The sequence below is a fragment of the Microbacterium sp. ET2 genome (assembly GCF_030347395.1).
GTDB classification, from domain to species: Bacteria; Actinomycetota; Actinomycetes; order Actinomycetales; family Microbacteriaceae; genus Microbacterium; species Microbacterium albipurpureum.
Map to the genome: position 1 here is coordinate 1,757,469 of NZ_CP128170.1, position 112,819 is coordinate 1,870,287.

108 protein-coding genes and 3 pseudogenes (1 of these 111 running past the window's edge) are annotated in these 112,819 nt (G+C 69.0%); 51 read left to right on the forward strand and 60 right to left on the reverse strand.

The genetic code is table 11. The annotated features are described in order from the left end of the window. Positions 1-36 precede the first annotated feature (36 nt). The 4 genes from QSU92_RS08440 to QSU92_RS08455 all read right to left on the reverse strand — a co-directional run bounded on the left by QSU92_RS08440 (position 37) and on the right by QSU92_RS08455 (position 4,895). Entirely contained in the window at positions 37-1,536 is a 1,500-nt protein-coding gene (locus QSU92_RS08440; protein ID WP_289265731.1) for a GH1 family beta-glucosidase, read from the reverse strand. A gap of 1 nt (position 1,537) precedes the next feature. Continuing rightward, the gene (locus QSU92_RS08445; protein ID WP_289265732.1) at positions 1,538-2,467 is read right to left on the reverse strand and encodes a carbohydrate ABC transporter permease; all 930 of its coding nucleotides are present in this window, start codon (positions 2,465-2,467) and stop codon (positions 1,538-1,540) included. Next, complete coding sequence (locus QSU92_RS08450; protein WP_422880427.1) at positions 2,464-3,525, reverse strand: carbohydrate ABC transporter permease; 1,062 nt, start codon at positions 3,523-3,525, stop codon at positions 2,464-2,466. The genes QSU92_RS08445 and QSU92_RS08450 overlap by 4 nt, the downstream gene beginning before the upstream one ends. Before the next feature lie 74 nt (positions 3,526-3,599). Further along, a complete protein-coding gene (locus QSU92_RS08455) occupies positions 3,600-4,895 on the reverse strand; it encodes an ABC transporter substrate-binding protein (protein ID WP_289265859.1) in 1,296 nt (431 codons plus the stop codon). Positions 4,896-5,110: 215 nt separating this feature from the next. Here QSU92_RS08455 and purS point away from each other — a divergent pair. Together purS and purQ are read left to right on the forward strand one after the other, a co-directional pair. Further along, positions 5,111-5,360, forward strand: a pseudogene (purS, locus tag QSU92_RS08460) (phosphoribosylformylglycinamidine synthase subunit PurS). Beyond that, the gene (gene purQ, locus QSU92_RS08465) at positions 5,357-6,061 is read left to right on the forward strand and encodes a phosphoribosylformylglycinamidine synthase subunit PurQ (RefSeq protein WP_289265733.1); all 705 of its coding nucleotides are present in this window, start codon (positions 5,357-5,359) and stop codon (positions 6,059-6,061) included. The pseudogene purS and the gene purQ overlap by 4 nt, the downstream one beginning before the upstream one ends. 145 nt (positions 6,062-6,206) lie before the next feature. Here purQ and QSU92_RS08470 read toward each other — a convergent pair whose 3' ends face one another. Further along, on the reverse strand, positions 6,207-6,638 hold the full coding sequence (locus QSU92_RS08470; RefSeq protein ID WP_289265734.1) for a DUF1761 domain-containing protein: 432 nt from the start codon (positions 6,636-6,638) through the stop codon (positions 6,207-6,209). Between the two features lie 70 nt (positions 6,639-6,708). On the opposite strand from QSU92_RS08470, the gene QSU92_RS08475 reads away from it, so the two are divergent. After that, complete coding sequence (locus QSU92_RS08475; RefSeq protein WP_289265735.1) at positions 6,709-7,632, forward strand: 2-hydroxyacid dehydrogenase; 924 nt, start codon at positions 6,709-6,711, stop codon at positions 7,630-7,632. Between the two features lie 13 nt (positions 7,633-7,645). On the opposite strand, the gene xdhC is transcribed toward QSU92_RS08475, so the two are convergent. The 3 genes from xdhC to QSU92_RS08490 are packed head-to-tail and all read right to left on the reverse strand — an operon-like array spanning position 7,646 to position 12,332. After that, entirely contained in the window at positions 7,646-8,479 is an 834-nt protein-coding gene (gene xdhC / locus QSU92_RS08480; RefSeq protein WP_289265736.1) for a xanthine dehydrogenase accessory protein XdhC, read from the reverse strand. A 14-nt stretch (positions 8,480-8,493) separates the two neighbouring features. Then, a complete protein-coding gene (gene xdhB / locus QSU92_RS08485) occupies positions 8,494-10,842 on the reverse strand; it encodes a xanthine dehydrogenase molybdopterin binding subunit (RefSeq protein ID WP_289265737.1) in 2,349 nt (782 codons plus the stop codon). Beyond that, a complete protein-coding gene (locus QSU92_RS08490) occupies positions 10,839-12,332 on the reverse strand; it encodes a xanthine dehydrogenase small subunit (protein WP_422880436.1) in 1,494 nt (497 codons plus the stop codon). The genes xdhB and QSU92_RS08490 overlap by 4 nt, the downstream gene beginning before the upstream one ends. 213 nt (positions 12,333-12,545) lie before the next feature. Between QSU92_RS08490 and QSU92_RS08495 the strand changes: the two genes are divergently transcribed. The 4 genes from QSU92_RS08495 to QSU92_RS08510 are packed head-to-tail and all read left to right on the forward strand — an operon-like array spanning position 12,546 to position 16,149. Further along, entirely contained in the window at positions 12,546-13,667 is a 1,122-nt protein-coding gene (locus tag QSU92_RS08495) for an ABC transporter substrate-binding protein (RefSeq protein WP_289265738.1), read from the forward strand. A gap of 18 nt (positions 13,668-13,685) precedes the next feature. Then, positions 13,686-14,543: an ABC transporter ATP-binding protein gene (locus QSU92_RS08500; protein WP_289265739.1), complete on the forward strand. Its 858-nt coding sequence runs from the start codon at positions 13,686-13,688 to the stop codon at positions 14,541-14,543. Next, positions 14,543-15,352 (forward strand): ABC transporter permease, encoded by an 810-nt coding sequence (locus tag QSU92_RS08505; RefSeq protein ID WP_289265740.1) that lies wholly within the window; start codon positions 14,543-14,545, stop codon positions 15,350-15,352. The genes QSU92_RS08500 and QSU92_RS08505 overlap by 1 nt, the downstream gene beginning before the upstream one ends. Next, on the forward strand, positions 15,349-16,149 hold the full coding sequence (locus tag QSU92_RS08510; protein WP_141935976.1) for an ABC transporter permease: 801 nt from the start codon (positions 15,349-15,351) through the stop codon (positions 16,147-16,149). The genes QSU92_RS08505 and QSU92_RS08510 overlap by 4 nt, the downstream gene beginning before the upstream one ends. Before the next feature lie 138 nt (positions 16,150-16,287). On the opposite strand, the gene QSU92_RS08515 is transcribed toward QSU92_RS08510, so the two are convergent. Continuing rightward, positions 16,288-18,072 carry a hypothetical protein gene (locus QSU92_RS08515; protein ID WP_289265741.1) on the reverse strand — a complete coding sequence of 595 codons (1,785 nt, stop codon included), beginning with the start codon at positions 18,070-18,072 and terminating at the stop codon, positions 16,288-16,290. Further along, complete coding sequence (locus QSU92_RS08520) at positions 18,069-20,831, reverse strand: hypothetical protein (RefSeq protein ID WP_289265742.1); 2,763 nt, start codon at positions 20,829-20,831, stop codon at positions 18,069-18,071. The genes QSU92_RS08515 and QSU92_RS08520 overlap by 4 nt, the downstream gene beginning before the upstream one ends. A 203-nt stretch (positions 20,832-21,034) precedes the next feature. Between QSU92_RS08520 and QSU92_RS08525 the strand changes: the two genes are divergently transcribed. Together QSU92_RS08525 and QSU92_RS08530 are read left to right on the forward strand one after the other, a co-directional pair. After that, on the forward strand, positions 21,035-21,295 hold the full coding sequence (locus QSU92_RS08525) for an SDR family NAD(P)-dependent oxidoreductase (protein WP_289265743.1): 261 nt from the start codon (positions 21,035-21,037) through the stop codon (positions 21,293-21,295). Positions 21,296-21,324: 29 nt separating this feature from the next. Continuing rightward, on the forward strand, positions 21,325-21,798 hold the full coding sequence (locus QSU92_RS08530) for an SDR family oxidoreductase (protein WP_289265744.1): 474 nt from the start codon (positions 21,325-21,327) through the stop codon (positions 21,796-21,798). On the opposite strand, the gene QSU92_RS08535 is transcribed toward QSU92_RS08530, so the two are convergent. Beyond that, entirely contained in the window at positions 21,782-22,414 is a 633-nt protein-coding gene (locus QSU92_RS08535; RefSeq protein ID WP_289265745.1) for a TetR/AcrR family transcriptional regulator, read from the reverse strand. The two genes, QSU92_RS08530 and QSU92_RS08535, sit on opposite strands and share 17 nt — an antisense overlap. A 17-nt stretch (positions 22,415-22,431) precedes the next feature. Between QSU92_RS08535 and QSU92_RS08540 the strand changes: the two genes are divergently transcribed. After that, entirely contained in the window at positions 22,432-23,619 is a 1,188-nt protein-coding gene (locus QSU92_RS08540) for an MFS transporter (RefSeq protein WP_289265746.1), read from the forward strand. A 51-nt stretch (positions 23,620-23,670) separates the two neighbouring features. On the opposite strand, the gene QSU92_RS08545 is transcribed toward QSU92_RS08540, so the two are convergent. Then, complete coding sequence (locus QSU92_RS08545; RefSeq protein WP_289265747.1) at positions 23,671-23,943, reverse strand: DUF1905 domain-containing protein; 273 nt, start codon at positions 23,941-23,943, stop codon at positions 23,671-23,673. A gap of 57 nt (positions 23,944-24,000) precedes the next feature. Then, positions 24,001-24,624, reverse strand: a complete 624-nt coding sequence (locus tag QSU92_RS08550; protein WP_289265748.1) for a hypothetical protein — start codon at positions 24,622-24,624, stop codon at positions 24,001-24,003. 121 nt (positions 24,625-24,745) lie between these two features. Between QSU92_RS08550 and QSU92_RS08555 the strand changes: the two genes are divergently transcribed. The 5 genes from QSU92_RS08555 to QSU92_RS08575 all read left to right on the forward strand — a co-directional run bounded on the left by QSU92_RS08555 (position 24,746) and on the right by QSU92_RS08575 (position 28,370). Then, positions 24,746-25,051 (forward strand): DUF4235 domain-containing protein, encoded by a 306-nt coding sequence (locus QSU92_RS08555; protein ID WP_289265749.1) that lies wholly within the window; start codon positions 24,746-24,748, stop codon positions 25,049-25,051. Then, on the forward strand, positions 25,051-25,728 hold the full coding sequence (locus QSU92_RS08560) for an RBBP9/YdeN family alpha/beta hydrolase (RefSeq protein WP_289265751.1): 678 nt from the start codon (positions 25,051-25,053) through the stop codon (positions 25,726-25,728). The genes QSU92_RS08555 and QSU92_RS08560 overlap by 1 nt, the downstream gene beginning before the upstream one ends. A gap of 141 nt (positions 25,729-25,869) precedes the next feature. Continuing rightward, positions 25,870-26,649 carry an alpha/beta fold hydrolase gene (locus QSU92_RS08565; protein ID WP_289265752.1) on the forward strand — a complete coding sequence of 260 codons (780 nt, stop codon included), beginning with the start codon at positions 25,870-25,872 and terminating at the stop codon, positions 26,647-26,649. Positions 26,650-26,799: 150 nt separating this feature from the next. Continuing rightward, entirely contained in the window at positions 26,800-27,207 is a 408-nt protein-coding gene (locus tag QSU92_RS08570; protein ID WP_289265753.1) for a YciI family protein, read from the forward strand. Further along, on the forward strand, positions 27,204-28,370 hold the full coding sequence (locus QSU92_RS08575) for an RNA polymerase sigma factor (protein WP_289265754.1): 1,167 nt from the start codon (positions 27,204-27,206) through the stop codon (positions 28,368-28,370). Before QSU92_RS08570 ends, QSU92_RS08575 begins: the two co-directional genes overlap by 4 nt. A 47-nt stretch (positions 28,371-28,417) precedes the next feature. Here QSU92_RS08575 and QSU92_RS08580 read toward each other — a convergent pair whose 3' ends face one another. Then, entirely contained in the window at positions 28,418-29,866 is a 1,449-nt protein-coding gene (locus tag QSU92_RS08580) for a glycosyltransferase family 39 protein (protein WP_289265755.1), read from the reverse strand. A gap of 121 nt (positions 29,867-29,987) precedes the next feature. Between QSU92_RS08580 and QSU92_RS08585 the strand changes: the two genes are divergently transcribed. Then, positions 29,988-30,638, forward strand: coding sequence for a VOC family protein (locus QSU92_RS08585; RefSeq protein WP_289265756.1), 651 nt, complete (start codon positions 29,988-29,990; stop codon positions 30,636-30,638). A 111-nt stretch (positions 30,639-30,749) separates the two neighbouring features. Further along, entirely contained in the window at positions 30,750-31,196 is a 447-nt protein-coding gene (locus QSU92_RS08590) for an MmcQ/YjbR family DNA-binding protein (protein ID WP_289265757.1), read from the forward strand. A gap of 78 nt (positions 31,197-31,274) precedes the next feature. Here the strand turns inward: QSU92_RS08590 and QSU92_RS08595 are convergent, their stop codons facing one another. The 5 genes from QSU92_RS08595 to QSU92_RS08615 all read right to left on the reverse strand — a co-directional run bounded on the left by QSU92_RS08595 (position 31,275) and on the right by QSU92_RS08615 (position 34,153). After that, positions 31,275-31,739: an SRPBCC domain-containing protein gene (locus tag QSU92_RS08595; protein WP_289265758.1), complete on the reverse strand. Its 465-nt coding sequence runs from the start codon at positions 31,737-31,739 to the stop codon at positions 31,275-31,277. After that, positions 31,736-32,383 carry a dihydrofolate reductase family protein gene (locus tag QSU92_RS08600; RefSeq protein ID WP_289265759.1) on the reverse strand — a complete coding sequence of 216 codons (648 nt, stop codon included), beginning with the start codon at positions 32,381-32,383 and terminating at the stop codon, positions 31,736-31,738. Before QSU92_RS08600 ends, QSU92_RS08595 begins: the two co-directional genes overlap by 4 nt. A gap of 1 nt (position 32,384) precedes the next feature. Beyond that, a complete protein-coding gene (locus tag QSU92_RS08605; RefSeq protein ID WP_289265760.1) occupies positions 32,385-32,723 on the reverse strand; it encodes an ArsR/SmtB family transcription factor in 339 nt (112 codons plus the stop codon). Positions 32,724-32,862: 139 nt separating this feature from the next. Then, on the reverse strand, positions 32,863-33,510 hold the full coding sequence (locus tag QSU92_RS08610) for a class I SAM-dependent DNA methyltransferase (protein WP_289265761.1): 648 nt from the start codon (positions 33,508-33,510) through the stop codon (positions 32,863-32,865). Between the two features lie 55 nt (positions 33,511-33,565). Further along, positions 33,566-34,153, reverse strand: a complete 588-nt coding sequence (locus QSU92_RS08615) for a 1-acyl-sn-glycerol-3-phosphate acyltransferase (RefSeq protein ID WP_289265762.1) — start codon at positions 34,151-34,153, stop codon at positions 33,566-33,568. 64 nt (positions 34,154-34,217) lie between these two features. Here QSU92_RS08615 and QSU92_RS08620 point away from each other — a divergent pair, with 64 nt between their 5' ends. From QSU92_RS08620 to QSU92_RS08630, 3 genes are all read left to right on the forward strand, one after another. Then, positions 34,218-34,424 carry a hypothetical protein gene (locus tag QSU92_RS08620; protein ID WP_289265763.1) on the forward strand — a complete coding sequence of 69 codons (207 nt, stop codon included), beginning with the start codon at positions 34,218-34,220 and terminating at the stop codon, positions 34,422-34,424. A 440-nt stretch (positions 34,425-34,864) separates the two neighbouring features. Continuing rightward, the gene (locus QSU92_RS08625) at positions 34,865-35,908 is read left to right on the forward strand and encodes a Gfo/Idh/MocA family protein (protein WP_289265764.1); all 1,044 of its coding nucleotides are present in this window, start codon (positions 34,865-34,867) and stop codon (positions 35,906-35,908) included. Positions 35,909-35,934: 26 nt separating this feature from the next. Continuing rightward, positions 35,935-36,678 carry a ThuA domain-containing protein gene (locus QSU92_RS08630; protein ID WP_289265765.1) on the forward strand — a complete coding sequence of 248 codons (744 nt, stop codon included), beginning with the start codon at positions 35,935-35,937 and terminating at the stop codon, positions 36,676-36,678. A 416-nt stretch (positions 36,679-37,094) separates the two neighbouring features. Here QSU92_RS08630 and QSU92_RS08635 read toward each other — a convergent pair whose 3' ends face one another. The 3 genes from QSU92_RS08635 to QSU92_RS08645 form a co-directional block, all read right to left on the reverse strand. Continuing rightward, positions 37,095-37,538: an ApeA N-terminal domain 1-containing protein gene (locus tag QSU92_RS08635; protein ID WP_289265766.1), complete on the reverse strand. Its 444-nt coding sequence runs from the start codon at positions 37,536-37,538 to the stop codon at positions 37,095-37,097. A gap of 188 nt (positions 37,539-37,726) precedes the next feature. Then, positions 37,727-38,437 carry a hypothetical protein gene (locus QSU92_RS08640; RefSeq protein WP_289265767.1) on the reverse strand — a complete coding sequence of 237 codons (711 nt, stop codon included), beginning with the start codon at positions 38,435-38,437 and terminating at the stop codon, positions 37,727-37,729. Between the two features lie 287 nt (positions 38,438-38,724). Further along, on the reverse strand, positions 38,725-39,210 hold the full coding sequence (locus QSU92_RS08645) for a hypothetical protein (RefSeq protein WP_289265768.1): 486 nt from the start codon (positions 39,208-39,210) through the stop codon (positions 38,725-38,727). A 609-nt stretch (positions 39,211-39,819) separates the two neighbouring features. On the opposite strand from QSU92_RS08645, the gene QSU92_RS08650 reads away from it, so the two are divergent. The 4 genes from QSU92_RS08650 (at position 39,820) to QSU92_RS08665 (ending at position 44,153) form a co-directional block, all read left to right on the forward strand. After that, entirely contained in the window at positions 39,820-41,469 is a 1,650-nt protein-coding gene (locus tag QSU92_RS08650; protein ID WP_289265769.1) for a hypothetical protein, read from the forward strand. A gap of 297 nt (positions 41,470-41,766) precedes the next feature. Then, positions 41,767-42,450 carry a hypothetical protein gene (locus tag QSU92_RS08655; RefSeq protein WP_289265770.1) on the forward strand — a complete coding sequence of 228 codons (684 nt, stop codon included), beginning with the start codon at positions 41,767-41,769 and terminating at the stop codon, positions 42,448-42,450. Then, a complete protein-coding gene (locus QSU92_RS08660; protein WP_289265771.1) occupies positions 42,447-42,818 on the forward strand; it encodes a FlgT C-terminal domain-containing protein in 372 nt (123 codons plus the stop codon). Before QSU92_RS08655 ends, QSU92_RS08660 begins: the two co-directional genes overlap by 4 nt. Positions 42,819-43,169: 351 nt before the next feature. After that, the gene (locus QSU92_RS08665; RefSeq protein WP_289265772.1) at positions 43,170-44,153 is read left to right on the forward strand and encodes a helix-turn-helix domain-containing protein; all 984 of its coding nucleotides are present in this window, start codon (positions 43,170-43,172) and stop codon (positions 44,151-44,153) included. Positions 44,154-44,268: 115 nt separating this feature from the next. On the opposite strand, the gene QSU92_RS08670 is transcribed toward QSU92_RS08665, so the two are convergent. The 11 genes from QSU92_RS08670 to QSU92_RS08720 form a co-directional block, all read right to left on the reverse strand. Continuing rightward, complete coding sequence (locus QSU92_RS08670) at positions 44,269-45,234, reverse strand: alpha/beta hydrolase (RefSeq protein WP_289265773.1); 966 nt, start codon at positions 45,232-45,234, stop codon at positions 44,269-44,271. A 133-nt stretch (positions 45,235-45,367) separates the two neighbouring features. Beyond that, positions 45,368-45,964 carry a class I SAM-dependent methyltransferase gene (locus tag QSU92_RS08675; RefSeq protein ID WP_289261019.1) on the reverse strand — a complete coding sequence of 199 codons (597 nt, stop codon included), beginning with the start codon at positions 45,962-45,964 and terminating at the stop codon, positions 45,368-45,370. Positions 45,965-46,079: 115 nt separating this feature from the next. Further along, positions 46,080-46,604 carry a carboxymuconolactone decarboxylase family protein gene (locus tag QSU92_RS08680; protein ID WP_289261020.1) on the reverse strand — a complete coding sequence of 175 codons (525 nt, stop codon included), beginning with the start codon at positions 46,602-46,604 and terminating at the stop codon, positions 46,080-46,082. 43 nt (positions 46,605-46,647) lie between these two features. Continuing rightward, positions 46,648-46,980 carry a hypothetical protein gene (locus QSU92_RS08685; protein WP_289261021.1) on the reverse strand — a complete coding sequence of 111 codons (333 nt, stop codon included), beginning with the start codon at positions 46,978-46,980 and terminating at the stop codon, positions 46,648-46,650. Positions 46,981-47,164: 184 nt separating this feature from the next. Beyond that, the gene (locus QSU92_RS08690) at positions 47,165-48,427 is read right to left on the reverse strand and encodes an allantoate amidohydrolase (RefSeq protein WP_289261022.1); all 1,263 of its coding nucleotides are present in this window, start codon (positions 48,425-48,427) and stop codon (positions 47,165-47,167) included. Continuing rightward, positions 48,409-49,662 carry a pyridoxal-phosphate-dependent aminotransferase family protein gene (locus QSU92_RS08695; protein ID WP_289261023.1) on the reverse strand — a complete coding sequence of 418 codons (1,254 nt, stop codon included), beginning with the start codon at positions 49,660-49,662 and terminating at the stop codon, positions 48,409-48,411. Before QSU92_RS08695 ends, QSU92_RS08690 begins: the two co-directional genes overlap by 19 nt. A 40-nt stretch (positions 49,663-49,702) precedes the next feature. Beyond that, positions 49,703-51,295 carry an AtzH-like domain-containing protein gene (locus QSU92_RS08700; RefSeq protein ID WP_289261024.1) on the reverse strand — a complete coding sequence of 531 codons (1,593 nt, stop codon included), beginning with the start codon at positions 51,293-51,295 and terminating at the stop codon, positions 49,703-49,705. Beyond that, positions 51,288-52,421: an acetamidase/formamidase family protein gene (locus QSU92_RS08705; protein ID WP_289265861.1), complete on the reverse strand. Its 1,134-nt coding sequence runs from the start codon at positions 52,419-52,421 to the stop codon at positions 51,288-51,290. Before QSU92_RS08705 ends, QSU92_RS08700 begins: the two co-directional genes overlap by 8 nt. Before the next feature lie 14 nt (positions 52,422-52,435). Continuing rightward, entirely contained in the window at positions 52,436-53,821 is a 1,386-nt protein-coding gene (allB, locus tag QSU92_RS08710; protein ID WP_289261025.1) for an allantoinase AllB, read from the reverse strand. Then, the gene (locus QSU92_RS08715) at positions 53,821-55,338 is read right to left on the reverse strand and encodes an NCS1 family nucleobase:cation symporter-1 (RefSeq protein ID WP_289261026.1); all 1,518 of its coding nucleotides are present in this window, start codon (positions 55,336-55,338) and stop codon (positions 53,821-53,823) included. The genes allB and QSU92_RS08715 overlap by 1 nt, the downstream gene beginning before the upstream one ends. Positions 55,339-55,475: 137 nt before the next feature. Continuing rightward, positions 55,476-56,111 (reverse strand): helix-turn-helix domain-containing protein, encoded by a 636-nt coding sequence (locus QSU92_RS08720; RefSeq protein ID WP_289261027.1) that lies wholly within the window; start codon positions 56,109-56,111, stop codon positions 55,476-55,478. Positions 56,112-56,240: 129 nt separating this feature from the next. On the opposite strand from QSU92_RS08720, the gene uraD reads away from it, so the two are divergent. The 3 genes from uraD to hpxO are packed head-to-tail and all read left to right on the forward strand — an operon-like array spanning position 56,241 to position 58,293. Continuing rightward, positions 56,241-56,756: a 2-oxo-4-hydroxy-4-carboxy-5-ureidoimidazoline decarboxylase gene (gene uraD / locus QSU92_RS08725; protein WP_289261028.1), complete on the forward strand. Its 516-nt coding sequence runs from the start codon at positions 56,241-56,243 to the stop codon at positions 56,754-56,756. A 4-nt stretch (positions 56,757-56,760) separates the two neighbouring features. Next, positions 56,761-57,096, forward strand: a complete 336-nt coding sequence (gene uraH, locus QSU92_RS08730; RefSeq protein WP_289261029.1) for a hydroxyisourate hydrolase — start codon at positions 56,761-56,763, stop codon at positions 57,094-57,096. Between the two features lie 3 nt (positions 57,097-57,099). Then, on the forward strand, positions 57,100-58,293 hold the full coding sequence (gene hpxO / locus QSU92_RS08735) for an FAD-dependent urate hydroxylase HpxO (protein WP_289261030.1): 1,194 nt from the start codon (positions 57,100-57,102) through the stop codon (positions 58,291-58,293). A 27-nt stretch (positions 58,294-58,320) separates the two neighbouring features. Here the strand turns inward: hpxO and QSU92_RS08740 are convergent, their stop codons facing one another. The 4 genes from QSU92_RS08740 to QSU92_RS08755 form a co-directional block, all read right to left on the reverse strand. Next, positions 58,321-58,539 carry an SCO4848 family membrane protein gene (locus QSU92_RS08740; protein ID WP_289261031.1) on the reverse strand — a complete coding sequence of 73 codons (219 nt, stop codon included), beginning with the start codon at positions 58,537-58,539 and terminating at the stop codon, positions 58,321-58,323. Positions 58,540-58,724: 185 nt separating this feature from the next. After that, the gene (locus tag QSU92_RS08745) at positions 58,725-59,933 is read right to left on the reverse strand and encodes an RNA polymerase sigma factor (protein WP_289261032.1); all 1,209 of its coding nucleotides are present in this window, start codon (positions 59,931-59,933) and stop codon (positions 58,725-58,727) included. Beyond that, the gene (locus QSU92_RS08750) at positions 59,930-61,318 is read right to left on the reverse strand and encodes a MerR family transcriptional regulator (RefSeq protein WP_289261033.1); all 1,389 of its coding nucleotides are present in this window, start codon (positions 61,316-61,318) and stop codon (positions 59,930-59,932) included. The genes QSU92_RS08745 and QSU92_RS08750 overlap by 4 nt, the downstream gene beginning before the upstream one ends. A gap of 176 nt (positions 61,319-61,494) precedes the next feature. Then, positions 61,495-62,028, reverse strand: a complete 534-nt coding sequence (locus QSU92_RS08755) for an adenine phosphoribosyltransferase (protein WP_289261034.1) — start codon at positions 62,026-62,028, stop codon at positions 61,495-61,497. A gap of 66 nt (positions 62,029-62,094) precedes the next feature. On the opposite strand from QSU92_RS08755, the gene QSU92_RS08760 reads away from it, so the two are divergent. From QSU92_RS08760 to QSU92_RS08770, 3 genes are read left to right on the forward strand one after another with little or no spacing between them, the layout of a single operon-like run. Continuing rightward, entirely contained in the window at positions 62,095-63,777 is a 1,683-nt protein-coding gene (locus tag QSU92_RS08760; protein ID WP_289261035.1) for a glycoside hydrolase family 13 protein, read from the forward strand. Positions 63,778-63,814: 37 nt separating this feature from the next. After that, positions 63,815-64,831 (forward strand): LacI family DNA-binding transcriptional regulator, encoded by a 1,017-nt coding sequence (locus tag QSU92_RS08765; protein WP_289261036.1) that lies wholly within the window; start codon positions 63,815-63,817, stop codon positions 64,829-64,831. 57 nt (positions 64,832-64,888) lie between these two features. Then, positions 64,889-66,133, forward strand: coding sequence for an amidohydrolase (locus tag QSU92_RS08770; RefSeq protein WP_289261037.1), 1,245 nt, complete (start codon positions 64,889-64,891; stop codon positions 66,131-66,133). Here the strand turns inward: QSU92_RS08770 and QSU92_RS08775 are convergent. The 3 genes from QSU92_RS08775 to QSU92_RS08785 form a co-directional block, all read right to left on the reverse strand. Continuing rightward, positions 66,099-67,160: a VanZ family protein gene (locus QSU92_RS08775; RefSeq protein ID WP_289261038.1), complete on the reverse strand. Its 1,062-nt coding sequence runs from the start codon at positions 67,158-67,160 to the stop codon at positions 66,099-66,101. The genes QSU92_RS08770 and QSU92_RS08775 overlap by 35 nt on opposite strands. Before the next feature lie 81 nt (positions 67,161-67,241). Beyond that, positions 67,242-68,054 carry an MBL fold metallo-hydrolase gene (locus QSU92_RS08780; protein ID WP_289261039.1) on the reverse strand — a complete coding sequence of 271 codons (813 nt, stop codon included), beginning with the start codon at positions 68,052-68,054 and terminating at the stop codon, positions 67,242-67,244. Further along, positions 68,051-69,427, reverse strand: a complete 1,377-nt coding sequence (locus QSU92_RS08785) for an FAD-binding oxidoreductase (RefSeq protein WP_289261040.1) — start codon at positions 69,425-69,427, stop codon at positions 68,051-68,053. The genes QSU92_RS08780 and QSU92_RS08785 overlap by 4 nt, the downstream gene beginning before the upstream one ends. Before the next feature lie 53 nt (positions 69,428-69,480). On the opposite strand from QSU92_RS08785, the gene QSU92_RS08790 reads away from it, so the two are divergent. From QSU92_RS08790 to QSU92_RS08840, 11 genes and pseudogenes are all read left to right on the forward strand, one after another. Continuing rightward, complete coding sequence (locus tag QSU92_RS08790; protein WP_289261041.1) at positions 69,481-72,204, forward strand: helix-turn-helix transcriptional regulator; 2,724 nt, start codon at positions 69,481-69,483, stop codon at positions 72,202-72,204. A 102-nt stretch (positions 72,205-72,306) separates the two neighbouring features. Beyond that, entirely contained in the window at positions 72,307-73,635 is a 1,329-nt protein-coding gene (locus QSU92_RS08795; protein ID WP_289261042.1) for an amidohydrolase family protein, read from the forward strand. Next, positions 73,632-75,458, forward strand: coding sequence for a thiamine pyrophosphate-binding protein (locus QSU92_RS08800; protein ID WP_289261043.1), 1,827 nt, complete (start codon positions 73,632-73,634; stop codon positions 75,456-75,458). The genes QSU92_RS08795 and QSU92_RS08800 overlap by 4 nt, the downstream gene beginning before the upstream one ends. 5 nt (positions 75,459-75,463) lie before the next feature. Continuing rightward, positions 75,464-77,401 (forward strand): APC family permease, encoded by a 1,938-nt coding sequence (locus QSU92_RS08805; protein WP_289261044.1) that lies wholly within the window; start codon positions 75,464-75,466, stop codon positions 77,399-77,401. Between the two features lie 253 nt (positions 77,402-77,654). After that, on the forward strand, positions 77,655-77,744 hold the full coding sequence (locus QSU92_RS08810) for a potassium-transporting ATPase subunit F (protein ID WP_289261045.1): 90 nt from the start codon (positions 77,655-77,657) through the stop codon (positions 77,742-77,744). Next, positions 77,744-79,426: a potassium-transporting ATPase subunit KdpA gene (kdpA, locus tag QSU92_RS08815; protein ID WP_289261046.1), complete on the forward strand. Its 1,683-nt coding sequence runs from the start codon at positions 77,744-77,746 to the stop codon at positions 79,424-79,426. The genes QSU92_RS08810 and kdpA overlap by 1 nt, the downstream gene beginning before the upstream one ends. A 2-nt stretch (positions 79,427-79,428) precedes the next feature. After that, complete coding sequence (gene kdpB / locus QSU92_RS08820) at positions 79,429-81,588, forward strand: potassium-transporting ATPase subunit KdpB (RefSeq protein ID WP_289261047.1); 2,160 nt, start codon at positions 79,429-79,431, stop codon at positions 81,586-81,588. Between the two features lie 37 nt (positions 81,589-81,625). Further along, on the forward strand, positions 81,626-82,240 hold the full coding sequence (gene kdpC, locus QSU92_RS08825; RefSeq protein WP_289261048.1) for a K(+)-transporting ATPase subunit C: 615 nt from the start codon (positions 81,626-81,628) through the stop codon (positions 82,238-82,240). A gap of 73 nt (positions 82,241-82,313) precedes the next feature. Beyond that, positions 82,314-84,861 (forward strand): annotated as a pseudogene (locus QSU92_RS08830) (DUF4118 domain-containing protein). Then, positions 84,858-85,538 (forward strand): response regulator, encoded by a 681-nt coding sequence (locus QSU92_RS08835; RefSeq protein ID WP_289261049.1) that lies wholly within the window; start codon positions 84,858-84,860, stop codon positions 85,536-85,538. Before QSU92_RS08830 ends, QSU92_RS08835 begins: the two are co-directional and overlap by 4 nt. 52 nt (positions 85,539-85,590) lie before the next feature. Next, the gene (locus QSU92_RS08840) at positions 85,591-86,436 is read left to right on the forward strand and encodes a formate/nitrite transporter family protein (RefSeq protein WP_289261050.1); all 846 of its coding nucleotides are present in this window, start codon (positions 85,591-85,593) and stop codon (positions 86,434-86,436) included. A 105-nt stretch (positions 86,437-86,541) separates the two neighbouring features. On the opposite strand, the gene QSU92_RS08845 is transcribed toward QSU92_RS08840, so the two are convergent. After that, the gene (locus QSU92_RS08845) at positions 86,542-87,942 is read right to left on the reverse strand and encodes an FAD-binding oxidoreductase (RefSeq protein ID WP_289261051.1); all 1,401 of its coding nucleotides are present in this window, start codon (positions 87,940-87,942) and stop codon (positions 86,542-86,544) included. A 169-nt stretch (positions 87,943-88,111) separates the two neighbouring features. Here QSU92_RS08845 and QSU92_RS08850 point away from each other — a divergent pair, with 169 nt between their 5' ends. Continuing rightward, positions 88,112-89,245 carry a helix-turn-helix transcriptional regulator gene (locus tag QSU92_RS08850; RefSeq protein ID WP_289261052.1) on the forward strand — a complete coding sequence of 378 codons (1,134 nt, stop codon included), beginning with the start codon at positions 88,112-88,114 and terminating at the stop codon, positions 89,243-89,245. A gap of 26 nt (positions 89,246-89,271) precedes the next feature. On the opposite strand, the gene QSU92_RS08855 is transcribed toward QSU92_RS08850, so the two are convergent. The 8 genes from QSU92_RS08855 to QSU92_RS08885 form a co-directional block, all read right to left on the reverse strand. Beyond that, on the reverse strand, positions 89,272-90,168 hold the full coding sequence (locus QSU92_RS08855; protein WP_289261053.1) for a TerC family protein: 897 nt from the start codon (positions 90,166-90,168) through the stop codon (positions 89,272-89,274). Positions 90,169-90,239: 71 nt separating this feature from the next. Further along, positions 90,240-91,220 carry an SRPBCC family protein gene (locus QSU92_RS08860; RefSeq protein ID WP_289261054.1) on the reverse strand — a complete coding sequence of 327 codons (981 nt, stop codon included), beginning with the start codon at positions 91,218-91,220 and terminating at the stop codon, positions 90,240-90,242. Position 91,221: 1 nt separating this feature from the next. Continuing rightward, positions 91,222-91,596: an ArsR/SmtB family transcription factor gene (locus QSU92_RS08865; RefSeq protein ID WP_289261055.1), complete on the reverse strand. Its 375-nt coding sequence runs from the start codon at positions 91,594-91,596 to the stop codon at positions 91,222-91,224. Positions 91,597-91,777: 181 nt separating this feature from the next. Further along, positions 91,778-92,347, reverse strand: coding sequence for a YcaO-like family protein (locus tag QSU92_RS17580; protein ID WP_422880437.1), 570 nt, complete (start codon positions 92,345-92,347; stop codon positions 91,778-91,780). Next, the gene (locus tag QSU92_RS08870) at positions 92,236-93,525 is read right to left on the reverse strand and encodes a YcaO-like family protein (protein WP_289261056.1); all 1,290 of its coding nucleotides are present in this window, start codon (positions 93,523-93,525) and stop codon (positions 92,236-92,238) included. The genes QSU92_RS17580 and QSU92_RS08870 overlap by 112 nt, the downstream gene beginning before the upstream one ends. Beyond that, positions 93,522-95,726, reverse strand: coding sequence for a YcaO-like family protein (locus QSU92_RS08875; protein WP_289261057.1), 2,205 nt, complete (start codon positions 95,724-95,726; stop codon positions 93,522-93,524). Before QSU92_RS08875 ends, QSU92_RS08870 begins: the two co-directional genes overlap by 4 nt. A gap of 187 nt (positions 95,727-95,913) precedes the next feature. After that, positions 95,914-97,689, reverse strand: coding sequence for an ABC transporter ATP-binding protein (locus QSU92_RS08880; RefSeq protein ID WP_289261058.1), 1,776 nt, complete (start codon positions 97,687-97,689; stop codon positions 95,914-95,916). After that, complete coding sequence (locus QSU92_RS08885; RefSeq protein ID WP_289261059.1) at positions 97,686-99,338, reverse strand: ABC transporter ATP-binding protein/permease; 1,653 nt, start codon at positions 99,336-99,338, stop codon at positions 97,686-97,688. The genes QSU92_RS08880 and QSU92_RS08885 overlap by 4 nt, the downstream gene beginning before the upstream one ends. Positions 99,339-99,415: 77 nt before the next feature. On the opposite strand from QSU92_RS08885, the gene QSU92_RS08890 reads away from it, so the two are divergent. Genes QSU92_RS08890 through QSU92_RS08900 form a run of 3 tightly spaced genes read left to right on the forward strand, consistent with a single transcriptional unit; the run spans position 99,416 to position 102,377 of the window. After that, positions 99,416-100,552, forward strand: a complete 1,137-nt coding sequence (locus tag QSU92_RS08890) for a FecCD family ABC transporter permease (protein ID WP_289261060.1) — start codon at positions 99,416-99,418, stop codon at positions 100,550-100,552. A 56-nt stretch (positions 100,553-100,608) separates the two neighbouring features. After that, a complete protein-coding gene (locus tag QSU92_RS08895; protein WP_289261061.1) occupies positions 100,609-101,601 on the forward strand; it encodes an ABC transporter substrate-binding protein in 993 nt (330 codons plus the stop codon). After that, positions 101,598-102,377, forward strand: a complete 780-nt coding sequence (locus QSU92_RS08900; RefSeq protein ID WP_289261062.1) for an ABC transporter ATP-binding protein — start codon at positions 101,598-101,600, stop codon at positions 102,375-102,377. The genes QSU92_RS08895 and QSU92_RS08900 overlap by 4 nt, the downstream gene beginning before the upstream one ends. 89 nt (positions 102,378-102,466) lie before the next feature. Here QSU92_RS08900 and QSU92_RS08905 read toward each other — a convergent pair whose 3' ends face one another. After that, a complete protein-coding gene (locus QSU92_RS08905) occupies positions 102,467-102,763 on the reverse strand; it encodes a hypothetical protein (RefSeq protein WP_289261063.1) in 297 nt (98 codons plus the stop codon). Continuing rightward, positions 102,750-103,073, reverse strand: a complete 324-nt coding sequence (locus QSU92_RS08910; protein ID WP_289261064.1) for an ArsR/SmtB family transcription factor — start codon at positions 103,071-103,073, stop codon at positions 102,750-102,752. Before QSU92_RS08910 ends, QSU92_RS08905 begins: the two co-directional genes overlap by 14 nt. A 116-nt stretch (positions 103,074-103,189) precedes the next feature. Here QSU92_RS08910 and QSU92_RS08915 point away from each other — a divergent pair, with 116 nt between their 5' ends. The 3 genes and pseudogenes from QSU92_RS08915 to QSU92_RS08925 form a co-directional block, all read left to right on the forward strand. After that, positions 103,190-103,555, forward strand: coding sequence for an ArsR/SmtB family transcription factor (locus QSU92_RS08915; RefSeq protein ID WP_289261065.1), 366 nt, complete (start codon positions 103,190-103,192; stop codon positions 103,553-103,555). Next, positions 103,552-104,649, forward strand: coding sequence for a cation diffusion facilitator family transporter (locus QSU92_RS08920; RefSeq protein ID WP_289261066.1), 1,098 nt, complete (start codon positions 103,552-103,554; stop codon positions 104,647-104,649). The genes QSU92_RS08915 and QSU92_RS08920 overlap by 4 nt, the downstream gene beginning before the upstream one ends. Positions 104,650-104,661: 12 nt before the next feature. After that, positions 104,662-104,930: pseudogene (locus tag QSU92_RS08925) on the forward strand (hypothetical protein); the annotation flags it as partial. On the opposite strand, the gene QSU92_RS08930 reads toward QSU92_RS08925, so the two are convergent. Further along, positions 104,828-105,418: an SRPBCC domain-containing protein gene (locus QSU92_RS08930; protein WP_333783416.1), complete on the reverse strand. Its 591-nt coding sequence runs from the start codon at positions 105,416-105,418 to the stop codon at positions 104,828-104,830. The pseudogene QSU92_RS08925 and the gene QSU92_RS08930 sit on opposite strands and share 103 nt — an antisense overlap. Here QSU92_RS08930 and QSU92_RS08935 point away from each other — a divergent pair. Then, the gene (locus QSU92_RS08935) at positions 105,417-106,139 is read left to right on the forward strand and encodes an alpha/beta fold hydrolase (protein ID WP_289261067.1); all 723 of its coding nucleotides are present in this window, start codon (positions 105,417-105,419) and stop codon (positions 106,137-106,139) included. The genes QSU92_RS08930 and QSU92_RS08935 overlap by 2 nt on opposite strands. A 111-nt stretch (positions 106,140-106,250) precedes the next feature. On the opposite strand, the gene QSU92_RS08940 is transcribed toward QSU92_RS08935, so the two are convergent. The 7 genes from QSU92_RS08940 to QSU92_RS08970 form a co-directional block, all read right to left on the reverse strand. Then, positions 106,251-106,709, reverse strand: coding sequence for a hypothetical protein (locus QSU92_RS08940; RefSeq protein WP_289261068.1), 459 nt, complete (start codon positions 106,707-106,709; stop codon positions 106,251-106,253). Further along, positions 106,615-106,962 carry a hypothetical protein gene (locus tag QSU92_RS08945; protein WP_289261069.1) on the reverse strand — a complete coding sequence of 116 codons (348 nt, stop codon included), beginning with the start codon at positions 106,960-106,962 and terminating at the stop codon, positions 106,615-106,617. The genes QSU92_RS08940 and QSU92_RS08945 overlap by 95 nt, the downstream gene beginning before the upstream one ends. 56 nt (positions 106,963-107,018) lie before the next feature. Continuing rightward, positions 107,019-108,299, reverse strand: a complete 1,281-nt coding sequence (locus tag QSU92_RS08950) for a sensor histidine kinase (RefSeq protein WP_289261070.1) — start codon at positions 108,297-108,299, stop codon at positions 107,019-107,021. A 16-nt stretch (positions 108,300-108,315) separates the two neighbouring features. Then, positions 108,316-108,993, reverse strand: coding sequence for a response regulator transcription factor (locus QSU92_RS08955; RefSeq protein WP_289261071.1), 678 nt, complete (start codon positions 108,991-108,993; stop codon positions 108,316-108,318). Between the two features lie 76 nt (positions 108,994-109,069). Then, positions 109,070-109,981 carry a DUF808 domain-containing protein gene (locus tag QSU92_RS08960; protein WP_289261072.1) on the reverse strand — a complete coding sequence of 304 codons (912 nt, stop codon included), beginning with the start codon at positions 109,979-109,981 and terminating at the stop codon, positions 109,070-109,072. 99 nt (positions 109,982-110,080) lie between these two features. Further along, on the reverse strand, positions 110,081-110,680 hold the full coding sequence (locus tag QSU92_RS08965) for a TetR/AcrR family transcriptional regulator (protein ID WP_289261073.1): 600 nt from the start codon (positions 110,678-110,680) through the stop codon (positions 110,081-110,083). A 122-nt stretch (positions 110,681-110,802) separates the two neighbouring features. Next, the gene (locus QSU92_RS08970; RefSeq protein ID WP_289261074.1) at positions 110,803-111,393 is read right to left on the reverse strand and encodes a small multidrug efflux protein; all 591 of its coding nucleotides are present in this window, start codon (positions 111,391-111,393) and stop codon (positions 110,803-110,805) included. A gap of 197 nt (positions 111,394-111,590) precedes the next feature. On the opposite strand from QSU92_RS08970, the gene QSU92_RS08975 reads away from it, so the two are divergent. Further along, entirely contained in the window at positions 111,591-112,205 is a 615-nt protein-coding gene (locus QSU92_RS08975) for an Atu4866 domain-containing protein (protein ID WP_289261075.1), read from the forward strand. Here the strand turns inward: QSU92_RS08975 and QSU92_RS08980 are convergent. Further along, positions 112,178-112,558, reverse strand: a complete 381-nt coding sequence (locus QSU92_RS08980) for a VOC family protein (protein ID WP_289261076.1) — start codon at positions 112,556-112,558, stop codon at positions 112,178-112,180. The genes QSU92_RS08975 and QSU92_RS08980 overlap by 28 nt on opposite strands. A 101-nt stretch (positions 112,559-112,659) precedes the next feature. On the opposite strand from QSU92_RS08980, the gene purL reads away from it, so the two are divergent. Further along, positions 112,660-112,819, forward strand: partial view of a phosphoribosylformylglycinamidine synthase subunit PurL gene (gene purL, locus QSU92_RS08985; RefSeq protein WP_289261077.1) — the start only. It continues 2,171 nt past the right edge of the window; the window shows 160 of its 2,331 coding nt (coding positions 1-160); the start codon lies at positions 112,660-112,662; the stop codon falls past the right edge of the window.

Sequence of the window (112,819 nt, forward strand, 5' to 3'; positions counted from 1 at the left end):
CTCCTTGCCCGCGGGGCACCCGCCTCGCGATCGACGCTACGACAGGGCCTCGGGGTGGACGTCGTCGAGCTCTCGTGCTGCGATGATACGGCGGTACTCGCGACCGGAGTCCTTCACCGTGCGCACCTGGGTGTCGTAGTCGACCCGGACGATGCCGAAGCGCTTCTCGTATCCCCACGCCCACTCGTAGTTGTCCAGCAGCGACCAGTAGAAGTAGCCGCGCACATCGACGCCTGATTCGGCGGCGTCCAGCACTGCACCGAGGTGCGACCGGAGGAACGCCGTCCGCTCCGCATCGGCGACCCGCGTTACGCCGCCGTCGACGATCACGTCATCGTCGTAGGCCGCGCCGTTCTCGGTGACGTAGAGCGCGACGCCCGCCGGTTCGGCGTACTCGTCCCACGTGCGCCGGAGCAGACGCGTCAGCCCCTCGGGCTGCACCTCCCAGTTCATCGCGGTGCGGGCGAGCCCCCGGTCGTGCCAGAAGATGCCGTCCGATGCCGGGAACGGCGACGCGGTCACGCGGTCGGTCGGAGCGTCGCCGCGCGGCGGTGCGACCACCGGCGGCGTCGCGCCCACGAGCTCACCGTGGTAGTAGTTCACGCCGAGGGTGTCGAACGGCGTGCTGATCGCGGCGAGGTCGCCCGGCTGCACGGCCTCGGTGAAGACGGCGACGGCCGCGGCATCCTTCTTCTCGAAATCCGAGAGGATGTCGGCCGGATACGCACCGCGGAAGAGGGGGTCGAGGAACCAGCGGTTGAACTGCCCGTCGATGCGACGTGCCGCGTCGACGTCGGCCGGATCGGTCGGATCAGCGGGATCGGCGACGGTGAGGTTCAGCGTGATGCCGAGCGTCAGGGACGCGTCGCGGGCACGGAGCTCGCGGACGGTCTGACCGTGGCCGAGGAGCAGGTGGTGGGAGGCGAGCATGCCCTCGGTCATGCTGAAACGCCCGGGAGCGTGGATCCCCGCGGTGTAGCTGAGGAACGACGCGCACCACGGCTCGTTGAGCGTGGTCCAGACGTTCACCCGGTCGCCGAGGGCGTCGTGCATGTCGAGCGCGTACTCGGTGAAGAGGTCGGCGGTGTCGCGGTTCGCCCAGCCACCCCGTTCCTGGAGCGCCTGCGGGAGGTCCCAGTGGTAGAGCGTCAGCCAGGGGAGGATGCCGGCGTCGAGCAGCTCGTCGACGAGCCGACGGTAGAAGTCGACCCCGGCGGGGTTGAGGGCGCCGCCGTCCGGTCGCACCCGCGACCATGAGGTCGAGAAGCGGTAGGTCTGGAGTCCCATCTCCTTCATCAGCGCCACGTCGTCGCGATAGAGGTGATAGTGGTCGCACGCCACGTCGCCGTTGTCACCGTTGATGACCGCCCCCGGCACGCGGCTGAACGCATCCCAGATGGAGTCGCGTCGTCCGTCGTCGTGCGCGGCGCCCTCGATCTGGTAGGCGGCGGTTGCGGCGCCGAAGAGGAAGCCGGGCGGGAAGGCGCGGACGCCCGTGACGTCGAGGCGGGGGTCCTCGGTGAGGTCGATGGTCATATCAGCCTTTCACTGCTCCGGCCATGATGCCGCTGATGAGCTGCTTGCCCGCGACGATGAACAGGATAAGCAACGGGATCGTCGCCATCACCGCGCCGGCGAGGACGATGGAGTAGTCGATGTAGTACCCCGACTGCAGCTGGCTGAGCGCCGTCTGCAGCGTGGGGTTCGACGGGCTCAGCACGATCAGCGGCCAGAGGTAATCCGTCCATGCCGTCATGAACGTGAAGAGCCCGAGGATCGCCATCGCCGGTCGCGCGGCGGGAACACCGACGGTGAGGAAGGTGCGGAACTGGCCCGCGCCGTCGACGCGGGCCGCCTCGATGAGCTCGTCGGGGATGACGTCGACGAGGTACTGGCGCATGAAGAAGACCCCGAACGCCGTGACGAGGGTGGGCACGATCACCGCGCCGATGGTGCCGGTCCAGCCGAGCTCGCGCATCACCATGAAGAGGGGAATGATGCCGAGCTGAGTGGGAATCGCCATGGTGGCGATGACGAAGAGCATGAGCCCGTTGCGCCCGCGGAACTTCAGCTTGGCGAAGGCGTAGCCGGCGATCGTGGAGAACGTCACGACCGAGATCGTGATGATGCCCGAGATGACGATCGAGTTGCCGAGCGCCAGCCAGAACGGGATGGCATCGAGCACGCGGACGGCGTTGGCCAGGAAGTTTCCGCCGGGGATCAGCGGAAACGTCTCGCCACGGGTGGCGTTCGTGCCGCTGGCGACGACGAACGACCACCAGAGGGGATAGACGCTGCCGATGATGAACGCGGCGAGCAGGCCGTAGGTGAGGAATCCCGGGCGACTGCCGATTCCGGCGTTGCCGGTCTCACGGCCGCGTCGGCGCTTGCCGGGACGCTCGGCGGGGTCGTTGTCGAGGGTCTCGACCTGCACCGCGGGAAGGGGCTCGGGGATGCTGATGCTCATTCGACGCCTCCGTGGGCTCGGGCCTGGCGCTGCGCGATGCGGCGGGCTTTGCGGTCGGATCGGGAGTCGGATGTCGCGATGCGCCGGGCGATCGCGAAATTCAGGACGCCGAACAGCACGATCAGGAGGAACAGCAGCCACGCGACGGCGGAGGCCTCCCCGAGGTTCGTGCGGAAGAACGCCAGCTCCCAGAGGAACAGGACGGTGGTCTGGAACTGCCTGTCGCTGCCGCCGATGCCGCCGGCGGTGGAGACGTCGAACAGGCGTGGTTCGGCGAAGATCTGCAGACCGCCGATGGTGGCGGTGATGATGACGAAGATCAGCGTCGGACGGATCGTGGGAATGGTGATCGAGAAGAAGCGGCGGACCGGCCCGGCACCGTCGATGGCGGCGGATTCGTACAGGTCGCGCGGCACCGCCTGCATGGCGGCGAGGAGGATGAGGGCGTTGTAGCCCGTCCAGCGGAAGTTCACCATGATCGCGATGGCGAGATGGCTGAGGAAGCGATCGCGCTTCCACTCCTGATCGGCGATGCCGAACAGGTTCAAGAGGTTGTTCGCGAGGCCGTCGGCGTCGCTGAAGATGCTGGAGAAGATCAGCGCGACGGCGACCGGGGTCACCACGAAGGGGAGCAGCACGCTCATGCGCCAGAACGTCGGCGCACGCAGGCCCCGGTCGAGAAGGTACGCGACGATCAGCGCGATGGTCAGCTGCGGGATGGCGGAGAGCAGGAAGATGCTCAGGGTGTTGAAGATCGAGTTCCAGAACATCCGGTCGTTCAGGATCTCGACGAAGTTGCCGAGCCCCACGAAGTCGCCCTGACCCTGGAGCAGATCCCAGTCGTAGAGCGAGACGTTGAAGGTGTAGATGAGGGGGAACAGGCCCACCACGCCGAAGAGGAGGAAGAACGGCGCGATGTAGAGGTAGGGGGAGGCCTTCTGGTCGGCCTTGGACAGACGCTGCCGGAAGGGAGAACGGATGCGCCGTGGCATCCGGTTCGGCTCGTCGTGTCCGGCACCGGCGGATGCCGATGTGGAGGACGGCAGTGTCGCGGTCATGGGGTTCCTCTCGCGGCGAGATGGTTCGGGGCCCCGGGCTGTGCGCCCGGAGGCCCCGTGTCATGCGGTCGAGATCAATCGACCAGTTCGTTCAGCAGGCCGAGAGCCTGGTCCCAGGCACCCTGCGTGTCGGTGTCACCCTGGTCGAGCGCGGTCAGCGCCGGCCCGAAGACGTTCTCCTGGATGACCGAGTCGTCCGGACCCTTGAACTGAGCGACGACGCCCTGCGCGCGCTCGGCGAGGATCGATCCGACCGGCGCGTCGTTGAAGAACGCGTTCGGGGTGGCCTCGGCGGCCAGGGCCTCCTGCGCCTCGACGGTCGAGGGGAAGGTGCCCGCAGCCTCGAACTGCTTGATCTGCTGCTCGGGCTGCGTCAGCCAGTCAGCCAGCGCCGCGGCCTCTTCAGGGTGCTGCGACGTGGTCGGGACGGTGAGGAAGGCGCCGCCCCAGTTGGCCGAGCCGCCGGGGAAGACATCGGCGAAGTCCCATCCGGTCGCCGCGTCGCCGCCGCCGGCTTCGACCTGACCCTGCACGACGCCGAGCATCCAGCCCGGGCAGACGAAGGTCGCGAAGGTGCCGTCGACGAACGAGGTGCCGCCGTTCCAGTCCCACGCGCTCTGCGCGGCCGACAGGCCGTCTTCGGTCGCCGCGCCGAGCAGCTGGAAGCGCTCCTCCAGCTCGGTGTTGCCCTCGACGTTCAGCTCTCCGTCGGAGGTGTAGTACCCCTCGGGAAGCTGGTTGACCATGGCGTTCCAGACGAAGCCGGAGTGGTCGTACCAAGCCTTCCCGGTCGCCTCGTTGTACCGGCGGCCGACGTCGAAATAGGTCTCCCAGTCACCCTCGAGAAGGGCCGCGACCTCTTCGCGATCGGTGGGCAGGCCCGCCGCCTCGAACGCGGGGGCGTTGTAGCAGATGCCCTGCGGGCCGATGTCGGTGCCGTAGCCGATGACGCGACCCTCCGCGTCGGTGGCCTGGTCGTACTTCCACTCGACCCAGTCACCCTGGCGGTCTTCGATGCCGTGGTCGCGCAGGTCGACGAACTGGTCGGAGACGCCCATCACCTGGCCGAGCCACCCCTCCTCGACGGCGACGATGTCGGACAGGCCCGAGCCGGCCGCGATCTTGGTGAACGCATCGGTGCGCGCGTTTCCACCGGTGTCGATGTTGGTCGCGTCGATGGTGATGCCGGGGTTGACCTCTTCGTACTCGGCGTAGAGGTCGTCGTAGCCGAACGTGCCGAAGGTGGTGATGGTGAGGGTGATGTCCTCACCGGACTCGCCGCCCGCGGCGTCGCCGCCGGAGGAGCTGCAGCCCGCGAGGACGAGGGCGGTGGATGATGCGATCGCAGCCGCGACGGCCGCTTTGCGCATGGTGGATGACGTCACGATCACTCCTTTGTGGATGGAAGAGCACGGTGCTGTGTCGGTGACACGGTGCGGGATTGACGTTTCCGTGGAACCGCTCCCACGGATTGCGGACGACGCTATGGGATCGCTCTCATAAATGTCAAGGGAGCGCTCCCAAGAAATCGGATAACGATCAGGTCACGACGATGAGGCGGGAGGTCGGGCCGTAAGATGTCGGTGTGCCCACCATCGTCGTCGACGTCATGCCCAAGGCCGAGCCTGCTCGACCCGCAGGGGAAGGCGGTCGCCGGAGCCCTCACCCGGCTCGGCGTCGACCGCTTCTCGGGTGTTCGCATCGGCAAGCGTTTCGAGTTGACCGTCGACGGGGAGGTCGATGACGAGACTCTCGCCGCGGCCCGCCGCATCGCCGCCGAGGTGCTCTCCAACGACGTGATCGAGGACGTCGTCGGCGTGGAGGTCGTGGAGTGACCGCCCGTATCGGCGTCATCACCTTCCCCGGGAGTCTCGACGACGCCGACGCCCGCCGCGCCGTGCGTCTCGCGGGCGGTGAGCCGGTCGCCCTCTGGCACGGCTCGCACGACCTCGACGGTGTGGACGCCCTCATCCTCCCGGGTGGTTTCAGCTACGGCGACTACCTGCGCGCCGGGGCGATCGCCGCGCTCGCGCCCATCATGTCGGAGGTCACCGACGCCGCCCGGGGCGGGATGCCCGTGCTCGGCATCTGCAACGGCTTCCAGATGCTCGTCGAGGCGCACCTCCTGCCGGGCGGCCTGATCCGCAACGCCCATCAGCAGTTCATCCGCCGCGATCAGCGTCTGCGCGTCGAGAACACGTCGACGGCGTGGACGTCCGACTTCACCGACGGCGAAGAGATCATCATCCCGCTGAAGAACGCCGACGGCGGCTACATCGCCGACGCCGACACCCTCGCGCGCATCGAGGGCGAGGGCCTCGTCGCCTTCCGCTACCTGGGCGTGAACCCCAACGGGTCGCTCAACGACATCGCGGGTCTGCGCAACGAGCGCGGCAACGTCGTCGGACTCATGCCGCACCCCGAGCACGCCGTCGAAGAGGGCTTCGGCCCCGACACCCGCCTCGCGATGCGCTCCGGCGTCGACGGCCGCCGGTTCTTCACCTCGGCGGTCGCCTCGCTCGTCGCCGCGGCCTGAGCGCGGCGACGCGGGTCACCCTTCGGGCGCACACCGGAGGCGATCCGCACGCCGGAGGACGCCGCACGCGCCCGCGACCTCTGGCCGGTCGACCACCTCCCGTGTGCGGAGCGGGCGCGAGTCTGCGGTGACGCGGCGACGCGGGTCAGACGGTGCCGACCGGGGGCCAGATCCCGATGATCAGCGCCATCACCACGAAGGTGGCGAGCTCGTGGCCGATCGTCAGAACGGTCAACGACGACGGCCGGCCCTCGAAGGCGTCGTGCGTGATGACGCGGGCGGCGGTGAACCCCGCCCACAGGATGATCGCGGTGCCGAGCGCGGCGAGGAGGTACCCGCCGCCGTAGAAATGCCAGGCGATCGCGGTCGCCCCGGCGAGGACCCACGCGCTGATGAAGCTCACGAGCACCGTCACCAGGATCGGGATGACGGCGGTGGCGCCGGGCCGGTTCATGTCGACGTTCGCCAGCCGCGCCCACCTCGTGCCGAAGACCTTCGGCGCGTAGAACACCGACCCGACGATGAGCGTCGAGGCTGTGGCGATCAGGACCGCCCAGTAGTTGATTTCGGGAACCATGGATCCACCGGCACACTCGGCCGCCTCCTCTGCCAGACGTTACTCCCGCGTGGGCGGTAGCGTGGGAGTGGTGAGTGCGAATCTCGTCGTGTCCGTTCCGACCGCCCAGCTCGCCGACGACATCCAGCCGGCGCCCGACGGCGTGGAGGTGATCGTCTGGGCGATGGATGCTCCGCCGCCTCGTCCCCGGATCGACATCGTCGTGCTGCCCTACATGTCGCTGACCGATGCGGTGCCGCTCCTCGACCAGGTCGAGACCCAGCTGGTGCAGAGCCAGTCGATCGGGTATGACGGCATCGAAGACATTCTCCCGCCGACATACACCTTCGCCAACGCCTCCAGCGTGCACGAGACCTCGACCGCGGAGCTCGCGGTGACCCTCGCGCTGGCCGCGCAGCGGCATGTGCCGGCGTTCGTCCGCGCCCAGTCCGAGGGCCGGTGGGTCCCGGAAGTCGCGGCGAGTCTCGCCGACCGCCGGGTGCTGCTCCTCGGCTACGGGGGCATCGGAAAGGCGATCGAGGCTCGGCTCGCGGGCTTCGAGGTCGAGCTCGTCCGGGTCGCGTCACGGCACCGTGAAGAAGACGGCGTCACGATTCACGGTGTCGACGAACTGCCCGAGCTGCTGCCGCATGCCGACATCGTGATGGCTTCGCTGCCGGGCGGCGATGCGACGCGCCACCTCATCGACGACGGCTTCCTCCGCGCCCTTCCCGACGGCGCCCTGGTCGTCAATGTCGGCCGCGGACCCCTCATCGACACCGAGGCGCTCGTCGATCACGCCGGTCGCGGCCGCATCCGCGCGGCGCTCGACGTCACCGATCCCGAGCCGCTGCCCACGGGTCATCCGCTCTGGTCGACCGACGGCGTCCTCATCGTTCCGCACGTCGGCGGCGCGTCGAGCGCGATGCGCCCCCGCATCGCCCGACTCGTCCGCCGGCAGATCGAGCGGATGTCTCGGGGCGAAGCCCCGCTGAACGTCGTGCTCGGCGGCTGACGCCGCCCATCCCTCACGCGCGCGGCGCGCGCGCCGCCTCCTCGATCAGCTGCAGCAGCCGCGCCGCGACGCTCACCGCGATGACGGCCGGCGCCTTGCCCGACACCTCGGGCACGCCGATGGGCGTGGTCACACGCCCGAGGGCGTCGTCGGTGTGCCCCAGCTCGCCGAGCTTCGCGCGGAACCGCGCCCACTTCGAGCGGGACCCGATGAGGCCGATCGACGAGAGGTCGCTGCGGCGGAGCGCCTGGTCGGTGAGGGCCAGATCCTCGACATGGTCGTGCGTCATGACGAGTACGTGCGCTCCGGCGGGAAGGTCGGCGATCGCCGCCTCGGGCACCGGGGCGTGACGCACATGCACCGTCGCCACGGCGTCGGCGAACAGCCCCCTGTGCCGGGGCACCCCGATCCGCTCCTCGGCGACCATGTCGGCGCGCCCGTCGATGAGCCACAGCTCCATCTCGTGTCGCGCGAGCACGCGGGCCAGCTCGAGCCCGACGTGTCCGACGCCGAAGATCGCCACGGTCGGCACCACGCGCACCGGTTCGAGCAGCATCGTCACCTCTCCCCCGCAGCACTGCACGCCGTACTCCGACGCCGCCTTGTCACTGAGGGTCAGGGTGAGCAGCCGCGGCTCGTTCTCACCCGTGTCGATCATCTCGCGGGCCGTGCCGATCGCGGTCTCCTCGAGGTTGCCGCCGCCAACCGTGCCGAAGAGCCGATCCGGCGAGACCACGAGCTTCGCCCCGCCGTTGCGCGGCGCGTGGCCGCGCACCGCGGCAAGCGTGACGAGCACCGCAGGCAGGCGGGCATCCCGCAGCCGGCGAAGCTCGTCGACCCAGTCCATCGGCGTGCCCTCGCTCAGCGCGCGGCGGAAACCGCGTCGCGGGCCGCGCGTGCAGCCTCGATCGCCCAGAAGACCGCCTCGGGGGTGGCGGGCGAGGCGAGCTCGACGCTCCGCCCCGGCTCACCGAACGCCGCGACCGCCTCCCGCAGCGCCTCGCGCACGGCGAACGCGAGCATGAGCGGCGGCTCCCCCACGGCCTTCGAGCCGTACACCGCGCCGTCCTCCCGCGCGTCGGCGAAGAGATGCACGCGGAACTCCTCGGGCATCTCCGAGAGGCTCGGCAACTTGTAAGTGCTCGCCGACGTCGTCAGCAGCCGCCCGCGGCCGGGGCCGTCGGAGGTGTCCCACCGCAGATCCTCGAGGGTCAGCCATCCGGCCCCCTGCACGAACCCGCCCTCGACCTGACCCCGGTCGATCTGGGGCGAGAGCGAGTCGCCGACGTCGTGGACGATGTCGACGCGTCGCAGCCGGTACGCGCCGGTGTACCCGTCGACCTCGACCTCGGCCGCCGCGGCACCGTAGGCGAAGTACTTGAAGGGCGAGCCGACCATGCGCTCCTGGTCCCACGACAGACCCTCGGTGCGGTAGTACCCGGCCGCGAACAGCGGCACCCGCGAGAAGTAAGCGGCCACGGCGACCTCGGCGAACGACACCGAACGCTCCAGGTGCCCGGCGGTGACCTGGCCGCCGGTGAAGACGAGGTCATCCGGATCGGTGCCCAGGAGACCGGCGGCGACCGCCGCCATCCGCTCTCTGATCTGCTCGCACGCGTTCTTCACCGCCGCGCCGTTGAGATCGGCGCCCGACGAGGCCGCCGTTGCCGAGGTGTTCGGCACCTTGTCGGTGCGGGTCGGTGCGAGCCGCACCTGGCTGAGCGGAACCCCCAGCGCAGTCGCGGCGACCTGCAGCATCTTGGTGTGCAGGCCCTGCCCCATCTCCGTGCCGCCGTGGTTGATGAGCACCGAGCCGTCTTTGTAGACGTGCACGAGGGCGCCGGCCTGGTTGTAGGCGGTGAAGTTGAACGAGATGCCGAACTTCACCGGGGTCATCGCGATCGCGCGCTTGACGTCGTCGTGCTCGGCGTTGAACGCCGCGATCGCCGCACGCCGATCATCGACCTGCGCCTCGGTGTGCAGCGTCCGCCAGATGGCGGGCATCCGTTCGGCGTCCTTGACCACCTGCCCATAGGGCGTGTCCTGACCGGGGGCGTAGAAGTTGCGGCGACGAAGCTCCGCTGGATCGAGACCGAGCGCGGGGGCCGTGCGGCCCAGGATGTCCTCGATGAGGAACACGCCCTGCGGGCCACCGAATCCGCGGAACGCGGTCTGCGACGTCTTGTGGGTCTGGGCGACGCGGCCGACGACGTGGACGTGCGGAATCCAGTAGGCGTTATCGACGTGGCAGAGCGCACGGCTCATCACCGGCTCCGAGAGGTCGAGCGCCCACCCGCCATCGGAGGTGAGCGTCGCCTCGAGCGCCTGCAGCAGGCCGTCGTCGTCGAATCCGGCCCGCCACGAGATGTGGAACGGATGCCGCTTGCCGGTCATCGTCAGATCCTGCGTGCGGTTCAGGCGCAGCCGCACCGGGCGGCGCGTCAGGCTCGCCCCGAGCGCGGCGATGGCGGCAAGCCCGTGCGGCTGCATCTCCTTGCCGCCGAACGCGCCGCCCATGCGCAGCGACTGAACGGTGACCTGGTGCGACGACAGGCCGAGCACGTGCGCGATGATCTCCTGCGTCTCGCTCGGATGCTGGGTCGACGACTCGACGAAGATCTGCCCCTCCGAGTCGATGCGCGCGAGCGCGGCATGGGTCTCGAGGTAGAAGTGCTCCTGGCCGGAGAAGGCGGTGACACCCTCGAACACGTGGGGGGCATCGGCGAGCGCCGCGGCGGCGTCGCCGCGGGCGAGGGTGCGCTCAGCGCCCTGGAACGAGTGCGCCGCGATGGCCTCCTCGAGGGTGACGATGCTCGGCAGGGGCTCGTAGGTCACTGCGACGGCGGCGGCGCCGAGCCGCGCCGCCTCGGGCGTCTCGCCGAGCACCCACGCCAGGGCGTGCCCGTGGTACATCGCCTCGGTGGGGAAGAGCGGCTCGTCGTGCTTGACCCCGGCGTCGTTGACGCCCGGGACGTCTTCGGCGGTGAGCACCCGGATGACGCCGGGCACGCCGTATGCGGGGAGGACGTCGAGGGTCACGCGCGCGTGCGTGTGGGTGGACTGCACCGGCCAGGCGGTGAGCACCCCCATCGTCTCCACGGCCAGGTCGTCGGTGTACATCGCGCGGCCGGTGACGTGGAGAGCCGCGCTCTCGTGCGCGACGGAGCGGCCGACGACGGGGTCGGCGGGGCGGCGGGCGAGGTCGGTCATCGAGCCCCCTCCCGCGCCTCGGGATTCGGATGCCGCGCGAAGATCCGCCGCAGCGCGTTCCCGAGCATCGCGGCGCGGTAGGCCGCGCTCGCGCGGTGGTCCGACATCGGCGTGCCCTCCGCGCCGAGCACCGGGGCGACCTCGCGGACAGTGGCGAGGGACCAGTCGCGGCCGATGAGCGCCTGCTCGGTGGCGCGGGCACGGACCGGGGTGGCGGCGACGCCGCCGAGTCCGATCCGCGCGTCGGCGACCACGCCGTCCTGCAGGTCGAGCACGAAGGCGACGGCGACGCTGGAGATGTCGTCGAAACGGCGCTTGGCGATCTTGTGGAACGCGGTGAGCTCGCCGTGCGGGGCGGGGAAGCGGAGGGCGCGGATGATCTCGTCCTTGCGCCGCATGGTCTGGCGGTAGCCGGTGAAGTATTCCTCGAGCGGTACATTCCGCTCGCCGGCGCTCGAGACGAGGGCGACGCGCGCTCCGAGGGCGAGGAGCGCCGGCAGTGAATCGCCGATCGGCGATCCGGTCCCGAGGTTGCCGCCGAGGGTCGCCCGGTTGCGGATGAGCGGTGAGGCGAACTGCGGCAGCAGCTCGGCGAGCAGTGGCACGCGATCCCCGAGCCCCGCGGCGATCTCGGTGAGAGTGAGGCCCGCGCCGAGCTCGACCTCATCGTCGGTGATGCGGAGCGTGCGCAGCTCGGGCAGCCGGTCGATGGCGACGACGAGCGGGTCGCGCAGTCCGCGAAGGTTGACCTCGACCCCCCAGTCGGTTCCGCCGGCGACCAGGCGCGCGTCGGGCTCGTTCTCGAGGAGGGTGAGCGCGCCGTCGAGCGTGGCCGGGCGGACGAACCGGGCGCCGTCGACGGTGACGTCGGTCGGGACGGGCTCAGGGGCCGGATGCCGCAGTCGCGCCGCCAGCGGATCGTCGCCCTCCGGCATCCCGAGCTGGTATGCCGCATCGCGAATAGGCCGGTATCCGGTGCAGCGGCAGAGGTTACCGCTCAGTGCGTGGAGGTCGAACCCGTTCGCCCCGAGGTGGGTGTGGGGCTCGCCGGGGAGCGGCTCGCCCTCGGGCCCGGGCGCACGATCGCGTCGGTAGTACTCCCCCGCCATGCTGCACACGAAGCCGGGCGTGCAGTAGCCGCACTGCGACCCGCCGCCGACGGCCATCGCCTCCTGCACCGGGTGCAGCGCCTCGGGCGCACCGAGGCCCTCGGCGGTCACGATCTCCTGGCCGCGGAGCGCCTGGGCGGGCACGAGGCACGAGTTCACTGCGGTCCACGCCGCGCCCGCGGCATCCGCTGTCGGCGTCGCGATGAGCATCGCGCACGCCCCGCACTCCCCCTCGGCACACCCCTCCTTGCTGCCCGTCAGGCCGAACGAGCGCAGCCAGTCGAGGGCATTGGTGTGCACTGCGACGTCGTCGAGCGTCCGGAGCGCACCGTTGACGGTGACGTCGTTGACGGTGACGTCGTTGACCGTGGCCTCGGCCACCGGTGCTGCATCAAGACGGTCTTCAGCCACGAGCGCGCTCCATCTTCGCGATTGTACGGGTCACGGGAGTGGCGCGGTCTCCCGCCGCAACGGCCACCCGCGGCATCCGTCACACGTCCGAAACACCGCGCGGCGTCAGGCGAAACGTCTGCGCCATAGCGTCGCCTGATCACATCCCTGAGCTCCACCTGCACAAGAAAGAGCCAACACCCGATGGCAACACACAGCACCCTGAGCCGCCGCGGTCGCCTCGCCGCCGGCGCCGCCGCGTTCCTCGCATCCGCCCTTGTCCTCGCCGGCTGCGCGTCGAGCGGCTCGACGACCGCCGCTGCCGGCGGCGACAGCGGCGAAGAGGCCTCCTACGGCGAGATCAGCGTCCAGTACTCCTGGATCAAGAACGAAGAGTTCGCCGGCGAGTTCTACGCCTACGAGAACGGCTATTACGACGAGGCCGGCTTCGACGAGGTCATCGGCATCTCGGGCCCCGACACCGGAGTCGCCAAGCTCCTCTCCGGCACCGTGCAGGTCGCACTCAGCGACGCCGCGTCGGTCGGCGCCGCGATCGCCGAGGAGGAGGCGCCGCTGAAGATCATCGGCGCGACCTTCCAGAAGAACCCCTTCACGATCCTCTCGCTCGCCGACGGCGGTGACATCACGACCCCCGACGACCTCATCGGCAAGACGATCGGCGTGCAGGACTCCAACGCCTCGGTCTTCGCGGCCCTGTTGAACGCCAACGGCATCGACCCCGCCGACGTCAACGTCGTGCCGGTCGACTTCGACCCGACCCCGCTGATGAACGGCGACGTCGACGGCTTCATGGCGTACCTCACCAACGAGGCCCTCACCGTCGAGCTCGCCGGCTACGAGGTCACCAACCTCGCCTACGCCGAGAACGGCGTGCCGTACGTCGCCGAGACGTTCACGGTCACCGACCAGTACCTCGCCGAGAACGCCGACCTGCTGAAGGCGTTCCTCACCGCCGAGATCAAGGGCTGGACCGAGGTCTTCCAGCATCCGGTCGACGACACCGTCACCCTCGTGGAGAAGTACTACAACGAGGCGGCGGCGGAGTCGTCGGAGGGACTCGAGGCCGTCTTCGGCGCCCTCGACCCCGAGAAGACCTCGCTCGGCATCGAGGCGCAGAACCTCCTCATCTCCACTGAGGAGACCGAGGCGAACGGCCTGTTCACCATCTCCGACGCCCTGAAGGAGCAGACCGTCGCCTCGCTCGCCGCGGCCGGCTGGGAGGTGTCGGTGGACGACCTGTTCGACACCACGATCATCGACGAGATCTACGAGGAGAACCCGGAGCTCGTCGACTACCTCCCGTAGCCCGAGCGACGCACCATCATGACCGATACAAGGACATCGGATGCCGCGGCGGCGCCGTCGGCGGGGGAAACCTCGTCGGCGGCGCCGGCCGGCGGTTCCGGCATCAGCATCGACGGTCTCACCAAGACCTTCAACACCGGCCGCGGCCGCACCGTCACCGCCCTGCAGGACACCCACCTGCACACCGAGAAGGGCTCGTTCCTCGCCCTTCTCGGACCTTCCGGATGCGGCAAGTCGACGATCCTGCGCATCCTCGCCGACCTCGAGACGCCGACGACCGGCGACGTGCGCGTCGACGGCAAGACCCCCGCCCAGCTGCGCCGCGACAGCGAGCTCGGGATCGCCTTCCAAGACCACGCCCTGCTCCCCTGGCGGAGCGTCTACGCCAACATCCGGCTCGTCTTCGAAGTCGCCGGTCGCCGCCCCGACAGGGCCTACATCGACGAGCTCATCTCGCTCGTCGGCCTCACCGGCTTCGAGAAGGCCAAGCCCGCGCAGCTCTCGGGCGGCATGCGCCAGCGCGTGTCGATCGCCCGCGCTCTCGCCCTCAAACCCTCGGTTCTCCTGCTCGACGAGCCCTTCGGTGCGCTCGACGACATGACACGTCAGAACCTCAACCTCGAGCTCCTCCGCATCTGGACCGAGAAGCCCGCGACGACGCTGCTGGTCACCCACGGGATCTCCGAGGCGATCTTCCTCTCCGACCGTGTCGCGGTGATGTCGCCGCGTCCCGGACGCATCAAGGAGATCATCGACGTCGACCTGCCGCATCCGCGCACGCCCGATCTGCAGCGCACCCCCGAGTTCCACGCCCTCGTCGACCGCGCGTCGGAACTGCTCTTCGGAGCCGACGGGCGCGCCGCGGCGGAGGCCTGATGCGCGTCCGCCGCATCCCCGGCTGGCTCGCCGGGGTCATCGGCGCCGCGGGACTCCTCGCCGCGTGGTGGGTGTTCTCGGCGACGGTCTTCCAGCCGCCGGCGGGCACGAGCTTCACCCCGGTGCCCTCGCCCTTCGTCGTGTTCCAGACCATCTGGACCGACGGCCTCGCCCCCTACATCGGCGTCTTCGAGGTCACGATCACCGAGGCGCTCATCGGCTACGCGTGGGGCAACGGGCTGGCGCTCCTCGTCGCCTCGACCGTGCTCCTCCTCCCCCAGATCGAGACCGTCGTGGTGCAGATCGCCGTCGTCAGCTACTGCCTGCCGGTGGTCGCCGTCGGCGGTATCGCGATCGTCGTGCTCGGCGGCGCGCGCCGGGCGGGCGACCCGAGCGCGACCGCGATCTTCCTCGCCGCCCTCGCGGTGTTCTTCACCACGGTCGTCGGCGCTCTCCTCGGCTTCCGCTCGTCCGACCGCTCGAGCCTCGACGTCGTGCGCGTCTACGGCGGTTCTCGGTGGATGCAGCTGCGCAAGGTCCGGCTCATCGCCGCACTTCCCGCCATCCTCAACGCCCTCCAGATCGCCGTGCCCTCGGCGTTCCTCGGCGCGATCCTCGGCGAGTACATGGGCGCGACCGACCGCGGGGTCGGCATCACCCTCATCCGGTTGCAGGGCGACCTCGACTCGGCCCGGGTGTGGGCGGTGTTCCTGCTGTCGGCGATCGTGGCACTGATCGGCTACGCCGTCGTCGGGCTGCTCGCCCGCGCGGTCACTCCGTGGGTCTCGGGCAAGGCGGCGGCGGCATGACCGGCGCCGCACGGGCCGTCGGCCGCTCGCTTCTGAACGCCCTCCTCACCCTGGTCATCGTCGTAGCGCTCTGGTGGGCGGTGGTGAACCTCACCGGGATCTCGCCGTACGTCGCCAAGGGTCCGGTGGACGTGTGGCAGTTCCTCTTCACCGATGAGGATGCCGCGCTCCACCGTGCCGAGATGGCACCGCTCCTCGCGCAGACCCTCTCCGATGCCGCACTCGGCTTCGTCGTCGGCATGCTCGTCGCCGTCGTCCTCGCCATCGCGTTCTCGCTGTCGCGCTCGGTCGAGATGGGAGTCATGCCGCTCGCGCTGCTGCTGCGAAGCGTGCCGCTCGTCGCGATCGCCCCGGTCATCATCCTCATCACCGGCCGCGGAACCCCCGCCTCGGTGGCGGTCATCGGGTCGATCGTCGTGCTCTTCCCCGCCCTCGCCTCGGTGCTGTTCGGGCTCAGCCGCGCGTCGAAGGAGAGCCTCGACCTCGTCCACGTCTACGGCGGCGGGCGGGCGACGCAGCTGCGAAAGGTCAACGTGCCCGGTGCCCTGCCGTCGCTGTTCGCGGCGGCGCGGGTGTCGGTGCCGGGTGCCGTGACCGGGGCGCTGCTGGCGGAGTGGCTCTCGACCGGTCAGGGCATCGGCGGGATGATCCAGAAGTTCAGCGCGTCAGCCCGGTTCGACGAGCTGTGGGCGTCGGTGGCGCTCATCACCGTCATCACGCTCGTGCTCTACAACGTGGTGCAGGTGATCGAGAACGTCGTCCTCGCCCGGATGGGGATGCCCACCGGATCGCGGTGACGTGCGGCGCAGAGCGTCGCGCCTCGAGACCGACCTGTGCCGTCGAAACCCCCCGCCTCGCGCAGGGTCTCGACGGCGGCGGTCGGTTTCGGCGGCAGGGCCAGTTCCGGTGCGGCGGCGTCTCGGTGGTGCGGCGCCTCACGGCGCGGCGACGATCCGCACCGCCCGCTCGTAGATGCCGACGGGACGGGAACCCGTCTTCAGCCGGCCGCTCGCGTCGAAGGCCGAATCGTCCTCGGCTCCGGCGAGCAGGAAGTTGTGCGAGGAGAACCCGCCGCTCACGTCGGCGTCGAGCTCCGGTCGGAATGCCCACGTGACGAGCGCCTCGTCGCCGAGACCCCGCGCTCGCTGTCGCGTGATGATCCCGTTCACCGCGGCGATGCGCCGGCGGGTCTTGGCGTCGGTCGGTGCGTTCGCCGGCGCGGCGTAGAAGATCACCGCGGCGTCCTTCGCCGGATCGAGGAGGCGGGAGAGTCGGTGCCTGAACTGCGGGCGGTCCGGCAGCTGCGGATAGGCGAGCAACGTCTGATCGACCGGGAGGAGGGTGAGGCGAGCCGGATCGACCCCGCGAGGAAGGTACTTCGCGCGTTGCCAGGCCTCGCGTCGCCGGCTGACGATCGCCACCTTCACCCCCCGGCGGATCAGCCCGGGAAGCACCTCCTTGCCCAGCGCCAGATGATCCGACTCGCCCTTCTTGCGCTCGTTGACGTATTGCGGCTCCACGGCCACGACACCGCGGATGTCGGTGGAGTTGTTCCGGGATGCCGTGAACAGGTTGCCGCCCGCCTGCGAGTAGCACGACAGGATCAGACGATCGGCGACCGGCGCTGCCGACCGGAAGGCGGGCTCCCTGTCGGCGAGGACGGCGAGTGCGCTCTGGAGGTCCCGCCGCAAGCCCGGTCGGATGGCGTGCGTCGCGTCTCCGCCGGCGACCTGCGGGAAGAAGAGCACCTGGTCGGTGCCGGCGATGACCTGCTCGAGACCGAACGGCACCATCCACACCTGCGGGTTGATCGCCCGGGCGTCGCCCCGCGGTGTGTATTCCAGGACCCGGCGGAAGGAGTAGGCGGGTCGTGGCAGCTGCTCGTCCTCGTGGCTGCGCGCCGCCTCGAAGCGCTCGCGTGCCTTCTCGAACGCCGGCGCGAGCGCCAGGAAGCGGGCGTCGTCGAGCGGGGTGAGGAGGAAGTAGCACAGTGTCTCGCCGCCGCTCTGTATGGCGGCGTTGGCGGTGTTCATCGAGCGATGGTGATTGCGGGTGACGATGCCACGCTCACTGTCAGCGGGATAGTCGATGCCGCCGTAGTCGGCGGGCCAGTAGAAAACGTGCGGTGTCACCTCGGTGCGTTCCAGCGCGGATTCCGGCACGGCGACGTACCAGATCAGGGGGTGACCGCGAAGCCCCGCCAGCACCCGCAACCGGAACGACGTCGCCTTCAGCATCCCCAGCGTCTGGAACCAGGCGGTGCCGCCGTGCACCGCGAGGAACATGTCGGTGATGTCGAGGAAGGGGAGCGACAGGCGGATGACGGCGACCGACGTCGAGGCCGCGGCCACGGGAGGAAGTGCGAGCAGCGGATGCAGGGCGGGATCGGCGACAGGCCGGCCGAGCGCGACATCGCCGGCTCCGCGCATCCAGAAGCGGGGCGTCAACGTCACCGGCCCGCCTGGCGACGAGATGTCCAGCGTCTGCCGGATCAGCAGCAGCAGATGAACGCGGCCCTGCAATCGATACCGCACAGCGAAGTCGAGCTCCAGGCGCCCCCCGCGCGCCGCGTCCACGGAGAAGCGAAACCCGGTGGGCGTCGGAGTCGCCGCCGGCTGGTCCGCCCAGCTCCCCGAGGAGTGGCGCACACGGAGCGAACGGGTCTGCACCAGGAAGTGCTTCGCCGCGGACGCCTCGAGTGCGAACTCGACGACCGTCATCGCTGCTGGCCGGTGAGCGGATCGTAGGCGACGGCGACGGGGACGACCTGATCGGTCGGGAGGATCTCGATCCACTGATCGAAGACCTGGTAGTTCGGCGAGGGGTTGTTCGGATCGGGGTTCCTCGGATCGACGCGGAAGCCTCCCTGCAGCGGATAGAAGCCGTGCTCGAACACCCGCTCCACCGGCGTCGCGCTCACCTGATCGTCCTGCGACACCCCGGGTCCGTCCGGGTAGGTCGAGACGGCGACCGACTCCGCGTGCTTCTTCTCGACCACGAGACAGAGGTGCCGGATGGCGTCGCCGATCGTCGGAGGATCCTCGACCGGATCGCCGGGGTCGGCGGCGAGAAGCTCGGTCCGGATGAGAGCGAGATCCTCCTCCGGCGCGGAGTACCGTGCATCCAATCCCTCCGACCCTTCGATGTTCGCTCGTTGCAGCCAGTTCATCGCCGCCCGCTCCTTGCCCGGCCGCACCGGGATGACGGCTTTGACCCACGGGGCGTTGAGGAAGGCGTTGCGGTGACGGTCGCCGTCCAGTTGCAGCAGCCAGCCGAGCGACGCGCCCAGTTCGGCCGGGTCGGAGCCGTCTGTGATCAGGTAGTTGTTCTGGCGCGCCTCGCTGCCCGACCAGTTGACGAGCACGTCGGCGCCCACTCCGGCACCCCCGAGGTACTGTCCACGATGCGCCCGCGGCTTCCACCATTCCGGCGCGACGAAGTAGAGCATCTTGTCGATGTCGAACACGCTGTTGATGAGCTCGGAGAGCACGTGGCGCGTCCGGTCGTCGGCGCTTGAGTAGTTGCCGGATGTCATGAGGTCGCGGATGAGAGCGCGATAGACGACGGTCCGCTCCTCCTCCCGCAGATCCTCGAAGGGTCGGCTGCGGATGACCGATGCCTGCGTGATCCGCTCACGTGCGGCGTCGAGGAAGGCCTTGCGGATCTCTCGCTCCTGTTCGCGCGTGGCCGCTTCACGATTCGCCACGATCTCGGCATTCGCCGCATCGATCTCGGCCACCTTCGCTGCTGTCAGCACGAAGGCGACCTCTCCCGTGACGGTGATGTCGACCCGCTGGTCCCACTTGAGACCGCCCGGCCCGGTCTTCACGCCGACGATGATCTTCGTGTCGCCCGACAGACGGCCGCCCATCGCCCAGGGCCGGCCGGCATCCTCTCCGACGAAGTTGCTCACACCCAGGTGGATGACATCGCCCGGTGGGCGCTCGATCTCATAGCCCGGGTCGGGCTGGACGGGCAGCGAGTATTCGCCGAGGTAGACGAAACCGAGGTTCGGATCGTTGTGCTGCCTGACGTCGGGAAAGCTCCACACGGTCTGCACCTGGAAGGACTTCACGATCCGGCGGGGCGGGTAGGGGATCTCCTTCTGGTTCGGCAACGGCGCGAGGTCGGCCGGCTGCGCGATGTGTACGAGATCCGCGAGCCCCAGGGTCGCCCCGGGCTCGTCGACGAAGGTCTGCCAGCACAGGTAGCTGCCCACATCCTGCACTTGAACGCCGACCTGACGCATCTTGCGCCGCATCTCGTAATTGAGCAGGTCGTCGGTCGTATTGGCCAGCAGGTAGCGCTTGCTCGAGGTGTCGGACGACTCCGTCACCGTCTTGAACGTGGTCTTGTACTTCTCGCGAATCTCGCTGGAGAGCTTCTCGGTCTGCTGTCGCATGCGCTTGTGGGTCTGCTCCCGCGAGCTGACCTGCGTCTGATCGAGGTTGATCGAGCCGCTCGCCTCCGCACTCCCGCTTCCCCAGCTCTGACGCACGGTGGTGCTGAAACCGAGTTTCATGTCGTCCTGGTTGGACTTCTTCACCGCCTCGCTGAGCTCGTCCTGCTCCGTCGTCTCGCGCTCGACCCGCGTCACGGACTCGTATTCGGTCTCGACCGACTTCTCGACCGTCACCTTGCGGGTCGACACCTCGAGAAGCTCGACGGAGGAGCCGGGGGTGAGCCAGACGTGACCGACGGGCGTTCCGAGGAAGGTGTCGAATTCGAAGAAGTACTGGCGGAACAGGTTCACGATGCCCAGCGGCGACACGCTCACGCTGCCCGCATCCCGGTAGGGGTCGAAGCTGAGGAACGGATCCTCCGACGCCGCCGCGATGGCCGCCGTCACCGTCCCCGGACCGAATTCGTACGGGAGATAGAACGTCCGGTCGAGCAGTGCGGTGTTCCCGTCGTCGCCGAGCTTCACCAGAGCCCCCGCGATCGCGGATTCGCGCTCGAGGTCCTCGAGCGCGCTCTGGCGCAGGCGCTCCGCAGCGATGAGGAGCGTGTCGGTGTCGCCGTCGACGTCGTGGTCCCACGTCTTGTACAGGTGGTCCATGCGGGCGGACGTCTGAGCGATCCACCGCCGGCGTACGACCGTTCGCAGGATCTCCTCGACGCGAGCGGGGTCCAGAACGCCGCGCCATTCTTCCGGCGACCTGGGCCGCTGGTCCGGACCCCACTCCTGCCGTATCGCCTCGCCGATGGCGTCGACGACGAGCGAGTCGTTCCGCGGGGCTGCGAAGAACTCCGCCGGGACGCCGGGACGAATCTCCCCGTCCTGCGGCCAGCCGTCGTGGTTCCACGGATCGGACACCTCCGGTCGGAAGCGGCCGGCGATCGCACCCAGCGCATCCTTCGTGAGACGCTCACGCTGCCGCTGCGATCGCCAGCCGAGCAGCGGCGTGTAGACGCCGAACATCTCGCTGGCGTACGGCAGGACGGAAGTGAACTTCCGCAGATCGGTCAATGCCCGCATGATGAGGTCCTCCCCGGTCGGTGGCTCTGCAGACAATGAGCGCGACGGGGCTCGGGATGATACGACGCAGTCAGGCAGGTCGACCCCGACCCGATCTCGGTGAGTCGCCCAGCGGACAGCCGTGGCCCGACACCCGCTTTCGCAGCGCGTCACCCCAGGACGCGGGAGTCTCGCCTCACGTCGGCGAAACATAGGCTTGCGGAATGGCGCACTCGACCGGATCCCGACCCGTCACGATCGTCACCGGTGGGAGCCGAGGTATCGGCGCAGCCGTCGCCGAACGGCTCGCTGCTGACGGGCATGACCTCGCACTCACCTACCGGGTCGCGCGCGCGGAGGCTGCGGCCGTCGCTGCAGCCTGCCGTGCCCTGGGCGCCCGGGTCCTGCTCATCCAGGCGGATCTCACGAACCTCGACGACGCCGCTGCGCTGGTCCCGGCGACACGGCCGAGTTCGGCCGACTGACCGGCCTCGTCAACAACGCCGGTGTCACCATGCGGATCGGCGACTACATCGACATCGACCTCGCAGAGGTGGAGCGGATGCTCCGCATCAACGTCCTCGCCCCCATCTCCCTCACACGCGCAGCGCTGGAGGTGATGTCGATCGAGAGGGGCGGCGAGGGCGGCACGATCGTCAACATCTCCTCGGGTGCGGCGACGAGCGGTGCACCGAACACCTACGTGCCGTACGCGATGAGCAAGGCGGCGATCAACGCGATGACCGTCGGCTTGGCCAAGGAGTTCGGACCGCAGGGCGTGCGCGTGAACACCGTCTCACCCGGGACCACCTACACGACCATCCATGCCGATGGTGGTCGGCCGAACGCACCCGAAGAGCGCGCCCCCGGCATCCCGTTGCGACGAGCGGCCCATCCCCACGAGGTCGCCGACGCCGTCGCCTACTTCTTCGGCCCGGGTGCCGCATTCACCTCCGGCGCCGATCTCCGCGTCACCGGAGGCAACTGAGCCCGGGCTGGACGCTATCGTCGCCACCGCGACGAACGGCCTCGCCGACGGCCTCGTGACGACGAGAGAGTAGGGTCGCGGCGATGCGGCGAGACGTCGCGCTCGTCGCATCCGGATACCGCAGGCGCATCGCGAGGTCACCGGTGACGACCAGCACCAGCTCGTCGGCGACCTCGCCCGCGCCGTCGCCGACCAGCGGACGCGCCAGTGCTTCCAGTCGAGATCGCAGTGACTCGGTGTCTGTCCGCACGGCCTCAGCCACCTCCGCAGGGGGCTCGGCATGCTCCGCCGCGGCCCCGAGGAAGGCGCACCATCGCGAGCCGTGCGCACTCCCGCGAAACGTGTCGAGCGCATCGAAGACGGCGAGGACGCGGGACACATCGTCGGGCGCGGCCGCGACTGCCTCATCCCACGTCTGGATCCAGACGCGCTGACGCCGTCGCAGTGCGGCAGCCAACAACGCCTCTTTACTGGCGAAGCCCCGGTAGAGCGTCGCTGCCGACACCCCCGCACGATCGATGACGGCGTCGATCGGCGTCGCCGCGACGCCGCGCGTGAAGAACAGCTCGTCCGCGGCGTCGAGGATGCGTCGCTCGGTGCCCTCGCGCAATGTCATGTCAGCACCCTATGCTCGTGAAAGTGAAACGATCGTTTTCATTCTATCTGACCGTCGCTGCAACCACTCTGATCGCCGCCACGTATGGTCTCGCGCGCTTCGCGTACGGCTTGCACCTCCCCGGCATGCAGACCGAGCTCGGTTTCGATTCCGCGGTCGCCGGAGCGATCTTCGCCGGTGGATCGATCGCCTACTGCGTCGGAGCGGTGTGCGGTTTCGTGCTCGCGCCGCGGTACCCGCGCACGCTCGTCGCTCTCGCTGGCGCCACCGCTGCCCTTGGCACCGCGGGGGTGGCGATTGCCCCCTCGACTGCCTGGCTTGCTCCGGGCGCGGTGCTGGCCTCGGCCGGTGCCGGGCTGGCCTCTCCGGCGCTCGTGCGGGTCATTCAGCGGAATCTGCGGCGCGAGGGCGCCGATCGCGCGCAGTCGATCGTCAATGCCGGAACGGGGCCGGGCCTGATCGCCGCGGGCATACTCGCGCTCGCGCTGCTGCCCCAGTGGCGAGCGGCCTGGTGGATGGCCGCCGCCGTGTCGGTCGTCGCCGCCACCGCCGTACTCCTGCTCGACCGGCAACGCGACTCCGTCCCCACTCTCGGCCTTCCTCCGGCCGCGTGGTGGCGTGCGCACCGCATGGTGATCGTCGGCGCCCTTCTGATGGGCGCGGCATCCGCCGCGGTCTGGAGTTTCGGTCGCACGATGCTCACCGATGCCGGGCTCGCCGATGGCGCGACGGTGCTCGCCTGGGTCGCGCTCGGCGTCGGCGGACTGGCGGTGGTTCCGACCGCGGGTCTCCTCGCGGTCGCACCGCCGCCGCGAGTATGGGCGCTCACCGTCGTGGTGCTCGCCCTGGCCACCGCCGCGCTCGTCGCGGCTCCCGCCACGGTGGGCTTCACGCTGGCCGCCTGCGTCGTCTTCGGTTGGGCGTACGTGGCGAGCACGGGAGCGCTGATCGGATGGACGGCCCTCCTCGAACCGGCGCGGGCAGCCAGCGGAACTGCTCTGCTCTTCGTGCTGCTGGTACTCGGGCAGGCGGTCGGCGGCGCCATCTTCGGTCTCGTCGTGGCGTCGGCGGGCTACCCGACGGCGTTCCTCGCAGCCGCCGCTGTCGCCATCATCGCCGCCGGGGCGGGCGTCTTCCGCAGTCGGCCAGGTGCCCGTCGCACGGCCTCGCCCCGAACTCCCGACGCGATGACCTCGGGCCGCTGACGGCGTGGGTGTGGGTTCAGCGTCGATCGACGGCGAAAGATCGATGCGAGGTCAGCGTCTGGTGATCGTGACGTCGACGACGTCGCCGATGCCCTTTCCCAGCTCTTTGCGGACCTTCGCGTTGAGAGACACCATGTGACCGCCCTCTCCGGTCGGCAGCGTGCCCACGTTCGCCAGCAGGACGTCGTCGATCTTCGCGTCGATCCTGACGCTCTTCCCGGTGCCGAACAGATTGGTGGATGCCGGAATCTCAACGCAGCTCCACACCTCGCCCTTCACGTCGACACCGATCGTCGTGCGAAAGCTCGTCTGTTGCGCGTCCATCCCGACAGCGTATGGCGACGCGCGGCGGCGCTTGTCGTGCAACTCCGCGCCCCGCGATCAGAGGTGAAACTCCGGCCGCACTTCGGCGACGCCCTGCAGCTCGTTGCGGAGTCGGCTGACGAGGTAATGCCCTTCTTCTTCCCACCCGGCCGGGAGCGGGTCGTTCTCAGCGCGTGAGAGCCACGCCTCATTCCACGCGAACAGCGCGTCGCTGAGCTCACGGGTGAGTTGGAGATCCGCTCCCGTGAGCCGGTAGTCCTGGGTGAAGTTCTCCCAGAGCGGCCAGCCGCTCGCCCACTCGGGGAACACACGGATCAGACGCAACCCGTTCGGAAGAACGACGGGCTCATTACGCCGGCTTCGAGCAAGCAGATACCGGTCCTGCATCTGCCGCCGCCGTTGCCACTCGCGGGGAGTGTCGGGAGGGTCGTTGTAATCCATGCCCGACAACCAGATCAGTCCTCGCATGCCTCGCGCGTCGTTCTCGACGAGGGCCAGCGACCACAGGTGCTCATCCCGGTTCGAGAGCACCGAAGCGGCCTCCAACGCCTCCTCGATCGTCGCCTCCACCAGGTCGATCGCAGTCACGGCGTTGTCGGTTCCGGTGAACACGTACAACCGATAGCGGGCATCGTCACGCTCCCATGTCGAGTCACGCTCGTCCGCAGGGATGCCACGCATCCCCCCAACGTACGCCGCAGCCGTAGTTCATGCCGCTGATCCTCACAACCCCCTCACCGATGCCCGACTCGGTGGGTACCGTGGGTCGCCCGTCCGAAGACCGCACCCCCGGAAGGCTCTTATGGCCAAGCATCCTCGCGAGAAGACATCGAGCAAGACGGCGAAGCTCGTGTACCGACCGGTCGGCCTGCTGAGCGGAATCGTCAGCGGAGCACTGGCGAGCGTCCTCTTCAAACAGATCTGGAAGCGGCTGAGTCCGAGCCATCGAGAAGACAGCCCGAATGCCTTGGAATCCGAGTACGGTCTCGGCGAGCTGCTCATCGCCACCGCGATACAGGGAGCCATATTCGCGGTGGTCAAGGCGCTCGTCGACCGGGGCGGAGCTCGGGCCTTCGAGCGCGTCACCGGCTCGTGGCCGGGCGACTGATGAGCAGGAACGCGATCATCTTCCATGGCACCGGCGGCAACCCGGACGTGGTCTGGTACCCATGGCTGGATCGGCAGCTGACCGGGCGCGACTATCGGGTGGAACGTCCGTACTACCCGAGCCTGAACGTCGAGCCGATCTCCACGTTCCTGCCGAGAGTGCTCGACGCCCATTCGTTCGATGCGGACACCGTGCTGGTGGGCCACTCCGGCGGCGCAGCACTTCTGCTCGCGGTGCTGGAGCACCTCGAGGCGCCGGTGGCTCAGACGATCCTGGTCGCGGGCTACGCGACCAGGCCCAACGACTCCGATGAGCCAGTTCTGCAGGATGTCTACGACTGGGATCGGATCCGCGCGAACGGCGGTGACATGTACTTCATCAACTCGATCACCGACCCGTACGGGTGCGATGCCACGCAAGGCCGGCTGATGTTCGACAACCTCGGCGGCACCCAGATCGTGCGCGACGACGGCCACTTCGGCGACTACAACCAGCCCTACGACACCTTCGAGCTCATCGATCGGCTGATCGCGCCGACGCACCCCGACCACAACATTCGGCCGCACATACCCGCTGCCGGGGAAGCAAGCGTCCCCGAGATCGAGGTCGACGAGACCGTCGCCCCGCGACCCGAAGAGGAGATCGCCGACATCGCCCGCGCCGACGTGCGATCATGACCGCGTGACTGAGCCGATACCGCAGGCGGGTGCCGCAGACAGAGCGGCATGGCGCGATCGGGTCGGTGAGGATGCGTATGCCCTCGGTGCCGTTTTGGCAACGGCCCCGGCGGGCGCGCCCCACCGCCTTACGTTGGACGCATGCTGCACTCGACCCGGCAAGGCTCCGGCAAACCGCTGCTCCTGATTCATGGGCTCGGCTCCAGTAGCGGCAACTGGGCCCCCGTCATCCCGGCGCTGGCAGCTGAGCGCGATGTGATCGCCGTCGACCTTCCGGGTTGGGGGGAGTCCGCGCCGCTGGCCGGGGAAACGACGATCGCCACGCTGACCGATGCCGTTGAAGCGTTCGTCCGCGACGCGGAGCTTGGCGATATCGATGTAGTCGGCAGCTCGATGGGCGCCCGGATGGCGATGGAGATGGCACGTCGAGGGCATGCGGGCACCACCGTCGCATTGGCACCTGGTGGGTTCTGGAACGATCGCCAGGCGGCGATCTTCGGTGCGAGTATCAAGGCATCCGTCGCGCTGGTGCGCCGGATTCAACCGGCGCTCCCCTTCCTCACGGGCAACCCCGTGGGCCGCACGGCCCTGCTTTTTCAGTTCTCCGCCCACCCCTGGAAGCTGCCGAAGGATCTGGTACTGCACGAGCTTCGGGGGTTCAAGACATCGACCAGCCTGGACCCAGCCCTCGATGCCCTGATTCACGGGCCCCGCCAGGAGGGCGCGCCGGCCGGTTCACTCAAGGGCAAGATGATCATCGGATGGGGGCGGAAGGACAGAGTCACCGTTCCAAGCGAGGCGGCGCGGGCGACGGAGTTGTTCCCGGATGCCACGTTGCACTGGTTCGAGAACTGCGGCCACTTCCCGCACTGGGACCAACCGACGGAAGCGGCCCGCCTGGTGCTCGACAGCACCACTTGAGCTGCGGCCGAGCCCGACCACCGTCCCCACATGGGGAGAGTCCAGTTTCCGGTCGAGAAAACATTCTCGCCGGCGGATGTCGAGAACGCGGCCTTGGTTCCGTCTCCTCCATGAAGCGGCCAGAATGGGCCGCACGAACGGGAGGCTGACATGCCGAAGTACCTGATGCTCAAGCACTACCGCGGTGGTCGCCCTGCGGTGAACCAGGTTCCGATGGACCAGCTGACACCGGACGAGTGGAACGCGCACGTCCAGTACATGAAGGACATGGAGCAGCGACTTCTCGCGTCGGGCGAACTCGTCTCCGCGGAGGCACTGTCGATGGACGGCTCGTGGGTGCGCTTCGACGGCGAGGGACGCCCGCCGGTCGTCGACGGCCCCTTCGCCGAGACGAAGGATCTCATCGCGGGCTGGATGCTGATCGAAGTGGACTCGTACGATCGCGCGCTCGAGCTCGCCTCGGAGCTGTCCGCGGCGCCGTGGGCCGGCGGCACGCCGCTTGGCGAGTGGCTCGAGCTCCGCGAGGTGATGGGCGCGCCCCCGGCAGACGCAGGATGATGATCGCGGATGCCACCGCTCTGCGTCGAGCGATCCCCGAGGTCACCGGCATCCTCGTCCGGCGCGGCGCTGATTTCGCGTCGGCCGAGGATGCCGTCCAGACTGCCCTGCTGCGAGCGCTCGAGCGACCGGACCTCGACGAGGTTCGAGACATCCGGGCCTGGCTGGTCGCTGTCGCGTGGCGGGCGTTCCTCGACCAGGTGCGGAGCGACACGGCCCGTGCCGCGCGCGAGCAGCGTCACGCCGACGAGCCGGAGACCGGGCCGGTTCCCCAGCGCGAAGACACGCTCGCGATGTACTTCCTGTGCGCGAACCCGGTGCTGACCGCGACATCCTCGATCGCCCTCACGCTGCGCGCGGTCGCCGGGCTGACGACCCGCCAGATCGCCGATGCCTTCCTGGTGCCGGAGGCGACGATGGCCCAGCGGATCAGTCGCGCGAAACAGCGACTCGCCGGCATCCCGCTGGACCAGCCCGGTGACCTCTCGCGAGTGCTGCGCGTTCTCTACCTGATGTTCAACGAGGGCTACACGGGCGAGACAGATCTCTCGATCGAAGCGATCCGGCTGACGCGTCAGCTCGCCGTGCTCACCGACCACCCCGAAGTCGGCGGCCTCCTGGCACTCATGCTCCTCCACCATGCGCGCCGACCCGCACGAGTGGTCGGCGGCCGGCTCATTCCGCTCGCGGAGCAGAACCGTGCCCTGTGGGACACCGAGTCGATCGCCGAGGGCGTCGACATTCTGCAGGGGGCGCTGGCGCGAGACCTCCTGGGCCAGTACCAGGCGCAGGCTGCGATCGCCGCGCTCCACGCGGATGCGTCGAGTGCGTCGCAGACCGACTGGGTGCAGATCGTCGAGTGGTACGACGAGCTCCTCCGTCTCGGTGATTCGCCTGTCATCCGACTCGGTCGCGCGCTCGCTGTCGGGGAGGCGGACGGTCCGCAGGCAGGCCTCGCGGCGCTCGCGACGGTGGATGCCCAGGTGCCGAGGTTCCACGCGGCGCTCGCCTACCTGCACGAACGAGCGGGAGAGACGGATGTCGCGGCCTCCGAGTATGCGGAGGCGGCGCGCCGGGCGACCAGCGTGCTCGAGCAGCAGTACCTGCTGCGCCAGGCCGATCGGCTCCGTCTCGGAGTGGTGGACAGACCGCCCAGACGATGAGGTTCGGTTCTCCGTGGCGGCTTCGGATGGCGCCATCACATCATCGGTCAGTCCAGGTGACGGAACTGCGGCCAGAGATCCTCCCATGGGGCGTTCGGGCCGCTGCACAGCGCGACGGGCTCGCCCTGTTCCTCGTTCTCCACGCCGACGCCGTTGTCGAGTTCGGTCACGACCCGGCACGTCGAGAACAGAGACTCGACCCGGTCGTACTGGCCGCCGACGATGACCACGGTCTGCGCATCGGGCGGCGGCGCACCGAGGTCGAAGAGGGCGTTGTGTCCGCTGAACACGGGAACACCCGATCCGAATCGATCGAGCGCTCCGGCTTCCCCATAGTTGCTCGCGATGATCGCGTCGGCGTCGAAGGCTGCGGCGACCTCGTCGATCTGCTCGACATACCGCTCCCAGCCGACCTGGTCGGCCGTTGCCGAATTCACGGATGCAAGCCCGCTCGCCCCGAACCAGTCGACGGGCAGCAGCGGCAGCGAGGTCACCGCACAACCTAGGGCGTTGACCGCCAGCAAGACGCTCACGATGAGGCGGCGCGCGCGGGTGCGAGCCCACTCTGCGATCGGCACCGAACCCATCGCGGTCAGAACTCCGAGGATTCCTGCTGAGTAGTAGAACTGGGTTGCCGCGAGGAAGACGAACACCACGGTGACGACGAGCGTGACCGCCAGCCACCGCAACGGCCGCCATTCCGTGCGGCGGAACAGCGCCACGAGGGCAGTGACCCAGAACACGGCGAGGACCGGTCCCACCAGCAGCACGAGGAACGGCCACATCATTGTTCGCACCTCGGCGGCGTTCTCCGCTCCGAGCGCCGCACCCATCGCGAACTGCGGCCAGCCGTGCGTGGCCTGATACAGCAGGTTCGGCAGTGCCAGCACGAAGATGAGCACCACCGCGCCGTAAAGCCAGCCCGATCGGAACCACTGTCGCGGCCCGCAGATGGCGAGTCCGATCGCCACTCCGATGAGCAGCACGACGATGAGCAGCTTGTTGAACGAACTCGCGCCGACGATGGCGCCGGCGACGAGCCACCAGCATCCTTCCTCGCGGAGGACGGCGCGGATGACGAAGTACAGCGTCGCCGGCCACACCACGAGGTCCAGGCTCGCGGTGAGGAACACGTGCCCGAACATCAAGGTCATCGTCGCGCCGGCCACACCCCAGGCGGTGAACGCCTGAGCGAGCCTGCTGCCGCCGACTTCGCGCGTGATGAGGGTGAGAAGGGGCAGCGAAGCTGCGGCGCAGACGATCGGGATGATGCGCACCGCGACGACGCTGTCGCCCCACACGGCAGTCACGCCGTGAACGAGAAGGGGAGCAAGTGGTGGCTGATCGGTGTACCCCCACGCGAGGGGCAGCATTCGGAAGTACAACTCGTCGCGGTGGTACCCGTAGAGGGGCGAGATGAGCGCGAGGACCACGATGAGAGCGACCATGGCGCCCACGACATGCCCGACCGCGAGCCTGTGGCGCGCGATCGTCATGCGCACAGGCTAGCGCCGGTGACATCGACGGCCGTGTCCCATCGGATGTTCACTGACGGCGGATGTCGCAGCCGTCGCGTAGCGTATGGCCCGCTGCCGACGAGGGTGGAGGAGAGACGGTATGGGCGAACCAGTCAGCGCTGAGCAGTTCCATGAAGAGGAGGGAACTGCCGGGTGGCACGTCCTGTACGGCGGCGCGCAGACCGTGTTCCCTACCTCCTCCTTCGCGACCGGCGTCGAGTTCATCCGGCGTATCGCAGTTGTGACGGATGCGGTCGGTCGTGAGCCCGACATCGACCTTCGACCGGAGGCGGTGGTCGTTCGTACCGCCTCAACGCCGCGCGGGAGATTGGACACCGCCGACGTCGAACTGGTCCGCCGCGTCTCATCCATCGCCGCTGAGCTCGGGCTCGCGCCCGACCCATCCCAGCTGCACACGATCCAGATCGCCATCGCGGAGGCGGAGGGAGTGAGCACGCAGGACTTCTGGGTCGCAACGCTCGGGTACCAGTCGCTCGGCGGACTGGTCGTCGACCCGCTGCGCCGAGGACCGCGGATGTGGTTCGACGAGATCGCCGCACCGGGGCGCGGCCGCACGCACATAGACGTCGCCCTGCCCAATGGTCACGCTGAGGAGCGTGTCGCGGCAGCACTCGAAGCCGGCGGGCGACTGGCCGATGGCTCGCACGCACCCGACTGGTGGACACTCGCGTCGCCCGACAACCACGGTGTCGACATCGCGGCGTGGGGGGACATCGACGGCAGCACGTGATCGCCGACACCGGGGTGACCGCGTGGAGTGCGCGTGAGCGGCTCCGTACGGAGCACCCTGCTGCTCGCTTCGAGCGGCATCGATGTCGCGCGGGCGGCGTAGGCTCGCGCCGTGGCCACCCTCGACGACGTGCGCAAGATCGCGGGTAGCCTTCCCGGCAGCGAAGAGCGCGCGACGACGGGCGGCACCGCGTGGTTCGTCCGGAGGAAGCCGTATGCGTGGGAGTGCCGCCCCTGGCCCAGCATCCCCGACGACATCCGTGCGATTCTCGCCACCGAGCTCGTCGTCGCCGTCAAGGTCGCAGACCGGATGGATGCAGGCGCACTGGTCCAGATGGAGCCCGACGTGTTCCTGCGGACGACCACACCGTGGAGCGAGCCGAAAGTGGCTTTCCGGCTCGGCGCGATCAAGGTGGACCATCTGGCCGAGCTGGTGACCGACGCCTGGCGCGTTCAGGCTCCGAGGTATCTTCGCGACGAGTTCGATGCCGTTGCCGACAGCGCACAGGCGTCCCAGCCCGATGCAAGTCAACGGGCTCCGGCGCAGCCATCCCGGTAGATGGGCAGAACGCGCCCGTGCCGGCGCGTGATCAGTGCGGCGGGCCGCGGTCGTCGTTCGCCGTGGCGGCGGGGCGCGTCACTGAAGGCGATCGGCGAGAGTCTCGAGAATCCCGCGCATTCCCTCCTCACGTTGTGCGGCGTCGGCGTGGAAGGAGTCGAAGAACATCCCGTGTTCGACGTGGGTGAGGCGCGTGCCGCCGGTGATCGACTCGAACTCGTAAGAGGCGAGGGAGGTCGACATGTGCGCGCCGTCGAGCCACATGTCATAGGTGGTCACGATCCGCACCTCGTCGACGATGTCGGTGTAGACGGCCTCGTATCGGGAGACCGGGCCGCCGTGGAACTTCGCTTCGTCGATGTCGCGACCACCCACGCGGAAGTCGAAGGCCCACACACTGCGGTCGAATGCCTCGCCGTCACCGAACCATTCACGTTTGCGGTCCTCCTCGGCGAACGCCCGCCAGACCTGGGCGACGGGTACGGGATAGTCGCGGGTGAGGGTGAAGCTGGAATGGGCGATACGGCGCACGATGCTCATCATCGTGTGAACGAGACATGGATGGTGCCGCTCTCGGCCACCGCGGTCTTCGCCGTATGGGTGTGCTCCAAGCCGCGGAGGTCTTCCCACACCCGGTTGCCCCGGTCGAGGACGATGGGCGCGATCGCGACGTGGAGGTCATCGACGAGACCCGCGTGGAGGAACTCGCGGGCCGTCCGGATGCCGCCGCCCACGCGCACATCCAGACCGTCGGCCGCGACACGGGCTTCGGCGAGAATGTCTTCGATCGCGCCGCGACGGAAGTGGAACGTCGTGCCACCGCTCATCTCGATGGACGGTCGCGGCGCGGTGTGGGTGAGCACGAAGACGGGGCATCCGAACGGAGGCTCGTCTCCCCACCATCCGTTCCACGCTTGGTCTTCGGGGTGGGCGTGCAGGCCGAACATCGCCGCACCCATGATCTCGGCGCCGACTCCTTCGAAGAATGCAGCGGCGAAGGTCTCGTCGACGCCGGTCGTGCCTTCGCCGGTGGTATCGCCGAAGACCTTCTCCCGAAAAGTCCGCGTGGCTGCGTACGCGGCGGTGAGCGGCCCCCAATCCTCTCCCATCGGGTTGGGTACCGCGGGATCGGGCGCCGCGGTGTATCCGTCCAGGGAGGCGAACAGGTCGATGCGCACGCGGGTCATGTCAGGTCTCCTTGGGTGAGGTGCGGGTGAGGTGGATGCCGAGGCGGTCGGCGCGCTGCTCGGCCGGCGTCCGACGCTGGTCAAGCCATAGATGCAGAACGTCCAGCGCCCCGGGGCGAAGGGCCACCGTGCGGACACGTCCCTGCTTGCTGGACGTGATCACGCGTGCGTCCTCCAGCACGCGCAGGTGCTGGAGTACCGAGGGCAGCGCCATCGCGAACGGCGCCGCCAGCTCCGACACGACGGCCGGCGCCAGCGACAGTCGCTCGACAATCGCCCGACGAGTGGGGTCGGCGAGCGCGCGCAGGACCGCGTCGACCTCGGCGGAATAGTTAGGCATCAACCTAACTATCGTCGTTGGTCGGCGAGGAGTCAACGCGCGCTCAGCGAAACGCCGAGCGCGACGCAGAACCCGTGGCAGAAAAGGAGGAGATCCTGCGAAGCGTCTGCGATGTCTTCACCGCACTCGTTAGATGCCGTCAACGGCGCTCGGCGAGGACGAACCCCTGGGCGTGCCGCTCCGTCTTCCTTGGTGAACGATCTAGGCGCGCGATGATCCCGAAGCCGGCGGCCGCGAGCATTTCCACCACGCCGTCGGTCTGGTGCAAGAAGGCCCGCAGCTCGATGTCGTGCCCGTAAGGCTTGATCAGCTGACGTTCGCCGGCCCCGACGTGGTAGCTGAGCAGGATGAGTCCGCCTGGGGCGAGGAGGCGTGCGAACTCGGTGACGACATTCTGCAACTGCGGCGGGGCGAGATGAATGATCGAGTACCACGCGAGGACAGCGTCGAACTGTTCGGCTTCGAACGGGGTGTCGGTGATGTCGGCGTGTACGAATCGGGCGGTCGGGTGCGCCTGTTGTGCGAGGGCGATCATCTCCTCCGACAGGTCGACACCCGTGACCTCGAGGCGCGGCGACGCTGACTGGAGGTGTGTGAGCATGCGTCCGGCGCCGCAACCGGCATCCAGTACGCGGCGCGACGGTCGCGCGTCGGCACGTCGGACGAACTCGTCGATCATGGCTAGGTCGAGGGGTGCTTCGAAGCTCGTATCGGGAATCATCGCGGCATAGTCGGCAGCGACGACGTTGTACGCGCCCCGCGTTTGCTCACGCAGCTCGTCTCTCACCGCACGACCATATCCAGCCGACTGACGATCATGTCCAGAGTCGCCGAGCCTTCGGCTAGGCGGACGCGTCCGGACGAGGATCGTCCTCCTCGCGCAGCCGTGGTTCGATTCGCAGGGCCGGACGCATTCCCGACTTGTCCGCGTAGAACGCACGGATGGCGTCCATGTCCGCGCCCACATTGCCGGTGAGCGGCAGCGTCGGCCCCAGCCCGGTAGTCATGGTGGTGCGGTCGACGTAGCCGAGCGTGACCGGGAGGCCCGCCTCGCGGGCGATGCGATAGAAGCCGGACTTCCAGTAGGCGGCGCCGCCGCGCGTCCCTTCCGGCGTCACCACGAGGCCGAACACGTCGCCGTCCCGGATGCGGCTGACGAGCGCGTCGACGACACCGGCGGGGTTCGACCGGTCGACCGGGATGCCGCCGATCGCGCGCATGATCGGGCCCCGCCAGCCGCGGAAGAGACTCTCCTTCCCCAACCAGCGGAAGCGCATATTCAGCCGCCAAGCAATCCCCAGCATGAGCACGAAATCCCAGTTGGAGGTGTGCGGCGCCCCCAGAACAACGGTGGGCCGGACAGGTGCGGGCTCGGTGACGAGGGTCCATCTGCTGAACGCCCAATAGACCTGGGCGATGAGGCGGAGCATCCGGCAACCCTAACGCTCCGACACTCACCTCGGCGCGTGGGGTGGCAGGTCGTAGCCGGTGATGATGTCAGCGCCGGGCTCGCTCGTCCGTCGCCACCAGCTCACAGCAACAGTGACTTACGAGGACCGCCACGCGGTGACGCACAGCGAAGCTTTCGTACTCGACTTGGCCTATCTCAACGAGGCGCTCTGGCTCGACAAGCACGGCCTGCATCACATCGCTAAGACCCTTCGCGCAATGGCGCAAAAGTCCGGCATCAATTCCTTCTAGCAGTTCGACGCGGCTCAACGAAGGAGGTTGCCGTCCGGATCCTTCCTCGTTCGGTCGAAGGTCTGCGGATCCTGCACCACGTTCGTGAGCCGATCTCAATACGCTGATCCACTCGTGCCGCCGCTGAGGGTAGAGATCCTGGACCTTCGTTGCTTAGCCACATGCAGTCCAGGGCTGAGACGGTTTCCACAAAGCGATCGTGGGCATCCGCCGGGAAGTATGCCAAGACCGGGCACTCTGCAACGACGGCCACTCTCTCTGTCGTGGACGTTGTCATCGTCCACGGGAAGCCGGAGGCAAGTCGCGCGGAGCGGGACGAGCCCACCAGTGACCGCCCGCACCGAGCTGGGTTCCGACGGGATGCTGAGCGGATGGGGTGCGCTGCTACGACGCACAGCGACGTAGGCTTGATCGATGACTTCGGCGAATGGACAGTCCACGTGACGGTACGGATCATCCATGCGGGCCTCGGCGGATGGGGCGGCAACTGGGCTCGGACGGTCATCCCCACCGTGGAGGACGTCCAGATCGCCGGCATCGTGGATCCGGATCCCGAGACCCTGCGCGCGGTGGCTGCCGAGATCGGCGTGTCGGAAGAGCGCACGTTCGGCTCGCTTGGCGACGCGCTCACCGCGGTAGATGCTGACGCGGTGGTGATCACGTCACCGGTGGGGACGCACGTGCCGCTGGCGCTCCTCGCTCTGGATGCCGGAAAGCACGTCCTCGTCGAGAAGCCGCTCTCCGACACCGTCGCGGAGGCCCTCACCGCCGTACGCCGAGCGGAGGAGAAGGGTCTTCTGCTGCAGGTCAGCCAGAACTACCGTCACTATCCGGCGCCCCAGGTCGTCCGAGGACTTCTCGCCGAGCGCGTGATCGGAGAGCTCTCCGCGATCAACATCGACTTCCGCAAGTGGGACAACGACGCACCACTCGAAACGCATCGGCACTACACATTCCCGCATCCCCTCATCAACGACATGGCGATCCATCACTTCGATCTGCTGCGCATGATCACCGGCGAAGAAGCGCGAACGGTGTTCACGAAGGTCGGCGACCCATCCTTCAGCAAGTACGCGCAGGAAGCATCCGCGGTCATCACGATCGAGTTGTCGGGCGGACTCGTCGTCAGCTATCGCGGCAGCTGGATCAGTCGGGGCCCGGAAACCGCGTGGGCTGGTGAATGGAGCATTCAGGGTGAGAAAGGAGAACTCTTCTTCACGTCCCGATCCGGCGGTGAGAGGGAGGACGCGTCGGGTGACGTGGTGACCCTGCGAGGTCCCGGCCGCATGCGCGCGAAGCGGGTGCCCCTCCCTCCTGCGGAACTCTACGATCGCGCCGCAGGCTTGCAGGTCTTCGCCCGTGCGGTGAGCGGCGGCCCGCTGCCCGAGAGCACCGGCCGCAACAATCTCGGCAGCCTGGCGCTCATGGAGGCGGCCGCTCGATCAGCGGTCACCGGGCGCGTCGAGCCCGTGCAGCTCTCCTGACCACCCCGACTCAGAATGGGACCCTCATGACTGCATCCCCCCTCCGCGTCCTCGTCTGGAACGAGAACATCCACGAGACCAGGGGCGACGAGAAGGCACTCGCCAACTATCCGGACGGTATCCACACCGCGATCGCCGATGGGCTGCGACGCCACCTGGGCGCGGACGCAGAGGTGGGCACCGCGACCTTGCAGGAAGATGAGCACGGGCTGCCGCAGAACGTCGTCGATCGCACCGATGTCCTGCTGTGGTGGGGCCACGCCGGACACGACCTCGTGGACGATGCAGTGGTCGACCGCGTTCATCGGGCCGTGCTTGAGGGAATGGGCATCCTGGTGCTGCACTCAGGGCACTACTCCAAGATATTCACTCGGCTCATGGGCACGACATGCGCGTTGAAGTGGCGAAACGACGGCGAACGAGAACTCGTGTGGACTGTGGCGCCGCGGCATCCAATCGCGGCCGGCGTTCCGCACCCGATCAACATCCCCGAGCAAGAGATGTACGGCGAATTCTTCGACATTCCGGCTCCGGAGGAGACCGTCTTCCTCTCGACGTTCGAGGGCGGTGAGGTGTTCCGGTCGGGCCTCACGTACACGCGCGGAAACGGCCGGGTGTTCTACTTCTCCCCCGGCGATCAGGAGTTCCCGGTGTACCACCACGTCGACGTGCAGCGCGTGCTCGCCAACGGGGTGCGCTGGGCGGCACCGGTGGGCGAGCGGCGCGCGTTCACCGCGGACTACCACGCCCCCGGGTGGCACCTGGCCTGACGGAGATCCTTCGTCGGAGCTGTAGATCACGACGGTCTGACCGCCGTCTCCGGGCCGCGGCAAGGTCTCGAATGAGTTCCATCTCGCGCACCGCCTCGTTGAAGAAGCGTCGAGATGATCGAGCTGCAATGCTCTTTCCTTGCGACATCGCACCACCGCCCCCGCGCTCGCTCGTCGAGCGCATCTTCGACCTACGCGCGTGGGATGTGCAACCCGACGGCGGCCGCTTCGGAGCCTGGGAGCGTCCGACCCAGTACGTCTCCGTCATGCGTGCCGCCCTCCGTTTCTGGTCTTAGCCGGGTCTTCTGCCGCGCTTGATCGTCCGAACCAGCTCGCCCGCAGACTGAGTCGGTTCAAGATCGAGACGGCCGCGGCCACCCTGCTGTCCCGGCCGAGGCGCGATCGACGCACGCGCCTCAATTGGCACCGGAGCCAGTAGCGCTCGCCGTGTCGACGACAGCGACCTTATTCGGCGCCCCCATATACACGCCCACGGGAGCAGTGCTGGCCCTCAGTTCGAGCTTGTCGGGCGAGCCGACCGGTCTACCGAGGCCGAACGATCTTGCGGTCACCACGCCGCCGAGGAGTGTGATCGCTTTGCCATCACCTGAGCCGAGAACCATCGGCCACCGCTGCAAACTATCCGTGACGATGGCCGAGCCATTCTTGTCGGGATGTGTGACGTGGTAGTCCCAACCGCCAATTAGGCCCAGTCGGAGGCCCTTCTCGGGCGAGTAGGACAAGACGCCCGGAACTTCCTTCTCGGGATCGTCGGGAAGCCACCACTCGCCGGTCCAGTCGCGGGACTCGTTCAGAGGCAATTCGATGACCGGTTCATATTGGTGTTGTTGCCTCGTCAACTTGCACGACCCCTAACCCGGCAATGCACGTAAGAGGTCGGGCGCGAGCGTCGCGAGCGTGTGCGATCGCGATCCCTAAATGCGCATCGCTGGTGTCAGGCTGGTGGGTAGAGATTCTGAGCTAAACGACTGCGGTTGTTGAGTGGCGCCCGTTCGCCGCGCGCCACCGCCGTTGGCGTCTTCCTCTGTCACATTCGTGGATCATCAACTGACCAGGGGCCATAAACATCGACCCGCTTCCGCGCGTAACTGTTGATGACGGACGCCATCACCGCCGCTAGAGCAAGGCCGGCAAGCCCGACAAAGAGCCCCCAGAGTGCTTGGTCGAGAACGACGAGGGCGGCACCCGCTGCGATGGCGTTGATTCCTAACGCGGCGAGGAACGCAAATCCCATCTCGGCACGAGTTCCACCTTCCATCTGGTTGAGTGACCCAAGGCGCGGAACGCGAATCGAGATCTCCCCGGCCAGGTGTTCATGTGCCACGCGATAACGTTCCGCAAGGAGCCGGATGCCCCGTCGAATCGGATTGGCCGATAAAACGAGCGACAGCACGAGAGCCCCGATCACGTTCCAAGCGTTTGCATCATTGCGTGCCCATGCGAACGCCTGCACGGGGCCGAGGAGCATAAACCCGGCGAGCGGCAGGAACCTCCAGCCAGGCACAAGCATTCCGGCAACGATCTTCGCATTGGCGTCGAGAAGCATCGACCTGAGGGTGGCTTTCCGTACCTCGTTCGTCTCGACCTCGACCGCCTCCTGCAGCCAGGTGGCGCGACGCTTAAGGATCGCTGGCCGGGTCCATTGGCTGATAGCCACGATCAGCCCAACGGCCGAGACAACTACTGCAAGCGCGCGTGACGCCGCATCGATCGCCTGCGCCGGATCAGGTGGCCCCACGGCGCCATCCTAGATCGGACGGAGTCCTGTCCCGGGGGCATGGCACACCCGAGGCCACAGGTCGTCGCGCAAGTCAGGTCGATCCACTTGCGGTCATTGCGCGGTAGGGGAGCGGCCGCGAGCGGCACTTGGTGCGCACGCTTGCCATCCCCATTCGGGCAGCGCACGTGAGGGGATGAGACGAACCGGCGTCAGGCCGTTCCGTTGGATCCGTATTCGGGCACTGCCCGCATGGGGTTCGCCGCGAACGGCAGTTCGGAACTCAGCGCTGGGATGCGGCTTCCGAGTCAACCCTTGATGCCCAGGGTACGACGCACGCTCTTCTGGTAAGCCACTTCGGCCTTCCTGAACGCCTCGTTGTCGTGCGACTCGTATGCGTTCTGCATATCGAGGTAGTTGCTCGCGACATCTTGGGGACCGAGCATCGCGAGCGGCGCGAGCGTTTCCGCCACCGTGGTGTGCAGCTCATCCGCTTGGGCAAGCATGGCCAGCAGCCGGGGGTTGTCCTCGCTCGCACCTTCGCTCTCGGCAATCTTCATGGTTTTCGACCAGTTCAGATCGAATCCCTTCGTGAGCGCGTACGCCTTCACGGCGGCCTCGTATCGACGCTCGCGTAACCAGCGCGCGTGTTCCCGCTTCGACTGGAGCCATGCGCCGATCAAGCCCACAAGGACGGTGACGGTGACACTTCCGAAGATCGTGAGAAGGGCGAGAACGGTCGGATCGATGGCGACCGCGGACTCGGCGGCCTCTTCGGCATTGGCGAGCATCACGAAGCGAGCCTATTGGGATTCCGATAGCAGGGCCGGATCCCAATCCGTGCTCGCCTGCGGGGGCTTCAGCGGGCACCGGCTCGTACCGGACCGCCTCGGTGAACGCGACAACGACGTGCCTGACCTTCATGGTCGTGCGCGCTCGTCGAGCGTGTCGCGCGAAGCTGCGTCCGGCGGCCTTAGTCTCATGAAATGTCACGCCCCCGTATGCGTCTTGCTAAGAGACGCGCTAACGCAAGGCCGGTCCATGCGGCCGAGTTTGAGTCGGCCACGGTTCATTTCGTGATGACCACGGCGGTGTCGGGTTCGTTCGACCTAGCTCGCGCGTCGCGAAGGCTACTACTGACCCGCGTGGGTATGTCGGCAACTTGGTCTGACGAAGACGTGATCAGGGTATCTCCGCGCCTCCGTAGAAATGCGCGCGACCTGCGGAGAGCTCGCCGCCTTCATGACAGAGTCAAGCGACTCGAAGACTCCGCGACGTGGCAAACGGCCGTTGGCCTGTTGCCTTCGCACCCTTTGCTGGGTGCGCGTGCGTTGGGCGGGGTATGGCGATCGCAGGTCATCGCTCCACGCCTGAAGCGGGTTGCGGAGAGCAAGAGCGTGTGGATGCTCACCTGGTTCTTGGTGCTACATCCCATCTTTGGGCTTCGCAAGGTGCTCCCGTTGGTCCGGTTTAGCCGCAGCGACGCCGAAGCGACAGAGTCTCCGGGCATCCAAGACGATGCAGCGGCATTACTGCTCGAGGAGAGTGCCGAAGCTCAGGCCCCTGAAGGTGATGCCGCGGGTGACCTCCACGACGACTTCGGAACTGCAGACCTGCTGCAGATACTCGATGAAGCCGAGCAGAACTACATGAAGAACCAGATCGTCTCGGCTGCTGAACGTGTTGTGGACGCCGAGCTCTTCGGGTGGGGCGCGACAACGCGTCCGTTCGTGCGGATGTCCCTGCGCAACAGCTACCACGACTTTCTGATAGATGGTGTGCCGGGTACCCAGCACGTGGTGTTCGAACCCCGCCTCACGCTGTACTCCGATGGCCTGATCCAACTCGACCTCGCGGTCCGTGCGGAGGGACCCCTTTCCACTTCGCAGGTTCTTGATCTCATGTGGGGGCCAGCGCCGCGCGTTGTCTCTTCTGAGGTGTCGGCACCCTTGTATGAGGGAACCGATTGGGAGGGTCTCGCCGATCTTCGCGATGGCGCGATGGATATGGGTGAGCCGCTGGCCAGCTTTCAGCATGCGGTGCCCGTCTCGATGGGCGACATCCTCCAAGTGCATATGCAAGCGGTCCTTCGTGCGATGAAGTGGCGCGGGCCAGTCCAATGGCTCAATTACCCCGTCGCCTTTACCAAGCCCGGGGCTTGCTGCTCGGCAACGCGATGGCGCGAGAATCACGCCCATGACGTGCATCTCCTTGCAATTCGAGGGCAGTTCCGCAGCAGGATCGCGAGTCACGTCGCTTCGCCGGCGGACCTGTCCATGCGGTCAACTCATTCACTCTTCGCGACTCTCGGCTCCGCGATCTACATTCGTTGGGAGGGGGCCATTCCGGCGGCCATCAGAGAGCTCAACACGGTCCTAGTGTTCGAGTTTGCGCTTCAGTTGTACCTCCGCTTGGTCACGATGGAGTCACGGGTCGCGAGGCTACGGCTAGGAGATCGCGAGCTGCGTGTCCGATATCGAGAAGCGCTTCGTCTGTTCTCAGAGTTGCGCCAAGGAAGCCTGCGTGCAGGAGAGGCGCGAGATATCGCTCGAGCAGTGCTCCGCGAACTCGGTGCAGAAGAGATACGACCCACTATCGAAACTGCGTTGACCCTCGCTGGAACTGCCCACGACACAGTGAGCGCGGCCCGCGCTGCGCGCCGCTCATGGTGGATAACAGTTCTCGCCACATTGATCGCCGCTCTAGTGGCAGTTCCGGCTTTGCAGCAGCTCCTTCTGTCTCTGCCTGCTACGCCGAGCGAGCCGATAGGAGCAGTACTCCTGGCGCCGTTGAACTGGGCATCAGATCTAGCGTTCTGGGGTCCGTGGGCACTCATGGGTGCGACCATCGCTGTCGTGGTGGGAGCAGTGGCCCTCGGATGGGTTGTACGTCATCGCCCACGCCATGTACCAGGGATTCGACGGGGGTTTGCATGGCCCACCCGCTTCACTGTGAAGAGCATCGATGGGTCCGAAGACCCTACTGGAGGAGGTGACGAAACCGCTTCCGAGGTATCGGATGCACCTGAGCGAACCGAAGCCGACCAGGCCTGAGGGCGGATTCACACAGGTCGCCATCGGCTTGGACGAGGTTCCACGTGGAAAGGCTCGGGGTTGCAATGAGGCAAACTCCGGGGATCGGTAGGAGGTAGAAGGGCGCCCTGAGGCATCTTCACCTGACCCTGCATTCAGTCGCACCTCGTTCTCATGGAGCGGCAATACCGTGCTCGCGATCCTCGACAGGGTCGCCGCGCTAATGCGGGTCGCTCAGCGTCCGCGGCCTTGGGTCCCTGAATGGGGTCGCTCCATGGGAGCGATACGATTCGCTGGAGCCCGGGGAATGGAGGTCGAGTGCGTCGCTTCGTTGTACGCTTTTGGTCGGCGTTCGCAACCGCCGCCGTGATCGTGGGGTTGTACCTCGGGGCGGCAGCACTCTCTCTCGAGCTAGTGTTCTGGCTGATTGTGGCGGGCTGTCTCGTGGTCGCAGTGCTCTGGACGGCAGTGCCCTGGATACTGAAGGCGCTCCCCAAGATCCGGGGGTATGACGCGCTACTGAAGCGAACAGGCACGCTGCAGGGCGAGATGGAGGACCTGCGGGCCAACGCCATGCAATTTGCGTCCGTGCGCGATGAGCTGTGGCGAGAGGGGTACGACGACGGCATTCGCGCGGCCCAGGGCGCGGTCCTCGGCTCGACTGCAGACACGCCGTCACTCCTCGCTGTTGCGCTGACCGACGACGGCATCGCGTTCGTTGGGGAGGGGCAGCATTTGCCGACTGTCGGGAGCTGGTTCAGCGTCGTCACCAATTCCACCACCGAGGTCAAGGGGGTGGTTGAGGTCATCGAGTCTGACCCGGCGAGTCGAAAGGTCGTCCTGTTATGTGTCGAGAAACGCAACGAAGAGTACTGGGATCGTCTCGAGGCGAGAGCAGTGATCGATGAAACAGTTCCGCCTGGAACCGTGCTCGCGAAGTTCAGCATTGGACAGCAGCGTGTGCGGCGTGTGGTGCGGCGCGGTGAAGAGGGCATCCAATGAGTGAAGAGAATGTCGTTGCGGTTGGAAAAGTCGCGACGATCATCCGCGACACGGAGATCGCGCTCAACATCGGCAGCGCCGACGGTGTCGAGGAGGGCGACACTGTGCTGCTCTATCGCGATGTCACCGTAACTGACCCCGACAGCGGCGAGATCCTCGGCAGCGTCCGCTATCCAAAGGTCCGAATGACTGTGACAAGCGTCGAGCCTCGATTCGCAGTGGCGCGAATTGGGAACGCCGGCATCCTCTGGTCCGTGACCTTGCCGCGAAAGCGCTTTGTCGGCGCGGGAGCAAGTGAATCTCCGGACAAGATCGCAGTAAGCGTCGGCGAGATCGCGGAGGTCTTTCGCGTCGACCCTGATCTGTGAAGCCGGAGCAGAAGCGGCGGCGGAGCAGGGACTGAGGCGGCTAATCGTCGCTCGTAAGGCGGTCCCTGAGCGTGCCAACTGCATTGGTGCAAGGGTTGCAATGGCGCTCAATGCGGGCGCCGTTCTGATTCGCTCTCGCTGGCGTCGCTGGCGTCGCTGGCGTCGTTGGCGGATGGGTTGATCCGGCGCAATATTGGTAGAGATGTATCAAACTAATTGGGTCAACCCCGCCGAGCCGCAGGCCCCGGTCGACGGGCGGAGCCCCATCCAGACGGTGCGCGTCGCATTCGACGAAGTCGACTCGGCGCCATCCGCCGACTGAACCACCGGACAGGACGCAACGGTGCGGACATGCAGGAACTGATCGGACGACTGACCGAACTCGATCCCGAGGCGACGGAGACGCTTCGGGTCGTCACGTACTTCGATGCACTTATGGCTGCCGGACTGGGAATCGAGGCGATCGTGCGCGCAGCCGCGGCCATGGCGGGAGTGCCAGCGGGAGCCCGCACGCCGCGCCGCTTCGCGCGGTTCACTCCCGACGGCCGTCGGCTTGGCCCGGATCCGGCTGTGCAGGGCCGGCACGCCATCGAATCGATGGAGGTTCAGGTGTGGATTGAGCGGGCGGGTGAGTCGCGGGCCAACGACGCGATGCTCTTGGAGCGATTCGCGGTCGCTGCGGTGACCGCCGAGCGGCGGGATTCGCCCACGCGATCGGCCGTTGACGTAGCGATCGACGCGACGCGGAGCGGCCAGGAGCGTGAGTCGGCGCTGGGGCGCATCGGCCTCGCACCGGGGGCGATGGTGAGGATCCTGCTGACGCCGGCGGCGGTCACCGACAAGCTGCCGATCTCGACCACCACGCTCACCTCGGCCGGGGTGCTGACCGTATTCGTCGCTCGCGACGGAGAGACGGTGGAGGCATCACGCTGCGGCGCCGGCACCCGCGTTCGCGCGGACCAGCTCCCGGCCTCGTTGCGCATGGCTGAGTTCGCGTTTCGACTCACGGATGACGACACTCCTGTCGTGGATGCGGAATCCCTCGGCATCCTCCTCGCCGCCGCGGCGGAGATGCTCGAAGCCAGTCCGCCGCCCCCTGACGTCACGGCGTTGGCGCAGCTCGACGATCGCCAACGCGACGTGCTGCACGCGTTGGTCGGGGCGGAGAGCGTGCGCGCCGCAGCCGTCGCGCTGCACATGCACCACTCGACGATGCAAGCGCGCCAGCAGGCGTTCGAGTCGCAGCTCGGGTACGATCCGCGTTCGCCGATTGGGCGAGCGCGCTACGAGCTTGCCCGCCTCGTGCTCCGGCTTGGGGGCACTGGCGCGCGCTGACCCATCCCAGCCGACGCGGCACCGCCCCACAGGATCTTCTGTCGGGCGGTGTCTGTCGCGTTCGTACGGCTACGCGTTCAGTCCGTGCCCCAGCCGGCCGGGCGGATCTGTGCCGTCAGGCGCCCAGCAGGCGGGCGACCCAGTTGTCGCGGGCGGCGGCGGCTGCGATTGACAGGGCTGCGTGCGGCGCAAAGCCCTCGAAGCCGTGGAAACCGCCTGACCAGATGTGCAACTCGGCGGAACCGCCGGCGGCCCAAATGCGTGATGCGTAGTCGACGGCCTCGTCGCGGAACACCTCGGCGGAGCCCGCGTCGATGAATGTCGGCGGTAGGCCCGAGAGATCGGTGGCGCGTGCCGGCGCGGCATAGATCGAAACGTCGTCGCCGGCGCGGCGGGGGCCCAGCAGCGCGGTCCAACCCATGACGTTCGAGCCACGATCCCAGGCGCCGATACCGTCGATCTGCTTGCTCGACGTCGTGGTGTCCCGGTCGTCGATCATCGGGCACATGAGCACCTGTCCGATCAGGGTGCCATCGATGCCTCGATCCCGGGCCAACAGGGTCGTTCCGGCGGTGAGCCCGCCCCCAGCGCTGGCGCCGAAGATCAGCAGCCGGCCGCGGTCGACGCCGACCTCGTCGGCGTGTTCGACGAGCCACTGCAGGCCGGCGAAACAATCTTCGACCGGGATTGGATCCGGATGCTCAGGCGCAAGACGGTATTCGACGGTCACGACGACGGCGCTGTGCTCGACCGCCCACGGCAGGGCAAAGTGGATGCCCGCGAACCGGTCACCCGAAACCATTCCGCCGCCGTGAATGTAGTAGATGCCCGGGCCGGGCTCCGTGTGGTTGCGCGGCGTGAGAATGCTGATCTCGATCTCGGCACGGCCGTACCCAGAGATCGTCACGTCGCGCCGGTCGACGCCGTATTCGTCCAGAAGCTCATCCACGGGCTTCATGCCCGGAAAGCCCTGACGCAATATCGGGATCATCTCGACGGTCTGCGTTGCAGGGAAGTTCGCGATGGAGAGGGCTGCGCCCAGTTCGGCGTCGAACGGGGGAGCTGGGATTGTCGTGGTCATGTGTTCCTCCAAGGGCCACAGCGTTGTGTCATCCCCAGAGTGCTTGGGCGCCGACCCATGATCAACCGCCATCCGTCACCGCTTTGCGCCCGAAACTGCTCAGATGGCGGTCGGTGAGCGGTCGTTCCGCGCGTCACCTGCGGCTGACGATCAGGTATCTCTCGTCGGAGGTGGGACCGCCCCAGTACGACGGGTCATTTAGCAGGCGGAGTTCCACGTCGTTTCGAAGCTCGCTCACGAGACTGACGCTTTCGGCGGCGGTCAGTCCGACTCCAGTGCTCCATCGGCCCTCGATGAGGATCAGCAGGCCGGTCGGCGTCAGCAGCTCGATCCAGTTCTGCAGGGCCGTGGCCGGGTCGGGCATCGCCCAGAGGACATGACGGGAAAGGGCGACGTCGAAAGCCCCGGCCTGAAGCGGCGGGTCGGCGGCGTCGGCGACGATGAATGACGGCTTCGGTATCGTCCGGTGGCTCTTCTTGCGACCTCGGCGAATCATCTCGGCAGAGAAGTCGACACCACTGACGACGTGGCCGCCCTCCGCCGCGAGCAGGAGAGACAGCGTGCCTGTTCCGCACCCGAGATCAGCGACCATTCGTCCACGACCACCTATCACGGGGAGTAGTAAGTCCGCCCATGCGCGGCGGACATCAGGATCGCGCAGTCCATGGTCGGCGGCATCGTCAAAAGTCTCCGCCTCTGCATTCCACAGTGATCTCGCGTCCTCCGTCATCCGCTCATACTTCCACCAGGCAACGACCAAGGCGCACGTCGACCTAAGTCCGTAAACCGCCGGCCTATCCACACACCCAGGTGCGCAAGCCGGTCCTCGATCGGGCGTAGTCGCCTCAGGTGTAGCCGCGTTTGCGGAGCATGCCGGCCGCGCGGGTGAAGTCGCCGGGTGAGGGAACCTCGAAGTCCAGGGCGTTGGCGTACCGGGTGATGATGTTGAAGATCGCGCCGACCGCCGCAGCATCCTTCAGATCCTCGACCGTGACACCTGCATCGATGGCCGCGCGGGCGTCGAGCGCCAACAGGTCGTCTGGTGCCGTCGTCATCCGCTCGAGGAAAGACAGCGCGGCGCGGAAGCGGTCGCCGATCGGAGCCGTGCGGTAATCGGTGAGCACCGCGTCCGCGACAGCCTCGTCGATGCCCGTCACCGCGACTGCTCGATGGGCGCCGACACAGAACGGACACGAGTTCCACGAGGCAACCGCGGCCGCCATCAGCTCGCGCTCGGGCACCGTCCAGCCGCTGGGCCCGCGCATGGCTTTCTGCGCCCACTCACCTAGTTGCGGGCCGACGAAGGCGGTGTCGTAGAACGCGACCCGCGCCGCATCGGGGAGCCGATACCCGGCGAAGCGCGAGATCATCCGAAACAAGAATCGATGGCGGAATGAGTCACCGCGCTCGACCTCAGTCAGCCGCATCCATCGCCTCCTCTATCGCGCGGGTCGCGGCGTCCCACCGGACCAACCCCGCGCCGACACACGCCGACATCACCACCTCGAACGCCGCCTTATCGGATCCGACGGCATCGCGGACGGCCGCGACCTGACCGTCGGAGACCCGGTACGACGCTTCGGCGATGGTTCGCGCGAGCTCGCCGAAGGGCGCCTCCAACTCGACGACGTCGCCGGCACCCGCCCGGGTGACGGCAGCACGCAGTTCTGCGTCGAGAACTCCTGATGCCCCGAGCCGCTCCCGCAGCCTCTGGGCGAAGGTCTCGTGGCTCGAAGGCGCAGACATGTGACGGAACCTACACCCCGCTGCAACGAACCGAGCGTTCAGCCGCTCCACACCTGCCCGGTTTGCTTCGTCGCCGTGAGCGTGAGTCACCGATTCGCGTATGACCCGCCCGCTGAAGTGCCCGACGATGGTGCCCCATCCGTGACAGAAAAGAGGAATCCATGAGCCGCTGACCGCGAGCCGATCAGGCTACCGCGCGGGCACGCACGGCCGCGGCCAGCGCACGAATACCCAGGTCGACGTCGGCCGTCGACACCGCCTCGTCGGGGTGATGGCTGATGCCGTCGGGGTTCCGGAGGAAGAGCATTCCAACCCCTGTCACCGCGGCGAAGGCCATCCCGTCGTGCCCCGCGCGACTGAAGAGCGTCGGCGCCTCCCCCGAGCGCGACGGCAGCACCTCGCGAATCCCCTCCCCGACGACGTCCTGCAGCAGGGGGTCGCAGAACACCGCCGACGCCTCGTGAACCTCTCGCGCCGACCACGCCAGACCCCGGCGCGCCGTGACCGCGCCGACCTCGTCTTGGATCACCTGCCACACCCGGTCGCGGTCGCCGTCGAACTCGCCGCGGAGGTCGAGCGACAAGGACGCGTCTCCGGGCACCACGTTGATCGCGCCCGGGTGGATCTGCAGCTCGCCGACCGTCCCGACGATGTGGTGCTCGGCGCGGCACACCCGCTCGACGGCGAGCGCGATCTCGGCCGCACCCAGCAGCGCATCGCGACGCCGGTCGTAGGGAGTGCCACCGGCGTGCCGGGCCTCGCCGACAATGTCGAGCCGGAACCGCCGCGCCGACGCGATCGACGACACCACCGCGAGCGGCTCGTCGCCCTCGTCGAGCTCGGGCCCCTGCTCGATGTGCGCCTCGAGGTACCCGACGAGCTCGCCCGGCTGACGCGCGGCGTCGCCGATGCGCCCCGGGTCGAGACCGAAGTCGAGGAATGCTTCGCGCAGGGTCGTGCCCGCGGCATCCGTCAGCTCCCACCACGCCGGGTCCCACTCCCCCGCAGCCGCCGACGACCCGAGCAGCGCCCGGCCGAACCGCGTGCCCTCCTCATCCCAGAAGGCGATGACCTCGAGCGCGAACGGGAGTGCCTCCGCGCGCAGCGCGCGCACCACCTCGATCGCGATGAGCACTCCGGCGATCCCGTCGTACCGGCCGGCGTCGGGCACGGTGTCGAGGTGCGAGCCGAGCACGAGCGCGGGCGCCTCACCCGCCGCCGGCCCCGCCCTCCCGATGAGGTTGCCCGCGGCATCCTGTCTCGTCGTCATGCCCGCTTCGCGCATCCACTCCGCCACCAGCCGGTTCACGCGCGCGTGCTCGGGCGAGAGGTAGACCCGCTCGATGCCGCCCTCGGCGCTGGTGATGCGCGCGAGCTCGTCACAGCGCGCCATCACGCGCGCCGCCGGCGCCATCACCCCCGCGCGCGTCACGCGTGTGCGGTCCACGCCGCATCCCCGGCACCGCGGAACACGTCGGTCGCCGCCTCGACCCCACCGCCGGCGGGCACCGCGACCCCGTGGCGACGCAGCACCGCCTCGAGCGCGGCGAGCGTGGTGAGCACCGCGTCGTCACGGGCGTTGTACCCCATCGTGCCGATCCGCCACACCCGGCCGTGGAGCGGCCCGAACGACGTGCCGATCTCGATGCCGAAGTCCTCCAGCAGGTCGCTGCGCACCGCATCGCCGACGACACCGTCGGGAATCTCCACGGCGACGACGTTCGTCATCTTGTGCGCGACGTCGCCGAAGACGACGAGCCCAAGCCCCTGCACGCCCGCGAGCATCGCCGCGCCCGCGCGCGCGTGCCGGGCCAGCACGTTGTGGGCGCCCTCCTCGAGCAGCAGTCGCGCACATTCGCGCGCGCCGTAGAGCATCGAGGTCGCCTCGGTGTGGTGGTTGAGGCGCCGGGGCCCCCAGTAGTCGAGGATCATGCCGAGATCGAAGTAGTTCGAGCGGATGAAGTCGGATGCCGCCTCGTCGCCGTCCTCACGGATGCCGGCCTCGATGCGCTTCCGCGACCGGATGATCTCCACCGCCCGATCGGACAGGGTCACCGGCGCCGACCCCGAGGGGCCGCCGAGGCACTTCTGCAGGCCCGCGGTCGCGGCATCCAATCCCCACCCGTCGGCCTCGAACGGGTTACCGCCGAGCGACGCGGTGGCGTCGGTGTAGAACAGCACTCCATGCCGGGCGCAGATCTCCCCGACACCCGCGAGCGGCTGGTTCATCGTCGTCGAGGTGTCGCCCTGCACGAGCGCGAGCAGGGTCGGGCGCACCCGCACCACTGCCTCCTCGATCACGGAGTCGGGGAAGACCTGCCCCCACTCGGTCTCGATCGTGTGGACCTCGGCGAGCGCCCGCTCGGCGATCTCGGCGAGCAGGTGCCCGAAGCGCCCGAAGATCGGGACGAGCACGCGGTCGCCCGGGCGGATGAGCGACACCATCACGGCTTCGATCCCCGCCCGGGAGGTGCCGTCGACGAGCACTGTCGCGTCGTTGCGGGTGCGCCACACGTGCCGGTACAGCTCCTGGGTCTCGGCCATCGTCGTCGTCATGAACGGGTCGTACTGTCCGACGAGCGGCGCCGACATCGCCGTCAGCACGCTCGGGTACGCCGAGATCGGGCCGGGGCCCATGAGCAGGCGCGCGGGCGGGACGATGGGGCCGGGGAGGTGGGTCATGGCAGTTCCTGTGTCGTTGCGGGGTGCGAGGCGGCCGTCGTCATCGTGCCCGCACCGCCTGGGCGAGGCGCCGGGCGAGACGGACGAGGGCGATGTCTGTTCCGGGTCGCGAGGTCACGCAGACCCCCACGGGCGCGGTGGCGGCGCCCTCGGTCGCGGAGATCGCGTGAAGGAGCGGAGCCGACAGCGACGGCAGGCCGGCGACCGCGGCCGGCGTGGTCATCCGCAGGGTCGCGGTGCGCACCCGGTCGATGGTGTCGGTGGCTGCGGTGCGCATCGGCGCCGGGCCCGGCACGGTCGGCATGAGCAGCACCGCGTCGGTGACCAGCGCCCGGAGGCGCGCGGCCAACGGCGACAGGGCGCGGCGGGCGGCGTCCTCTTCGGCGGCCGTCATGACGGATGCTGCGCGGAAGCGCTCCGCCACCGCCGCGCCGAGCGCGTCGGGGTGGGCGCGCACCCACTCGCCGTTGTTGCGCCAGGCCTCCGCGCCCTGCACGGTGCGGAACGGCGCGAGGTAGTCGTCGAGGTCGCCGATCGACACCGTCTCGACGGAGGCGCCGCTGGCCGTCACCCGCTGCCGCAGTGCCTCGAAGGCCTTCCGGGTGGCGGGCTCGGCGGAGGCGAGCACTTGTTCGGGGACGACGAAGCGCCAGGGCAGGTCGTCGTCGGATTCGCCGTAGACGTTCTCGGTCGACTCCGACCCGTCGTAGCTGAGGCACCAGTCGGCGACCCGCTGCAGTGTGTCACCGTCGCGGGTCAGCCACCCGACCGTATCGAACGACTGAGCAAGGGGAAGGAGGCCCTGCCGGGGCACCAGCCCGTGCGTCGTACGCAGGCCCCAGAGCCCCTGGTACGAGGCCGGCACCCGCACCGACCCGGCGGTGTCGGTCGCAAGGCCGACGTCGGCCTGCCCGGTCGCGACCGCGGATGCCGGTCCGCTCGACGACCCGCCGGGGAGGGCGCCGGGCAGAGCGCCGTTCGGCGGGGTGCCGTAGTGGGGGTTGTCGCCGGCGATGCTGTACGCGAATTCGTCGGTGCGGGCGATGCCGCGGAGCGACGCGCCCCCGCGGAGGAGGTCGCCGACGGCGGGGGCGGTGGTCGTCTCAGCCCGCGCCTCGGCGAGGAAGGCGGGATTGCCCGCGCCGATCCGGTACCCCTTGATCGCGAACAGGTCTTTCACCGCGACGGTGAGCCCGGCGAGTGGGCCCTCCCAGGCGCCCTGCCAGAGCGGATCGCCCACCATCCGCCACACCGACCGGTCGAGCGCCTGGGCGCGGGGCGTGACGTGCGCGGCGGTGATGAGCCAGCGGCCGTGCAACCGCTGCCACACCTGGGTCTGGAGGCCCGTCCCGCCGCCGGCGTACCGTGCGACGGACACGAGCACCGCGGCATCCGGACCGATCGGGCGGTACTCGATCCGCTCGATCTTGCGCGGCGGCACGCCTCCGCGGACGCTGCGGAAGGCGCTGATCGCGTCGTGGCCGACGAGCAGCCCGGCGGCGTCTCCGCGGAGGGTCGCGGGACCGGGGGCGAAGGCGTCGTCGAGAGCGTCGAGGTCGTCGGAGAGGATCGCGCGCTCGTACTCCTCGAACGCGGTGAAGAGGTCGCTCGGGATGCCGGAGTGCTCAGCCACGGCGCACCCCGTCGAAGTCCGCCTCGCGGATGCGGGCGTGGATGCCCGTCACGATGTCGACGACCTGCGAGATGTCGAAGTCGGTCGCGGCACTGAGGTACGCGTAGGCGAGGTGCTCGTCCATCCCCCACCGGGCCGAGATGAGGTCGATCGCCGCGCGCACGCACTTGCGCATCGCCTCGTTCAGATCGACGTCGAGGCCCGTAGGAACGAGGTACTCGTGGGTGCGGACGAGGGGCCCCGAGACGTCGCCGAACTCGGCGCGGGCTGTGGCCTGCGGGATGACCTCGAAGCGCAGCGTCGCACGGAGCGGCGCTTCGAGCGCGGTGAGGGCGACCTCGCCATCGCCCTGCGCGAAGTGCGGGTCGCCGACGTACGCGAGCGCCCCCGGCACCTGCACCGGCAGGTAGAGCGCAGCGCCCTCGGTGAGGAGCTTGATGTCGATGTTGCCGCCGTGGAGCCCAGGCGGCACGGAGTGGGGTCGCTCGTCGCCGGCGACCGCCACGCCCATCGTGCCGAGGAACGGCGCGAGCGAGAACTCCACGGCGCGCTCCTCGCCGTGTCGGAGCGGGAGCACGCCGACGAGCTCGGCGCCGCGCCGCTCCACCGGCGTGAAGACGCTGACGCTCCCCTCGCTTCGAGGGAGAACGCCGACGAGGGCGCCCTTGCCGTGGCGGTTGGAGATGACGCCGTAGGGCACGCGCGGCACCAGCCGCTCGACCGTGATCTTCAGCAGATCGCCGGGCTCGGCGCCCTCGACCCGGATCGGCCCCGTCACGATGTGCGGCCCGTCCGAGTCCGGATCGCGGGAGAGCGCGGCGGCGATCGCGGCGGCATCGTCGAGCACCGCCGCCGGGTCGACGCCGTGGCCGGCGAAGTAGGCGCGGGGGTCCTTCCCCTGATCCTCGAGGATGCCCTCGTGGCTCACCGTGTCGATCGTGACGGTGTCACCCGCCGCGATCGCGAGCACGGGAGCATCCGTCGCGCAGGGAAGCCGGCCCCACCGCACCGTCCCGGGGGTCGATGGCAGGTAGTGGTCGCCCGGCAGCTCGCCGAGACCCGGCTGGAGGATCTCGAAGTCCACACCCACTGTGCCATCAAAGCCCACTGTGCCATCCAAGCCCATGCGCGGGTCGTCCGTCACGCCGCGACGCCCGCGCGCGCCGAGAGCAGCCGCCCGCCGGGCATGCCCCGGTAGTGCGGCGCCTCGCCGGCGCCACCCTCGGTCACGTTGAAGATCGGCCGGCCGTACAGCCACGTGCGACGGATGCGCCCGGTCAGCTGACGATGGTCGTAGGCGGTGATCGGGTTGCGGTGCAGGAGCTTCCGGGCCTCGATCACATACGGGTCGTCGACGCCGAACACCGTCAAGTGGGCCGGGGCACCGATGTCGATGACTCCCGCGCCGTCGAGGCCGGCGACGGCCGCAGGGCCGGTCGAATAGAGAGGGACGATGGTCTCCAGAGGGATGCCGCGGGCCCGCGCGTCACTCCACACCGCCGAGAGTCCGACCTGCAGGCCGGAGATCCCGCCCCATGCGAGCCCGAAATCGCCGCCGCCGGAGCGCTTGAGATCGACGGTGCTCGGCGAGTGGTCGGAGACGATCGCGTCGATCGTGCCGTCGACCACGCCCTCCCAGAGCAGTTCCCGGTTGGAGGCCTCCCGGATCGGCGGACAGCACTTGAATTCGGCCGCTCCCTCGGGGATGTCCTCCGCGACGAGCGTCAGATAGTGCGGGCACGTCTCCACCGTGAGGGCGATCCCCTCGGCCTTCGCCGCCCGGATCGCCGGCAGCGAGCGGGCGTCGCTGAGGTGCAGGATGTGCGCCCGGGCTCCGGTGCGCCGCGCCTCGGCGATGACGGTATCGATGGCCGAGGCTTCGCTGGCCGGAGGGCGGGATGCGAGGAATGCGGCGTACTCGCGGCCGAGCGGTCCGTCCGCGTGGAGGAGCGCCGGGTCCTCGGCGTGGACGATCAGGCGCGAGCCGATGGCGGCGACCTCTTCCATCGCCGCGGCGAACTGCGCTCGATCGAGGTGCCCGAACTCGTCGACACCCGAGGGGGCGAGGAAGCATTTGAATCCGTAGACGCCCGCGTCGTGAAGCGGCTCGAGGGCGCCGAGGTTCTGCGGCACCGCACCGCCCCAGAAGCCGACGTCGACGTAAGACGCGTTCGCGGCGGCCGCGCGCTTGATCTCGAGGTTGGTCGGCGTCGTCGTGGGAGGAATGGCGTTCAGCGGCATGTCGACGATCGTCGTGATGCCGCCGGCGCCGGCGGCGAGGGTCGCCGATCGGAACCCCTCCCACTCGGTGCGTCCGGGCTCGTTGACGTGCACGTGGGAGTCGACGAGCCCAGGGAGGAGCACCGCGTCGTCGGGGACGATGGCCGAGCGCATGCCCCGGACCTCGGGAGAAGGGTCGAGGATGTCGACGATGCGCCCGTATTCGACGACGACGTCCGCCGGGCGGAACGAGCCGCCGATGAAGGCTCGTCCCGCCCGGACGACGAGGCGATCGCGACGCGGCATCAGACTCGACTCTCCACCGCGACGGGCGCGGCGTCGTCGGCGGGTGCCGCCGTGGCATCCGGTCGGTGACTCCACATCACCGCGATGTACAGAATCGCTCCGATCAGAGCCCCGATGACCCACGCGAATCCGCTCAGGGCCTGCAGGAACGGCGCCCACACCGCAGCGACCGAGAACACCGCCGCGACGCAGACAGCCACGATCGCGCGGATGTTCCAGCCTCGCTGGTAGTGGTATCGCGCCTGCGGGTCCATGGAGAAGAGGTCGGCGATCTTCAGGGAGCGCCGCTGGATGATGTAGTAGTCGGCGACGAGCACCCCGTAGAGGGGTGCGAGGAACGCGCCCAGGGTGTCGACGAAGAGCGGCAGGTTGTTCCCCACGATCGACACCCACAGGGCGCCGACGATGAATCCGAGCACGGCGGTCATGTACCCGCCCGCCTTGAAGCTGATGCGCTGCGGCGCCAGGTTCGACAGGTCATAGGCGGGCGGGATGAAGTTCGCGACGAGGTTGATGCCGATCGTCGCCACGACGAAGGTGATCGCCGCAAGGATCGTCAGGAACACGTTGCCGACGAGCCCGACGATCTCGGCCGGGTTGGTGAGGGGCTCGCCCTCCCCGCCCTGGAGGACGATGTAGGCCCCGGCCGTGGTGAACAGGCTCAGGAACGTGAAGAACGTGAGACTGACGGGCAGGCCGAAGAAGTTCCCCCGCTTCATCGACTTCTCGCTCTTGGAGAAGCGCGCGAAGTCGCCGAAGTTGATGATGACCGCGGAGAAGTAGGCGATCATCGTGCCGATCACCCCGAAGAACGCCGTGACGGCGGCCCAGCCCTCGACCTCGCTGTTGCTGAAGATCGAGCCCACGGCGGGGAGGAGCCGGTCGCCCGCCTGCACCCAGATCGCGACGAGCAGTCCGACCATCACGACGTAGACGGCGGGCCCGGCGAAGTTCAGGAACTTCTCGATCCAGGCGATGCCGCCGATGAAGAGCGTGACCTGCAGTGCGGCGACGAAGATGTACGACACCCAGTCGATCCAGGTCATCCCGAGGAACGTCGCCTCGGGGACCCCGAACAGCGCGTTCAGCGCGAGGGCGACAGCCGTCGAGGCGAAGTACGTCTGCGCGCCGTACCAGAAGATCGCCACGATGCCGCGCACGAGAGCCGGGAACTGCGCGCCCCGGACGCCCATGCTGGAGCGGGCCATCACGGCGTAGGGGATGCCGTACTTCACGCTCGGCTTCCCGGTGAGGTTCACGAGCCAGTTGACGAACAGGCCGGCGAGGATGATGGCGGCGAAGACCCACCAGCCGTTGATTCCGGCCGTGATGAACAGGCTCGCAGCGAGCGTGTAGCCGGCGAGGCTCTGCACGTCGTTGGTCCAGACGTTGAAGATCTCGAACGCGCCCCACCGCCGCTTCTCCTTGGGAAGCGGCGCGAGGTCGTCGTTGTAAAGGCCCGGGTGGGGGGCGGAGGCGATGTGAGTGTCGAATTCGGAGGTGGAGCTGAGAGTCATGGCAGTCTCCAATCGAGAGCCGTCGGCGATCAGTGCGGGAGGAGCTCTGACGGCTGTGGAGCGGCCATCACCGTGAAGCTATTGCTTAACGGTGCGGTGCCGGTTTCCCCGATGTAACGCCTCTGTTAAGTGAGCGTTCAAGGAGTCGCAGGGCTCTCGCCGGGGAGCCCGAAGGGCAGGGTGATCCACACCGCGACGGCGGTGTCCTCCGCCTCATTGACCACGCGATGCGGGCGGGCCGCAGAGAACGACAGCGAGGCGCCCGGACCCAGTCGTACCTCGCCCTCGCTGAACTCGAACGTGAGCACCCCGGTGACGACATGGCCGCTCTCCCACCCGGAGTGGACGAGCATGGCGCCGTCGAGACTCGACGAGGCACCGGGCGGGTAGACCGATTCGAACAGGTCGACGCCGGTCACGGCCAGCGGCGTGAGCCGGCGGTACGTGACGCCCTGGCCGAGATGCGCGACCGCGGTCGCTCCGCGCGACACCACGACACCGGGAAGGGGCTCGGTGACGTCGGATCCGGCCGACTCGGGCGGCCGTTCGAACACGTCGAGCTCATCGAAGATCGCCGACACCGGCACGCCGAGGACGGCCACCAGCTCGATGAGCCGGTTCACCGAGGGCTGCATGACGCCGGTCTCGATCTGCGACAGAGCACTCGAGGAGATGCCGAGCTGCTGAGCGACGGAGGACAGCGAGCGCCCCGACGCCTGGCGCAGCTGGCGCAGTCGGGCACCGATGCGCGTCGGCTGCGCGATATCCCCCATGGCCTTCCTCCGCGGAAATAGTACGGGCGGCGGGAGCGCGGCAACGCGATGTTTACACGAGGGAAACCGAAACGTGTCTGCCGGCTTCGTAGCGTGAGGCTTCCGCAGCACCCCCGCGAGAGGACCGTCATGCGCATCGGCGACTTCAACGCCCTCGACGAGGGTGCGGCGCGCGATCTGGTGAGCCTGTGGGCGGCGATCCCGCGGTGGGTGTCTGCGGTCGTCGCCGGGCGCCCGTATCCGTCGCGGGATGAGCTCGAAGCGACCGCCGCGACCGAGGCCGCGTCGTGGGACGCCGACGATCTCGACCAGGCGCTGGCGCAGCATCCGCGCATCGGGGAGCGCCCCGTCGGCGACGACGCCTCCGCGACCGCCTCGCGCCGCGAGCAGGCCGCGATGACGGCTGCCGCCCCCGGCGTCGCCCAGCGGATCGCCGCCGGCAACACCCGCTACGAGGCGCGGTTCGGACGGGTGTTCCTCATCCGGGCCCGCGGGCGGTCGGCGGAGGAGATGCTCGCCGAGCTCGAGAGGCGCCTGTCGAACACGCCCGAGTCGGAGGTCGTCGAGGCGGCGGGCCAGTTGTGCGAGATCGCCCTCGGGCGACTGCGCGAGACCGTGTCGGCCGATCGGGTGCGGACAGGATGATGCCATGACCAGTCAGCTCACCACCCACGTCCTCGATGCATCCTCGGGCTTTCCCGCGAGCGGGGTCGCCGTCGTCCTGTCGAAGATGGCCGACGAACCGCGCATCCTGCAGATCGCGTCGGGCGAGACCGACCTCGACGGGCGCCTCAGCCTCGGGCCCGAGTTCCTCGACCACGGCACGCACGTGCTGACCTTCGCCACCGGCGCGTACTTCGCCGGCCTCGGCGTCGACACCTTCTACCCGTCGGTGACGGTGACCTTCCGCGTCACCGACGACACGCATCTGCATGTGCCGCTGCTGCTGAGCCCCTTCTCCTATTCCACCTACCGCGGGAGCTGAGACGTGAAGGTCGTGATCATCGGTGCCGGAATCGGGGGCACGAGCGCGGGGATCGCGCTGGCCCGACACGGGCATGACGTGGTGATCTACGACCGGATGCGACAGAACCGACCCGTCGGCGCCGCACTGTCGCTGTGGTCGAACGGCGTGAAGGTGCTCAACTGGCTGGGTCTCGGTGAGGAGGTCGCCCGCCTCGGGGGCCGGATGGACCACATGGCCTACCACGACGGCCACACCGGTGATCAGCTCTGCCGGTTCAGCCTCGAACCGGTGACCGCGCACACGGGCCAACGGCCCTACCCCGTCTCACGCGCCGAGCTGCAGGCGCTGCTCATGGACACCTTCGGGCTCGACCGGATCCACCTCGGGCGCGAGCTCGTCGCGATCCGCGAGGACGGCGAGAAGGTGATCGCGGTCTTCGCTGACGGATCCACCGACGCCGCCGATCTGCTCATCGGCGCCGACGGGGCGCGCTCGCTCACCCGCGACTGGATCACCCGGGCGGATGAGGGCGGGTTCCGCGTCGAGCGGCAGTACTCGGGGTACACGAACTTCAACGGGCTGGTCGACGCCGACGCGGCGATCGGTCCGCTCGATCAGTGGACGACCTGGGTCGCCGAGGGGAAGCGCGCCGCGGTGATGCCGGTCGCCGACGACCGCTTCTACTTCTGGTTCGACATCCCGCAGCCGGCGGGGCTGCCCTACGAGCCGGGCGATGGTGTCGCGCCGCTCGAGGCCGCCTTCGGGCACTGGTCGCCCGAGGTGCGGCGGCTGATCGCCGGCATCCGTCTCTCGGAGTCTCTGAACCGCGTGGAGATCTGGGACATCGATCCGCTGCACACGTGGACGCGCGGACGGGTGGCGATCCTCGGGGATGCCGCCCACAACACCGCCCCCGACATCGGGCAGGGCGCCTGCTCGGCGCTGGAAGACAGCTTCGCGCTGGCGATCAGCCTCACCACCCACACCGTCGGGGTCGAGGATTCGCTGCGGCGGTACGAGAAGATGCGCACCGAGCGCGCGGGAGAGCTCGTGCTGCGCGCGCGCAAGCGCGGCGAGGAGACCCACGGCTACGACCCGTCGATCACGGCCGCCTGGTACGAGAGCCTGCGCGGCACCGACGGCACCGCGATCATCCGGGGCATCATCGGCAACATCGAGGGCAGCCCCATCAACCTCGGGGTGGGGCTGCTGTAGGCCCTCGTCGCGTCTGGTCGCTCGGGGTCAGGCGGTGACGAGCAGGGCGATCCCGGCGGCGACGCTCACCACCGCGAGAACGAGCGCGATCGTGATCAGCACGACGTGCACGCGATAGAACGTCGTGCGGCGCCCGTCGGCGTCCCGCGCGCGTGGGTCGTTCGCGATGCGCGGGTAGAACCGCGGCCACACGACCGCGTTGAAGAGCGCGTTGACGAAGAGGACCACCGCAGCGAGCACGAGCACGGCTCGATCGTACGCGGATGCCGCGGCGCGGCGTTCTCGTACGGGTCGTCGGGCGAGCGCAGCGAGACGAAGCGCGCCCACCCCGCCCCGGTCGTTGAGCGAGCACAGCGAGTCGAAACGCGGCGCTGTCCGCTGGGCGTTTCGTCTCGTCGCTCCGCTGCTCGCTCAACGACCAGGCGTCCGCCCTACCGCGCTCCCGCGGCGCGGAGGAACCAGCGGCGCTCGGCGCCGTTGCGGGTGAGTCGCGCGGCGAGTTCGTACTCCCGCCGCGCGTCCGCCGTCCGATCCGCCCGATCGAGGAGATGAGCACGCACCGCCGCGACGCGGAGCGGCGAGGCTCTGCCCACCCACGCCGCGACGATCTGCAGCCCCGCCGCCGGGCTGACCACCTCCCCCACTGCGACGGCCCGACCGAGCTCGCTGACCGGGCCCGGGTCGAGGCGGCAGAGCACCTCGTACAGCCCCAGGATCTGCCGCCAATCGGTCTCGTCCGCGATCGCGGCTTCGTCGTGCACCGCGGCGATGGCCGCACGCACCTGATAGCGCTCCGCGCGCTCCCGCATGAGCGCGTCGGTGAGCAGCGCGGCGCCCTCGGCGATGCGGTCGGCGCGCCACAGGGTCCGGTCCTGGTGCGCGAGCGGAACCAGCACGCCGTCGGCGTCCACTCGCGCAGGCGCCCGCGCATCGGTGAGGAGCATCAGGGCGACGAGGCCCATCGCCTCGGGACGCCAGGGGTCGTCGGGGCGCGCGAGGGAGAGGAGGAGTCGGGCGAGGCGAAGCGCTTCCGCGCCCAGAAGCGGACGCATGATGTCCTCGCCCTCGACCGCCGAGTGCGCCTCGGTATGGAGGAGGCTCAGCACGTCGAGGAGCACAGGGATGCGATCGGCGAGCGCGCCCGCCGACTCGAGCGACACCCCACGCAGCGCCGCCTTCGCCCGAGAGATCCGCTGCGCGACAGCGGGCTCGGCTGCAAGCAGACCACGTGCGATCTCGCGGGTGGTGAGCCCGCCGACGCAGCGCAGCGTGAGCGCCATCTGCGACGCGGGCGGCAGCGACGGATGACAGCACAGGAGGAAGAGGCGAAGGGTGTCGTCCACGTCGGACGCGACGGCGCCGCCGGGGTCCAGCAGGGTCGACCTCTCCTCCCGCGCCCGCCGCGCGGCATCCGATCTGACCGCGTCGACGTACCGGCGCGACGCCACCGACACCAGCCACGCGGCCGGGTTGTCGGGGATCCCCTCACGCGGCCACTGGGCCCATGCCGCGAGGAGCGCCTCCTGCACCGCGTCCTCGGCGTTGTCGAAGGCGCCCGTCCGTCGCACCATCACCGCGAGCGCGCGCGGGGCCGCCGACCGCACCGCCGCGGTCAGCGCCCCGAGCGGCGACGGATTCACGTGTTCGCGGCGAAGTCCGCATCGGTCCAGATGCGGGCGATGCGCATGCCGCCGGGGACGACGGCCTCGGGGAACAGGGCGGCGATCTCGGCGGCACGGGCCTCGTCGGCGACATCCACCAGGTAGTACCCCGACACCACCTCGGTGAGCTCGGGCAGCGGCGCGTCGGTGACGACCGGTCCGCCGGAGCCGCGGGCGACGTGCCGCTGTGCGGCGGTGTCGAGCGCCTTGGAGTCGACCAGCTCGCCGGTGGCCTTCAGGTCGGACTCGACGTCCCAGTAGATCTGGAACGCCGCCGTGCGCTCCTCGTCGCTCATCTTCGCGAACAGATCGATCACGGCCGGGCTGTTGTGGATCAGGATCAGGTACTGCATCGGAACTCCCTCACTTCCGGCCGCCGGGCGCGGCCCTCTCAGTGTGTCGGAGCCGGGTGGCGTTTCTCGACACACGTTTCTCGCACCGCGTGCCTCGCCGAGCGTGCGGGAGACGCCGAGACCCACCTCCGCCGCCGAGACCCACCGTGGCGCAGTGGGTCTCGGCGCGGAAAGTGGGTCTCGGCGTCGTGGGCACGGCCCGTCGAGCCAGGCCACCGGCTGCTGCAGGTCGACGACCCAGCGGGTGCCGCCCGGGTCCATCGGCGTCTCGAGGTAGACCTCGCGCGCGGCTCCCGCGACCGACAGCCCGCGGCGCTCACCCTCTGCGACGAGGTCCTGCCACGCGCGCTGGATTCCCAGCAGGTCGTCGGCCTCGTACCGTCCGGTGAGGGCCCGGGATGCCGCGGGCACGGTCGCCCGCTCGAGCCCCGGCGGGGTCGGGGCATCGCCGATCTGCTCCGCCGCGGCCGCGATCATGCCGTCTCCGTCGGTGGTGTAGATCGCGACGCCCGGTCCGGTGTGCGCAGCCCCGGCCGCGGCGATCGCCTCGTTGACCCTGGTGAACATGTAGCCGATCTCCGCCTCGATCTGCGACATCTCCTCGATGCGCGCGGTCTGCTGCACCACGCGCAGTTCGGGCAGGGCGGTTTCGATGTATTCCGTCATGGGAATCTCCTTCTGGATGACGCGGAGACGCGCCTCGACGGCCGCGAGTCGGTGCCGGTCTGCGGCGATCTGCGACCGCAGCTCCTCGCGCCGCTCCTGCAGGAGGAGCGCGATGTCCTCCTGTGAGAGGCCGCCGTCCAGCATCCGTCCGACCTGCTCGAGAGTGAACCCGAGGTCCTTCAGGGCGACGATGCGGTTGGCGCGCTCGAGCTGGTCGGCGCCGTAGGAGCGGTAGCCGCTCCACGGGTTGACCCGCTCGGGCGTGAGGAGACCGAGGTGGTCGTAGTGACGCAGCATCCGGACCGACACTCCGGCCAGCCGGGCGAATTCTCCGATACTCAACATGGTGATTCCACGACAGAGCCTGACACCGTGTCAGGGTCAAGCACCACCACCACTGGCTCGCCGAGGAACCACATTCTCGCCGAGACCTCACGCCGTGGCGGGGTGTTTCGGCGCAGATGTGGTTTTTCGGCGAAGGGGGCGGGGCGCGGCGGCGGCGGGGCGGGGCGGCGGGGCGGTCAGGCGCGGAAGACGGCGTGGATGGCGGTGTCGACGCGGCTCAGGACCGCGCGGCCGCCGAGCGCCTCGAGCTCGAGCAGCACCGCGGTGCCGGTGACCTCGGCGCCGACCTCGGCGAAGAGGTCATGCGCGGCGGCGAGGGTGCCGCCGGTGGCGAGCACGTCGTCGACGAGGAGCACGCGCGCACCGCGGGGCAGGTCGTCGTGCACCTCGATGGTGGCGGTGCCGTACTCCAGCGCGTAGTCGACGGCCGCCGCGGGCCGTGGGAGCTTGCCCGCCTTGCGCACCGGCACGACGCCGGCGTCGGCGGCGATCGCGGCGGCGGCGGCGAGCAGGAACCCGCGCGCCTCGACCCCGGCGACCACGTCGAAGGTGCCCGCGAAGGGGGCGATGAGGGCTTCGGTCACCGCGCGGAGTGCGGCGGCGTCCGCGAGGAGCGGCGTGATGTCGCGGAACTCGATGCCCGGCGACGGGTGATCGGGGATGAGGGCGATCAGCGATTCGGCGCGGGCGAGGGGGCCGGAGGCGTTCACCCCGCCACCTTAGTCGCGCGCGCAACACACTCAGGAAAGTGTAAGCGCTTGCAGTATTGTGAGCGCATGACTTCGCCCGAAACGGTCACATCCCCCGCAGACCGCTCCTCCACCCCCGGTTCCGAGTGGTGGCGCACCGCCGTCATCTACCAGATCTACCCGCGCTCGTTCGCCGACACCTCCGGTGACGGCATCGGCGACCTCCCCGGCGTCACCGCACACCTCGACGACCTCGCCGAGCTCGGCGTCGACGCGATCTGGCTCTCCCCCTTCATGCGCAGCCCTCAGAAGGACGCCGGCTACGACGTCGCCGACTACTGCGACGTCGACCCGCTGTTCGGCACGCTCGCCGACTTCGACGACATGCTGGAGGGCGCACACGACCGCGGCATCCGGGTCATCGTCGACCTCGTCCCCAACCACTCCTCCGACCAGCACGAGTGGTTCCAGCAGGCTCTCGCCTCCGCCCCCGGCAGCCGCGAGCGCGCGCGCTACATCTTCCGCGAGGGCCGCGGCATCGACGGTGACGTGCCCCCGAACAACTGGGAGTCGGTCTTCGGCGGCCCGGCCTGGACCCGGGTGACCGAGGCCGACGGCACCCCCGGTCAGTGGTACCTCCACCTGTTCGACACCTCGCAGCCCGACTTCGACTGGACCAACGAAGAGGTGCGCGAGGAGTTCCGCCGCATCCTGCGGTTCTGGCTCGACCGGGGTGTCGACGGCTTCCGCGTCGACGTCGCCCACGGCCTGGTCAAGGCCGAGGGTCTTCCCGACTACACCCCGCCCTCCACCGCCGACTCGATGGGCGGCGGCGAGGTGGACGTGCCCTACTGGGGCCAGGAGGGTGTGCACGACGTCTACCGCGACTGGAACGCCCTGCTCGCCGAGTACGAGGGAGACCGGGTCCTCGCCGCCGAGGCGTGGCTGCCCACCGCCGACAAGACGGCGCTCTGGGTCCGCGAGGACGAGATGCACCAGGCCTTCAACTTCCCCTACCTGTCGACGCCGTGGAACGCGACCGAGCTGCGCGAGGTCATCACCGAGTCGCTTCGCGCCTTCCCCGGGGTCGGTGCGCCGAGCACCTGGGTGCTGTCGAACCACGATGTGGTGCGTCACGCGTCGCGCCTCGCGCTGACGGCCGAGAACCCGCAGGGGCACGGCATCGGTCCCGACTCCGCCGGCAAGCCGATCCCGGATGTCGGACTGCGCCGCGCCCGCGCCGCGACGACCGTCATGCTGGCCCTCCCCGGTTCGTCGTACCTGTTCCAGGGCGAGGAGCTCGGCCTGCCCGAGGTCGTCGACCTGCCCGACGACGCCCGCCAGGACCCCACCTGGTTCCGCACCGGCGGCGAGCGCTACGGCCGCGACGGCTGCCGCGTGCCGCTGCCGTGGCAGAGCGACGCGCCCGCGTTCGGCTTCAGCACGACCGGCGAAGCGTGGCTGCCGCAGCCGGCCGATTGGGCGGGTGTGGCCCGCGACGTCCAGCGCGCCGACGGCGCGTCGACGCTGTCGCTGTACCGCAGCCTGCTCGCCGAGCGCCGCGCCCATCAGCTGGGTGCCGGCGACCTGGAGTGGCTCGACGGGTTCGGCGATGACGTGGTGGCGTTCCGCAACGGCTCGGTGCGGGTGATCGCCAATCTCGGCGTCTCCGCGGTCGAGCTGCCCGCGGGTGAGATCCTGGTCGCGAGCGGCCCGGTCGAGGATCGCACGCTCCCCGTCGACACGGCGGTGTGGCTCACCGAGGACTAAGCGGCGCGAGCGCGCGGGCGACGAGCGAGGGAGCGACGTGGTCAGCATCGACGAGGTAGCACGCCTGGCCGGCGTGTCCACCGCCACCGTCTCCCGCGCGCTGAGCGGCCGCGGCCACGTCTCGGCGACGGCGAAGACCAGGGTCGAGGATGCCGCGAAGAGCCTCGGCTACGTGGTGTCGGCGTCGGCATCGAGCCTGGCCTCGGGCCGTCGGCGCAACATCGGGGTGCTCGTGCCGTTCCTCGACCGCTGGTTCTTCAGCACCGTGCTGAGCGGCATCTCGACCTCGCTCATGCGTCGCGGGTACGACATCACGCTGTACAGCCTCACCAACGACGCCGCCGAGCGGCATGCGATCTTCGAGAACTTCCTGCGCCGCCAGCGCGTGGACGGGGTGATCGCGATCTCGCTCGAGCTCGGCGAGGACGAGCTCGAGCGACTGCGGCAGATCGACCTGCCGGTCATCGCGATCGGTGGACCGAGCCGACGCCTGGACACGCTCACGATGGACGACGTCGCCGTGGCCCGGCTCGCCACCGAACACCTCATCGCGCTCGGCCATCGCGACATCGCGCACATCGGCGCGAGCCCCGAGTTCGACGTCGACTTCCACGTGCCGACGCAGCGTCGCCAGGGGTTCGAGCAGGCGCTGGGCGACGCCGGGTTCCCCGCGCGGCCCGCGCTGTACGAGCCCGCCGACTTCACGATCGAGGGCGGGTTCCACGCCGCCAAGCAGCTGCTCGGACGCCCCGGCGAGCGCCCGACCGCCGTCTTCGCCGCATCCGACGAGATGGCCATCGGGGCCCTGCTGGCCGCGCGCGAGCTCGGCTATCGCGTGCCCGAAGACCTGTCGGTCATCGGGATCGACGGTCACGAGCTGGGCGAGTTCTTCCGGCTCTCCACCGTCGACCAGTTCCCCCTCGGCCAGGGCGAGCGGGCTGCCGATGCGATCCTCGCCGAGATCGACGGGGTCGCCCCCGTCGAGGAGCGCCCGTCGCGTCGCCTGCCGTACGAGCTGATCGTGCGCGGCTCCACGGCCCGCGCGACCAGCTGACCGCCGCATACCGACCGGCCCGGAGCCACCCGGTTTCGGCAGGTTAGGCTCGGCGGTATGGCCCTCGACCTCGATGCGATCTACACCGACCTCCACCGTCATCCCGAGCTGTCGTTCCAAGAGACCCGCACCGCCGGGGTCATCGCACAGCGGCTGACGGAGCTCGGCATCGAGTTCGAGGAGGGCGTCGGACGCACCGGCCTCGCCGCGGTCATCCGCAACGACGACCACGCCGCCGTCGAGGGCGAACGCGGCCCCGTCGTGTGGCTCCGCGCCGACATGGACGGCCTCCCCGTCGAGGAGCGCACCGGCCTCGCCTACGCCAGCACCGCCCGCGGCATCGATCCGCACGGCCTGGCCGTTCCGGTGATGCACGCATGCGGGCACGACATGCACGTCACCGCTCTCCTCGGTGCGCTCGAGCGCCTGGTCGCCACCACCGATGAGTGGCGCGGCACGGTCGTCGCGGTGTTCCAGCCCGCCGAGGAGTACGGCGCCGGGTCGCAGGCGATGATCGCCGACGGCGTGCTCGACCGCTTCCCGCGGCCCGACATCGTGCTCGGCCAGCACGTCACGCCACTGCCGGCCGGCACCATCGGCATGCGCCCGGGAACCCAGATGGCGGCCTCGGACGGGTTGCGCGTCACGCTCCTCGGTCGGGGCGGTCACGGCTCGCGGCCGCACTCCACGATCGACCCCGTCGTGATGGCCGCGGCCACCGTCATGCGGCTGCAGACCGTCGTCTCGCGCGAGACCGACCCACGCGATGTCGCCGTGGTCACCGTGGGCTCGATCCACGCGGGCTTGAAGAACAACATCATCCCCGCCGAGGCCGTGCTCGAACTCAGCCTCCGCTACCCCGACGACGAGGCCCGTGCGCGCGTGCTGGAGAAGGTCGAGCGCATCGTCCGCGCCGAGGCGCAGGCCTCGGGTGCGGAGGAGGAGCCGGTCATCCGGGTCGACCACAGCCTCCCGCCGACCATCAACGACGACGAGGCGACGGCGCGCCTGAGCGCGGCGTTCGCCCGCGCCTTCGGGGAAGACACCGTCATCGACCCGGGCATGTTCACCGGCAGCGAGGACGTCTCGTGGTTCGCCCGGGAAGCGGGGGTGCCCCTGGTGTTCTGGTTCTGGGGAGGCGTCGACCCTCAGGTGTACGCCGACGCCGTGGCATCCGGGAGCATCGAACGCGACATCCCCACCAATCACTCGCCGTTCTTCGCCCCGCTCCTGCAGCCCACCCTCGACAACGGCGTGACGAACCTCGTCACCGCGGCGCGCGAGTTCCTCGGGCGTCGGTGAGCGTCTGACCGGAGATCAGTCCGGGAAGCCCCCGTCCGTCCCTGGTCGTGAGGGCGAGGACGACGGCGATGACGGCGAAGAGAAGTGCCCACGCGCCGTTCTCTCTCGTGAGGCTGTCGAGGGCGGCGAAGCCCGCGATCCCGCCGACAGCCCGAAGGGTTCGCTCGGCCCATGTCGGCAGCCGGTCTCCGACGTAGCGCAACTGCACGGCGAGATCCCCGAAGGAGCGCCCCGTCATCAGGATCACCGTGAGCACCGCGCCGACGGCCACCCCCTGTCCGACCACCGATGCGATGGCGCCCTCCCCGACGGCGTCGGTGTCGCCGATCACGAATTGCAGCCAGAGCTGGGTCGCCACCGACACAGCGGCGCCGATGAACAGGTACACCAGCACATCGCACACCATGGCCAGTAGTCGTCGGCGGCGCGTCACCGGCCGTGGCTGATCGGCGTCGGGTGCGGGAGGAGACCCGCGCAGAGTCCTCGGCACGGCCAGGGCGAGCACAGCGCCCAGGCCCGCGCCGAGGGTGTTCGTGGCGAGGTCGACCACGTCGAACACCCGATAGGCGCAGGGGAACACGCCCCAGACGCCGGTCAGCTGCGTGGTCTCGACGAGCAGGGAGAGCGCGAACCCCGTGAGCAGGGCGACGACGATGCCGCGCCCACCGAGCACCCGGAGAAAGAAGCCGAGCGGGACGAAGAGCAGCACGTTCAGACCCAGCTGGAGCAGCGCGGGGTCAGCGAGAGGCGACCCGACACCGTCGAAGGCGCCTCGGATGTCGCGGACGAACGTCAGCGGATCGAGGTTGACCCCCGCACACCGATAGGTCGTGGTGTCGGGCAGCGGCACGAGGGTGTAGGCCCAGATCGCCCAGAAGTACATAAGCGCCGCCGCCCACAGCAGCAGTCGACCGGCGCTCAGCCTTCCCCGGCGACGGTAGGAGATGGCGACGAAGGGAACGAAGAGGGCGACGCCCGCGAATGCGCCCAAGAGGACCGCGACGATCCCCGGCGTGATGCGATCCACGCGCAAGAGTCTGACACCCCCACCGACCAGGAACGGGCAGGGCCGGCAGACGTGGTCTCCTTCGCCGCGTCGACGGTCGAATCAGCACACCGCGGCCCGCCACCACACGAGGGGCTGCGTGGGGATCGTCGGGCGCGGCACATCGGGAAGCCGTGCCAGTCGCGCGGCTTCGACGGCATCGAACGGATTCGTGCGCAGCAGCGGTCCGTGCCCCGGGAGAAGTACGGATGCCCGCGCTAACGCGAGGGCTCCGAGCGCGAGCACCGCGCGGTGCGGGTCGGCGTGGAACATATCGGGGAGGAGCTGCGAGCCGGCGTGCGGGAGGGTGGGGTGCGCGGCGACCAGCGCATCCCCGGTCACGAGCGCTTCGGCGTCGGGGAGCACGAAGGCGGTGTGGCCGCGGGTGTGCCCGGGGGTGACGATCGGAATCACCCGGTGGCCTGCGACGGTGAAGGGACCCGCGAGCGGACGCACGTCTTCGACGGCGACGTTGTCGAGCCCGCCCGACCGGATCGCGTGCACCGCCCATCGGATGACGCGCGGTCGCCACAGCGACGGGAGCAGGTCGAGGAGCGTGATCTGCTCGACAATCTCCCTCCGGATGTTGGGGAGCTCCGCGGCGTCGGCGAACACGCGCGCACCGTGCACGCGGGCGATGGCCCCCGCGCAGCCGATGTGGTCGCTGTGTCCGTGGGTGATGAGGACGGTCGTCACCGGAAGGCCCGCACCGCCGGCGGCCGAGATCGACTCCTCGACGAGCGGGTAGTCGTTCGGGTACCCGGCATCGATCAGTGCGACCTCCCCGTCGCCGACGAGGACCGTCCAGTTCGAGGCGGGACCTTCGACGAACGTCACCCCCTCGGCGACGGGGTGGGTCGTCATCGCACGGGTCATCGGGCATCCACGAACGGCACGATGTTGGGGAGGAACAGACCGCGGGGATCCACGGCGCGGCGGACGCGGTCGACGGCCTCCCACGTCGCGTGATCGAAGGTCCGGCTCGGTTGGGACGCCGACTCGACGAAGGTCGGCAGGGTACGGCCGGTGTCGCGGTGGCTCAGGGCGGTTCGGATACGAGCGGCGGCGCCCTCCTGCATCTCGGGAGTGAGAGGACCGCCGACGGCACCGACGACGAGCAGAGCGAACTCCGCGTCCGTACGGTCGAACGCCCCACCGTTCTCGGGCGGGTATGCGAAGGCGCCGCCGAGGTGTCGCAGCTCGACACTGGTCAACGTCGAGCCCGACGCTGACCCCACAAGGTCGACGAGGGTGCGGACGTCGGCCTGGTCGAGGCTCGACAAGAGGAGGTGGTCGCCGACGTAGGGGATGGGATCGGGGGGATCCATGTGCGTCAGGGGAAGCTCGATGGGGTCGCGGAGGTCCCAGGTGTCGATGATCGGCTCGGCGATCGCGCGCAGCGGGTCGAGCAGGGCGGCAGCCTGGTGACTGATGTCGGTGAGCAGGTACGGGTCGCGGATGCCGGCGGCCCCGTCGAGCGCGACGACGGTCCGGCCGGCGATCGCCTCGGGGATGCCCGGCAGAGGCGGGATGTTCAGCACGCGCATGCTTGTGGTCAGAGTCCACGGGGCGTTCTCGGTCCACGTCCGCCAGGCCGAGATGATCTCCTCCGCGTGCTCGGCGGGCCAGAACGCGATGCCGGTGTAGACCTTCCACATCGGCAGGAGCCGGATGGTGACCGACGTCACGACGCCGAATCCGCCACCGCCCCCGCGCAGCGCCCAGAAGAGGTCGGGCTCCTCGTCCGGGCTCGCGGTGACGACGCGACCGTCGGCGAGGACGAGGCGGATGCTCACGATGTTGTTGGCTGCGATCCCGTGGGTGCGCCCGTAGAAGCTGATACCACCACGGAGGAGATACCCGACGGCACCGACGGTGCCACTGGAGCCGTGCAAGACGGCCAGCCCGTGCTCGGCGGCCGCGGCGACCACCGCGGCCCAGCGCGTGCCGGCCGGAATGGTCGCGGTCTGCGCCTCGCGGTCGATCACGACGGGTTCGTCGAGCTGCGTGCGGATGAGAAGTGCGCCGTCCAGAGGCTGCGATGTCGCCGCGGAGTGCCCGGTCGCGATGACGCTCGCGGTGAGGTCGTTGTCGCGGGCGTAGCGGACCGCTTCGCACACGTCTTCGACCGATCGGGCGATCACGGTGCGACGGGGAGCGGGCTGGGGAAGGAGGTTGTACGCTTCGATGGCAACGGCGTAGGGGGATTCGCCGGGCGATGCCACGGTGAGGGTCTTCGTGTCGTTCATGCCTTCCACGCTAGAAATCCGTCGGCCACGCGCCATCCGAGAAACCACGGAAGATGACACGGAGAATCTCCGCAGACGCTGCCGTTCCACCCCTTGAGCCACGGCTGCCGCCGCTGCGAGAAGAGCTCGCGGCCGATCTCGCCCGCCGCCTCGCCGCACCGGGAACGACGACCCTCGTCTCAGCTGAGGCGGGTTTCGGCAAGACGACGGTCATCGACCGCGTGCTCGATCTCGTCGCCGCCCGCTCGCCCGGCACCCGAGTGCTGTTCGCGCGGGGTGTGCGCTCGAGCGTGCCGACCCCCCACGTAGGCCTGCATGAGCTGTTCACCGGGGTCGACCCGAAATCTCTGGACCTGCCGCCGGGTCACGCCTCGGGTCTCTGTGCAGCGCTCGGACGGTCATCGATCGAGGGCGAACTCACCCCGGCACGCGTCATGATGTCCACGCACAGTGTCATCCTCCGTCTGCTGGAGATCTCGCCCGTTGCGATCGTCGTCGACGATTGGGATGCGCTGGACGCCGAGTCCGCCGAGGTCATCCGCTACCTGACCTCGCGCCGCTACACGGCGGGAGGCGCCCCCTCACTGCTGCTCGCCTACGCGTCGCCTCGCCCCGACGACGCATTCGGCGAGTCCGTCGTCGCTCTCCCGCCGCTGAGCCCCCGCGACGTTCAGGCTGTCGCCCAGGATGCGACCGGCCGCACCCTTCCCCTCGCCACCGCGACACGCGTGCAGGCGCTCAGCGGCGGGAATCCCCTGTGGGCGCTGGAGATGGCTGCGGTGGATGACGCGGACGCATCGAGTTCGCTCGAGGAAGCGATGAGGCAGCGCATCGAGCGGGCGAGCCCGGCAGCGCGCCGCATCCTCGCCGCCCTCGGGGCCGCGGGTCCCCTCTCCGCGGAGCACCTCCACGCGGCGGCCTCGGTCTCGGACGCCGACATCCTCGAAGCGATCGACGGCGGCGCGGTGGAGGAGCATCGAGGCAGGGTGACCGCGCGGCATCCCATGCTCTCGGCAACCGCGTTGCAGGGCCTGAGCGAACCCGACCGGCGGGCCCTTCATGGCCGGATCTCGGAGGTCGTCGTCGATCCCGTGGCCCGTACGGACCATCTCGAGCGCGCGACGCCGCCCGGCGCGCAGCCGGCGTTGGCCCGAGCGCTCGACGAGGCCGCGATGCGCGCTCGCTCGCAGGGTGCGGTGGGAGAGGCGACCGACCTCGCCGGGCGCGCCGTCCGGCGCACTTCGGCTGACGACCCCGCCCTGGCGCGGCGACGGATCTCGTGGGCGGATCTGGCGCTGCGCGCCGGCGACTTCGCCGGTGTGCTCGATGCGCTCGGCGGTGTCGAATTCGAGCGTCTCGACGTCGCGCTCCTGGATCGCGCCCTCCCTCTGCTGGTGACCGCCGCGGCGGCAGAGCGCGGCGACGCCGCCGCCCGCGCGATGTTGCATGCCGCCGCCTCCCCCACCGACGATCCCGTCAGGCAGGCGGTGTACGACACCTACCGTGCCGAGGCGGGCCATGAGGCCGGCGACCGGCTGGCCCTCGCACGCGGGGCGGCCGATCTGCTGCGCAGAGCCGGAGCGGCGCCGCTGTCGCGGCACCGGGCGCTCGGCGCGCTCATCCTCGACGATCTCGACGCAGGTCGCGGGCTCGACGATGGGCTGCTCGCCGAATGCGCCGCCCTCGAGACGCAGATCGACCTTCTCGCAGTCAATGACAGTGCCCGGGCCATGACGGGCCTCTACGCTCACCAGGTCGGACAGCTGGAGCGGTCGCGCCAGGCCCTCGAAGCCATGCACGCCGTCGCTGTCGAGCAGGGCCAGGAGGTCGTAGCCGGCGTGTTCGCGCTGCATCTGGCCGCCACCGAAGCGCAGGCCGGTGACCTCGCCCGGGCGGAGCACTGGCTGGACTTCTGGGAGCAGGTGAACCCCTGGCCCGACACCCCACCGCCGAGCGCGATCGCCGCCATGGGCCTGCGGGCGCTGCGACGGGCCGATGCGGACGAGATCGAACGCATCGTGCGGCTTCCCCATGGTCCGGGCGGCGAGGCGATCGGCCGGCTGGTGCGGCAGGCCCTTCTCGGCCTGACCGCCGCGCGCACCCAGAACTGGGCGTCCGCGCTCAGCGCGCTCACCTCGGCGAGATCGCTCGCCGATTCGCTCGGTATGGCCGAGCCCGGGCGCCGGCTGTGGCTGGACTTCGATCTCGCCCGCACCCTGATCGCCGTCGGCGATCTGAGCGCCGCCGGCGACATTGCCGCCGGACTGGAGGAGATCTCCGCCGGCGGCCGACCCCTGCTCGACGGGGTTGCCGCAAGCATCCGCGGCGAGATCGCGCTCGCGCGTGACGACTCCTCGGCCGCCGTCGACGCGCTCACCCAGGCCGACGCGCTGTTGCGCGAAGCGGAGATGCCCTTCGAGCGGTCTCGCACCCAGCTCGCGCTCGCCCGCGCTCACCACGCGCGGCGAGCGCGTCACGACGCCGTCGCGGCACTCGATGCGGCGGAGTCCAGCGCGCGGAGGGCGAGCGACGCCGGGCTGGTCGGGCGCATCGTGGCGCTTCGTGGCGAGGTCGAAGCCTCCACGCCGGCAGGAGTGCTCACGGAACGCGAGCGGGTCGTCGCCCTCGCCGTGGCGCGGGGCTCGACCAACCGGGAGATCGCCGACGAGTACCACCTGAGCGTCCGCACGGTGGAGTCGCAGCTGTCGGCCGCCTATCGCAAGCTCGGCGTGCGCTCCCGCAGCGAACTGGCGGTGCTGATGAGGCAGTCCGGGTGAGCATTTCCGTGGACTTCTCCGTGCAATCCCCGAAGAGGTGGGCACCCTCGGATTCCTAACGTGATGAGTCGCGTCGATCGACGCTCTCACGAAAGGAAACCCATGTCTGAACGCCGACTGCTTCTCCGCGGCGGATCCCTCTTCACCAGCGACGACGACCTGGGCGTGTTCACGTCCGGCGATGTGCTCGTCGTCGACGGCGTCATCCGCGAGGTCGGGCCCGAGATCATCGACCCTCGCGCCGAGATCGTCCCCGTCCACGGGTCCATCGTCATGCCGGGACTGGTCGACACCCACCGCCACCTGTGGCAGACAGCGCTTCGTCACGTCGCCGCCGACTGGACGATGTCGGACTACGTCGCGGGGATGATCCAGGGCATCGGCCCGGGCTTCGCCCCCGAAGATGTACGGATCGCCGGTCTCGTCGGCAGCCTCGAGGCGCTCGATGCGGGTACCACCACGGTGATGGACTGGTCGCACATCGTGCACACGCCCGCGCACGCCGACGCGGCGATCAGCGCCCTGGAGACTGCCGGGATCCGCGCCGTCTACGGGTACGGCCTTGCGGCACTGCCCGCCGCCGACTGGTTCGAGTCCGACCTCCGGCGCCTCGCCGGGACCGCGCGCTTCGGCCGACCCGACGGCCTCCTCACCCTCGCGCTCGCCAGCTGGGGTCCCGAATTCGCCGACGTGCCCACGACCGTGCGCGACATCGAGCTCGCCCGCGAGCTGGGCCTGCGCATTTCGCTGCACATCGGCGTCGGGATGATGGGTGCGGCGCGCGCGGTCACCGAGCTCGACGCCCGCGGGCTGCTCGGCGACGACCTGGAGTTCATCCACGCCACAACGGCGACCGACGCCGAACTCGTGCGGATCGCTCAGACCGGTGGCTCGGTGTCGGTCTCGCCCCGGGTCGAGATGCAGATGGGTCACGGCTACCCCGCCACCGGGAGGATGCTGGATGCGGGCCTTCGGCCGAGCCTCAGCGTCGACATCGTCAGTGGCATTCCCGGCACCCTCTTCGGTGAGATGCGGGCGGCGATGGAAGCCGAACGCGCTCGCCAGAACGCGGCAGCGCTGAGCCGTCACGAGTGGCCGGGGCCGCTCCGCGTGACCGCCGAGGACATGGTGCGGATGGCGACGATCGATGGTGCCCTCGCCCTCGGTCTCGCCGATGTCACCGGCTCGCTCACGCCCGGCAAGCAGGCCGACATCACCGTGCTGCGCGCCGACGTGACGAGTGTTCCGACCGCCGACACGATCGCATCGCAGATCGTCGCCGCCGACGCGCACGTCGTGGAGCACGTCCTGGTCGCCGGTGAGTTCCGCAAGCGCGACGGCCGGATCGTCGGTCACGACCTCGCGGCACGCCGTCAGGATCTCGATGCGTCGCGCCTGCGACTCCTGCAGGCAGCCGGGGCTCTCGTATGACGACGGTCCACCCGCGCGAGACGCGCCTGGCCGGCGCGCGGCCCGCCGAGTCGGTCGGACGGGTCGTCGCGGCATCCGCTCTGGAGTTCAGCTCCCACGCCTTCGGCGTCATGGGCGCCGACAACGCCGTGATGATCGACGGGATGATCCGGCTGGGGATGTCGTACGCCCCGATGCGCCACGAAGCCGGCGCCGTTGTAGCGGCCGATGCGTTTACGCGTGTCGCGGGCCGGCCCGCCGTGTGCACGACGACGTCGGGGCCGGGGTTCACCAACGCCCTGACGGCTCTGGCTGAAGCGTCGCGGGCACGATCGCCGCTGGTGCTGCTGACCGGGTCGGCCCCGGTCAGCGGCCCGCGGCCGGGTGATATCGACATCCGCCGAACGGCCGCGTCAGCCGGGGCGCGGGCGTGGATGGTCGAGGAGGAAGACACCGTCGGGACGATCCGGGCGGCGTTCCAGACCGCGAGGGCGGAGAACCGGCCGGCCGTGGTGTGCGTCCCCTCCGATGTCTCGCGACGGACGGCCACCCGGCCGGGGGCTCGTGCGCGGGCGGCGGATCGCCCCGGGGCATCGGGCGCCCTCCTCCCGTCGGCGCGCGACGAGCTGTCGCGCCTCGCCGACCGGCTCCGCGCCGCGCGGCGGCCCCTCCTCCTGGCGGGGCGCGGCGCGATCGGCGCCGCCGAGGCTCTTCGACGCACCGCGTCGGCGTACGGGGCACGCACCGCGACGACCACTCTCGCGCTCGGAGTGTTCGGCTCGGGAGACGGCCACCTGGGGATCGCCGGCGGTTTCGCCACCGACGACGAGGCCGCCGCGATGCATCGCGCCGACGTCGTCGTCGTGATCGGCGCCGGCCTGAACGCCCACACCACGCGTCGGGGAACGGTCTTCGCCGCCGGCGCACACGTCGTTCAGATCGACCTCGCGGCGCAGCCGACCTCGACGCGCGTCGACCAGTTCATCCGGGCCGACGCCGAAGACGCCCTTATCGAGCTGCTGCTCCAAGCCCCGGCGAACGCCGAGAGAACAGGGACATGGCGTGGCATCCCCTCCGTCCACCCGTCGACGGGCGCGCACACGCTCGTCGACGGGCTTCACCCCGCCGCGGTCGCCGACGCCGTCGCCGATGCCGTGCCGTCCGACGCGACGTTCGTGGTCGACGGCGGCAACTTCATGGCCTGGCCCCTGGCGTCCTGGCGACCGGCCCGCCCGCGATCCTTCGTGCCGGCCGGACTGGCGTTCCAGTCGATCGGTCTGGGCCTCGGCGCACTCGTCGGCGCGGCGGCGGCGCGGCCCGACGCGTACCCGGTGCTCGGTGTCGGCGACGGCGGTCTCCTCATGTCGCTGGCCGATCTCGACTCCGTTGCGCGGCTCGTTCCGCGCGGCGCGATCGTGGTGTTCAACGACGCCGCGTACGGTGCCGAGGTGCACCAGTTCGGGCCGGAGGGCTTCGCCGAGTCGCCCATGCGCTTCCCCGCTCGCAGCTTCGCTCTGATCGCCGGCGCCTTCGGCCTCCGGACCCTCTCGGTCTACGACCGCGAGACGCTGCGGATCGCCGCATCCTTCCTCCGGGCCCACCGCGACGAGCCTCGTCCTCCTCGACTGTCACATCTCGCCCAGCGTGGCGGCACCCTTTCTGCGAGCGCTGGAGCCACGACAGGCGTAATGTCATCGGCCGTGACGATTGATGGTCGCGAGCCGGTGGAGGAATCCCCTCGCGCGAAACGCCTCCTCCTGGGAGACCCCTCACCTCCGAGAAGCTCGACGACCAGCTGCTGCCCAAGCGCCGCGCGCTGCCGATCTTCGCCTCCGACGCGCTGAGCTCGGTGGCCTATGCGCCGCAGGAGCTGCTGATGATCCTGCTCATCGGCGGCACGGCGTTCCTCGCCTTCAGCCCCGGGGTCGCGGTCGCCGTCGTGGTGCTGCTCATCGTGGTGGTGCTGAGCTACCGCCAGCTCATCAAGGCGTATCCCTCAGGCGGCGGCGACTACGAGGTGGCGCGCACCAACCTCGGCGAGGTGCCGGGGGTCGTCGTCGCCTCGGCACTCCTCGTCGACTACGTCCTCACCGTCGCCGTGTCGATCGCGTCGGGCGTCGACAACATCATCTCGGCGATCCCCGAGCTCGCGCCCTTCCGCATCGAGTTCGCGGTCGGCTTCGTCATCCTGCTCGTGATCGTCAACCTCCGCGGGGTGCGCGAGGCCTCGTTCGCCTTCGCGATCCCCACCTACGTCTTCATCGGCTCGGTCGCCTTCATGGTGGTCGTCGCCCTCATCCGCACCGCGCTCGGCGACCCGCCGATCGCCTCGAGCGCCGAGTACGCGGTCCAGGCCGAGGAGCTCACCCAGGCCGCGACGATCCTCCTCATCCTGCGGGCGTTCTCGAGTGGATGCTCCGCCCTCACCGGGGTCGAAGCGGTCTCGAACGGCGTGCCGGCCTTCCGCCGCCCGAAGGTGCGGAACGCCCAGTGGACGCTCGTGCTCATGGGCGGGGTCGCCATCGTGCTCTTCACCGGTCTCACCGCTGTCGGGCTCATCTCGCAGGTGCACTACGCCGAAGACCCCTGCAACCTCGTCGGCTTCGCCTGCGAGACCACCCCCCAGCCGAGCCTCATGGCGCAGATCGCGGCGGCCACGTTCGGAATGGGGTCGATCCCGTTCTTCATCGTGCAGGCCGCCACCGCCTGCGTGCTGCTGCTCGCCGCCAACACGGCCTTCAACGGATTCCCGCTGCTCGGGTCGGTGCTGGCGCGCGACGGCTACGCGCCGAAGGCGCTGAACACCCGCGGCGACCGGCTGGTGTTCTCGAACGGGATGATCATCCTGGGCCTCGCGGCCATCGTGGTCCTGATCGTGTACCAGGCGAACCTGACGACCCTCATCCAGCTGTACATCATCGGCGTCTTCGTGTCGTTCTCACTCGGCCAGATCGGCATGGTGCGGCACTGGCGACGCGAGCTCCGCCAGACCACCCGCGTCGAGGCGCGGCGTGATCCACGGGCGGCGGCCGAGCGCCGCGCGGCACTCACCGGCCTCGCGATCAACTCGACCGGAGCGGCGATGACGGTCGCCGTCCTCGTCATCGTCACCGCGACGAAGTTCATCTATGGCGCCTGGCTGGTCTTCCTGGCCATCCCGGTGCTCGCGGTGCTCATGATCGGCGTGAACCGGTACTACCGCGACGTCGACCACGAGATCCGCATCGACGAGCCGGTCCAGTACGGCTCGTCGGGCGACGTCGCCCTCATCCTCGTGAGCAAGCTCCAGAAGCCGGTCGCCAAGGCCCTCGACTACGCCCTCGCGGCCAAGCACGACAAGACGATCGCCCTGCACGTGGCGGTGACGAACGACGACGCCGACGCGCTGCAGCGGGAGTGGCAGGACCAGCGGATGCCGGTGCCCCTCGTCATCCTCGAGTCGCCGTACCGCTACTACGCGCAGCCGGTCGCGGAGTTCATCCGTCAGTATCGGCAGAAGCACGGGTCGGCCGTGGTGACGGTGTATCTGCCGCAGTACATCGTCGGTCACTGGTGGGAGACCTTCCTCCACAACCGTCGCGCGCGGCGCATCGCCCAGCAGCTCATGCTCATCCACGGCGTCACGATCACCCTGGTGCCGTGGCTTCTCGACTCGTCAGAGCTCATCTACGGGCGGCGGTCGCGCCCGCTCCCCGGCCAGGACCGCGCCGGCCGGCCGTTCGAGCCCGATCTCGAGGCACCCCCGATCGCCGAACGGTCGAGCCTGGAGGCCCGCCCGGACGAGTGACGCCGCGCCGCGGCATCCGCTCTTCTCCTTCTTCGCACCCTCGCCTCGCGCGCGGACGAGGGGAGCGGCCCGACACGGCCGCCGTGAGCAACCCGTGAGGAGCAGCCGCGGGGCCGTAGGGATTCCGTGAGGATGCCGCAGCCGCGGCATCCGGGGGTGTTGCATCGCATCTCGTGCTCGATGTGATCTATCTCGTGGCGACCATCGCCCTCTTCGCCCTCGTGGCCCTGGCTGCGCGGGGGGTGGAGCGGCTGTGACCGCCCTCTCGCTCATCGCCGCGACCCTCGCCGTCGCCGCGATCGTCTATCTGGTCATCGCCCTGGTGAAGCCGGAGAAGTTCTGATGGACGCCACCGCCACGTGGACCGGCATCCTGCAGGTCGCCACCGTCGTCCTGCTTCTGACGCTCCTCTACCGTCCCCTCGGCGACTACATCGCCCACGTCTACACCACCGACCGCGACGCGCGCGTCGAGCGGGGCTTCTACCGCCTCGTAGGTGTCGACGCCCGCTCCGAGCAGACGTGGCAGGTCTACGCCCGCAGCGTCCTGATCTTCTCCGTCGTCGGTGTGCTGTTCGTCTACGCCCTCCAGCGGCTGCAGGCGTTCCTCCCCTCCTCGCTCGGCCTTCCCGCCGTTCCCGAGGCGCTGGCGTTCAACACCGCGGTGTCGTTCGTCACCAACACCAACTGGCAGTCGTACTCGCCCGAGCTGACGCTCGGCTATACGGTGCAGTTCGCCGGGCTCGCTGTGCAGAACTTCGTCTCGGCAGCGGTCGGCATCGCCGTGGCGATCGCGCTCGTTCGCGGGTTCGGCCGTCGGGGAGCGACGACGATCGGCAACTTCTGGGTCGACCTCGTCCGCGGCGTCGGGCGCCTGCTGCTCCCGCTGTCGATCCTCGCCGCGATCGCGCTGCTCATCGCCGGCGTCGTGCAGAACTTCAACGGCTTCACCGACGTGACCACGCTCAGCGGCGCCACTCAGACGCTGCCCGGCGGACCCGTCGCCTCGCAGGAGGCCATCAAGGAGCTCGGCACGAACGGCGGCGGATTCTTCAACGCCAACTCGTCGCATCCGTTCGAGAATCCCACGCCGTGGACGAGCGTGCTGCAGATCCTCCTGCTCCTCGCGATTCCGGTCGCGATGCCCCGCGCGTTCGGCCGCATGGTCGGCGACAACCGTCAGGGCTACGCAATCCTCGCGGTGATGGCATCGATCGCGATCGTGTCCATCGCCGCGGTCAGCTGGCTCGAGTCGCTCGCCTTGGGCACCGCCCCTCAGCTGGCCGGCTCGACGATGGAGGGCAAGGAGGTGCGGTACGGCATCTTCGGCTCGACCCTCTACGCCGCCGCGACGACCCTGACCTCGACCGGCGCGGTCAACTCGATGCACGACTCCTACACCGCACTCGGCGGCATGATCCCGATGATCAACATGATGCTCGGCGAGATCGCGCCGGGCGGCGTCGGGTCGGGACTGTACGGGATGCTGGTGCTCGCCGTCCTCGCCGTGTTCGTCGGCGGTCTGCTGATCGGCCGTACCCCGGAATACCTCGGGAAGAAGATCGGGCCGCGCGAGATCAAGCTCGCGAGCCTCTACATCCTCGTCACCCCGACACTCGTGCTCGCCGGGACCGCGCTGAGCTTCGCGATCCCCGGGATCAGAGCGGATGTCGAGGCGACGTCGATCTGGAATCCCGGCATCCATGGCCTGAGCGAAGTGCTCTACGCCTTCACCTCGGCCTCGAACAACAACGGCTCGGCCTTCGCCGGTCTCACCGCGAACACCCCGTGGCTCAACACCGCGCTCGGTGTGGCGATGCTCCTGGGCCGGTTCCTACCGATCGTGCTGGTGCTCGCACTCGCCGGGTCGCTCGCGGCCCAGAGGCCGGTGCCGTCCACGGTGGGGACGCTCCCCACCCACCGCCCGCAGTTCGTCGGGCTCCTCGCGGTGCTCGCGGTCGTCGTGACCGCGCTGACCTACTTCCCCGTTCTCACGCTGGGTCCCCTGGCGGAAGGGCTCGTCTGACCATGTCCACACTGACCACTCCCCCGCCGACCGTCGGCTCGCACGAGGCGGCATCCGAGGCGCGCGCACCCCGCGCGTTCGGCGCCGCACAGCTCGCCCAGGCGCTCCCCGGGGCACTTCGCAAACTCAACCCCGCCGCCCTGTGGCGGAACCCCGTCATGTTCCTGGTGTGGGTGGGCGCTGCGCTCACCACCGTCATCGCGATCGCCGAGCCCTTCCTCGGCGGCGCCGGCGAGTCCGGCGGCACCGTGGTGCCCGCCGGGTTCACCTGGGGGATCGCGGTGTGGCTCTGGCTCACCGTGCTCTTCGCCAACCTCGCCGAGTCGGTCGCCGAGGGGCGGGGCAAGGCGCAGGCGGCGACGCTGCGCAACACCCGGACGAGCACGATGGCGAACCGGGTCACCGGGTACGACGCGGTCGCCGACCCCGCCGCCGAGCTGTCGGGCACCGCCCCGGTCTCGTCTGCCGAGCTCACCCTCGGCGACGTCGTCGTGGTGACGGCCGGCGAACTGATCCCCGGCGACGGCGACATCGTGCACGGTATCGCCACGGTCGACGAGTCGGCGATCACCGGCGAATCCGCACCGGTCGTCCGCGAGTCGGGGGGCGACCGCAGCGCCGTGACGGGCGGCACGCGCGTGCTGTCCGACCGCATCGTCGTGCGCATCACCTCGAAGCCCGGCGAGACCTTCGTCGATCGGATGATCGCGCTCGTCGAGGGCGCGAGCCGGCAGAAGACGCCCAACGAGATCGCGCTGAACATCCTCCTCGCGAGCCTGTCGATCGTCTTCGTCATCGTCGTGCTCACCCTCAACCCGATCGCGTCCTATGCGGCCGCACCCGCCAGCATCCCGGTGCTCATCGCCCTGCTGATCTGCCTCATCCCCACCACGATCGGGGCGCTGCTCTCGGCGATCGGCATCGCCGGGATGGACCGGCTCGTGCAGCGCAACGTGCTGGCCATGTCGGGCCGCGCTGTCGAGGCCGCCGGCGATGTGACCACGCTGCTGCTGGACAAGACAGGCACCATCACCTACGGAAACCGCCGCGCGAGCGACTTCGTCGCCATGACCGGAGTGGATGCCGCGGACCTCGCCCGGGCTGCATCGCTGTCGTCGCTGGCGGACCCCACCCCCGAGGGAACCTCGATCGCGGAGCTCGCCGCGGCCCAGCGCATCGTCGCCGAGATGCCCGCCGGGGCGGTGACCGTGCCCTTCACCGCGCAGACCCGCATGAGCGGGCTCGACCTCCCCGACGGCACCCAGGTGCGCAAGGGTGCGGGCTCAGCGGTCCTGGCGTGGCTGGAGGCGGAGGGCGCCTCCGTGCCGACCCAGGTGCGCGCGCAAGTCGTGAGCGAGACCGACGCGATCGCCGAAGCCGGTGGCACGCCGCTCGTCGTCGCGACGCTGGGCGGCACCGGCAGCCGCATCCTCGGGGTCGTCCACCTCAAGGACATCGTCAAAGACGGACTGCGCGAGCGCTTCGACGAGCTGCGCGCCATGGGCATCCGCACGGTCATGATCACGGGAGACAACCCCCTGACGGCGAAGGCCATCGCCGCCGAGGCGGGTGTCGACGACTACCTCGCCGAGGCCACCCCCGAGGACAAGCTCGCACTCATCAAGCGCGAGCAGGAGGGTGGCCGTCTCGTCGCCATGACCGGCGACGGCACGAACGACGCCCCCGCTCTCGCGCAGGCGGATGTCGGGGTGGCCATGAACACCGGCACGTCGGCCGCGAAGGAGGCCGGCAACATGGTCGACCTCGACAGCGACCCGACGAAGCTCATCGACATCGTGCGCATCGGCAAGCAGCTGCTCATCACGCGTGGGGCACTCACGACCTTCTCCCTGGCCAACGACATCGCGAAGTACTTCGCGATCATCCCGGCGATGTTCATGGGGGTCTTCCCCGGGCTCGCGGCGTTGAACATCATGGGGCTGTCGTCGCCGGCGTCCGCTGTGACGAGCGCGATCATCTTCAACGCGATCGTCATCGTCTTCCTCATCCCGCTGTCGCTGCGGGGCGTGGCCTACCGGCCGGCGAGCGCGTCTCAGCTGCTGTCGCGGAACCTCCTGATCTACGGTCTCGGCGGTGTCATCGCGCCCTTCATCGGCATCAAGCTCATCGACCTGGTCGTGAGCCTCATCCCGGGCTTCTGAGCCCCCGCACTCTCGACCCGAACAAGGAGTCGCACGCATGTCCACCACCCGCACCACCCTGCGCAGCGTCGGCGTCGCCGTCCGCGCGATGGTCGCCTTCACCGTCATCCTCGGTGTCGGCTACACCCTGCTGATCACCGGCATCGGTCAGCTGGTCCTCCCCTGGCAGGCGAACGGATCCCTCCAGCGGGACGCGGCCGGTGCCGTCGTGGGTTCTGCCCTCATCGGGCAGAGCTTCACCGATGCCGACGGCGAGGCCCTGCCCGGATACTTCCAGTCCCGCCCCTCGGCCGCCGGTGACGGCTACGACGGCGGTGCGTCGAGCGGCTCGAACTGGGGCCCGGAGAACGCCGACCTCATCGCAGCGATCGAGGAGCGCAAGGCGGTGATCGCCGAACGCGAGGGCGTCTCGCCGGAGGAGATCCCCGCCGATGCGCTGACCGCCTCGGCCTCGGGACTCGATCCGCACATCAGCCCTGCCTACGCCCTGCTCCAGGTGCCGCGCGTGGCGGAGGAACGCGGGATCCCCGCCGACGAGGTCGGCGAGCTGGTGGAGTCTATGATCCAGTCCAGGGACCTCGGCTACCTCGGGGAACCTCGCGTCAACGTCCTGCAGCTGAACCTCGCGCTCGACGAGCGGGAGCAGCGCTGACGCCGAGAACGAAGGACCGATCAGGTATGCACGCCGCCCGCGCCTCGCGCCGACCCCTCACCGGGGAGCCGCGATGAAGCGCGGGCGGCTGCGCGTGCTGCTGGGCGCCGCACCCGGTGTGGGCAAGACGTACGAGATGCTCGAGGAGGGTCGGCGTCTGGCGGGCGAGGGGCGCGATGTGGTCGTCGCGATCGTCGAGACCCACGGCCGCGCCGCCACTGCGGCGCAGATCGAGGGACTCGAGGTGATGCCCCGGCGCGTCCTCGAGCACCGCGGCGTCGAGCTGACCGAGCTCGACCTCGACGCGGTGCTCGACCGCCGGCCCGACGTGGCTCTCGTCGACGAGCTCGCGCACACCAATGCCCCCGGTTCGGCCAACGACAAGCGCTGGAAAGACGTCGAAACGATCCGGGATGCCGGCATCGACGTCATCACGACCGTCAACGTCCAGCACATCGAGTCGCTGAACGGCGTCGTCGAGCAGATCACCGGCATCCCGCAGCGCGAGACCGTGCCGGATGCGGTGGTGCGCGGCGCCGACCAGATCGAGGTCGTCGACCTCGCACCGCAGTCGCTGCGCGACCGCCTGTCGGCGGGCCAGGTGTATCCGGCCGAACGGATCGACGCGGCGCTGTCGAACTACTTCAGACTGGGCAACCTCACGGCGCTGCGCGAACTGGCGCTCCTCTGGCTCGCGGATGAGGTCGACAGCGCCCTGAAGAGCTACCGCTCCGAGCACGGCATCGAGGGAAGCTGGCAGGCCCGCGAGCGGGTCGTCGTCGCCCTCACCGGCGGCCCCGAGGGCGAGACGCTGCTGCGGCGAGGAGCGCGGATCGCCGCGCGCTCGGCGGGCGGCGAGCTGCTCGCCGTGCACGTCTCCAGCCAGGACGGCTTGCGCGCCTCGAGTCCTGGCGCATTGGCTCAGCAGCGCGCGCTCGTCGAATCTCTCGGCGGCACGTACCACCAGGTCGTCGGCGACGACATCCCGCGCGCCCTGGTCGACTTCGCCCGCTCGGTCAACGCCTCGCAGCTGGTCATCGGCGTCAGCCGTCGCGGCCGGCTCGCCGCCGCGGTGACCGGACCCGGCATCGGCGCCACCGTCATCCGCGAGTCGGGCGACATCGACGTGCACATCGTCACGCACGCCGCCGCCGGCGGGCGCTTCGCCCTCCCGCGCGTGCGCGGAGGAGCCCTCAGCGTCAAGCGCCGCGTGCTCGGATTCGTCACCGCGCTCATCGGGGGCCCGCTGCTGTCGGTGGTGCTCTCGACCTTCCGCAGCGAAGAGTCGATCACCTCCGATGTGCTCTTCTACCAACTGCTCGTCGTGGTCGTCGCCCTCATCGGCGGCATCTGGCCCGCGCTCTTCGCCGCCGTGCTGTCGGGTCTGACCCTGGACTTCCTGTTCGTCGAGCCGCTGTACAACGTCACGATCTCCGACCCTCTGCACGCGCTCGCCCTCGCGCTGTACGTCGTGATCGCGATCCTCGTCAGCTACATCGTCGACCAGGCAGCGCGGGCAGCCAGGGTCGCGCGGCGCGCGGCGGCGGAGTCGGGCTGCTCGCCACCGTCGCCGGCAGCGTGCTGCGCGGTGAGAGCGCCGTTCCCGCTCTCGTCACCCGCACCCGCGAAGCGCTGGGCCTCGCCGGCGTGCGCCTCGAGGCCGCGGACGGCACGACGATCGCCACCGACGGCGAGCCCGTGCGCGGCGACGACTACGTCACCATCGCCGTCGGGCGCGGGCCCGACGGCGAGCCGCGGGGCCGACTGGGCTGCACGGCAGCCTCGGAGCGCGCGAGCGGCGTCTTCTCGACGCGATCGTCGCCCAGCTCGCCGCCGCGCTCGAACACACCGATCTCACCGCGACGGCGCGCGCGGCCGATGCCCTCGCCGAGGCCGACCAGGTGCGCACCGCCCTGCTGTCGGCGGTCAGCCACGACCTCCGCCGGCCGCTGGCCGCCGCCCTGGCCGCGATCGGAGGGCTGCGGGCGGCCGGCGACCACCTGAGCGCGGCCGACCGTCAGGAGCTGCTCGAGACCGCGGACGAGAGCCTGTCCACCCTGTCGCAGCTCGTCACCGACCTGCTCGACGTCAGCCGCGTGGAGGCGGGAGTGCTCGCGGTGTCGCTCGCGCCGGTCGACGCCGCCGGTGCCGTCCTCGCGGCTCTCGACGAGCTCGATCTCGGTCCGGGCGACGTCGAACTCGGCCTCGACCCCGACCTCCCTGCGCTCACGGCCGATCCCGTGCTGCTGCAGCGCGTGCTCGTGAACGTGCTCGCCAACGCCCGGCGGCACAGCCCCGAGGGCGCCCGGGTTCTCATCACCACCAGCCGACTCGGACAGAACGCCGAGATCCGCATCGTCGACCGCGGCCCCGGAGTGAGCGCCGAGCGTCAGGAGGACATGTTCGCGCCGTTCCAGCGACTGGGTGACGTCGACAACACCACCGGGCTGGGGCTCGGGCTCGCGCTGTCCAAGGGCTTCACCGAGGGGATGGGCGGCGCACTCACCCCGGAGAACACCCCCGGCGGCGGCCTGACGATGGTCATCGCTCTCCCCCTCGCGGCGACGGCACCTCCGGCTGAGCGGCCGGCGCCCGCCCCCGCGGGAAGCGGGCGCCCATGAAGATCCTCCTCGCCGACGACGACCCCCAGCTCGTCCGTGCGCTGCGCATCACCCTCGCCGCACACGGCTACGACGTCGTCGCCGCACCCGACGGTGCCGCCGCCGTCGCCATGGCCGCGCAGACGCATCCCGACATCATCCTTCTCGATCTCGGGATGCCGCGGCTGGACGGCATGCAGGTGATCGAAGCGCTGCGGGGATGGACGACCGCGCCCATCATCGTGGTGTCGGGGCGCACCGGATCGGCAGACAAGGTCGACGCGCTCGACGCCGGCGCCGACGACTACGTCACCAAGCCCTTCCAGATCGACGAGCTGCTTGCGCGGCTGCGCGCCCTCTCGCGGCGTCGCGGCGGCACCGCCGACGAACCTCTCGTCGCCTTCGGCGACGTCACCGTCGACCTCGCCGCCCGCGCGGTGACCCGCGGCGGCGAGCGCGTGCACCTGACCCCGACCGAGTGGCGCATGCTCGAGTTCCTCGCGCGCAACCCCGGCGCCCTCGTCACGCGACAGACCCTGCTGAAGGAGATCTGGGCGAGCGAGAACGTCCAGGACTCGGGCTACCTGCGCCTCTACATGTCGCAGCTGCGCAAGAAGCTCGAGCCCGACCCCTCGCACCCGGTGCATCTGCTCACCGAGTCGGGCATGGGCTACCGACTGGTGCTCGACCCCGGCTGATGCGATCCCGGTTCGCGGCCTGGCTCCTCTTCCCAGCACCCAGGATGGGGTGATGAGAGACGATCACGAGCGCCGCGCCGACCAACGTCGCCGAGACGGTGAAACGGACGGGCCGATCGAGGCAGCGCTGGAGAAGGAGTTCGAAGACGTCGTCGGCGAGGGCGCCGAGCGTCTTCACCGCACCTTCCGGGCGACGGTCGTCACCGGCTTCCTCGGCGGTGTCGAGATCGGAGTCGGAGTCATCGCCTACCTGGGCGTGCTCGAGCACACCGGCGATCAGCTGCTTGCGGGGCTGGCGTTCAGCGCAGGGTTGATCGCTCTTCTGATGGCACACAGCGAGCTGTTCACGGAGAACTTCCTCATGCCCATCGCCGCGCTGGTCGCACGCGAGGGCACCCTGGGGCAACTGGGCAAGTTGTGGGGTGGGACGCTGGTGGGGAATCTCTCAGGCGGATGGATCGTCATGGGCATCGTCGTCCTGGCATTTCCGGAATGGCACGAGCTTCTCGCCCGGACTGCCGACCACTTCGTCAATGAACCGTTCTCGTGGAAGTTCGTCGCGCTGGCGATGCTGGGCGGGGCGGTCATCACACTCATGACCCGGATGCAGGAGGGCACCGACTCGGAGCCGACGAAGATCGTCGCGGCGATCGTCGGCGGTTTCCTACTGGCCGGCTTCCAGCTGCTGCACTCGATCCTCGACTCGCTCTTCGCGTTCGGAGCGATCCTGAGCGGAGCCGACATCACCTATCTCGAGTGGTTCGTGTGGTTCCTGCCGGTGCTGGGGCTGAACCTCCTGGGCGGAGTCCTCCTCGTCACCGTTCTGCGCATCGTTCGCGAAGGCGAACTCTTCAGGATGCGACGCGGCCTGCCGGGCGGGAGCGTCAGGAAGCCGTGAGGATCACGCCGCGTCCTGGGGCTCACCTCGACCGCGTCCTGACCGCGACCGGCACCGCCCGCACACGCTCCCCCAAGCGCGCGGACGGTGCCGTGCCCGCGCCGGTCAGTGCACCGGCTGCGCGGGGGAGAACACGTCGGCGGGGTCGAAGAGGCGCTTGAGCTCCCCCAGCCGACCGGCCGCCGCGCCGTACCCGACACGTCGGTCGACACCGCCGCCGTCTACGAACGTCAGCGCCAGGGCGTCGATGTGCCACGGCGCGAAGAGTGCCACCGCCCCGCGGACGGCGGCATCCGCGCCGGCCGCAGCTTCCGGCACCGGAACCATCGTGACCGCATGGCAGATGTACTCTCCGCGCATGGCCGACACCGCGCCGCCGCCGGCTGTCGGCTGTGCGACGGCGCCGCCGATGTGGCGCAGCTCGGTCATGAACAGTCCACGGTCCGATCCGGCGCGAAGGAACGCCTCCACAGCGGCATCCGGAAGCTCATCGAGAACCGCATGGGCCGTCACCGCCGGAGTCGGCTGCGGCGGATCCATGTGCACGGCGATCAGGCCGGCAGCGGGGATGCGGCCGAACGTGTCGATCTCGGGTGCGAGCTCGCGCAGCGGCGCGAGAACCGTCGCCGCCGTGTCATCGCGCTCCAGCACGGCGCCGTCGATCACAACCACCGATCGACCGGAGAGGAAGGGCGGCAGCTCGGGCAAGGGCGGAAGGTTCAGGATGCGCAGGGTGGTCGTCGCGCTCTCGGGAGCCGTCGCCGTCCATGCAGCCCAGGCGCGGGCGACCTCGGGGGCGCGAGCGGCGTCCCACAGCAGCATGCCGGCGTAGACATCTGCGTAGGGGAGCAGGTCGATCTCGAGCGAGACCACCACCCCGAAGGCGCCGGAACCGCCGCGGACCGCCCAGAACAGGTCGGGGTTCTCTTCGGCGCTGGCACGCACGAGCACACCGTCGGCCGTGACGAGCTGAACGGCGCGGACGAAGTTCACCGCGAGGCCGTGCGTCCTCGCATAGAACGACAGGCCTCCGCTGAGGCTGTACCCGGCGACGCTCACGTCGCCGGCGCTGCCGTGAGGCGCCGTCAACCCGTGGGGCGCCGTCGCCTCGAGCACGTCGTTCCAGTGCGACCCGCCGAGGACGCGCGCGGTGCGCGCGACGGGGTCCACCGTGACGCCCCGAAGGCGAGCCAGGCTGACGATGACGGTGTCGGCGAGGCCGGTGTCGGCGAGGGCGGCGGCGGCGTGTCCGGTGGACTGCGGTGCGACCCGGAGTCCTGCCGCAGTGGCCGCGCGGACGATCTCCACGACGTCTTCGGCGGTCTCGGGGCGTGCGACCGCGACCGGTCGCTGGTCGACGGCGAGGTTCCACGGCATGCGTGCGAGGTCCCATTCGGGGTCGCCGGGCAGCACGACGCGGCTTCCGAGTTCGGTCCGCAGGCGCAACGCCCTCGGGTCTGCGTCCGGACGGGCGGCGTCGGTGGTGGTGGTGTCGGACAGGGTCATGATGAGCTCCAGCGTGAGATGTCTGGTCGGGTGGGGGCGCCCACGGCGGGCGCCCGTCGGAGAGTCTGACGGCGCCCCACTTCCGGCCGCCATCCCAGGGGAGAGGGATCTTGGGGCATCCCAGATACCTGGGATGGCGGATCTTCTCCGGCAGGAGCACACTGTTCGCATGGCCACCGCACTGGCTCTGGGGCGTGCGCGGAGCGACATCGAGGTGATGTCGCGCGCCGGCCTCCCCCTGCACCGGTTCATGGACGAGGCCGCCGCCGCTCTGGCAACGGTCGTCCCCTTCGTCGCCGCGTGCGTGTCCACCCTCGACCCGGCGACCGCGATGGTCTCGAGCGTCCGCAAGCTGGGGGCTCTCGACGGGCGCAACGAGCAGGATGTCTCGTGGTCGCAGATCGAGTACGGGAGCGAGGAGCCGACGGCGATCCGGGGGATGCTCCGAGCCGGGCGCACCGCCGTGGGGATGCAGCGCGAGACCGGCGGGGAGCTGGAACGCTCGACGCGGATGGCCGAACTGCTGATCCCCTATTTCGACTTCCATGACGAGGCGCGCGTGGTCTTCGCCGATCGCAGCGGAGGGTGGGGACACATCTCGCTCTTCCGCGGAAGCGATGAGCAGGGGTTCGGAGCGGACGAGCTGGCGTTCCTCGCCGCGGTCGCGTCATCCTTCACCCGCGGCATCCGCACCGGACTCCTCGCGCAGATCGCCCTGACGAACCCCGTCCGCGAGGCGGGTCCCGCCGTCGTCATCGTCGATGCGCAGAACCGCATCGTCCAGTCCACCCCCGGAGCGCAACGCCACCTGGAACGGATGTCGATGCCGTCGGGGATGGGCGATCCGCTCGTCTACGTCTTCGCCCTCGTCGACGCTGCCCGCCGACTCGCACGCGGCGAGACAGACAGCGTTCCCCGCGTGCGGGCGCGTACGGCGGACGGGCTCTGGCTCGTGCTGCACGCTGCACCCCTCGGCGGGCTCGGCGATCGCGGCGGCGACGTCGTCGTCACCGTCGAGGAAGCGAGGCCTCAGGAGGTGATCGACCTCGTGGCAGCGGCCTTCGGCCTCACCGCTCGAGAGCGCGACGTCGTCTCCATCGTTCTCCGAGGCGCAGACACGAAGGAGATCGCCGCCTCGATGCATGTCTCGCCCTACACGGTGCAGGACCACCTGAAGTCGATCTTCGACAAGGCGGGCGTCACCAGCCGTCGGGAACTGGTCGCCCGGGTCTACTTCGACCAGTACCTCTCCCGCGCCGGATCCGAGATCGCGCCCTCCGGGTGGTACGCGGCCGCACCCTGACGGTGCCGCGCCACGCCGGCTCCGGCTCAGCCGAGGCCGGCGCGCTCCGTCTCGGCCGCGCCCGCGCCTGCGACGGGCTTGCGCGAGAGTCCGACCGCGCCGGAGGACGGCTCCTTCGACAGCGCTGCGGCGACGGCGACCGACTCGTCGACGTCGCGGTAGCGGGGCCGGAGCTTCACCGGATGCTCCGGCTTCTTCTCGCGCTTGGCCCGGCGCGCGGCGTAGGTGAGGTTCAGGGCCTCGACGAAGATCGCGAAAGCCATCGGCCCGTAGATGAAGGCCTTGTCGATGTAGAACCCGAAGCCCTCGGCGATGAGGAACACGCCGATGAGGAGGAGGAACGACAGCGCGAGCATCTTCACCGTGGGGTGTTTGTTGACGAACTCGAAGATGAACCTCGCCGCGAAGAGCATGATGCCGAAGGAGAGCACCACGACGGTGATGATGACCACCAGGTTGGTCGTCATGCCGACCGCGGTGATGACCGAGTCGAGCGAGAAGACCAGGTCGAGCACGAGGATCTGCCCGATCACCGCGCCGAACGAGATCGCCTTGGAGCCGCCGGCCCCGTGCTCATCCTCAGCACCCTCGAGTTTGTGATGGATCTCGGTGACCGCTTTGTAAAGCAGGAACAATCCACCCGCGATGAGGATGATGTCCTTCCACGAGAAGCTCAGATCGCCGATGGCGAAGACCTCCTCGGTGAGGGTGATGAGCCACCCCGCGAAGAACACCAGGATGACGCGCATCAGCATCGCCAGGGTGAGGCCGAGGTTCCGTGCCCGCGCCTGCTGCTCCTTCGGGAGCTTGGAGGCGAGGATCGAGATGAAGATGACGTTGTCGACGCCGAGCACGATCTCCAGGACGAACAGCGTGATGAAGACCGCGATGAGGTCGGGCGTGAAAGCGAAGCTGAAGTCCACGGTCACATCGTAAGGGGGTGACCGAACCGGCCACCCCCCTTGATCGCCCGCGGAGCTCTCGGTGCGCGCGATCAGACCGACGCGAGCACGCCCTCCAGCCGCGCGTAGCTGGCCTCCATGCCGTCGACCATGCCGGTGGCGAGGATCATGTCGCGCGTCTCGCTGTCGGGATACTCGATGAGGAGCGTCAGCAGCGTCACGCCGTCCTCCTCGTAGAGCGACAGGTCGTTGATCGTGCCCGGCGCGTCCATCCCGATCATCCGCTCGGTCGAGACCTCCCTGCGCGGCGGGTCGCTGAGGAGCAGCTCGCCTTCGAAGCCGAACTCCTCGCCCTCGGTACCCGGGGCAGGGGCCCAGACGTTCCGGTAGGTGTCACCCACGGCGTCGGCCTGCTCGGCGACGGGCATCGTCCATCCGTCAGGCCCCAGCATCCATTGCTTCATCAGTTCCGAGTCGTGGTGCGCCTTCCAGACCAGCTCGCGCGGACCGCGGATGACGCGGGTGATGCGCACGTGCTGATCGTCGAGGATCTCCAGCTCCGTGCCGCGCCCGGCGGCGTAGTCGCGGAGGTCCCGCAGCACCAGGTCGAGCTGGTTGATCGCCATCGTCGAGCCCTCGACGGCGCCGAAGGCGACGACCTGCTCCAGCGCCTCGGCGGAGGCGAAGTAGGTCGTGTTGACCATTCGCGACCCGGTCGCGGTCGGCTCGAAGGCGAACACGACACGCATGACGGGCATCCCCTCGAGCGGCGCTCCCTCCTCGTTCGCGAACGCGTCGAGGACGGTGAAACCGCGCGGGGCGTCGATGGAGAGGAATTTCCACGACCCCCACGACTGCTCGCCCTTCGGGCTCGTCATGACGTAGCGCGCGTGCCCGCCGACGGTGAAGTCGAACTGGGGGAAGCTCGCCGGCCAGCCGGGAGGTCCCCAGAACCGTTCGAGCTGCTGAGGATCGGTGAAGGCTTTCCAGAGGCGGTCGACGGATGCGTCGAACTCCGCCTCGAGGGTCATGGTGAGGGCTTCGGCGTCGGTGGTGACATCGGTGACGGGCATGTCAGTGTCCTTCGTTGGATGCTGCGGGTAAGGGTGTCGGCGGATCTTCGGCGAGAAGCTGGTCGAGGCGCGCGATGCGCGAACGCCACAGCTCCTCATAGGCGGCGAGCAACGCGCGGGCGCGGGCGATCATGGCCGGATCCGCTCGGACCAGCCGTTCCCGGCCCTCGGCGCGCTTGACGATGAGACCGGCCGCTTCGAGCACCGCGACGTGCTTCTGCACCGCGGCGAACGACATGTCGTACTCGCGGGCCAGACCCGACACCGAGTGCTCGCGCTCGATCGCGCGTCGCAGGATGTCGCGACGCGTCGCTGCGGCGAGCGCGTGGAACACGCGGTCGATATCGTCATCGGTGAGCTCCGTTTGTACAACCATTTGGTTGTACGTTAGACCTCCGCAAGGTCCAGGTCAACCCCCAGGTTGTCGGGAGCGCGTTCTCGTTGCACTTGCGGACTTTGCGTTGCACTAGTCCCGTTGGTCCTTGCACTGAATGCAACGAAACGCCAAAACGAGTGCGAGGCATCTAGGTGTGGCCGGTGGAATTCGGGAGCTTCCTTCACCAGCCGGGATAAGGCGGGGTCCGGTCGATACATAAGGGGAAAGCGGCAGGTGCCAGCCGCTCAAAGGCCGGCGCGAGAACGCGGCATGCCGTATAGCCCGCTTCACGTACCCGCGGGGTTGTGACGTCCACCACGATGACCCGCGCGTCCGCGTTAAGAAGAGCCGACAGCGGCTGCGCGCCGACTCCCTCGTCGGGCACTGAACCGTGCGGGATCGTCCTGCGCCTCACTCGGGCGACACTTGACGCGCTGAGCCCATACTGCACGTGACACATGGGATCAATGAGGCCCCGCGCATCAGCGAAAACAGTTTCGGCGTATCGACGGTGCCGGTCGAATGGCGCTAAGCCCGCGACCCCGCCGTTGCCGATACTTTCCGCGCTGCGGATCAGGCTGTCGGGTGAATCTAGATCACGCGCGGAAGCGTGTTGAATCAAAGCCTCGGCCACGGCTGTCAACGCAGCGTCTTGGGGCTCGGCTGCGGCGGCAAACCCCAGGGAGACGATGTCCTTCTCCCTGTCGTCGACGACGGCGAGACGTACCCGAACACCGGTGGACGTAGGGATGGCGAGAAGCCGTATGTCCAGCGTCGACTCTCGACCTTTGGTTGGCTGAACCGCGGCAGGCAGCCACATTCCGGCAGCGGGTTCGGCTTTCGCCACCATAGCGAGACGGCGTCGTGGGCGATGACGTGTGCAGCGGCGCGTTCCGCCGCAGCTTCGAGGTCGGTGCCGGCGCAGAGGCCGACGAGATTGTGGCTGTTGGTCGACGGGAGGGGGTCCAGGCGACTAGCGAGATAGCCGGCGTGGACGAGGGAGATCGGGACCCAGCACGTCTCGCCACGCTCATCGCCAGCGAGCCACCAGTTCACGGCCCGATCATCGTCGCGGACGAAGGGAAACCCGGGCATCTCGTGCAGGGCGGGATCGTGGGGCCGCCACTCCGCGACGGTGAGCACCCGGTCTCCCGAGGCCCTCAGCTCTTCGGCGGTGGCGCGCCGCAGTCGCCCTTGCCCCAAGTAGGCGCCGCAGTAGTGCGCTATTCCCGAAAGCAATGCGACATGTTCGGGCGTGTCCGTGCCGCCGGAGAAGCCTGCCGCCGGCGCGAGGGCGTCGGGCTGGAAGCGCGAGTCGACGCTCCCAAGGTGTGGGAGTTCCGCGTGCAGGTGTTGGAATCCTGGCGGGTGCCACGGCTCGATGGGGCGCGCGACGATCCGTCGCAGCACACCGGTGACGGAATCGACGCTCGGCGCGGGTCTGAGTCGGTGTGGCACCCACGCGTCGCCTTCCCATCGTTCGAGCATGTCCGCGCCTGCGTCGCGGTCATCATCGAGACGCAGGTTGAGGGGGTCGGCGATAAGCGGGGGTTCCGTGAGCGCTGCGGCCACGGCGGGCTCCGCAACTCCTGCCCGCAACAGCTTCCCGATGAGATCCGCCGTGGCCGGGGCGTTCAGTGGGTCGAGCAGGATGCGGTGCAGTCGTCCCGCGTACCGCCACAGGACGATGATCTTCCCGTCGCACGTGCGCGCGAGATCATGCAGCGCGGCGGTCGAGTCGACCTCGATGTGGTGCTGGCCGACCGGGACCTCGACGTTAGGCCCGGAGGCTCGGATCTCGTCCAGGGCGGCGCGGACGGCATCGGAGTTGACAGCCACGGCGGGCGCGGTGAGGATCCAGCGGCGGCCGTCGTCTCCGCAGACGACGAGCTGGTCGCCTCCGAGCGCGTGAACCGTGACGCGAGTCACGCGTGAGGGACGGGGAAGTAGTTGAGCTCGTGCTCAGCGAGTCGCTCCGCCCGCCACCCGAGTTCGACGGCGAGGTCCTGCACGCGCCCACGGCCGAGAAAGGGGAATGCAGCGGGCGCGTTTCCCACAGTGCCCGGGACGATTGCTCGCACGACCGCCATACCGGTGCTGGCGATGTCGGGAGAGGTGATGTCGACGATGATGACTTCGTGGCCGGCGGCTTCGAGCGCACCTTGGTATGCGGCCGGAGTCCGTTCGCTGAGGCGCGGAAGGTCGGCCAGGCGGCGGGCGGCGGGACGTTCCAGCAGGGGCGCGACCCGCTCGACGGCACGGGGGTCGAGGTGGACCTGTTGCTGCACCATGAGGTCGTCGCAGTCGCGCATGTCTTCGCGGTATGAGTCGAGGTAGCGACGATCGGCACGCCACGGCTTGAATGACCGACTGTTGAGCTCGCCCCGGGCCATGGCATCCCAGTGAGCTCCGTCCGCGCGCAGAAGGTCACGGCTCCCCTCCTGAAGGGTGCAGGCCTCGGTCCAGGCCTTGAGGGCTGCGGCTTCGGGGGTGTCGCGACAGGCGAAGCCGACGTTGACGAGGGTGTCGACGTCGTTGTGGAGGACGCCTGCCATGACTGGCACACCGAACTCGTTGTCCAGGTGGATGAGCGAGGGTCGCTGGCCGGCGTCTGCGGGGATCCCGTTCCAGACGTCTGCGAGGTCGCCGGGGTCGACGGCGTCGAGCGGTTGCCCGTTGAGCCACCACACCATCGTCGCGTGACGCTCGATGATCTCCTCGAGTGCGGAGGTCACAGCGTAGTCGAGGTTCGGGCCGGCTGCGATCCCCGCGAATGGGCAGAAGGTCGTGACGGGCGCGCCGGCGTACCCGGCGGTGAACCAGTTGACGTAGACGGTGCTCGCCGGCACCAGCACGGTCTCGCCGGTCGTGAGCGATCGCCCCGGCACCCAGTGCTGCTCCAGGTCATGGGTCATCCGGACAAACGGGAAGCCGGGGGTGTCGTATTGCTTATCGGAGTAGAGCACGAGGTCGTCCGGATCGAGGACGCGGGTGGCGCCGCGGCGAAGAGAGTCGTAGCTGCCGACGGTGACGGGAAGGGTGTCGAGCAGGTTGCCGCAGTACCGCTCGGCCGCTTCGCCGATCGCGCTCGCGCGTGCTTGTTCCGGGTCGCCGAAGGCGGAGCCCTGGCAGGAGGTGTTGTTCGCCCAGCGTGAGACGCGGCGCATGTTGCAGACGTCGCTTTGGGCGGTGGCGAGAAGCGAGGGGATGCTCGGATGGTGCACGACGTCGCGGGTGCGTTGGACGAGACCGGTCACCCGGTCGACGAGGTCGGCGGGAGTGTGAGGGCGGGATTCGCTGAGGACGCTGGTGGGCAGCGGGAGAACCGGGTGCGTGGTGAGTGTGCCGTCCGCGGCGATTTCGGTGACGAGGTCACCGGTTCGGGTTCCGCCCAGGATGGCAGCTGCGGCGCGGATGCTGTGGCCGAGGTGATGGGGCGCGCGGCCGGCGTCTCCGCCTGCGGCGGGGGCGCGCAGCGCGCGGTGGGCGACGGCGTCGAAGGCGGCCGCGGTGCGTCGGGCGGCGAAGTCCTCGTAGTTCGCGCCGACACCCGGGGTGACGAACGGCCCGATCCACACGGTTGAGCGGGAGACCTCGACCGCTACCCAGGGTGTGCGGGCGTCGCTGCAGAGCCTGTCCAGCGCGATGAGGGTCGCGTCGTCGGCCCCGCGAACTGCGTAGACGAGCAGTTCCCGGGTGCGGAAGGCGCGGTGGACCACGCGCTGCCAGTCATCGGCCGGCACTGCTCGAACGACACGGTCACTGCCGTTCTGCAGGGCGGCGACGACCTCGGGGTCACCGGTGACGAGCAGGTCGCCGGGATCTGCGTCGGATCCGTCGCCTGTGTCGTAGTGGGGAGCGGTGACGGGCAGGGAGCCGGCCGGTTCAGGATCGGTGAAGGCGCCGTCGCGATCGAGCACGTCGAAGAGGACGGCTGCGCCGTCCTCCCAGCCCGCGGGCAGGAATGGGGAGGGAACACCCGTGGCCCAGGAATCCAGCATGCGCAGCATGGTGGGAGCGTCAACGTCCAGTGCATAGGAGTTGTCGGCAGGAGTGGTGACGAGCACGCGACCACCGGGCAGGGCGCGGACTTCGGCGTGCACGGTGCGGGTGAGTGTGGGAGAGGACATGTGGCTCCGATTCGGCGTGCCGGGTGGTGGTGGGTAGGGTGCCCCGCCGCGAGGGACGGGGCACCCGGCGGTCCTTAGGACCAGGCGAACGCGGTGGACACGTGTCCGTGGTTGTTCGCGTTGGGCGCGAGGATCTGGTCCTCGGAACGCTCCGTCGCAACCTGCGTGATGGTGATCTGCATATTCGTCACCCCCTTCTTCCTTCTCGTGCGCCGACCCGGATGGTCGAGGCGTCGGGGTCTTCGAGGGCGAGCAGCGAGCGGTATCGCGGGTCGTCGGTGAGCGTGTCGTGGGTGCCGTCTGCGATGACGCGGCCGTCTTCGATCAGCACGACGCGCGGCATCCGGCGGATGGTGGATACCCGGTGTGCGATGACGATGGTGGTCCGTCCGAATCGGACGCGGGCGAGGGTGTCGGCGAGGTCGCGTTCCAGGATGGTGTCGAGGTTGGCTGACGCCTCGTCGAGGATGAGCACGGCGGCATCGCGGAGCATCGCCTGCGCGATCGCCACTCGTTGCCGTTGCCCACCGGACAGTGCGGTGCCCCGTTCCCCGACAGGTTCGTCGAATCCCCGGGCGAATGTGGCGACGGTGTCGGCGAGGCCTGCTCGTTGCACGGCTTCTTCCAGCTGGGCGTCGGTGGCGTCGGGGTGGGCGAGCAGGAGGTTGTCGCGGAGGGACCCGCGGAAGATGAAGGGGTGTTGCGGGATGAGGGCAACTTCCCGGCGGGCGGTGTCGGGGGTGAGGGTGCGGAGCGGTCGTCCGTCGAGGAGGATGCTGCCGGAGGTCGGGTCCCACAGCCTGGTGAGCAGCCGGGCGATGGTGGACTTTCCCGCTCCCGAGGCGCCGACGAGCGCCAGGTGTTCGCCGGGTTGAATGTCGAGGTCGAGGCCGTCGAGCACGAGATGTTCCGCGGTGTACCCGAACGTCACGTCGCGCAGTTGAACCGCCCCGGCGCCCAGGCCGGGACGGGTGTCGTCTCCTGGGAAGACCTCGTCGGGTTCGTCGAGGAGAGAGAGGATGCGGGTCGCTGCTGCGGACATCTCGCCGATGCGCTGCAGCATCGCAAAGGCCCCGGCGGCGGGGACGATCGACGCCGTCGCGAGCACAGTCGCCGGCGGGATCAGGACCGGATCGATCGCTCCTGCCGCGGCCGCGCCGACGAGGATCAGGAGGAAGCTGAAGGTGGTGGCGGCCACCACGAGGTCGGCGAGACCGGCTTCGAGCGCGCTGCGGAGTGAGAAGCGCCGTTTCGCGGATTGCACGGCGCGGGTGTGTGCCAAGACCGTGTCGCGGTGCTGGCCGGCGAGATCGAGGGCGGCGATGTCTCGGCGGGACTCCATTCCCTCGAACGTGGTCGCGCGCAACGCGCCCAAACGTTCCCGGATGTCCGCGCCTTGCCGTGTCTGCGCTGGGGCGAGCAGCCACGGCACTGTTAGTAGCAGGGCGATCCCGACCGGGACGACCAGCCCCACGGGGCCGACGAGGATGACGAGCGCGATGCCGAACGGAACGGGGGTGAGGAGGGCGTTCAGCGCGGCGCCGAGGGTGTGGGCGTAGAACCACTCCATTGCTTCGACATCGCCCATGGCGGTCCCGGTGACCTCCCCGGCGCGCCGGCGAGCGGATCGACCGGGCACGATGCGTTCGATCGCGTCGTACACCCGCAAACGGAGCGCGGCGATCACCCGGTAGGCGAGCACGTGACTCAGCCAGGACTCGATCCACGTGAACGCGCCGCAGGTCACGATCGCGGCGGCGAGCCCGATCAGTAGGGCCGCCACAATCGCGTCGTCGCCTGCCGTGACGACGGAAGCGATCGCGGCGCTGAGCCCAGCCGCGGCAGCGGCTGCCAGCTGATAGGCCGTCATCGACAGCGCTGATCGGATGAACAGTCGGCGATCGGCGGGAGCGAGCACCGTGAGAAGTCGGAGGACGGGTCGAAGCATCGCCATCGTGCTCATGCCGTGACCTCGTCTCGCTGCGCAGCGTCCAGCTTCGCTAGTGCTCCGCCGGCGGCGACGAGTTCGTCGTAGCGGCCGTGTTCGAGGACCCGCCCCTCGCCCATGACGAACACCTCGTCGACGTCGCGGATGCTGCTGAGCCGGTGTGCGACGACCACTGTCGTCACAGGGGCGCCATCGCCGGTGTGTCGGGGAAGACCTGCCAGCAGTGCGCGTTCCCGACGTGTGTCCAGCGCGCTGGTCGCTTCGTCCAACAGCAGGATCGGAGCGTCGAGGAGCAACGCGCGCGCCACCGCGAGCCGCTGTCGTTGGCCGCCGGACAAGAGAGCGCCGGTATCGCCGACCGGAGCATCCAGTCCACCTCGATCGATACTGGCCAGCTCGAGCGCCTGCGCCTTCTCGAGTGCCTCGAGAAGGCGGGCGTCATCGGCTTCCGGTGCGATTACGGCGAGGTTGTCGCGCACGGTGCCTGAGAAGATGACCGGATCCTGGGAGACAAGCGCTATCGCCATCCCAGGGGCGGTTTTCTGGACGGCGACGCGACCGGAGGTCGGCGTGAGGAAACCAAGCAGGATGTTCGCGATCGTCGACTTGCCGGATCCTGACGCTCCGACGATGGCGACGCGGTTGCCTTCCCGAATTCGGAGCGAGACATCGCTGAGCGCATCGGTATCGGCTCCGGGGTAGCGGGCGACGACATTCTCGAGCTCAACCGCATAGGGCGCCGCTGCGCCGGCACGAGAATCCGGGTGGGCGGCCGCGGAGTCCTGCGCGCGATCGAGCTCGTTGAGGATGCGGCCACCGGCTGAGACCCCGAGATAGCCGGCGTGCCAGTGATTCGCGAGATCACGAAACGGCCGGTAGGCCTCGAAGGACAGCATCGTCACCAAGAAGAGAGCGGAGGCCGGAAGAGCCCCGGCGTTTACCCGAACGACCGCGACACACAGGACGATGGCAGGACCAGCGAGAAGCAGGAACCCGGTGAGCCCGGACTCGACGAGCGACAGTCGCAGCTGAGCGAGCGTCGCCGTCAGCAGGTTCTCGCCTGCTGCATGGAGCCGTCGCCGGGTTCGACGCGTCGCGCCGAGCAGTTTCAGCGTCTCCATCCCGCGCATCGCGTCGACAGTGTCTGCGTGCAGCCCGGAGTACGCCCCCCAGTGATCGTCGCCGCGACGCTGTAGCGCTGCGTCCCAGAGTCGCGGCACAGCTAGTACCGCGATGGCCGCGGCCGCCGCCACGAGCCCTACGACCGGGTCGATCACCGTGAGGAATGCGATCACGCATACGGCGGTGACGGCGGTGACGACAACTTGGGGGATGTAGCGGGCCACGTACGGCTCAATGTTTTCGACCCCGTCGACCAGGAGCGAGTCGGCCTCACCCGCTCGCTGCACACCGGCCGTGATGGGACCGGCGGCTGCGGTTGCGTCCAGCATCTGGGCGCGTAGTTTCGTCTTCGCTCGCGACGCCGCAGCGTGGGCGGCAATCTCTCGACCCGCGGTGGCGAGGGGCCGAGCGAGAAGAGCGGCTGCCAGCACGATCAACGGGACGACAAGGGTAGACAGCGATTCTCCGGTCACGATCCCGGCGAACACGCGCGCCGTCGACACGGCCTGCGTAATCGCGAGGGCGCTGAGCACCAGCCCCATCACGATTGTGGCGGCGACGGCAACGCGCGCTGGCGCGGCCAGTCGCAGAAGTCGGAGGTGAATCACGGAGTCCTTCGATGTGCAAACGAGAATCGTTATCAATAAGCTGTGTTCCTGTGTACACGACCAATGCGCCTCCGCGCCACTCCGACGCTCCATCCGGGGTGACATTGGGAGACGCGGCGCGGCGCGCCCGCCGGCGCGGCGGCGTCCTCCTTGTCGCACTCTGCTTGACACTCGTCGGGTCGGCGATCGTTGCAGTCGGGATCGGTCCCGTGGACGTATCTCCCGCTGTGGTAGCACGGGTGATCGGCGCTCAACTCGGCCTCCCCCTCGAAGCGACGTGGAGCTCCTCCGAGGAATCGATCGTGTGGCTGATTCGCGTTCCCCGGGTGCTATTGGGTGCGTTCGTCGGCGCTGTGCTCGCGATGACGGGCGCGGCCATCCAATCGCTCGTGCGCAATCCGCTCGCTGACCCTTACCTGCTGGGAATCTCATCCGGTGCCTCAACCGGAGCGGCGGCGAGCATCCTGTTCGGCATCGGTTCCGGCCTGGGCGCGATCGCCCTCACCGGTAGCGCGTTCGTCGGAGCGCTGCTCGCGATCGTGCTCGTCATGACGATCGCGAGAATCGGTGGCCGCTTCGTTCCGTCTCGGTTGATCTTTGCCGGAATCGCCGTTGGCTTTGCTTTGACGGCGTTGACGAACTTCCTCGTCTTCGCAAGCGAGTCGCGGGACGGTACGCGCGCGGTGCTCTTCTGGATGCTCGGATCCCTCGGTCAAGCCCGATGGCCCTCCGTGCCGGTCGGGCTCATCGCCGTTGTCGTCGCGCTCGTCGCCTTCACCCTGTGGGCGCACCGGTTCGATGCGATCGCCATCAGTGACGACACCGCTCTGGCGCTGGGAACCAACCCCACGCGCTTCCGAGCCGCCGCGGTGATCGTCGTGTGTCTGGTCATCGCGGCCGCCGTGTCTGTGTCCGGCCTCATCGGCTTCGTGGGTCTCGTTGTGCCGCACATCGTAAGACGCCTCGTCGGCGGGCGGCACAGCATCGTGATCCCGACCTCCGCCGTCCTCGGGGCACTCCTACTCGTCTGGGCCGACGCCGCAGCTCGCGTCGCTTTCGCGCCACGCGAACTGCCGTTGGGGATCCTTACCGCACTCATCGGGACCCCGCTCCTCATCGCCCTCATCCGGCGCTCAGCAGAGCGCTGATTCCTTCGCCCGTCCTTCCTCGCAAGTACCTGCCACCACCCGAAAGAGAGAAACTCATGATCAAGAACCACCTCCGGCGCCGCTCTGGTGCCGCCCTCGTCGCGGTAGGGGCGCTCGTCGCCCTGACGGCATGCTCCACGGCAACGGCTGAGGCCGAGGCCGAAGGCGCGTACCCGCTCACAATCGAGAACTGCGGTGCCGACTTGGAGATCGCGTCCGAACCCGCTTCGGTTCTGACGATCGGGACCTCGGCCATCGCCCTCCTGGACACTGCCGGCGCCTCGGACCGGATCACCGCCCGGAGCGGCGAATTCGGCGCCGACCTTCCCGAAGGTCTCGACAACCCGCCAACCGACGCGACCATCGTCGATCCCTCCGACCCCACCGCCGAGTCCATCATCGGAGCAGAACCCGACATCATCGTCGGCTACGGACTCTTCAATGCCGCCCCGGAAGACATCGCCGCAGCAGGCATCCCTGAGATCGTGATCGACGGAGAGTGCAGCCACGACGCCGCACTCACGGAGAAGACCGACTTCGACGCGATTTTCGCCGACGTGAGCCGGCTTGCCACCGTGTTCGGCACCGAGGCTGCCGCCGACGCCAACCTCGAGGAGCTTCGCGCAGAGCTCGACGACCTGACCGCCGCCGCGTCCACGGAAACTGAGCGCGGGACCGCGGCCGTCGTCTACTACTTCTCCGAATCGTCCACGCTTTCTGCCCGCGGCGGGCAGGGCATCGCCGACGACGTCTTGGACCGCGCCGGCTTCGACAACGTCTACGGCGACGAGCCGTCCGTCTACCTCGAGGTGAACGTGGAGACGCTCCTCGACGCCGACCCCGACACCATCGTGCTCGCCTACGGCCTCTACGGGGAAAGCTACGAGGACGCGAAGGCTCACCTGCTCTCCGAGCCCGGCGTCACCGATCTTGAAGCCGTCAAGGCCGACCGCATCGTAGGAGTACTCGCGTCCGACCTCTCGCCCGACCCCGGAGCGCTCCGCGGACTGCGTGCCGTGCTCGAGGGCACCGGGCGCCTCTCGCAGTGATCGACGTCGACGGCTTGGTCGTGCGCTACGGCCAAGCCGTCGCCGTCGACGATGTAAGTGTTGACCTCCCCACCGGCAGGACGGTCGGGCTGATCGGTCCGAATGGCTCAGGGAAGTCATCCATCGTCCGAGCCATCTTCGGAGCCATCGATCGGATGCGCGGAACGGTCGTCGTCGACGGCGATGCCCTCGACACGCTCTCCGCACGGGATCGCGCCGAACGGATCGCCGTCGTGGCCCAGGAAGAACGAACGGGTCTTCCCCTCACGGCGTGGGACTCAGTGATCCTCGGACGTTCCATTCGCATCTCCGGATGGAGCCGCTACCGGCCCGAAGACGAGGCCGCCGCCGAAGACGCGATGCAACGCGCCGGTGTCGACCACCTCGCCCAGAGGTCGGTCGACACGCTCTCCGGGGGTGAACGCCAGCGTGTCCTGATCGCCCGAGCCATCACCCAAGGAGCAAGCCACCTGCTCCTCGACGAGCCCACGAACCATCTCGACATCCGCTACCAGCACGAGATCCTCGCACTCGTGCGCAGCCTGCCGCTCACCACGCTCGTCGTGCTGCACGACCTGAACCTCGCTGCCCGATACTGCGACGAACTCGTCCTCCTCGACAATGGTCGCGTGGTCGCCATCGGATCACCGGATGAGATCCTGCAACCCGACCTCATCGCTTCCACGTATGGCATCGGCGCCCGTCGCGCCGACACCGAGGGCGTACCTCAGCTCACCTTCTTCCCTCTGCCTGACACCGCTCACGTGGGTCGCTGACAGCTCACCGCCAGGCTCAGAGGGACAGACAAGAGCCGGCGGATGCCCGCCGGCCCTTGAGTCCGAGTGCGCGGCAGGCGCCGCGGCGGTCAGTGCTCGTCGTAGTGCTCGCCGTGGGTGGCGTGCTTGTGTCCATCGTGCACGTAATCCACGTGGTCGTCGTGCTGAACAGCCTCGTGACCACAGTCCGTGCCGTGTGCGTGTTCCGCAACCGTGTGCTCGGCGACGCTCTCGTGCTCGTCGTAGTGATCGCCGTGCGCCGCGTGGTGGTGCGTGCCGTGGACGTAGTCGACGTGATCGTCGTGCTGAACAGCCTCGTGGCCGCAGTCGGTTCCGTGCTCGTGTTCGGACACTGTGTGCTCAGCGTGGATCTCAGTCGTGCTCATCGTTCTCTCCTTTGTCAGAGGGGTCCTCTTCGAGGACGTGGGTGATCGCGTCGTCGACGACATGCGCGATGTGGTGGTCCGCGAGCTGATACACCGCTTCTCGTCCCGTGCGTGACACGGTCACAATCCCCGCCTGCCGCAATGTCCGAAGATGCTGCGACACCAGCGGTTGCGACATCTCGCTGCGTTCCACCAACGCGCTCACCCCGGCGGGCTCCGCGGCCAGCAAGCGCAGGAGGTAGAGGCGAGAAGAGGAGCCCAGGACCTTGAACAGCGCCGCTGTGGCTTCCAACCCCGCCTCACGTGTCATAGGACCATCACAACACTCACATAATCGAATGGCAATACGTTTATGCAATTGGGAATGATGATCATCAGTGGCTTCCCCCCTGTTGCCCATGTTGAGTGGCGGCGTAGTATTTGCGTATGCGCGTAGATAAGCAGGAATGCGGGTATCGGCCGGACAGCTCCTATGTGGAGCTCGCCGTGGAGGTCTTCGGGATGTTGGCGGACGCCACGCGGGTGCGGATCATCCTTGCGCTGCAGGGCGCGCAGGAGATGTCGGTGAACAGCATTGCTGAGGCAGTCGACAAGTCGCCGGCTGGTGTGTCGCAGCACTTGGCGAAGCTCCGTCTTGCGCGGATTGTTGCGACTCGTCAGGAGGGGCAGAAGGTGTTCTACCGGTTGGAGAATGAGCACGCTTCCCGCCTGGTCGCGGACGCGATTTTCCAGGCGGAGCATTCGTTGGGTGGCACTCCGCACCACCACCACGCGGATCGAGCCACTGAATGACACCCGGCAACGAGCACGACGGCACCGGCGCGCATCTGCGGACGCGGCACGACCACGACCACGACCACGACCACGACCACGACCACGACCACGACCACGACCACGACCACGACCACGGTAGCGATCACCGTCATCCGACCGGCTTCAAGGGTTTCGTGTACGGGCTGTTCGTGCCCCACTCTCATGACGCTGCGGACTCCGTTGACGATGCGATGGAAGCGAACAGTTCTGGCATTCGCGCGCTGAAGATCAGCCTCCTCATCCTCCTCGCGACGACAATCCTCCAAGCGGTGGTCGTCCTCTTCAGCGGCTCTGTGGCCTTGCTCGCGGACACCATCCACAACTTCTCCGACGCTCTAACCGCCGTTCCCTTGTGGGTGGCGTTCGTGCTCGGCCGTCGCGCAGCATCTCGCCGGTACACCTACGGGCTGGGCCGCGCCGAGGACCTCGCGGGGCTGTTCATCGTGTTCGTCGTCGCGCTGTCCGCGATCGTGGCCGCCTGGCAATCGATCGACCGAATCATCCACCCTCAGCCGATCGGCAACATTGGTTGGGTCATCGCCGCCGGCGTCATCGGGTTCCTTGGCAACGAGATCGTCGCTGTGTACCGCATTCGGGTCGGGCAACGCATCGGCTCTGCGGCGTTGGTTGCGGATGGCGTCCATGCCCGTACCGATGGATTCACATCCTTGGCCGTCGTTGCAGGTGGAGTCGGCGTGCTGTTGGGCTTCCCGCTCGCTGACCCGATCGTCGGGTTGATCATCTCCGCCGCGATCTTCGTCCTCCTCATCGGCACCGTTCGGAGCGTGGGCCGACGACTGCTCGACGGGGTGGAGCCCGAACTCGTCGACCGCGTCGCGCACGCCCTCGATCACGTCGAAGGAATCGACCGCGTAGACCGCATCCGACTCCGATGGAACGGGCACCGCCTCGAGGGAGACGCAATACTCACCATCGATGCCACAGCATCTCGTCAGCAGCTAGAGGCAATCAGCGCCCACGCAAACCGCAACGTTCGCGCCCTCCTCCCGAACGTCGACGAGTTCCTCGTCAGCACCCGCCTCGTACAAGAAGGTGGCGAACACCGACCGTAAATCGTCATGGGAGGGCTCATCCTCAACAGCCTGCTCGGGTGGTGGTGGGCCGACGCGATCGCGGGTCTCGTCATGCCGGCTTCGCGGTCCGCGAAGGCCTCGAAGCCTGGTGCGGAGACGCCTGCGCCACCTCGGTCGGCAAGCTCGTCGAGGACGATCATGACGACGAAGCTCACTATCACCACCAGCCCAGCCGGACCGCCCTCGGCATCGCGAAAAGCCCGCCTGCACCCCAATCGCGGAGATCTCCGCACCATTTAGGACAACCGGACGGGACCTGACACCGTGTCGAGCCAGTTGCAGGATTCGGCCGCCCGGGATGTGTCACGACAAAGTCAGCTCGAAACGCCCGAAACCGCCCACGCAGCGTGACACCTAGTGTCATCTCGCTGCGTTCCCGACATGAAGCTTTCACGGGTCTGGACCCGGCTGCGAGAGTCGTGGTGAACACGAGGGTTTCCAGAGGATCCACGTCCAGGAAGCAGCCCGTGATGTGTGGGACGAACGGTCCTTCATCGACGCTCATCTCGGTGCGGAGCCCGCCGCCCGGACGAGGATCAAGCTCCACCACCCGGCAACGCGCAGGCACGGGCAGCCACCAGCGCTCGAGGCTCGCCGCCACCGTCCACGCGTTCCAGACTGCCGATCGTGGTGCCCGGATGACACGCTCCATTAAAGGTCGGCACCTATATGCAATATATTGCAGTACCTCGGTGTTGTGCACCTGCAACGGGCTCACAAGAGCCGCCTTTCGAAGGAAGAGAGTCATGACAACCAACGAAGAAATCAAGAACGTCGTCCTCGTTCACGGGGCATTCGCGGACGGAGCCGGCTGGCGCCGGGTTTACGACCTGCTCACCGCCCGGGGCTACCGGGTGTCGATCGTGCAGAACCCGCTGACCTCGTTCGCCGACGACGTCGCCGCCACCACGCGCGTCTTGGACCTGCAGGACGGACCTGCGATCCTCGTCGGGCACTCCTGGGGCGGCACCGTGATCACCGAAGCCGGCGTGCACCCGAACGTCGCCGGCCTGGTCTACGTGTCCGCGCTCATCCCCGATGTCGGGGAGACCAGCGGGCAGCAGTACGAGGGCTTCGCTCCGACACCGGACTTCGTCATCGACGTCACCCCAGACGGCTTCGGCTACCTCAACCGCGACGCGTTCCGCGGCGGGTTCGCCGCCGACCTCGACGAGGCCGATGCCGCGTTTCTGGCCGACAGCCAGGTGCCGGTGAACATGGCGGTCTTCGGCGAGGCGGTCACGGTTGCCGCGTGGCGCGACAAGCCGAGCTGGGCCGTCATCGCCACCGAGGACAAGGCGTTCGACCAGGCCATGCTGCAGCACATGGCCACCCGCATCGGGGCTGAGATCACCAACGTCCCCGGCAGCCACGCCCTGTTCATCACCCAGGCCCCTACCGTCGCCGACGTCATCGCCACCGCGGCCCGCACCGCCCCAGACGCGCTTGCGGAGGCGGGAGCTCGTTGACGCGTCAGGGTCAGCTCGCCCACCAGCGCGAAACGAGGCGTGGCGGTGAAGCAGGCGCGTCGCACACCGGCCCGGGCTTCCGCCCGGGCCGGTGCGTCAGGCAGTGCCGCGTCAGTCGTCGACGTTGGCCGTGAGCACGGCGAAGTCGGCGTCGAGGTTCAGATCGATGAAGCGGGCGTCGTCGGTGAGGACGGTCACGTCGTAGGGAGAGGTCGCGTCGTCATCCACCTCCAGGTCGGTGATCCGTCCCTCGGTCTCGCCGAGCGCCGCTGCGACGAGGGCGTCAACGGTCGCGGTGTCGAGGACGCCCTGCGGCGCCGTGTCGTCGTCGTCCGAGGTGTCGGTCGAGATGACCATCGCCGTCCCATCAGGGCTCACGCGCACCTCGGACTCGTCGCCCGCGCTGGTGCGGAACTCGACATCCCAGCTGCCGTCACGCTCGGCATCGATGGCGACCGGATCGCCTTCGGCGACCTCAGCGGCGGCCGCGATGAGGTCGCTGGTGCTCGGTCGCGGAGTCGGTGCCCATGTCGGGGGCGGCGGTTCCGGTCGATCCACCGGTGCGGTCATCGTCGCTCGTCGTCGAACCGACGACGGCGCGGTCGTCGTCGTCATCCTCGAGGGCGTCGGCGATCGCGGCACCTGCGGCGACGCCGCCTCCGGCGAGAAGGAGGCCGCCCAACACGGCACCCCCGGCGATCAGCAGCGTGCGCGTGCGCGGACGCTTCCGGTCGGGAGTGGGCGCAGGCGCGGAGGCGGCGGTGTCGGCGGGGAGGGCGGGCTCAGTGGGGATGGCCTGGGGGTCACGGGTCGATTCGCTCATGCCGTCAGCGTGCCCGTCGGGTGCTGAAGCGAGGCTGAAGGATCCTGAATCGCTCTTCAGGATGCCGCGGGCAGGGTCACGGTGAAGCGGGCGCCGCCCCAGCGCGACTCATCGAGCGTCACGTCGCCGCGCGACGACGTCGCGATGCCGCGGACGATCGCAAGCCCCAGGCCCGCCCCGCCGTCGTCACGTGCGCGCGCCTCGTCGAGCCGGACGAATCGTTGGAAGACGCGGTCGCGATCGGCGGGCGGAACCCCGTCACCGTCGTCCTCGACCATCAGGGTCGCGTGAGAACCGCGCTGCTCCACCGAGAGCGCGATCCGCCCGCGCGCGTGCCGCGCGGCGTTATCGGCGAGATTGCGCACGAGCTGCGCCAGCAGTCGAGGGTCGCCCTGCACCCGCGCAGCGCCCACACCCGCGGCATCCACCTGATGTCCCGCTGCTCGCAATCGCACGGCCTCCGCCAGGGCGAGGTCGTCGAGATCGATCGGCTGCCCGGACGTGGCGGGTGCCTCGTCGAGCCGTGCGAGAAGGAGCAGTGCATCGACGAGACCCTGCAACCGCAGCCCCTCCTCGTGCACCACGTCAGCGAGCTCGGCCATCGACATCGCCTGGGGATGGGTCTGCGCGAGTTCGGCGTGCTGGCGGATCGTCGATAGCGGCGACCGGAGCTCGTGAGAGGCGTCGGAGATGAACCGGCGCTGTGCCTGAGCGGACGCGTCGAGCCGGTCGAGCATGCCGTTCATCGTCGCCGCCAGCGCGGCGATCTCGTCGCCGGAATCCGGCACGGGCACGCGCTGATCGAGACGGTCGGCCGTGATGCCGGCCACCTGCGCCTGTATCCGCGCAACCGGACGGAGGGCCCGGCCCACCACGAACCACGTCGTCGCCGCCACCAATCCGAGGATCAGCGGCACCGCGATCCCCAGCAGCAGCGCGACCGTGCCGAGCGTCTCGGTGTCGTCGTCGATCGGCACGCCGACCACCAGCACGAGATCATCGTCCAGATCCTCCGAGACGAACAGCACCGGGTCGTCGTCGATCGATGCCACCCCGGGGTCGTCGGAGAGAGGCAGGATCTCCCCTTCGGCCTCCTCGCTGGCGGCCACGACCCGGCCATCGGCAGCGACGATCTGAACGATCTCTTCGTCCAGAGCCGTCACGACGCCGTTGCCCCCCTCCTCGACCCGATCGGCGAGCTCTTCCGACCGGATGGTGGCGGCTCGCTCCGACGCGGCCGAGACGCTCGTGCGGAGCACCTGGAAGAACCCCACCGCCCCCACGATGAGCACGACGGCCACGACCACCGTTGCGGCCAGGGTGGTCCGGGCGCGCACCGAGCGCCAGGCCGGCCTACCCACCGTCCGCCGCCAGTCTGTAACCGGCGCCACGGACGGTCTCGATGGTCTCGCGGCCGAAGGGCCGGTCGAGTTTGCGCCGCAGGTGCCCGACGTACACCTCGACGATGTTCGGGTCGCCGTCGAAGTCGTCGTCCCAGACTCCAGCGATGAGGTCACGCTTCGACACCACCTGTCCGCGGCGGCGGATCAGGTACTCCAGCACCGAGAACTCCCGCGCGGTGAGCTCGATGGCGGTCTCACCTCGCCAGACCCGGCGCGCGCTCGAGTCGACCCGCAGATCTCCCGCCTCCCAGACCACGGGCCGCTCCACTCCGCCCCGGCGGATCAGAGCGCGAAGGCGCGCCACCAGCACGGCGAACGAGAACGGCTTGGTGACGTAGTCATCCCCGCCGGTGTCGAAGGCCTCCACCTGGTCCCATTCGCCGTCTTTCGCGGTCAGCATGAGCACCGGCGTCCAGTTCTCCTCGGCGCGCAGCGCTTCGCACACCTTCCAGCCGCTCATCCCGGGCATCATCAGGTCGAGTACGATCGCGTCGTAGCGCGCGTTGCGCGCACGCCACAGACCGTCGACTCCGTTGTGCGCGACATCGACGGCGAAGCCTTCGGCCTCCAAGCCGCGGCGCACGCCGTCGGCCAGTCGCACCTCGTCATCGACTACCAGAATTCGCATCTCGAACAGTCTCGCGGGATGTCCTGAAGCGCGGCTGAAGCGGGCCGGAGCGGCGGACCACAGAGTCGTCGGCGGATCACTCCGACGACGCGGCCCCGTGGTGTGCGCGCTCTCGTCGCGACGAGGGCAGGAGCCGACGGACACCCATCACCACGCCGACGATGAGGAGACCCACAACCAGGCCGAAAACGGCGGAGACTGCCGTGTCGACGATCCAGACCGCGACCGGGCCCGCCGCCTCCACCAGATGGGTGATCGCGTGGAGGAGATCGTAGGGTCCGTGCCAGAACGTCTCGGCCAGGTTGGTGATGACGAGGTGACCGCCGACCCAGAGCATCGCGACCGTGCCGACCACGCTGATCACGCGGAACACCGCGGGCATGGAGGCGACGACACGAGCGCCGGTGCGACGGACGCGGCGCGAGGGACTCTTCATCAGCCGGAGCCCGATGTCGTCGATCTTGACCAGCAGCGCGACGGCGCCGTAGACGAGAGCGGTCATGCCGAGCCCGATGACCGCGAGCGAGGCGAGGGTCATGCCCAGTCCGAAATCGGGATCGAGGTTCGTCAGGGCGATGAGCATGATCTCGGTGCTGAGGATCAGATCCGTGCGGATCGCGCCGAACACGAGCTTCTTCTCGTCTCGCGGTTCGTCTTCCTCGGTCTCGTGGTGTGCGCCGAACCACTCGAGCACCTTCTCGGCGCCCTCGTAGCAGAGGAAGCCGCCGCCGATGATGAGGAGGTACGGCAGCACCCACGGCGCGAAGGCGGTCAGCAGCAGCGCTATCGGGATGATGATGACGAACTTGTTGACCAGGCTCCCCAGCGCGATCTTCCACACGACCGGCAGCTCGCGCGCGGGGGTGATGCCCTGGACGTACTGCGGCGTCACGGCGGCATCGTCGATGACGACGCCCGCGGTCTTGGCACTCGCCTTCAGCGCCGCAGTGAGGATGTCATCGACGACGGCGAGCAGCCCTACCGACATATGCGCTTCTCCCTCTCGCCTGAGCATCTTTCCCGACCACTCAGAGCACCCGCCCTTACGCTATCCGCTCGCGCGGTGAACCCCGGCGGCGTTGACAGGTCAGCTCGGCGGCCAGTTCAGGAGCGCCGCGTCGACGACCCGCTGCAGGTCTTCCGCCGGCGCTCCGCCGGCCGCCTCGACGGATACCCCATCGGCCACCGCCGTGAGATATCGGGCGATCAGGTCCGGATCGGCGTCAGCCGGAAGATCCCCCTCGCCGATGGCACGCCGAAAACGGTCGCGAAGATCGGATCGAGTCCTGGCGCGCCACGTTGTGAGGATGCCCTGCGCCGTCTCGCCGGTCACGCCCACGGCGAGAGCCGCGCGCACCCCGAAGCATCCGGATGGTCGGCCGGGCTGCGTACCGGCCCGCACGGCCCCGTCGAGATACGCGCGTGCCACCTCCCTCGCGGTGAGCGCGGCGACCGACTCCCGGGCGTAGGAGCCCGGCCCCTTCTCGTAGAGCTGCAGGACCTTCAGGAACAGGTCTTCCTTGTTCCCGAATGCGGCATACATGCTCTTTCGCGAGATGCCCATGGCCTCGGTGAGAAGAGCGAGGCTCGCACCTTCGTATCCGTGCTCCCAGAACACGACGAGCGCCTTCTCCAGAGCGGCATCGGAGTCGAAGGATCGAGGACGACCGCGCCTCGTCTGCTCCATGTGATCAACCTAAACCTCTCGTCGGAGAGAACCGTCGGACAACGACGACGACGCTCGCGCTCGGGAGTTCACTCCGAGCGCGAGCGTCGTGGATTTCATGCCGGCGTGATCCCCTCAGGCGATCACTGCCAACCGAAGAGGTTGACGACTCCCAGTGCCGCGGCGGCGACGAGCCCCGTCCACAGCACGATCGCGACGGCCTGCCAGAGGATCACCCACCCCTTCTTGACCCCGGAGGCGACGAAGAACGCTGCGGTCAGCTGGGTCGGCAGCGCGAACGGCGCGATGATGCTCGCGCCCGGTACGCCGAACCGGACCAGCCACCGCTGCAGGCGACGGCGGCCTTTCGCCCGTCGAGAATCGCCCTCAGTGTCGGTGTCGGTGTCGGTGGCCGTCGGGCGTTCCATCACCATCGTCGAGCTCGTGCTGGTCCGCGGCGCTGTGGCAGCGGCCGATGTCCTCGCGGCTCGGCGGGCGACCACCGACTCGCGGACACGCGAGCCGAGCAGGACGACGAGAACCACACTCAGGAGATTGCCGACGATACCGGCGAGCGCGGCAACGACGGGATGGATGCCGCCGAGAATGCCGATCGCTGCAGACCCCTCACCCTCCACATAGGGGATCATCCCGAGGAGAGCGACGAGCAGCGGCTGGAGGAACTCAGGAAGTTGGTCGACGAAGGCTTGAAACCCTTCGTACGGGCTGGACATGGATCACTTCTTTCTCTTCGCCCTTGTGGGGCCTTGTTCTCGGAGGATGCGGTCAGCCCCCCGGTATCACGTCATCGGCACCCATTTATGCACCGATCGATGCGTAATAACGCACACCCGTGAGAATCATTCCCATACGGTCGGCGCTGCCCTCATCGGTCGTCGCAACCCGTGCGCCGAGCCGTAGCATCCCTGGGATGACCGACCTCATCGTCACCGGTGCCATCCTTCAGCGGACGCCCACCGACACCGCCGTCGGCGACCTCTTCGTTCGCGGCTCGATGATCACCGCCGAGGGAGACCCGGCAGCTGATTCGGCAGTCGTCGACGGCCGCGGCGCCTCGATCGTGCCGCTCTTCGTCGACACGGTGTTCGGCTCACCTGAGCCACCCGCCTCGGACGCGTTCGACCTCATCCCCGGGCATCCGGCGACCTTCGCCGTCATCGACGACAGGGTCGGCTCCGACGAGATCCGGCACATGCTCGTCGTCCGCCCGGACCGACTTCGCGCGGTCGTCGTCGACGGTTCGGTGATCGTCCGGGACGGTCATTCACTTCGGCCGGCGGGCACCGACCTGAGCCCCAGCGATCCGCGCCTCACGGCGTGGACCGACCCGCGCCGCGACATGACGCAGTATCTGACCGCGGACGGCCGGTACAGCGAGACCCGCGGCGGCCGCCGAGACGCCTGGACCGGGCAGTTCTGGATCGACGGAGCGCGGATCACCTACCTCGACGACTCGGGATTCTGGGCGTTCGGGCAGTTCCACGGCGGTCAGCTGCATCACGCGGGCTTCGTGCTGGAGAGCTGATCTCTCGCGTCGATGACGCAGAACCGGACGCCCTCGGGGTCTTCCATGATCACGAAGTCCGCGTCCTCCGGCATCCGGTCCCAGGGCACCACGCGCGCACCGAGGGCGATGAGCCGCGCCACTTCGGCCTGCTGGTCTTCGGCGTAGAGGTCGAGGTGGATCCTGGGTGGAAGCGTACGGGGTGCCGGCACCGCATCGAGGGACACGTTCGGCCCCGTCCCGCTCCGCGGCCGCAGCAGCGCGAAGTCATCATCCCTCGGCTCCCGCACCTCGTAGTCGAGAGCCTGCGTCCAGAACGCCGTCTGCGCGTCGAGGTCGTCGACGCGGATGACGATGGATCCGACGATGAGCATGGGGCGACCCTACGCTCCGGCCGATCCGCTCGCGAGCCATGTCGGGGGCACAACTAGACTGATCGCGTCCGGCGCCCCGCGATCTCCAGGAGTTCAGCCGCGTGACCACCCCCTCCACTTCCCTGGCAGACACCGTCTCGAACGCGCTCGCTACGCCCGAGCGAGAGCAGCCGTTCGCCGCGCTGGGTTTGAAGCCCGACGAGTACGAGCGCATCCGCGACATCCTCGGCCGTCGACCTACGAGCGGCGAGCTGGCGATGT

Bases quoted from the DNA above. Each gene is read 5' to 3' on its own strand.
- QSU92_RS08440 (WP_289265731.1), bottom strand. From the start codon at position 1,536: ATGACCATCGACCTCACCGAGGACCCCCGCCTCGACGTCACGGGCGTC.
- QSU92_RS08445 (WP_289265732.1), bottom strand. From the start codon at position 2,467: ATGAGCATCAGCATCCCCGAGCCCCTTCCCGCGGTGCAGGTCGAGACC.
- QSU92_RS08450 (WP_422880427.1), bottom strand. From the start codon at position 3,525: ATGACCGCGACACTGCCGTCCTCCACATCGGCATCCGCCGGTGCCGGA.
- QSU92_RS08455 (WP_289265859.1), bottom strand. From the start codon at position 4,895: ATGCGCAAAGCGGCCGTCGCGGCTGCGATCGCATCATCCACCGCCCTC.
- QSU92_RS08470 (WP_289265734.1), bottom strand. From the start codon at position 6,638: ATGGTTCCCGAAATCAACTACTGGGCGGTCCTGATCGCCACAGCCTCG.
- xdhC (WP_289265736.1), bottom strand. From the start codon at position 8,479: ATGGACTGGGTCGACGAGCTTCGCCGGCTGCGGGATGCCCGCCTGCCT.
- xdhB (WP_289265737.1), bottom strand. From the start codon at position 10,842: ATGACCGACCTCGCCCGCCGCCCCGCCGACCCCGTCGTCGGCCGCTCC.
- QSU92_RS08495 (WP_289265738.1), top strand. From the start codon at position 12,546: ATGGCAACACACAGCACCCTGAGCCGCCGCGGTCGCCTCGCCGCCGGC.
- QSU92_RS08500 (WP_289265739.1), top strand. From the start codon at position 13,686: ATGACCGATACAAGGACATCGGATGCCGCGGCGGCGCCGTCGGCGGGG.
- QSU92_RS08505 (WP_289265740.1), top strand. From the start codon at position 14,543: ATGCGCGTCCGCCGCATCCCCGGCTGGCTCGCCGGGGTCATCGGCGCC.
- QSU92_RS08510 (WP_141935976.1), top strand. From the start codon at position 15,349: ATGACCGGCGCCGCACGGGCCGTCGGCCGCTCGCTTCTGAACGCCCTC.
- QSU92_RS08515 (WP_289265741.1), bottom strand. From the start codon at position 18,072: ATGACGGTCGTCGAGTTCGCACTCGAGGCGTCCGCGGCGAAGCACTTC.
- QSU92_RS08520 (WP_289265742.1), bottom strand. From the start codon at position 20,831: ATGCGGGCATTGACCGATCTGCGGAAGTTCACTTCCGTCCTGCCGTAC.
- QSU92_RS08525 (WP_289265743.1), top strand. From the start codon at position 21,035: ATGGCGCACTCGACCGGATCCCGACCCGTCACGATCGTCACCGGTGGG.
- QSU92_RS08530 (WP_289265744.1), top strand. From the start codon at position 21,325: ATGCGGATCGGCGACTACATCGACATCGACCTCGCAGAGGTGGAGCGG.
- QSU92_RS08535 (WP_289265745.1), bottom strand. From the start codon at position 22,414: ATGACATTGCGCGAGGGCACCGAGCGACGCATCCTCGACGCCGCGGAC.
- QSU92_RS08545 (WP_289265747.1), bottom strand. From the start codon at position 23,943: ATGGACGCGCAACAGACGAGCTTTCGCACGACGATCGGTGTCGACGTG.
- QSU92_RS08550 (WP_289265748.1), bottom strand. From the start codon at position 24,624: ATGCGTGGCATCCCTGCGGACGAGCGTGACTCGACATGGGAGCGTGAC.
- QSU92_RS08555 (WP_289265749.1), top strand. From the start codon at position 24,746: ATGGCCAAGCATCCTCGCGAGAAGACATCGAGCAAGACGGCGAAGCTC.
- QSU92_RS08560 (WP_289265751.1), top strand. From the start codon at position 25,051: ATGAGCAGGAACGCGATCATCTTCCATGGCACCGGCGGCAACCCGGAC.
- QSU92_RS08565 (WP_289265752.1), top strand. From the start codon at position 25,870: ATGCTGCACTCGACCCGGCAAGGCTCCGGCAAACCGCTGCTCCTGATT.
- QSU92_RS08570 (WP_289265753.1), top strand. From the start codon at position 26,800: ATGCCGAAGTACCTGATGCTCAAGCACTACCGCGGTGGTCGCCCTGCG.
- QSU92_RS08575 (WP_289265754.1), top strand. From the start codon at position 27,204: ATGATGATCGCGGATGCCACCGCTCTGCGTCGAGCGATCCCCGAGGTC.
- QSU92_RS08580 (WP_289265755.1), bottom strand. From the start codon at position 29,866: ATGACGATCGCGCGCCACAGGCTCGCGGTCGGGCATGTCGTGGGCGCC.
- QSU92_RS08585 (WP_289265756.1), top strand. From the start codon at position 29,988: ATGGGCGAACCAGTCAGCGCTGAGCAGTTCCATGAAGAGGAGGGAACT.
- QSU92_RS08595 (WP_289265758.1), bottom strand. From the start codon at position 31,739: ATGATGAGCATCGTGCGCCGTATCGCCCATTCCAGCTTCACCCTCACC.
- QSU92_RS08600 (WP_289265759.1), bottom strand. From the start codon at position 32,383: ATGACCCGCGTGCGCATCGACCTGTTCGCCTCCCTGGACGGATACACC.
- QSU92_RS08605 (WP_289265760.1), bottom strand. From the start codon at position 32,723: ATGCCTAACTATTCCGCCGAGGTCGACGCGGTCCTGCGCGCGCTCGCC.
- QSU92_RS08615 (WP_289265762.1), bottom strand. From the start codon at position 34,153: ATGCTCCGCCTCATCGCCCAGGTCTATTGGGCGTTCAGCAGATGGACC.
- QSU92_RS08620 (WP_289265763.1), top strand. From the start codon at position 34,218: ATGTCAGCGCCGGGCTCGCTCGTCCGTCGCCACCAGCTCACAGCAACA.
- QSU92_RS08630 (WP_289265765.1), top strand. From the start codon at position 35,935: ATGACTGCATCCCCCCTCCGCGTCCTCGTCTGGAACGAGAACATCCAC.
- QSU92_RS08650 (WP_289265769.1), top strand. From the start codon at position 39,820: ATGCTCACCTGGTTCTTGGTGCTACATCCCATCTTTGGGCTTCGCAAG.
- QSU92_RS08660 (WP_289265771.1), top strand. From the start codon at position 42,447: ATGAGTGAAGAGAATGTCGTTGCGGTTGGAAAAGTCGCGACGATCATC.
- QSU92_RS08665 (WP_289265772.1), top strand. From the start codon at position 43,170: ATGCAGGAACTGATCGGACGACTGACCGAACTCGATCCCGAGGCGACG.
- QSU92_RS08670 (WP_289265773.1), bottom strand. From the start codon at position 45,234: ATGACCACGACAATCCCAGCTCCCCCGTTCGACGCCGAACTGGGCGCA.
- QSU92_RS08675 (WP_289261019.1), bottom strand. From the start codon at position 45,964: ATGACGGAGGACGCGAGATCACTGTGGAATGCAGAGGCGGAGACTTTT.
- QSU92_RS08680 (WP_289261020.1), bottom strand. From the start codon at position 46,604: ATGATCTCGCGCTTCGCCGGGTATCGGCTCCCCGATGCGGCGCGGGTC.
- QSU92_RS08685 (WP_289261021.1), bottom strand. From the start codon at position 46,980: ATGTCTGCGCCTTCGAGCCACGAGACCTTCGCCCAGAGGCTGCGGGAG.
- QSU92_RS08695 (WP_289261023.1), bottom strand. From the start codon at position 49,662: ATGACCCACCTCCCCGGCCCCATCGTCCCGCCCGCGCGCCTGCTCATG.
- QSU92_RS08705 (WP_289265861.1), bottom strand. From the start codon at position 52,421: ATGGGCTTGGATGGCACAGTGGGCTTTGATGGCACAGTGGGTGTGGAC.
- allB (WP_289261025.1), bottom strand. From the start codon at position 53,821: ATGCCGCGTCGCGATCGCCTCGTCGTCCGGGCGGGACGAGCCTTCATC.
- QSU92_RS08715 (WP_289261026.1), bottom strand. From the start codon at position 55,338: ATGACTCTCAGCTCCACCTCCGAATTCGACACTCACATCGCCTCCGCC.
- QSU92_RS08720 (WP_289261027.1), bottom strand. From the start codon at position 56,111: ATGGGGGATATCGCGCAGCCGACGCGCATCGGTGCCCGACTGCGCCAG.
- uraD (WP_289261028.1), top strand. From the start codon at position 56,241: ATGCGCATCGGCGACTTCAACGCCCTCGACGAGGGTGCGGCGCGCGAT.
- uraH (WP_289261029.1), top strand. From the start codon at position 56,761: ATGACCAGTCAGCTCACCACCCACGTCCTCGATGCATCCTCGGGCTTT.
- QSU92_RS08750 (WP_289261033.1), bottom strand. From the start codon at position 61,318: ATGTTGAGTATCGGAGAATTCGCCCGGCTGGCCGGAGTGTCGGTCCGG.
- QSU92_RS08760 (WP_289261035.1), top strand. From the start codon at position 62,095: ATGACTTCGCCCGAAACGGTCACATCCCCCGCAGACCGCTCCTCCACC.
- QSU92_RS08770 (WP_289261037.1), top strand. From the start codon at position 64,889: ATGGCCCTCGACCTCGATGCGATCTACACCGACCTCCACCGTCATCCC.
- QSU92_RS08780 (WP_289261039.1), bottom strand. From the start codon at position 68,054: ATGACCCGTGCGATGACGACCCACCCCGTCGCCGAGGGGGTGACGTTC.
- QSU92_RS08785 (WP_289261040.1), bottom strand. From the start codon at position 69,427: ATGAACGACACGAAGACCCTCACCGTGGCATCGCCCGGCGAATCCCCC.
- QSU92_RS08790 (WP_289261041.1), top strand. From the start codon at position 69,481: ATGACACGGAGAATCTCCGCAGACGCTGCCGTTCCACCCCTTGAGCCA.
- QSU92_RS08795 (WP_289261042.1), top strand. From the start codon at position 72,307: ATGTCTGAACGCCGACTGCTTCTCCGCGGCGGATCCCTCTTCACCAGC.
- QSU92_RS08800 (WP_289261043.1), top strand. From the start codon at position 73,632: ATGACGACGGTCCACCCGCGCGAGACGCGCCTGGCCGGCGCGCGGCCC.
- kdpA (WP_289261046.1), top strand. From the start codon at position 77,744: ATGGACGCCACCGCCACGTGGACCGGCATCCTGCAGGTCGCCACCGTC.
- kdpB (WP_289261047.1), top strand. From the start codon at position 79,429: ATGTCCACACTGACCACTCCCCCGCCGACCGTCGGCTCGCACGAGGCG.
- kdpC (WP_289261048.1), top strand. From the start codon at position 81,626: ATGTCCACCACCCGCACCACCCTGCGCAGCGTCGGCGTCGCCGTCCGC.
- QSU92_RS08835 (WP_289261049.1), top strand. From the start codon at position 84,858: ATGAAGATCCTCCTCGCCGACGACGACCCCCAGCTCGTCCGTGCGCTG.
- QSU92_RS08840 (WP_289261050.1), top strand. From the start codon at position 85,591: ATGAGAGACGATCACGAGCGCCGCGCCGACCAACGTCGCCGAGACGGT.
- QSU92_RS08845 (WP_289261051.1), bottom strand. From the start codon at position 87,942: ATGACCCTGTCCGACACCACCACCACCGACGCCGCCCGTCCGGACGCA.
- QSU92_RS08850 (WP_289261052.1), top strand. From the start codon at position 88,112: ATGGCCACCGCACTGGCTCTGGGGCGTGCGCGGAGCGACATCGAGGTG.
- QSU92_RS08860 (WP_289261054.1), bottom strand. From the start codon at position 91,220: ATGCCCGTCACCGATGTCACCACCGACGCCGAAGCCCTCACCATGACC.
- QSU92_RS08865 (WP_289261055.1), bottom strand. From the start codon at position 91,596: ATGGTTGTACAAACGGAGCTCACCGATGACGATATCGACCGCGTGTTC.
- QSU92_RS08875 (WP_289261057.1), bottom strand. From the start codon at position 95,726: ATGTCCTCTCCCACACTCACCCGCACCGTGCACGCCGAAGTCCGCGCC.
- QSU92_RS08880 (WP_289261058.1), bottom strand. From the start codon at position 97,689: ATGAGCACGATGGCGATGCTTCGACCCGTCCTCCGACTTCTCACGGTG.
- QSU92_RS08885 (WP_289261059.1), bottom strand. From the start codon at position 99,338: ATGGGGCTGGTGCTCAGCGCCCTCGCGATTACGCAGGCCGTGTCGACG.
- QSU92_RS08890 (WP_289261060.1), top strand. From the start codon at position 99,416: ATGTGCAAACGAGAATCGTTATCAATAAGCTGTGTTCCTGTGTACACG.
- QSU92_RS08895 (WP_289261061.1), top strand. From the start codon at position 100,609: ATGATCAAGAACCACCTCCGGCGCCGCTCTGGTGCCGCCCTCGTCGCG.
- QSU92_RS08905 (WP_289261063.1), bottom strand. From the start codon at position 102,763: ATGAGCACGACTGAGATCCACGCTGAGCACACAGTGTCCGAACACGAG.
- QSU92_RS08910 (WP_289261064.1), bottom strand. From the start codon at position 103,073: ATGACACGTGAGGCGGGGTTGGAAGCCACAGCGGCGCTGTTCAAGGTC.
- QSU92_RS08915 (WP_289261065.1), top strand. From the start codon at position 103,190: ATGCGCGTAGATAAGCAGGAATGCGGGTATCGGCCGGACAGCTCCTAT.
- QSU92_RS08920 (WP_289261066.1), top strand. From the start codon at position 103,552: ATGACACCCGGCAACGAGCACGACGGCACCGGCGCGCATCTGCGGACG.
- QSU92_RS08935 (WP_289261067.1), top strand. From the start codon at position 105,417: ATGACAACCAACGAAGAAATCAAGAACGTCGTCCTCGTTCACGGGGCA.
- QSU92_RS08930 (WP_333783416.1), bottom strand. From the start codon at position 105,418: ATGACTCTCTTCCTTCGAAAGGCGGCTCTTGTGAGCCCGTTGCAGGTG.
- QSU92_RS08940 (WP_289261068.1), bottom strand. From the start codon at position 106,709: ATGACCGCACCGGTGGATCGACCGGAACCGCCGCCCCCGACATGGGCA.
- QSU92_RS08945 (WP_289261069.1), bottom strand. From the start codon at position 106,962: ATGAGCGAATCGACCCGTGACCCCCAGGCCATCCCCACTGAGCCCGCC.
- QSU92_RS08955 (WP_289261071.1), bottom strand. From the start codon at position 108,993: ATGCGAATTCTGGTAGTCGATGACGAGGTGCGACTGGCCGACGGCGTG.
- QSU92_RS08960 (WP_289261072.1), bottom strand. From the start codon at position 109,981: ATGTCGGTAGGGCTGCTCGCCGTCGTCGATGACATCCTCACTGCGGCG.
- QSU92_RS08965 (WP_289261073.1), bottom strand. From the start codon at position 110,680: ATGGAGCAGACGAGGCGCGGTCGTCCTCGATCCTTCGACTCCGATGCC.
- QSU92_RS08970 (WP_289261074.1), bottom strand. From the start codon at position 111,393: ATGTCCAGCCCGTACGAAGGGTTTCAAGCCTTCGTCGACCAACTTCCT.
- QSU92_RS08975 (WP_289261075.1), top strand. From the start codon at position 111,591: ATGACCGACCTCATCGTCACCGGTGCCATCCTTCAGCGGACGCCCACC.
- QSU92_RS08980 (WP_289261076.1), bottom strand. From the start codon at position 112,558: ATGCTCATCGTCGGATCCATCGTCATCCGCGTCGACGACCTCGACGCG.